This is a genomic window from Caballeronia sp. INML1 (assembly GCF_023631085.1).
Lineage (GTDB): Bacteria > Pseudomonadota > Gammaproteobacteria > Burkholderiales > Burkholderiaceae > Caballeronia > Caballeronia turbans.
This window is the reverse complement of record NZ_JALQDT010000056.1, coordinates 55681-170718: the sequence shown is the minus strand read 5'-3', so window position 1 is coordinate 170718 and position 115038 is coordinate 55681. Positions and strand designations below refer to the sequence as shown.

General features: G+C 61.8%; 101 protein-coding genes, 9 pseudogenes and 1 other annotated feature (1 of these 111 only partly in view). Of the genes and pseudogenes, 66 read left to right on the top strand and 44 right to left on the bottom strand.

Annotated elements, in window-relative coordinates:
• The 4 genes in view from NCR38_RS21810 to NCR38_RS21795 are tightly spaced (at most 46 nt apart) and all read left to right on the top strand, a layout consistent with a single transcriptional unit that may run on beyond the window.
• Positions 1-2128: the 3' portion of a polysaccharide biosynthesis tyrosine autokinase gene (locus tag NCR38_RS21810; protein WP_061119083.1), read on the top strand. It extends 119 nt beyond the left edge of the window; 2128 of the gene's 2247 nt are visible here — the last part of the coding sequence; the start codon falls outside the window, past its left edge; the stop codon is at positions 2126-2128.
• Positions 2129-2169: 41 nt separating this feature from the next.
• The gene (gene gmd / locus NCR38_RS21805) at positions 2170-3288 is read left to right on the top strand and encodes a GDP-mannose 4,6-dehydratase (RefSeq protein ID WP_061118982.1); all 1119 of its coding nucleotides are present in this window, start codon (positions 2170-2172) and stop codon (positions 3286-3288) included.
• 46 nt (positions 3289-3334) lie between these two features.
• Positions 3335-4705, top strand: coding sequence for a hypothetical protein (locus NCR38_RS21800; RefSeq protein WP_061118983.1), 1371 nt, complete (start codon positions 3335-3337; stop codon positions 4703-4705).
• Between the two features lie 13 nt (positions 4706-4718).
• Positions 4719-5870: a glycosyltransferase gene (locus NCR38_RS21795; protein ID WP_061118984.1), complete on the top strand. Its 1152-nt coding sequence runs from the start codon at positions 4719-4721 to the stop codon at positions 5868-5870.
• Positions 5871-5918: 48 nt separating this feature from the next.
• Here NCR38_RS21795 and NCR38_RS21790 read toward each other — a convergent pair whose 3' ends face one another.
• Positions 5919-6869 (bottom strand): GDP-L-fucose synthase, encoded by a 951-nt coding sequence (locus NCR38_RS21790; protein WP_061118985.1) that lies wholly within the window; start codon positions 6867-6869, stop codon positions 5919-5921.
• Between the two features lie 387 nt (positions 6870-7256).
• Between NCR38_RS21790 and NCR38_RS21785 the strand changes: the two genes are divergently transcribed.
• Positions 7257-8375, top strand: coding sequence for a DegT/DnrJ/EryC1/StrS aminotransferase family protein (locus tag NCR38_RS21785; protein ID WP_061118987.1), 1119 nt, complete (start codon positions 7257-7259; stop codon positions 8373-8375).
• A 326-nt stretch (positions 8376-8701) separates the two neighbouring features.
• Here NCR38_RS21785 and NCR38_RS21780 read toward each other — a convergent pair whose 3' ends face one another.
• Positions 8702-9685: a phytanoyl-CoA dioxygenase family protein gene (locus NCR38_RS21780; RefSeq protein WP_061118988.1), complete on the bottom strand. Its 984-nt coding sequence runs from the start codon at positions 9683-9685 to the stop codon at positions 8702-8704.
• A gap of 368 nt (positions 9686-10053) precedes the next feature.
• Here NCR38_RS21780 and NCR38_RS21775 point away from each other — a divergent pair, with 368 nt between their 5' ends.
• Entirely contained in the window at positions 10054-11073 is a 1020-nt protein-coding gene (locus NCR38_RS21775) for a phytanoyl-CoA dioxygenase family protein (protein ID WP_061118989.1), read from the top strand.
• 54 nt (positions 11074-11127) lie between these two features.
• Here NCR38_RS21775 and NCR38_RS21770 read toward each other — a convergent pair whose 3' ends face one another.
• Positions 11128-13029: a hypothetical protein gene (locus tag NCR38_RS21770; protein ID WP_061119084.1), complete on the bottom strand. Its 1902-nt coding sequence runs from the start codon at positions 13027-13029 to the stop codon at positions 11128-11130.
• Between the two features lie 556 nt (positions 13030-13585).
• On the opposite strand from NCR38_RS21770, the gene NCR38_RS21765 reads away from it, so the two are divergent.
• Positions 13586-13969, top strand: a complete 384-nt coding sequence (locus NCR38_RS21765) for a hypothetical protein (protein WP_250477581.1) — start codon at positions 13586-13588, stop codon at positions 13967-13969.
• Positions 13970-14567: 598 nt separating this feature from the next.
• Positions 14568-14732 carry a DUF1214 domain-containing protein gene (locus tag NCR38_RS34185; protein WP_250538949.1) on the top strand — a complete coding sequence of 55 codons (165 nt, stop codon included), beginning with the start codon at positions 14568-14570 and terminating at the stop codon, positions 14730-14732.
• Between the two features lie 420 nt (positions 14733-15152).
• On the opposite strand, the gene NCR38_RS21760 is transcribed toward NCR38_RS34185, so the two are convergent.
• On the bottom strand, positions 15153-16592 hold the full coding sequence (locus NCR38_RS21760) for an aldehyde dehydrogenase family protein (RefSeq protein ID WP_061118992.1): 1440 nt from the start codon (positions 16590-16592) through the stop codon (positions 15153-15155).
• A complete protein-coding gene (locus NCR38_RS21755; RefSeq protein WP_061118993.1) occupies positions 16589-17527 on the bottom strand; it encodes a LysR family transcriptional regulator in 939 nt (312 codons plus the stop codon). The genes NCR38_RS21760 and NCR38_RS21755 overlap by 4 nt, the downstream gene beginning before the upstream one ends.
• A 297-nt stretch (positions 17528-17824) precedes the next feature.
• Between NCR38_RS21755 and NCR38_RS21750 the strand changes: the two genes are divergently transcribed.
• The 10 genes from NCR38_RS21750 to NCR38_RS21705 all read left to right on the top strand — a co-directional run bounded on the left by NCR38_RS21750 (position 17825) and on the right by NCR38_RS21705 (position 30689).
• Entirely contained in the window at positions 17825-19327 is a 1503-nt protein-coding gene (locus tag NCR38_RS21750) for a UbiD family decarboxylase (protein WP_061119085.1), read from the top strand.
• Positions 19320-19940, top strand: a complete 621-nt coding sequence (locus tag NCR38_RS21745; protein WP_061118994.1) for a UbiX family flavin prenyltransferase — start codon at positions 19320-19322, stop codon at positions 19938-19940. Before NCR38_RS21750 ends, NCR38_RS21745 begins: the two co-directional genes overlap by 8 nt.
• The gene (locus NCR38_RS21740; RefSeq protein WP_061118995.1) at positions 19937-22960 is read left to right on the top strand and encodes a molybdopterin cofactor-binding domain-containing protein; all 3024 of its coding nucleotides are present in this window, start codon (positions 19937-19939) and stop codon (positions 22958-22960) included. Before NCR38_RS21745 ends, NCR38_RS21740 begins: the two co-directional genes overlap by 4 nt.
• Complete coding sequence (locus NCR38_RS21735; protein WP_061118996.1) at positions 22957-23778, top strand: xanthine dehydrogenase family protein subunit M; 822 nt, start codon at positions 22957-22959, stop codon at positions 23776-23778. The genes NCR38_RS21740 and NCR38_RS21735 overlap by 4 nt, the downstream gene beginning before the upstream one ends.
• Positions 23775-24320, top strand: coding sequence for a (2Fe-2S)-binding protein (locus NCR38_RS21730; RefSeq protein ID WP_061118997.1), 546 nt, complete (start codon positions 23775-23777; stop codon positions 24318-24320). Before NCR38_RS21735 ends, NCR38_RS21730 begins: the two co-directional genes overlap by 4 nt.
• Complete coding sequence (locus tag NCR38_RS21725; RefSeq protein ID WP_061118998.1) at positions 24313-25884, top strand: AMP-binding protein; 1572 nt, start codon at positions 24313-24315, stop codon at positions 25882-25884. Before NCR38_RS21730 ends, NCR38_RS21725 begins: the two co-directional genes overlap by 8 nt.
• Before the next feature lie 6 nt (positions 25885-25890).
• On the top strand, positions 25891-26697 hold the full coding sequence (locus NCR38_RS21720) for an enoyl-CoA hydratase/isomerase family protein (RefSeq protein WP_061118999.1): 807 nt from the start codon (positions 25891-25893) through the stop codon (positions 26695-26697).
• Between the two features lie 29 nt (positions 26698-26726).
• A complete protein-coding gene (locus NCR38_RS21715; RefSeq protein WP_061119000.1) occupies positions 26727-28454 on the top strand; it encodes a GMC family oxidoreductase in 1728 nt (575 codons plus the stop codon).
• Positions 28455-28548: 94 nt separating this feature from the next.
• Positions 28549-29925, top strand: a complete 1377-nt coding sequence (locus NCR38_RS21710) for an MFS transporter (RefSeq protein WP_061119086.1) — start codon at positions 28549-28551, stop codon at positions 29923-29925.
• A gap of 62 nt (positions 29926-29987) precedes the next feature.
• A complete protein-coding gene (locus NCR38_RS21705) occupies positions 29988-30689 on the top strand; it encodes a sterol desaturase family protein (protein ID WP_061119001.1) in 702 nt (233 codons plus the stop codon).
• Here the strand turns inward: NCR38_RS21705 and NCR38_RS21700 are convergent.
• The gene (locus NCR38_RS21700; protein WP_061119002.1) at positions 30686-31606 is read right to left on the bottom strand and encodes a LysR family transcriptional regulator; all 921 of its coding nucleotides are present in this window, start codon (positions 31604-31606) and stop codon (positions 30686-30688) included. The two genes, NCR38_RS21705 and NCR38_RS21700, sit on opposite strands and share 4 nt — an antisense overlap.
• An 831-nt stretch (positions 31607-32437) precedes the next feature.
• Between NCR38_RS21700 and NCR38_RS21695 the strand changes: the two genes are divergently transcribed.
• The 4 genes from NCR38_RS21695 (at position 32438) to NCR38_RS21680 (ending at position 34952) form a co-directional block, all read left to right on the top strand.
• On the top strand, positions 32438-32572 hold the full coding sequence (locus tag NCR38_RS21695) for a DUF1269 domain-containing protein (protein ID WP_250477580.1): 135 nt from the start codon (positions 32438-32440) through the stop codon (positions 32570-32572).
• Positions 32573-32753: 181 nt separating this feature from the next.
• On the top strand, positions 32754-33029 hold the full coding sequence (locus NCR38_RS21690) for a hypothetical protein (RefSeq protein ID WP_250477579.1): 276 nt from the start codon (positions 32754-32756) through the stop codon (positions 33027-33029).
• A gap of 349 nt (positions 33030-33378) precedes the next feature.
• Complete coding sequence (locus tag NCR38_RS21685; protein WP_061119004.1) at positions 33379-34614, top strand: NAD(P)/FAD-dependent oxidoreductase; 1236 nt, start codon at positions 33379-33381, stop codon at positions 34612-34614.
• 65 nt (positions 34615-34679) lie between these two features.
• Positions 34680-34952 (top strand): UBP-type zinc finger domain-containing protein, encoded by a 273-nt coding sequence (locus NCR38_RS21680; protein WP_061119005.1) that lies wholly within the window; start codon positions 34680-34682, stop codon positions 34950-34952.
• Positions 34953-35006: 54 nt separating this feature from the next.
• Here the strand turns inward: NCR38_RS21680 and NCR38_RS21675 are convergent, their stop codons facing one another.
• The 4 genes from NCR38_RS21675 to NCR38_RS21660 form a co-directional block, all read right to left on the bottom strand.
• Positions 35007-37838 carry an ATP-dependent Clp protease ATP-binding subunit gene (locus NCR38_RS21675; protein WP_250477578.1) on the bottom strand — a complete coding sequence of 944 codons (2832 nt, stop codon included), beginning with the start codon at positions 37836-37838 and terminating at the stop codon, positions 35007-35009.
• A 312-nt stretch (positions 37839-38150) separates the two neighbouring features.
• A complete protein-coding gene (locus tag NCR38_RS21670; RefSeq protein WP_086961194.1) occupies positions 38151-38573 on the bottom strand; it encodes a PRC-barrel domain-containing protein in 423 nt (140 codons plus the stop codon).
• A 491-nt stretch (positions 38574-39064) separates the two neighbouring features.
• On the bottom strand, positions 39065-39811 hold the full coding sequence (locus NCR38_RS21665) for a helix-turn-helix domain-containing protein (RefSeq protein ID WP_250477577.1): 747 nt from the start codon (positions 39809-39811) through the stop codon (positions 39065-39067).
• Positions 39812-40222: 411 nt separating this feature from the next.
• Complete coding sequence (locus NCR38_RS21660; RefSeq protein ID WP_061119008.1) at positions 40223-40741, bottom strand: phosphate-starvation-inducible PsiE family protein; 519 nt, start codon at positions 40739-40741, stop codon at positions 40223-40225.
• A 96-nt stretch (positions 40742-40837) separates the two neighbouring features.
• Here NCR38_RS21660 and NCR38_RS21655 point away from each other — a divergent pair, with 96 nt between their 5' ends.
• Both NCR38_RS21655 and NCR38_RS21650 read left to right on the top strand, forming a co-directional pair.
• Entirely contained in the window at positions 40838-41125 is a 288-nt protein-coding gene (locus tag NCR38_RS21655) for a hypothetical protein (RefSeq protein WP_250477576.1), read from the top strand.
• A 336-nt stretch (positions 41126-41461) separates the two neighbouring features.
• On the top strand, positions 41462-42607 hold the full coding sequence (locus NCR38_RS21650; RefSeq protein ID WP_061119088.1) for a glutathione-independent formaldehyde dehydrogenase: 1146 nt from the start codon (positions 41462-41464) through the stop codon (positions 42605-42607).
• A gap of 294 nt (positions 42608-42901) precedes the next feature.
• Here the strand turns inward: NCR38_RS21650 and groL are convergent, their stop codons facing one another.
• Together groL and NCR38_RS21640 are read right to left on the bottom strand one after the other, a co-directional pair.
• Positions 42902-44542 (bottom strand): chaperonin GroEL, encoded by a 1641-nt coding sequence (gene groL, locus NCR38_RS21645; protein ID WP_250477575.1) that lies wholly within the window; start codon positions 44540-44542, stop codon positions 42902-42904.
• Positions 44543-44574: 32 nt separating this feature from the next.
• A complete protein-coding gene (locus tag NCR38_RS21640) occupies positions 44575-44865 on the bottom strand; it encodes a co-chaperone GroES (RefSeq protein WP_061119011.1) in 291 nt (96 codons plus the stop codon).
• 351 nt (positions 44866-45216) lie between these two features.
• Here NCR38_RS21640 and NCR38_RS21635 point away from each other — a divergent pair, with 351 nt between their 5' ends.
• The 4 genes from NCR38_RS21635 (at position 45217) to NCR38_RS21620 (ending at position 47902) form a co-directional block, all read left to right on the top strand.
• Positions 45217-46038, top strand: a complete 822-nt coding sequence (locus NCR38_RS21635; protein ID WP_061119012.1) for an ABC transporter substrate-binding protein — start codon at positions 45217-45219, stop codon at positions 46036-46038.
• 83 nt (positions 46039-46121) lie between these two features.
• Positions 46122-46853 carry an amino acid ABC transporter permease gene (locus NCR38_RS21630; RefSeq protein ID WP_061119013.1) on the top strand — a complete coding sequence of 244 codons (732 nt, stop codon included), beginning with the start codon at positions 46122-46124 and terminating at the stop codon, positions 46851-46853.
• Entirely contained in the window at positions 46850-47536 is a 687-nt protein-coding gene (locus NCR38_RS21625) for an amino acid ABC transporter permease (RefSeq protein WP_061119014.1), read from the top strand. The genes NCR38_RS21630 and NCR38_RS21625 overlap by 4 nt, the downstream gene beginning before the upstream one ends.
• 114 nt (positions 47537-47650) lie before the next feature.
• Positions 47651-47902: a hypothetical protein gene (locus tag NCR38_RS21620; RefSeq protein WP_061119015.1), complete on the top strand. Its 252-nt coding sequence runs from the start codon at positions 47651-47653 to the stop codon at positions 47900-47902.
• A gap of 218 nt (positions 47903-48120) precedes the next feature.
• On the opposite strand, the pseudogene NCR38_RS21615 reads toward NCR38_RS21620, so the two are convergent.
• The 3 genes and pseudogenes from NCR38_RS21615 to NCR38_RS34500 all read right to left on the bottom strand — a co-directional run.
• Positions 48121-48762, bottom strand: a pseudogene (locus NCR38_RS21615) (ATP-binding cassette domain-containing protein); the annotation flags it as partial.
• A complete protein-coding gene (locus tag NCR38_RS34505) occupies positions 48759-49025 on the bottom strand; it encodes a hypothetical protein (protein WP_086961198.1) in 267 nt (88 codons plus the stop codon). The pseudogene NCR38_RS21615 and the gene NCR38_RS34505, both read right to left, overlap by 4 nt.
• Positions 48988-49602, bottom strand: a complete 615-nt coding sequence (locus tag NCR38_RS34500; protein ID WP_409219316.1) for an LLM class flavin-dependent oxidoreductase — start codon at positions 49600-49602, stop codon at positions 48988-48990. The genes NCR38_RS34505 and NCR38_RS34500 overlap by 38 nt, the downstream gene beginning before the upstream one ends.
• Before the next feature lie 103 nt (positions 49603-49705).
• Between NCR38_RS34500 and NCR38_RS21605 the strand changes: the two genes are divergently transcribed.
• From NCR38_RS21605 to NCR38_RS21585, 5 genes are all read left to right on the top strand, one after another.
• Positions 49706-50686, top strand: a complete 981-nt coding sequence (locus NCR38_RS21605; RefSeq protein ID WP_061119016.1) for a chromate resistance protein ChrB domain-containing protein — start codon at positions 49706-49708, stop codon at positions 50684-50686.
• A complete protein-coding gene (locus NCR38_RS21600) occupies positions 50683-51858 on the top strand; it encodes a chromate transporter (RefSeq protein WP_061119017.1) in 1176 nt (391 codons plus the stop codon). The genes NCR38_RS21605 and NCR38_RS21600 overlap by 4 nt, the downstream gene beginning before the upstream one ends.
• A gap of 91 nt (positions 51859-51949) precedes the next feature.
• The gene (locus NCR38_RS21595; protein WP_250477574.1) at positions 51950-52681 is read left to right on the top strand and encodes a superoxide dismutase; all 732 of its coding nucleotides are present in this window, start codon (positions 51950-51952) and stop codon (positions 52679-52681) included.
• A 48-nt stretch (positions 52682-52729) separates the two neighbouring features.
• The gene (locus NCR38_RS21590; RefSeq protein WP_250477573.1) at positions 52730-53152 is read left to right on the top strand and encodes a YncE family protein; all 423 of its coding nucleotides are present in this window, start codon (positions 52730-52732) and stop codon (positions 53150-53152) included.
• Between the two features lie 69 nt (positions 53153-53221).
• Positions 53222-53581 (top strand): transcriptional regulator, encoded by a 360-nt coding sequence (locus NCR38_RS21585; RefSeq protein ID WP_061119019.1) that lies wholly within the window; start codon positions 53222-53224, stop codon positions 53579-53581.
• A 452-nt stretch (positions 53582-54033) separates the two neighbouring features.
• Here the strand turns inward: NCR38_RS21585 and NCR38_RS21580 are convergent, their stop codons facing one another.
• From NCR38_RS21580 to NCR38_RS21570, 3 genes are all read right to left on the bottom strand, one after another.
• The gene (locus NCR38_RS21580; protein WP_061119020.1) at positions 54034-55002 is read right to left on the bottom strand and encodes an LLM class oxidoreductase; all 969 of its coding nucleotides are present in this window, start codon (positions 55000-55002) and stop codon (positions 54034-54036) included.
• Positions 55003-55075: 73 nt separating this feature from the next.
• Positions 55076-55750: an SDR family oxidoreductase gene (locus NCR38_RS21575; RefSeq protein ID WP_061119021.1), complete on the bottom strand. Its 675-nt coding sequence runs from the start codon at positions 55748-55750 to the stop codon at positions 55076-55078.
• Between the two features lie 724 nt (positions 55751-56474).
• Positions 56475-56777, bottom strand: a complete 303-nt coding sequence (locus tag NCR38_RS21570; RefSeq protein ID WP_061119089.1) for a putative quinol monooxygenase — start codon at positions 56775-56777, stop codon at positions 56475-56477.
• Positions 56778-56913: 136 nt separating this feature from the next.
• Here NCR38_RS21570 and NCR38_RS21565 point away from each other — a divergent pair, with 136 nt between their 5' ends.
• The 4 genes and pseudogenes from NCR38_RS21565 (at position 56914) to NCR38_RS21550 (ending at position 59454) form a co-directional block, all read left to right on the top strand.
• A complete protein-coding gene (locus NCR38_RS21565) occupies positions 56914-57207 on the top strand; it encodes a hypothetical protein (RefSeq protein WP_250477572.1) in 294 nt (97 codons plus the stop codon).
• Between the two features lie 224 nt (positions 57208-57431).
• Positions 57432-57584, top strand: a pseudogene (locus NCR38_RS21560) (Lrp/AsnC family transcriptional regulator); the annotation flags it as partial.
• A 214-nt stretch (positions 57585-57798) separates the two neighbouring features.
• Positions 57799-59013, top strand: coding sequence for an alkene reductase (locus NCR38_RS21555; RefSeq protein WP_250477571.1), 1215 nt, complete (start codon positions 57799-57801; stop codon positions 59011-59013).
• Positions 59014-59097: 84 nt separating this feature from the next.
• A complete protein-coding gene (locus tag NCR38_RS21550) occupies positions 59098-59454 on the top strand; it encodes a host attachment protein (protein WP_061119091.1) in 357 nt (118 codons plus the stop codon).
• Positions 59455-60362: 908 nt separating this feature from the next.
• Here the strand turns inward: NCR38_RS21550 and NCR38_RS21545 are convergent.
• The 4 genes from NCR38_RS21545 to NCR38_RS21530 form a co-directional block, all read right to left on the bottom strand.
• Positions 60363-60962: an Hsp20/alpha crystallin family protein gene (locus tag NCR38_RS21545; protein WP_061119024.1), complete on the bottom strand. Its 600-nt coding sequence runs from the start codon at positions 60960-60962 to the stop codon at positions 60363-60365.
• Positions 60963-61040: 78 nt separating this feature from the next.
• Entirely contained in the window at positions 61041-61463 is a 423-nt protein-coding gene (locus tag NCR38_RS21540; protein ID WP_250477570.1) for a PRC-barrel domain-containing protein, read from the bottom strand.
• Between the two features lie 52 nt (positions 61464-61515).
• Positions 61516-62091 carry an HdeD family acid-resistance protein gene (locus NCR38_RS21535; protein WP_061119025.1) on the bottom strand — a complete coding sequence of 192 codons (576 nt, stop codon included), beginning with the start codon at positions 62089-62091 and terminating at the stop codon, positions 61516-61518.
• A gap of 142 nt (positions 62092-62233) precedes the next feature.
• On the bottom strand, positions 62234-62410 hold the full coding sequence (locus tag NCR38_RS21530; RefSeq protein ID WP_250477653.1) for a hypothetical protein: 177 nt from the start codon (positions 62408-62410) through the stop codon (positions 62234-62236).
• A gap of 1005 nt (positions 62411-63415) precedes the next feature.
• Between NCR38_RS21530 and NCR38_RS21525 the strand changes: the two genes are divergently transcribed.
• The 3 genes from NCR38_RS21525 to NCR38_RS21515 all read left to right on the top strand — a co-directional run bounded on the left by NCR38_RS21525 (position 63416) and on the right by NCR38_RS21515 (position 69293).
• On the top strand, positions 63416-63871 hold the full coding sequence (locus tag NCR38_RS21525) for a DUF2934 domain-containing protein (RefSeq protein WP_061119027.1): 456 nt from the start codon (positions 63416-63418) through the stop codon (positions 63869-63871).
• Positions 63872-64522: 651 nt separating this feature from the next.
• Positions 64523-67594, top strand: a complete 3072-nt coding sequence (locus NCR38_RS21520) for a transglycosylase domain-containing protein (protein ID WP_250477569.1) — start codon at positions 64523-64525, stop codon at positions 67592-67594.
• Positions 67595-68108: 514 nt separating this feature from the next.
• Positions 68109-69293 (top strand): right-handed parallel beta-helix repeat-containing protein, encoded by a 1185-nt coding sequence (locus tag NCR38_RS21515; protein WP_061119028.1) that lies wholly within the window; start codon positions 68109-68111, stop codon positions 69291-69293.
• Positions 69294-69670: 377 nt separating this feature from the next.
• Here NCR38_RS21515 and NCR38_RS21510 read toward each other — a convergent pair whose 3' ends face one another.
• The 7 genes from NCR38_RS21510 to NCR38_RS21480 all read right to left on the bottom strand — a co-directional run bounded on the left by NCR38_RS21510 (position 69671) and on the right by NCR38_RS21480 (position 76738).
• Positions 69671-70306, bottom strand: a complete 636-nt coding sequence (locus NCR38_RS21510) for an NAD(P)-dependent oxidoreductase (protein ID WP_250477568.1) — start codon at positions 70304-70306, stop codon at positions 69671-69673.
• 411 nt (positions 70307-70717) lie between these two features.
• The gene (locus tag NCR38_RS21505; protein WP_061119029.1) at positions 70718-72457 is read right to left on the bottom strand and encodes an ABC transporter substrate-binding protein; all 1740 of its coding nucleotides are present in this window, start codon (positions 72455-72457) and stop codon (positions 70718-70720) included.
• Positions 72458-72559: 102 nt separating this feature from the next.
• Positions 72560-72841: a DUF2160 domain-containing protein gene (locus tag NCR38_RS21500; RefSeq protein ID WP_061119030.1), complete on the bottom strand. Its 282-nt coding sequence runs from the start codon at positions 72839-72841 to the stop codon at positions 72560-72562.
• Complete coding sequence (locus NCR38_RS21495; protein ID WP_061119094.1) at positions 72841-73653, bottom strand: carbohydrate ABC transporter permease; 813 nt, start codon at positions 73651-73653, stop codon at positions 72841-72843. Before NCR38_RS21495 ends, NCR38_RS21500 begins: the two co-directional genes overlap by 1 nt.
• Positions 73643-74539, bottom strand: a complete 897-nt coding sequence (locus NCR38_RS21490) for a carbohydrate ABC transporter permease (RefSeq protein ID WP_061119031.1) — start codon at positions 74537-74539, stop codon at positions 73643-73645. Before NCR38_RS21490 ends, NCR38_RS21495 begins: the two co-directional genes overlap by 11 nt.
• Entirely contained in the window at positions 74536-75660 is a 1125-nt protein-coding gene (locus tag NCR38_RS21485; RefSeq protein WP_061119032.1) for an ABC transporter ATP-binding protein, read from the bottom strand. The genes NCR38_RS21490 and NCR38_RS21485 overlap by 4 nt, the downstream gene beginning before the upstream one ends.
• A complete protein-coding gene (locus NCR38_RS21480) occupies positions 75647-76738 on the bottom strand; it encodes an ABC transporter ATP-binding protein (RefSeq protein ID WP_061119033.1) in 1092 nt (363 codons plus the stop codon). Before NCR38_RS21480 ends, NCR38_RS21485 begins: the two co-directional genes overlap by 14 nt.
• A 598-nt stretch (positions 76739-77336) precedes the next feature.
• Between NCR38_RS21480 and NCR38_RS21475 the strand changes: the two genes are divergently transcribed.
• Both NCR38_RS21475 and NCR38_RS21470 read left to right on the top strand, forming a co-directional pair.
• Positions 77337-77939 (top strand): DUF1326 domain-containing protein, encoded by a 603-nt coding sequence (locus NCR38_RS21475; RefSeq protein ID WP_061119035.1) that lies wholly within the window; start codon positions 77337-77339, stop codon positions 77937-77939.
• Between the two features lie 2 nt (positions 77940-77941).
• Positions 77942-78733, top strand: a complete 792-nt coding sequence (locus NCR38_RS21470; protein ID WP_061119036.1) for a DUF2182 domain-containing protein — start codon at positions 77942-77944, stop codon at positions 78731-78733.
• Positions 78734-79097: 364 nt separating this feature from the next.
• On the opposite strand, the gene NCR38_RS21465 is transcribed toward NCR38_RS21470, so the two are convergent.
• Together NCR38_RS21465 and NCR38_RS21460 are read right to left on the bottom strand one after the other, a co-directional pair.
• Entirely contained in the window at positions 79098-79352 is a 255-nt protein-coding gene (locus NCR38_RS21465; RefSeq protein ID WP_143756355.1) for a hypothetical protein, read from the bottom strand.
• A gap of 781 nt (positions 79353-80133) precedes the next feature.
• Entirely contained in the window at positions 80134-80826 is a 693-nt protein-coding gene (locus NCR38_RS21460; protein WP_061119038.1) for an alpha/beta family hydrolase, read from the bottom strand.
• 379 nt (positions 80827-81205) lie between these two features.
• On the opposite strand from NCR38_RS21460, the pseudogene NCR38_RS21455 reads away from it, so the two are divergent.
• Positions 81206-81639: pseudogene (locus NCR38_RS21455) on the top strand (IS3 family transposase); the annotation flags it as partial.
• Positions 81310-81427, top strand: a sequence feature (AL1L pseudoknot). Its footprint overlaps the pseudogene before it by 118 nt.
• A gap of 27 nt (positions 81640-81666) precedes the next feature.
• Here NCR38_RS21455 and NCR38_RS21450 read toward each other — a convergent pair.
• The 7 genes and pseudogenes from NCR38_RS21450 to NCR38_RS21420 form a co-directional block, all read right to left on the bottom strand.
• Positions 81667-81801: pseudogene (locus NCR38_RS21450) on the bottom strand (TMEM175 family protein); the annotation flags it as partial.
• Positions 81802-82261: 460 nt separating this feature from the next.
• The gene (locus NCR38_RS21445) at positions 82262-83260 is read right to left on the bottom strand and encodes an aldo/keto reductase (protein WP_250477567.1); all 999 of its coding nucleotides are present in this window, start codon (positions 83258-83260) and stop codon (positions 82262-82264) included.
• 92 nt (positions 83261-83352) lie between these two features.
• Positions 83353-84144: an IclR family transcriptional regulator gene (locus tag NCR38_RS21440; protein WP_061119041.1), complete on the bottom strand. Its 792-nt coding sequence runs from the start codon at positions 84142-84144 to the stop codon at positions 83353-83355.
• A 36-nt stretch (positions 84145-84180) separates the two neighbouring features.
• Entirely contained in the window at positions 84181-84990 is an 810-nt protein-coding gene (locus tag NCR38_RS21435) for a sugar phosphate isomerase/epimerase (RefSeq protein ID WP_061119042.1), read from the bottom strand.
• 45 nt (positions 84991-85035) lie between these two features.
• A complete protein-coding gene (locus NCR38_RS21430) occupies positions 85036-85902 on the bottom strand; it encodes an intradiol ring-cleavage dioxygenase (protein WP_061119043.1) in 867 nt (288 codons plus the stop codon).
• Positions 85903-85912: 10 nt separating this feature from the next.
• Positions 85913-86998: a maleylacetate reductase gene (locus NCR38_RS21425; protein WP_061119044.1), complete on the bottom strand. Its 1086-nt coding sequence runs from the start codon at positions 86996-86998 to the stop codon at positions 85913-85915.
• Positions 86998-87585 (bottom strand): nuclear transport factor 2 family protein, encoded by a 588-nt coding sequence (locus NCR38_RS21420; RefSeq protein WP_409219317.1) that lies wholly within the window; start codon positions 87583-87585, stop codon positions 86998-87000. Before NCR38_RS21420 ends, NCR38_RS21425 begins: the two co-directional genes overlap by 1 nt.
• Positions 87586-87801: 216 nt before the next feature.
• On the opposite strand from NCR38_RS21420, the gene NCR38_RS21415 reads away from it, so the two are divergent.
• Together NCR38_RS21415 and NCR38_RS21410 are read left to right on the top strand one after the other, a co-directional pair.
• On the top strand, positions 87802-88551 hold the full coding sequence (locus NCR38_RS21415; protein WP_061119095.1) for an SDR family NAD(P)-dependent oxidoreductase: 750 nt from the start codon (positions 87802-87804) through the stop codon (positions 88549-88551).
• Between the two features lie 59 nt (positions 88552-88610).
• The gene (locus NCR38_RS21410) at positions 88611-90011 is read left to right on the top strand and encodes an MFS transporter (RefSeq protein WP_061119046.1); all 1401 of its coding nucleotides are present in this window, start codon (positions 88611-88613) and stop codon (positions 90009-90011) included.
• A 28-nt stretch (positions 90012-90039) separates the two neighbouring features.
• Here the strand turns inward: NCR38_RS21410 and NCR38_RS21405 are convergent, their stop codons facing one another.
• The gene (locus NCR38_RS21405; RefSeq protein WP_061119047.1) at positions 90040-90435 is read right to left on the bottom strand and encodes a MerR family transcriptional regulator; all 396 of its coding nucleotides are present in this window, start codon (positions 90433-90435) and stop codon (positions 90040-90042) included.
• A 77-nt stretch (positions 90436-90512) separates the two neighbouring features.
• Between NCR38_RS21405 and NCR38_RS21400 the strand changes: the two genes are divergently transcribed.
• The 4 genes and pseudogenes from NCR38_RS21400 (at position 90513) to NCR38_RS21385 (ending at position 94618) form a co-directional block, all read left to right on the top strand.
• On the top strand, positions 90513-91421 hold the full coding sequence (locus tag NCR38_RS21400) for an alpha/beta fold hydrolase (RefSeq protein WP_061119048.1): 909 nt from the start codon (positions 90513-90515) through the stop codon (positions 91419-91421).
• A 19-nt stretch (positions 91422-91440) separates the two neighbouring features.
• A complete protein-coding gene (locus tag NCR38_RS21395; RefSeq protein WP_061119049.1) occupies positions 91441-92346 on the top strand; it encodes an alpha/beta hydrolase in 906 nt (301 codons plus the stop codon).
• Between the two features lie 267 nt (positions 92347-92613).
• Positions 92614-93185, top strand: a pseudogene (locus tag NCR38_RS21390) (tyrosine-type recombinase/integrase); the annotation flags it as partial.
• 533 nt (positions 93186-93718) lie between these two features.
• On the top strand, positions 93719-94618 hold the full coding sequence (locus NCR38_RS21385) for a DMT family transporter (RefSeq protein ID WP_061119050.1): 900 nt from the start codon (positions 93719-93721) through the stop codon (positions 94616-94618).
• A 75-nt stretch (positions 94619-94693) separates the two neighbouring features.
• On the opposite strand, the gene NCR38_RS21380 is transcribed toward NCR38_RS21385, so the two are convergent.
• Positions 94694-95050 carry a hypothetical protein gene (locus NCR38_RS21380; protein WP_143756356.1) on the bottom strand — a complete coding sequence of 119 codons (357 nt, stop codon included), beginning with the start codon at positions 95048-95050 and terminating at the stop codon, positions 94694-94696.
• A gap of 529 nt (positions 95051-95579) precedes the next feature.
• On the opposite strand from NCR38_RS21380, the gene NCR38_RS21375 reads away from it, so the two are divergent.
• The 11 genes and pseudogenes from NCR38_RS21375 to NCR38_RS21325 all read left to right on the top strand — a co-directional run bounded on the left by NCR38_RS21375 (position 95580) and on the right by NCR38_RS21325 (position 103134).
• Positions 95580-96530, top strand: coding sequence for a ketopantoate reductase family protein (locus NCR38_RS21375; RefSeq protein ID WP_061119051.1), 951 nt, complete (start codon positions 95580-95582; stop codon positions 96528-96530).
• The gene (locus NCR38_RS21370) at positions 96527-96919 is read left to right on the top strand and encodes a VOC family protein (protein WP_061119052.1); all 393 of its coding nucleotides are present in this window, start codon (positions 96527-96529) and stop codon (positions 96917-96919) included. Before NCR38_RS21375 ends, NCR38_RS21370 begins: the two co-directional genes overlap by 4 nt.
• A 2-nt stretch (positions 96920-96921) precedes the next feature.
• Positions 96922-97383 (top strand): MaoC family dehydratase, encoded by a 462-nt coding sequence (locus NCR38_RS21365; protein ID WP_061119053.1) that lies wholly within the window; start codon positions 96922-96924, stop codon positions 97381-97383.
• Entirely contained in the window at positions 97383-98603 is a 1221-nt protein-coding gene (locus NCR38_RS21360) for a CaiB/BaiF CoA-transferase family protein (protein WP_061119054.1), read from the top strand. The genes NCR38_RS21365 and NCR38_RS21360 overlap by 1 nt, the downstream gene beginning before the upstream one ends.
• Entirely contained in the window at positions 98603-99448 is an 846-nt protein-coding gene (aroE, locus tag NCR38_RS21355) for a shikimate dehydrogenase (RefSeq protein ID WP_061119055.1), read from the top strand. Before NCR38_RS21360 ends, aroE begins: the two co-directional genes overlap by 1 nt.
• A 19-nt stretch (positions 99449-99467) precedes the next feature.
• Positions 99468-100256: an enoyl-CoA hydratase-related protein gene (locus tag NCR38_RS21350; protein ID WP_061119056.1), complete on the top strand. Its 789-nt coding sequence runs from the start codon at positions 99468-99470 to the stop codon at positions 100254-100256.
• Between the two features lie 69 nt (positions 100257-100325).
• Positions 100326-101645 carry an MFS transporter gene (locus tag NCR38_RS21345; RefSeq protein ID WP_061119057.1) on the top strand — a complete coding sequence of 440 codons (1320 nt, stop codon included), beginning with the start codon at positions 100326-100328 and terminating at the stop codon, positions 101643-101645.
• 59 nt (positions 101646-101704) lie between these two features.
• Positions 101705-102133: pseudogene (locus NCR38_RS21340) on the top strand (Gfo/Idh/MocA family oxidoreductase); the annotation flags it as partial.
• Positions 102134-102168: 35 nt separating this feature from the next.
• The gene (gene aroQ, locus NCR38_RS21335) at positions 102169-102606 is read left to right on the top strand and encodes a type II 3-dehydroquinate dehydratase (RefSeq protein ID WP_061119058.1); all 438 of its coding nucleotides are present in this window, start codon (positions 102169-102171) and stop codon (positions 102604-102606) included.
• 200 nt (positions 102607-102806) lie between these two features.
• Positions 102807-103010 (top strand): hypothetical protein, encoded by a 204-nt coding sequence (locus NCR38_RS21330; RefSeq protein WP_061119059.1) that lies wholly within the window; start codon positions 102807-102809, stop codon positions 103008-103010.
• A gap of 16 nt (positions 103011-103026) precedes the next feature.
• Positions 103027-103134 (top strand): tautomerase family protein, encoded by a 108-nt coding sequence (locus NCR38_RS21325; protein ID WP_250477566.1) that lies wholly within the window; start codon positions 103027-103029, stop codon positions 103132-103134.
• A gap of 130 nt (positions 103135-103264) precedes the next feature.
• Here NCR38_RS21325 and NCR38_RS21320 read toward each other — a convergent pair whose 3' ends face one another.
• The 3 genes and pseudogenes from NCR38_RS21320 to NCR38_RS21310 form a co-directional block, all read right to left on the bottom strand.
• Entirely contained in the window at positions 103265-103447 is a 183-nt protein-coding gene (locus NCR38_RS21320) for a hypothetical protein (RefSeq protein ID WP_061119061.1), read from the bottom strand.
• A 64-nt stretch (positions 103448-103511) separates the two neighbouring features.
• Positions 103512-103760: pseudogene (locus tag NCR38_RS21315) on the bottom strand (shikimate dehydrogenase); the annotation flags it as partial.
• Between the two features lie 49 nt (positions 103761-103809).
• A complete protein-coding gene (locus NCR38_RS21310) occupies positions 103810-105210 on the bottom strand; it encodes an MFS transporter (protein WP_061119096.1) in 1401 nt (466 codons plus the stop codon).
• A 219-nt stretch (positions 105211-105429) separates the two neighbouring features.
• On the opposite strand from NCR38_RS21310, the gene NCR38_RS21305 reads away from it, so the two are divergent.
• From NCR38_RS21305 to NCR38_RS21295, 3 genes and pseudogenes are all read left to right on the top strand, one after another.
• On the top strand, positions 105430-106335 hold the full coding sequence (locus tag NCR38_RS21305; protein ID WP_061119097.1) for a LysR family transcriptional regulator: 906 nt from the start codon (positions 105430-105432) through the stop codon (positions 106333-106335).
• A gap of 286 nt (positions 106336-106621) precedes the next feature.
• Positions 106622-107271: pseudogene (locus tag NCR38_RS21300) on the top strand (fumarylacetoacetate hydrolase family protein); the annotation flags it as partial.
• Positions 107272-107990: 719 nt separating this feature from the next.
• A pseudogene (locus tag NCR38_RS21295) lies at positions 107991-108130 on the top strand (diguanylate cyclase); the annotation flags it as partial.
• 79 nt (positions 108131-108209) lie between these two features.
• Here NCR38_RS21295 and NCR38_RS21290 read toward each other — a convergent pair.
• Complete coding sequence (locus NCR38_RS21290; protein WP_061119098.1) at positions 108210-110567, bottom strand: acetamidase/formamidase family protein; 2358 nt, start codon at positions 110565-110567, stop codon at positions 108210-108212.
• A gap of 290 nt (positions 110568-110857) precedes the next feature.
• On the opposite strand from NCR38_RS21290, the gene NCR38_RS21285 reads away from it, so the two are divergent.
• The 3 genes from NCR38_RS21285 to NCR38_RS21275 are packed head-to-tail and all read left to right on the top strand — an operon-like array spanning position 110858 to position 114627.
• Positions 110858-111739, top strand: coding sequence for an ABC transporter substrate-binding protein (locus NCR38_RS21285; protein ID WP_061119099.1), 882 nt, complete (start codon positions 110858-110860; stop codon positions 111737-111739).
• Between the two features lie 17 nt (positions 111740-111756).
• Positions 111757-113337 (top strand): amino acid ABC transporter permease/ATP-binding protein, encoded by a 1581-nt coding sequence (locus tag NCR38_RS21280; protein ID WP_061119063.1) that lies wholly within the window; start codon positions 111757-111759, stop codon positions 113335-113337.
• 39 nt (positions 113338-113376) lie between these two features.
• Complete coding sequence (locus NCR38_RS21275; RefSeq protein WP_061119064.1) at positions 113377-114627, top strand: acetamidase/formamidase family protein; 1251 nt, start codon at positions 113377-113379, stop codon at positions 114625-114627.
• Positions 114628-115038: the final 411 nt, after the last annotated feature.

Below are 115038 nucleotides of genomic sequence, written 5' to 3'. Positions count from 1 at the left end.
CACGCTCGCGCTCGGTGCGCTATATGGAGCGGTCATCCAGCCCGTGTACCGTGCCGACGCGCTGGTTCAGATCGGCGCGCAGACTTCGAGTTCTCCCGAAGCCGAAGCATTGGGGCGGCTCGCATCGATCTTCGATTCGAAAGTCAAGGCGGGCGCCGACACCGAAATGGAGTTGATCCGCTCGCGGCTCGTCGTAGGTGAGGCGGTGCGGCAATTGCATCTGGAAGTAACCGCGCAGCCGCGCTACTTTCCGCTCATCGGTCATTGGATAGCCAGGCTGAACAGGGGGATGGGCGACTCAAAACCGCTCTTCGGCTTGCGGCGCTTCGCATGGGGCGACGAGAACATTGACGTAAAGGTGTTCGACGTGCCGCGCAAGGCCCTCGGTCGCGCATTCACGATCAAGGCGGGAGAGGGCGGTTCATTCGAACTGCTATCGCCCGATGGCATCGTCCTCGGACGAGGAGCGGTCGGTCAGGAACTGACCGTGCCCTACGACAATGGCGAGGCGCGCGTCCTCGTCAACACGCTCGAGGCGCCTCCCGGCTGCGAATTCACGCTGACGGCACAATCGAGCCAGGCGACCACTCTGGCGCTCCAGAGCAAGCTGGCCATCGCGGAGCGCAAGACACAGTCGGGCATGATCGGCGTGGCGCTCGAAGGCTCCGATCCGACGCGCGTTGCCAATGTCGTGAATGCGATCGCGCAAGAGTATCTGGCTCAGGATTTCGCGAGGAGATCATCCGAAGCCGAACATTCGCTGCTCTTTCTCGAGGAGCAGTTGCCGAAGCTGCGCGAGGAGTTGCAGCAGGCGGAGGACCAGTACAACGCGTTTCGCAACAGCAAGGGCACCGTCGATCTCGGCATCGAAAGCCGCCTGCTATTGCAACAAGTTATCGAACTCGACACCAGCATGCGCGCGCTGATGCAGCAGCGCGACGATATCGCCGGGCATTATCAGCCGGGTTATCCGTCGCTCACGGCGATCAATGCCAAGATCAGCCGCTTGCAACAGGATCGCGACGCCCTGAGCCGGCGCGTGGCTTCATTGCCGGATACCGAGCAGACGGCGCTGCGCCTTATGCGCAACGTTCGCGTGGACACCGACCTCTATACGAATCTCCTCAACAGCGCGCAGCAGTTACGCGTCATCAAGGCGGGCAACGTCGGCAATGTGCGCATCGTCGATCGCGCCATGCCGCCCGAGAAAGCGATCAAGCCCAATTGGCGTGTCCTGCTGGCGCTGTCCGCGGTGCTCGGCGTCGTGCTCGGCATCGTCGCCGCATTCTTGCGAAGGGCGCTCTTCGGTGGCGTGGAGCGCAGCGTCGAGATCGAGCGCGCCCTCGGCATTCCGGTCTGCGCGGTCGTGCCGCACAGCGTCCGGCAAGTCAGGTTGCAGGAGGACATGCGCCGCAAGCTCCCTGGCGTGCATGTGCTGGCGGCGCGCTCGCCTGGCGACGTGGCGGTCGAAGGCGTGCGAAGTCTGCGCACCGTGCTGCAATCGATCAGCGGAGCGCACAGAAACAACGTGATCATGATCACGAGTTCGACGCCTGGCGCGGGCAAGTCGTTCCTCTCGGCCAATCTCGCGGCCGTTCAGGCGGCCGGCGGCAAGCGGGTGCTGCTGATCGATGCGGATATGCGCATGGGCAACATGCATGCATCTTTCGGACCGAGCGACGGACCCGGACTGCGCGAGCTCCTCAACGGCGCGCCATTCGACGACGTGGTGAGGCGCGACGTCATCGAAGGCGTCGATCTGATTCCGCGTGGCGCCGACTCGGCCAATCCGGCGGACATTCTCATGAGCGGGCGCCTCAACGAACTGCTCGACGCGGCGTCCCGGCGTTACGACTCCGTCGTCATCGACACGCCGCCAGTGCTCGCCGTCACCGACGCCTCGCTCATCGGACGGCAGGCAGGGACCACGCTGCTCGTGGTGCGGCACGGGCGGCAGTCCGTCGCCGAAGTGCACGAGGCGCTGAGCCGACTGCAAAACAGCGACGTGAGCGTGAGCGGCATCCTGTTCACCGATGTTCCCGCCGAAAGATCCCGCTATGGCTCCGGCTACGTCACGACCTACGGGTATGGCAAGGACCGCGGCGAGAGCAACATCAAGCCTGCCTGATGCATTTCGAAAGTCGCGTACGCAAACGAGGAGAAGAAGCGATGTCGAAGAAGGTCGCGCTGGTCACCGGGATCACCGGTCAGGATGGTTCCTATCTCGCTCAATTCCTGCTCGACAAAGGATACGAGGTGCATGGCGTGAAGCGCCGTTCCTCGCTCTTCAATACCGACCGGATCGATCATCTCTATGAGGATGATCATGTCGCAAAGCGGCGTTTTCACTTGCATCACGGCGACCTGACGGACTCGACCAGCATTCTGCGCATCATCCAGCGCGTGCAGCCCGACGAAATCTACAATCTGGCGGCGCAAAGCCACGTAGCGGTGTCCTTCGAAGAACCCGAGTACACGGCCAACGCAGACGGCCTCGGCGCTCTGCGAATTCTCGAAGCAATACGCATATTGGGCCTGCAAAAGAGCGCGCGCTTCTACCAGGCCTCCACATCCGAGTTGTATGGACTGGTCAGGGAAGTGCCTCAGCGCGAGTCCACGCCGTTCTATCCGCGCAGTCCTTATGCCGTCGCGAAGCTATACGCATACTGGATCACGGTGAACTATCGCGAGGCGTACGACATATATGCATGCAACGGGATTCTGTTCAATCACGAATCGCCGGTTCGCGGAGAGACATTCGTAACGCGCAAGATCACGCGAGCCATCGCCCGCATTGCGATCGGGTCACAGGACTGCCTGTACCTCGGCAATCTCGGGGCGATGCGCGACTGGGGACACGCGCGCGATTACGTCCAGATGCAGTGGCTCATGTTGCAGCAGCCGGAGCCGGAAGATTTCGTCATTGCGTCGGGCGTGCAATACAGCGTGAGGGAGTTCGTGCAGCAGGCGGCGTCGGAGCTCGGCATCACGCTTCGCTTCGAGGGCAGCGGCGTCGACGAGGTCGGCATCGTGGACAGCATCACGAGCAAGGAATGCCGGGTCGCCCCGGGGACGGTGATCGTGCGAGTGGACGCGCGCTATTTCAGGCCAACCGAGGTCGAGACCTTGCTCGGCGATCCGTCGAAGGCTCACGCGAAACTCGGATGGGCGCCGACGGTGACATTCGCCGCGCTCGTCAAGGAGATGGTGCTGTCCGATTATCAGATCGCGAAGCGGGATGCGCTGATCACGCTGGCCGGATACCGCGCGCTGGAGCATCACGAATGAGGACGAGCCTGCGTTGAGCCGAACGGCAAGCACCGGAGCGTATGCCATGTGGACCCGTTGGGTATTCGCACTCGTCGTCTACACGCTTTTCGCCGCAGCGCTGGCGCAATACGCGGACCAGGCGTTCAGTGCGCTTGGAACCCGCTCCATCGACGTATGGAACATGAGCACGGCCGGAATGAACGAGGCCGGCGCGGTCCGGTATGTGAAGGACGTGCTCACGGTCGTCATCGGTGTCGGCTGGCCCATCGCGCTGGGAAGGGGCCGCTTTCCATACGACATGAGCAAGTTAGTTCTTCTGTACTTTGTCTGGCTTTTCTGCGTGATATCGATCGGACTCGTGCCGTTCATCCTGGGCTGGACCCCGCTGTTCTTTCTTGCAGCAGGAATGCGTTGGGTGCTGCTGCTTCATGCGTCGTTCGGGCTGTTCCTGTTCGGGCGATGGCTGCCCGACGGTGTACGGGGGCAGACGGCCTTCGTGATCGCGTTGCTCGCGCTCGCCGCGCTCGACTTCTACGTCGTGCTGCGGCAATGGATGGATCTTGGGCAGGGGCGGGTGGTTTCATTTGCGGGCGATCGCTACACGGGTCTTCTCAGCAACGCAACGCTGGCAGGCATGTATGCGATTTCCCTCGCGTGCATGACGCTGATTCTCGACCGGGCGCGGCTTCTCTTTCGGCTCCTGCTGATCGGCTTGGCGGTGGGGATTGCAGTGTCGTCCGGTACGCGTTTCGCGATGCTGTGCGTCGCGCCGGTGACCGGCCTCGTGTTCTGGGAAGTGCTGGCGGGCAGGCTCGATCGACGTGCCCGGATGCTGCTCGTGATGAGCGCGTTGCCTATCGCTGCGTCTCTGGTGACGGGCGGCTACGCACACATGGTCGACGCGGTCGGCCGTGGCGACGTTCTGGACAACCAGATCGCCGAAGGAGGGCGGCTGTACAACCTCGTGCAGATCGCAGATCAGCTGTCGCAAGCGAATGTGCCGGAGCTGCTGATCGGACGTGGGCTCGGCGTGGGCACGAACACCGCGTACTCGATGGTGCAGCAAGCAGGCGCCGAACCCGAGCAGTATCGTTTCAACCTGCTCATCGACAATGCCTTTGTCACGATGCAGTTTCAGCTTGGGACGATCGGAACATTGCTCTTCGTCACGGGCGCCGCGGCTTTCCTGTGGCGGCTGCGTCCGCGCCATTCAGGGTATCTGCGGGCGCGTCATCTGGTGTTCGTGGGCATCACATTAGGCGCTTGCATGGATATCAATCTGCTGGAGCAATATCCGCTCGTGACGACGCTGTTCGTCTGTTTCGGGGACACGTACTGGCGCGCGGTTCATAAGACGGGCGTGCGCCTTCAGGCAGCGCCCGGTCGCGCGCGACCCAAAGTCGGCGTCGACGAAGCGCCTTTCCTGAACATGTGATCTGGGAGTCGACATGTTAGTGTTCATCGCACCGTACAGCGCCGCCAATCGCGAGAGGAACCGCGATCTGGGTGCTGCGCGCAAAGTCGAATTCTTCCTGACGCTGGCAGTCCATCTGGCGCGCGATGTCGTGTTGATCAACTCCGCGCACGAAGAGCAGGAATGGTTGCCGAGAGAAGTGCGCGACGCGCGCATTGGCGACAGGCCCATTCGTGAGATTGCACTGCGCCGGTATCCGGTGCGAACCATCGGCAAGATGCTCAACTTGTTCGAAGTGGCCGCGGTGAGCCGCGAGATTTCGATGCTGGGCAAACCCGATACCGTATGGATTTACAACCCCTACGCGTTCGAATCGATGCTGGCGCGCGAGCTGACCAAACGCTTCGGCGCGCGTCTCGTTCTTCAGTTCGAAGACTGGCTGTTCTCGCGGCGGCGCTGGCATCCCAAGCCGATGCTCGACTTCATTGCATGGCGCTTTCTTTTGCCGGCTCCGACTGTATGCCTTGCCGTCAACGAGTCGTTGTCCGCGCGCGAGCACCGACGCAGCGGCTGCCCCGTCGTGTTGTGTCCAGGCGTGGTGTCCGACGAACTGGTCGAGGTATGCAGACGGCGCCGGCCATTCTCACGCGAAGGCGCGCCAACCGTGATCGGCTACTTTGGCGGCCTGAGCGCGGAAAAAGGTGCGGACATCGTTCTCGATCTGATACGCCTTTCGCGCGGACGCTTCACCTTTCATGTGTGCGGGGCGGGCCCGCTGGCATCAGCGTTCGCGAACCTCGGTGCCGAAGGGCACGCGGTGCACTTTCACGGCCGGGTGGACGACGAGACGCTGCTCACGTTGATCTCCGAGTGCGATGTGCTGGTCAATCCGCACGCTTCAATCGAGAAGATGGGCAACGGTGTTTTTCCCTTCAAGGTCATCGAGTATGTCGCGTCCGGAAGACTCGTCATATCTACGGAACTTCCGGCCATCAGCATGAAGGAGATTCACGAAGCAATATGCTTCGCGGCGCCGGAAGCGGCTGCCATTGCCGATGCGCTGGCGGGCGCGGAGCAGATGTATCTGCGCAAGCGCACGGAGATAGAGAGGGCAATAGAGGCGGCAGCGGCGCTGCTCTCGCAAGGGGCGCTGAGGCGCACACTGTCGCCGATCCTGTCGGCATGAGAACCGCAATAGGGGGAACGCGGCAGGCCGAAGAACGTCTGCCGCGAATCACGCGTTGACGTAACCGGTGCGCTGTTCCCGCTTTGCGAAGTCGGCATACGTGGCCGCGATGCCGTCTCCGAGCGCGATCGTGGGCTTCCATCCCAGTTCGGCCAGCTTCGACACATCGAGCAATTTTCTCGGCGTACCGTCGGGTTTCGATCCGTCGAAATCCAGCGTTCCGGTAAAGCCTATGATGTCGCAGACGAGACGGGCGAGGTCCGCGATCGTGATGTCACGTCCGGTGCCGATATTGAACACGCCGTCGGTCCGACCGCTTTCTAGCAACGCGAGCACCGCCGACGCGAGGTCGTCCACATGCAGGAATTCGCGTCGTGGCGAACCTGATCCCCAGACGCCGACCGATTTCAGTCCGTTCAGCTTTGCCTCGTGCGTCTTGCGAATGAGCGCGGCCAGAACGTGCCCGTTCTGAAGATCATAGTTGTCGTTCGGACCGTAAAGATTGGTGGGCATCACGGACAGGTAGCGCATGCCGTGCTGCCGGTTATAGGCTTCGCACAGTTTGAGCCCGGCGATCTTCGCGATCGCATAGGCTTCGTTGGTCTGCTCGAAGGCGCTCGTGAGCAGGTACTCTTCCTTGATCGGCTGAGGGCAATATTTCGGGTAGATGCATGAGGAGCCGAAGAAGACCAGTTCGGGCGTGCCGCTCGTAAACGCTGCGTGAATCACATTGGTTTCGATGACGAGGTTCTCATAGAGAAACGACGCCGGCTGGGTCGAGTTGGCGTGTATGCCGCCAACCTTCGCGGCAGCGAGGAGCACGACGTCGATGTGCTCCTGTGCGAAAAAGTCCCTCACTGCACGCTGATCCAGCAGGTCGAGCTCCGGTCGGGATCGCGTGACCAGGTGGTGATAGCCGTGACTGGCAAGACACCGGACGAGGGCTGAGCCGACCATGCCATTGTGTCCGGCGACATAGATGCGAGAGCCTTTGTTCATGTTGGTGCTCGATCGTCCATTGGGATGCGTTGTCGGACCGTCATTTCCCGAGAGACACGGGATGCGGGAGGCACGATGTGCGGTTCCCAGATTAGCGATCGCCATCGACATTTTTCAGGTGGTGGCGGACGGTGCCAAGGTATTGGCGCGGTCCGCGCTTTCGCACCGGCATTGTCATGGTCTCGAGAGCATGCGTGGCGCGACGTCTTACGCGGCACCTGATCCGGCCAACGTCATGGCATATTCGGCCAGCCCGGCAGACGAGCCTCGGGTGACTTCTATGCTGCGTGAACGCGTGCAGCCCGCTCGCGTGAGCATCCTGTTCGCCGAGCGGACCGGCTCGGACCAGTCAATGGGCGTCGGGCCTGAAACCAGGAGAAGCACACGATGATTCCGGTAAACGAACCCCTGCTCGACGGAAACGAGAGGATCTACCTGAACGAATGCATTGAGAGCGGCTGGATTTCATCGGATGGTGCATTCGTCGAGCGCTTCGAGCACGCGATGGCGGCATACGTGGGTCGCAAGCATGCGATCGCCGTGGCCAACGGCAGCGCGGCCCTCGACGTCGCCGCAGCGGCGCTGAAACTCGGTCCGGAAGATGAAGTCATCATCCCCACGCATACGATCATCTCCTGCGCATCGGCGATCGTTCGCACCGGCGCGCGTCTGCGATTCGTGGACTCGAGCGCGGATACGTGGAACATGGACGTCACGAAAATCGAGGATGCCATCACGAGCCGTACCCGCGCGATCATGGCGGTGCATATCTTCGGTCTGCCCGTGGACATGACGCCCGTGCTTGAGCTCGCGAAGAAACATGGCCTGGCCGTGATCGAAGATGCCGCGCAGGCCATCGGGCAGACTTATAACGGAAAGGCGTGCGGCAGCTTCGGCGAGATATCGTGCTTCAGCTTTTATGCAAACAAGCACATCACGACCGGCGAAGGAGGCATGATCCTTTGCGACGACGACGCGCTCGCCGCGCGCGCAAGAAGTCTGCGAAACCTGTGCTTCAAGCCGGAAAGGCGCTTTGTTCATGAAGAACTGGGTTGGAACTATCGCATGAGCAGCCTCCAGGCGGCGGTAGGTCTCGCGCAGTTCGAGAAGCTCGATGCGCATGTCACCAGAAAGCGGGAGCTGGGGCGGCGTTACGACGCGCTGCTGCGCGGTGTGCGGGGACTGGAACTGGCGCCGGTGACATGCGCCTTTGCAGAGAATATCTATTGGGTCTTTGGCGTCATGCTGGATGACGCGTTGCCGATCGATGCCGACGAAGCGCGCGCCATATTGGCCGACGCGGGCGTCAGCGCGCGGCCGTTCTTCTGGCCTATGCACGAGCAGCCCGTGTTTCGCAAGCAAGGTCTGTTCGAGGGAGAACGTTATCCCGTTGCCGAGCGTATGGGTCGCCGCGGTTTCTATCTGCCGAGCGGGCTTGCGCTGACCGAGACGCAGCAGGATCAGGCCGTCGCTGCGGTCCGAAACATGATGAACACGTTCCTATAGGACATCGCCTGCTTCATATGGTCGTTATCCCTCACGTCAGCGCCTTGCCGGTCGACAAGTTCGTGCGCAGGACCGGACTGACCAATGGCGAGCGCTTCTAAAAAGTATTCAGGAGGCAGTTTTCGATGTCGCCGACGGAATACCGGTCCGAAGAAAGAACGGCAATACGCCTTAGTGGCGGCGATTAACGCAGGAGCGGGACGTAGGCTGGATGCCACGGCTGAAAATTAACCCCGCGCCTCGGATTCGCGGCGCGGTCGTCGGTTGTCAACTTCTTTCGCTCTATCCTGGACCGGCACATTCAGACCGACGCTGCGGCGGGAGAATCACTTAACCAGGGCTTTGATGGCCAGTTTCTTCGCCATCTGAAATGACTTGGGGAACGTCGTTTCGATCCCCAGCACGACCCGGCTGGACAGCCGCTCCATGTCCTTCGGACAATGGAACGCCATACCGTTGAACTCGCGCAGATTCAGTGGCTTGATCTTCGACTGGAACTGCAGGAAGCGGTGAGAAACCGGGATGAAATGCGACGTCAAAGAACTGCGAGAGAATTGCGGGCGCGTCGTGCGCAGGCTGCCGTGGATCGTCTTCGAATTCCAGAAAAGCACGTCACCTTTTTGCAGGAATGGCGCGCGGAATTCGAGTTGTTGTTCAGAAAGAATCTTCTTGACCAGTTCCTTGTATTGTCCGTGATTGAATGCCACGTCGAAGTTCTTTCCGTTCTTCACCATGTCGATGCGGTGACTGCCCGGCACGACGAAGAAACGTCCGGCACCCGCGTCGATATCTTCAAGGGCGTACCAGCACGCTACCATCGTGCCGATCCTCTCGCTGTCGAGATAATACGTGTCCTGATGTGGCCACGTCTCCGCGTTCCCTTCGAAGTACATGCTCTGCACGAGCTTGCCGTCTTCCGAGAGTATTTCCCGCGTGATGCGCTTGATAGGTGTACTCGCAAACGCCTTCACCGTCAGCTTCTTGAGTGGCGCGAATCTCACCTCACTAAGAGACTGAAGGTTGAGTAGCGAATTCATTACGAAGCCATACTCATTGATTCTGTTCTTTTCCGGGTTCGCGGTCGCCTGCCTGTATATGTACCCAGGATAGCTCTTGACGGTAGTCTCGAACGCATTCCGGATAGAGTCGCACAGAACCGGGTCCACCACGCCGCGCACGACGACATAGCCATTTTCATCGTAGTATTGCCTTGCTCCGGCGAGTTCGATCAGATCGAACGTGGTCGAGTTTTGGGCCGCATTTTCTGGAATTTCAATTTCAGTTCCAATCGGACTAAGTATTTTGTACATAATGGGCCTCAAGGTACTCACTAGACCGGTGCGCGAGAACGCACTTTAGCGGACTGTTCAAGCACTGCTTTTGATGCAGGACATCTTTGGCCATTCGACGATTGCAGCGATGACCATAGTCTCTCGTGAATCCTTCTCAATCTATGTCGAACCAATAACCTTGCGTCACTCCTGACCGATTCCGCCAAGTGATTGGCCGGTGAGCGCTGCGCACTTTCAACCCGCGCCAACGGTGGAGGCGCGGGTATCAGCCGGCCAAGAGCCTGTCGTCTTCCGCCTTCGTGATTTCTACGCCGCCTGCTGACACTAACATCCATCTCGATTCGGTCGACGGCGGTGGCCGTTCGCAACAACCTCGGGAGAAAGCAATGGCAAGCGTGCCCCTGAATGATGGCGATTCGCGCAGCGCCATTGAAATGAGCGTCGATGAGACGTCGGCGAGCGCGAGTCGCGTCAGAGTCGATGACAGACGGAACGAAACGACACTGTTTGTCGGTGAGTTTCTGGCCGTCGACATGGACCAAATCATCGGGGACCTGAACAAAAAGGGCTATTACGCCTTTCCCTCGGCCATATCGCCAGACACGCTGAAAGCCATCGAGCGCGACGCGACGCAAACGAGACTAGGACTGAATGAGAACTCGATCAGCGGCGTATATTCCGAGAAGCAGTACTACCTGACCAATCTGCTCGCTGTGTCGAAGGCCTTCTACAACTTTGCTACGTCTTCCTTCGTGTTCAATGTCTGCGAGCGGTATCTGGGTGATCAATTTAGACTGAAAGCACTGCGCTACTATGAAACATATGGCGGACACCACATGCAGTGGCATACGGACAACAAGACGGACAAGGCATTCGCGCATATTCCCGGAATCATCTTCATCTTCTATGTATCGGACGTCGAGGATGGTGAATTCCAATATATCGAAGGCTCTCATCGCTGGTCCGGCGATAAGGCCTATAGCGATTACACTGACGGGTTCATCGAAGAGAACTATGGGACGGCGATCAGAAGCTTTAAGATGCCCAAAGGTTCCTTGCTGATCTACAACACATATGGAATTCACCGGGCAAGACCCGTCAAGGACAAGAACTTTGTCAGGAAGAGCGTCTTCTTCCAGGTAGACAGCGAAATCCAGAAGTCGGAGCCGATCATCGTCAACACAGAATTCATCACGAACATGAATGATCAGATCTCGATGTTTCTGGGCTTTGGAAAGCCATCAAACTATCAAGTCTTTCCAAAAACCACGCTGAACTCACTGGTCCTCGATAAAACGATGATTCGTGTCTTGACGAACTATGTCTTTCATCGCATCGCGCGCGCGGCTTTATCAAGGCTCCCGCTATCCGTCCAGCCCACCGTCAGGCGGCTCGTCAAAAGATGACCGCTCTCGAGGCAGCCCATCTGCGCCCCGCCGATCCGGTCGTCAGACCGGTCCCTACATGCCGACGTAACCGACCGGCTTCGTCGTGTTGCTCATCGCGACGTCTGCGTTCGTCGAGACCACATACTGCGGCAATTCCGTCAGCGTCAGCGTCACCGCGCCGTTGGTGTACGGAACGCTCGACAGGTTGCCCATTGCGTCGATCAGTTGTACCGAGCCGCTGTTGCCGTCCGCATCGACTGTGAGCGTGTAGTTCACGCTGTACTTGGTGCTGAAGTCGCCGTTCGACGCGGGCCACACGTCGTTGTTGTGCGTCCACAGCGCGGTGATGACGCGGCCACCGTTCAACTGCTGGAAGCCGTACGCATACACACCGGCGGGCAAGTCATTTACGGGACCGAGCGTGATCGTACCGTCCAGGATGCGTGTCATTGCGGCAATCGCCATCGCAGCGGGTTTCGGCGCGATATTCGTCGCGTCCTGCGAGCCTTCTGCGTTGTCGAGGTCGAAGAACGTGCCGTAGCCGATCTCGCCCGGATAGTCCGCTCCGTAGAACACGTAAGTTTGATCCGCACCTTCACCGAGAAGGATGAGGTGAGTGCGTGCGACGACCGCGCCTTGTGCGAAAAGGATATTCGGCGTCGGATAGTCAGGGCCATAGCTCGTGCCGAGGTCGTATTCGATGCCCGTTTCCGTCACGAATAACTTCATGTTCGGCTTGTATTCCTGCTGCATTTCAGCGCGAAGGCCACGCATCTGGTTGAGCAGCGAGCTCGCGGCATTGCTGTCGTCGGTGTATAGCCGCTCTGGCGGATGCGACGGCGACGAGCCGTCGACATCGTAATATCCGTGCGTCGTAACGCCATCGAGGTATTGCGCGAAACCGAGCGACGCGAGCGATTCCAGACGCGCGGTCGTGTGCATCGGAAATGACTCGGTCGGGCCCATGACCACCGCGCGAGGATCCGTCGAATGCAGGCCGTCGTATACATGCCGATAAAGGGCGACGAGATTCTTGTCCGAATCCTTCCAAAAGACTTCCGGTTCCCACGTCACCTGGTAATAGTTGCCCGACATGGTCGGATAGTATTTCGCGCGGATCGATTCCGTTTCCTGTCCGACGCGCGTCATGAAGTTCCAGTAATAGCCGAGGTCGTTCGGGATATAGCTGTGGTCGGGGTTGAGGTCGTGCATGCTCGCGCCACCGGGCAGGCCGTCGAGGCGCACGAAGCGCATCACTTTGCCTGACTTGTAGAACGGGTCGAGATTGTCAGCCGACGGATTGAATTCGAAGCGCTCGCCGGGCTCCATCGCGCCCATCGAGCGATCATCGATCGTCCATGAGAGACCAAGCGCGGACAGCGCCGCGCCCCAGCCGTTGAAGCCCTCCATCCCAAAGCGATGCTGGTCCTGCTTCGTGTATTCGACGCCGGGAATCGCGCTCGCGAGATCCGGGATCACGCCGAAGCTCGCGAAGCCGCCCGGACGCGTGCCCGATTCCCGCACTTGACCGCCCGCGCTGTCGAGCGTCGCCGAGACCTGGAAATAGCCGGCGAGCGTCGACGTGCATGCGAGCGTGCTCGTCGTCGCGCCGGCGGGCACGGCGAAATCGCCGCTCGCGACCGTGTTGCCGAGCACATCGGCGATGGTCCATTCGAGCGTGTCATCGGCGCTCGCGCGCGTGGTGATCGCGACGTCGATCCGGGCATCGATCGGGTACATGCGCGTGCCGTCGGAGTTCGGCGTATCGACGGTGATCAGGCCGCCGCTGCTGGACGCCGGCGCGGTCGTGGGTGCTACGCAGGCAATCTGGCGTGTCGCGTCTGCGTGGGCGACGGCCCGCGCGACGGCATCTGCGCTGGCGGCCGCAGCATCAGGAGCTTTAACGTCGTTGCCGCCGCCGCAACCGGCAAGCGCGAGAACGAGCGTCGAGAAAGAGAGGAGGGACTTTTGCATTGGATCCTGCTCAACGACCAGACGGTCTTTGAAACGCTCGGCGACGCCGATTGCGTTATACGCTCCATTGGGGGACTGATGCGTGCGATCGATCGGCAGGCAAGCGCGCACGCGGGCGGTCAGCGTTTGCCGACGATGAAGAGACAAGTCACTGGGTTGGAAATCGACAGGCGCCGTGCTTGAATGAAACTCAAATATTCCGTAAGTGTCTGTAACTTGATGAAACAGGCAGTAACGTCTGATCGTTGGGGCTCGGGCCACTCAAGAACTTGGCCGTTTTGGCGACAGATTGGTCCGCGGTTGGGGCGACCGTTTTTTCGCCGCGATTGACCCGAATTTCCAAGCGAAAGTTGCCGCGACAAGCTTGGCAAGAGCGTCTTGCGCTTTAACTTTCCGGTCAATCTTTCGATACACCTGGAAGGTCAGCCTGAAGGGTGACCACGTGCGCGCCTTCGACAATGTCCACGGTTGCCTCGCGGTCATATGCCGGTAATCTCACTTGAAATCTGCCTGTCGGACCATACAATCCTGCCACCTAGCTCGTAGGAGGTAAGTCGTGGAATTCGATACGGACTGGATCACCCTTGGAAGACATCGCATCAAACTGCGCTCAACGAAAGGCTTCCCTAGCGAGATCGTGCACCGGTTAGCGGAGGTCACTCGCCTGGCGGTTGATCACAACATGAGCGCGCGGGCGCGCATCGTGGAGATCGTCTTCCGGCAAGAGAAGGAATACGACATCAGGATAGGCACCACGATGGCGGACGACCGCGTGTGCGCGCCGCAGCTTGAAGCGGCGATAGCCACCGTCATGGGCCTCATGCCGGATCAGATCAACATCTTTGTCGAGGCGGTCACGCAGGAGGAAGTCGACCTCCACTTTGGCGTCTATGAGCGGATGCTCGCGGAAAAGCTCGGCACAGTTCCGCCGATACAGTAACGTTGGGTGGGCGAACCTGGGCGCTTGAGGGTATGCAAGTTATCAGGCGACGGCGAAGACGACGCTGCCTTGTTTAACCCGGCATCCGATCAGTTGAACACCCGTTTTGCAATGTCGAGTCTGTATGTCATGGCATTCATCTGGGTCTCCGTTCCTCAAGTGGTTGTGTCGCCACCCCACTTTGGCACATTGATGCCGTTCTATTTGGACGCCTCAACGATGCTCAATTCCCGAAGGGAGGACTGTGTCCATTCCATCGCGACCCTCTTCGGCCTTACGCGGACCGAGCCGAGCGAAGTAACTCTGTTCGTTTCAACATCGGACCGCATGCAGCCAATTGCCGTCAGACGCGTAGACAACAAAGGGTCGATTGAGCGGTGGTTCAACCGGCGACAAGAGGCGTTGAGACGGCGAATGAGTTCCAGCGATGTCGATCGTCAGCCGACCGTTCCCGGCTAAAATGCAGTTGTCTACCTCAGCCTTTCAAGTTTTGTCGCAGTCGGCCAAACTGCACAGACCCGGTCGAAGAACACCTGTTTCGCAGTAGGGCGACGGAAACGGTTATCTGGGCGATGCCTGCTGTCAACTTCGACCTGATGTGGCAGGCTCTGATCAAGGCGGGCCGACAGGGAAAGAGTCGAACTGGATTCCAACCGTTGCCGGCAAGGAGTGGGAAATCATGATGCGCTTCTACGGACCCAAGCCGCCTTTGTTTGACAAGACCTGGGTCTTGCCAGACGTCGTGGAGGTAGCCGCACCGTGAGTATGAAGGATTTTCCGAAGACACGGTGCCAGTCACGGTTGACAAATTCGTTCGTGCGGAAACCGACCGCTACTTCGCTAATTCCGTGAAGAGCGGTTGATTCGGAGGATGGAATCATATACGCGACTTGCTGCCGATTGATAAACAACCGGTCATTCGAGGCAGCCGAGACACACTGTATTCGAGTCGTATATCGATCTGGATGCCGGATCAGTGACAGTGACGTTACCCGATTCCGGCAACCGGTTCATGTCGCTGCAAATCATCAGCGAGGATCAATACACCACGACTCAATACGGAGCCGGGCCTCACACGCTCGACAAGGCTAAGATCGGCGCTCGCTATGTGCTGGCAGGCGTTCGCACATTGATCAACCCGACTGATCCAGGAGCAGGCGGAATTGAGCGCCCGCCAGCGTACTCAACGTAGCGGTGTCACGCCATCAGCGACGCCTGCCGGCATGCAGATGTGCTTTATTTCCGTGAAGTCGGCGAGGGCGTCGTAGCCGTGCAGGCGGCCGAGACCGCTTTGCCGGTAACCGCCCGTTTCCGCTTCGGCAAAGAGCTTGTTGTGATCGTTGATCCACACCGTGCCATTGCGCAGCGCGCGTGCGATGCGAAAGGCGCGCGCGCCGTCGTTGGTCCAAACGCTCGCGGAGAGGCCAAATACGGTGTCGTTGGCTTTATCGATTGCCTGCGCTTCAGTGTCGAACGTCTCAAGCGTGACGAACGGTCCGAAGATTTCCTCCTGGCAGAAGAACGCTTTTGGGTCGCTGTGCTCGACAAGCGTCGGCGAGAGGTACGCGTGTCCTGAGCGCGTGCCGCGCAGCAATATGCGATCGGCTTCGTCGCATGCGCGCGCAATGGTTTGATCGACCGCGTCCCGCGTGGCCGCGTCGATGAGCGGACCGATGTCCATTGCCTCGTTGATGCCTTCGCCCACTTTCAGCGCTTCGAGCGCACTGGTGAGATGCTCGCGCATCTCGGCCGCTCGCCGGGCATGCACGAGTACCCGGCGCGCAGCAGTGCATTGCTGACCCGAGATGATCGTCGCGGCGCGCGCGATACGCGGCGCGATCGCGGCGACGTCGGCATCCTCGAAGACGACACAGCACGACTTGCCGCCGAGTTCCAGCGAAAGCTTCTTCATGCTTTCGGCGGCCGCCGCCATGATCTTCTTGCCCGTTGCGGTCGATCCGGTGAAACTCACCACGTCCACGTCATGCGACTCGACCAGCCGTTCGCCCGCCGCATAGCCGATCTCGTTGACGAGGTTCACTGCGCCCTTCGGCAGCGCGGTTTGCTCGAAGCAGCGCAGCATGGCTGCGATGATCAGGGGGGTCTGTGCGGCGGATTTGACGATTGCGGTGCAGCCAGCGGCGAGCGCCGGCGCGAGCGAGCGGACGAGCAACACTGCGGGCGCATTCCAGGGCACAAAGATGGCCGCGACGCCAGCGGCTTCGCGCAGCATCGTCGAGATCGTTCCCGGTTCGGATTCAAGCACGTGGCCGGCGATGTGCCGGGCGAGTCCCGCGTAGTATCGGACTTCGGAAATCGCGGCGGCGATCTCGCCGCGCGATTGCGCGATAGCCTTGCCGTTTTCGCGCGTGAGAAGGGTCGCAAGCGGCTCGCGTTGCGCATCGAGTGCGCCGGCCCATGCGAGCAGCACGTCCTGACGCAAACGCGCGTCCTGTGCCCACGTCGTGCGGTCGAACACGTTCCGTGCCGCGGCGATGGCCGCATCGGCTTCCGGCGCCCCGCCGTCGGCGAACTGGCCGATGCTTTCGCCCGTAGCGGGGTCGATGCTGTCCACCGACAGCACGCCGACCCATGCGCCGGCTATCCAGTGTGGTGCTTTCATGCAGTTTCCTTGGAGATAAGAGGGGCGTTTGTGCCGGATGCGTCCGACACGCGATGAAGTTCGTCGGCGATGATCTCGATCAGCGCCTCGGCCGCAGCGGACAACGGTCTGCGCGGATGGCTCACGCGCACGATATGCCGCACGATGCGCGGCGCGAGAATCGGATAGGCCCGCAATGTCCCGCGCTGCACGGCCCGCCCAACGGCGATGCGCGGCAGGATCGTCGCAAAGCGCGTGCTCTCTACGAGCTTCACGATCGTGCTGAGCACGTCGATTTCGAAACGCGGCGCAAGCAGCACGTCTTCGTGCTGCGCGGCGGTATCGAGCACGCCGCGCAGGCCGTGGCGCTTGGTCGGCAAGACGAGTTCGAGTTCGGGCAACTGCGCAAGCTCGATCGTGTGCGGCAGGTCTGGGCCGTGCTGCACGCTCGTCGCCAGCACCATTTCTTCATCGAGCAGCGTCTGAGAATCCAGCGACAGGCGCGCGCGGGGCTTGTTGATGAGGGCCGCATCGAGTTGCCCACCCGCGACCCAGTCAATGAAGGTCGCGCTGAAGCCGTCCGCCACCGTCACTTCCACATGCGGATAACGCGCATGAAAGCGCGAGAGCGAATCGGCAAGCACGCTCTCCGTCACCGATGCGATGAGCCCGATGTTCACATGCCCCGTCACTACTTCGTCGCGCTGCTGAAGCTGCTGCCGCGCGTGCGCAAGGTCGCGCATGATCGGTAGAAAGAGGCGATACATCAGCCGTCCGGCGGCGGTCGGCGCCATGCCATGCGCGCCGCGCTCGAACAATTGCTGGTGCAACTCTTCTTCCAGCTTCGCGATCTGCATGCTGAGTGCGGGCTGCACGATGTTCAGCCGTTTGGCCGCGCGCGTGACCGACCCGTCCTCGAAGAGTGCGATGAAGTACTGGATTTGCTTGAGGTCCATTTTTGGTTCGGATTCGTATCAGTAAGCCTAATGACGTGAGATCGCGTTATCACTCATCGGCGCGGCATTAGATTCCGGCCATTTCGCGCAATGCGCGGCCGTGCGTCGAGACATCACCGGTGTATTGATATCGGTCCGAAAGACCTGTGTCATTGGGGCTAACGCTGATATCAACATTAATGATTCAACGCATCAAAAAACAGTATTAGAAGTTATATCGCTATCTCGCTACGCTTCATTTCATCCCTTGCCGCGGCGCTCCGGCCGCAAAAACGCAGGGGACCGATGGAGACGCAGATGAATATTCGCGATGCCGCTACGCACGGCACCTCTTCCACCTTTGCTCTTCCGTGGGCTTCGAATCGTTCAGAGACGTCAGCGCTCACGCTGCGCGACTGGCTCGCGCATCTCGCGAAGACCGGCCGCCTCGCGACCATCGAGCGGCCAGTTGCGCTCGAACACGAACTCGCCGCGATCGCCAAACGGCTCGACGGTACGCAGGCCGCTTTCTTTACGCAGCCCGGCGGCAAGGGCGTGCCGGTCGTCTCCGGCTTCATGTCGAAGCGCGGCTGGATCGCGGAGGCGCTGGGCGTGGAGGAAGCGGGCCTGCTCGCGCGCTTTTCTGCGGCGGTCGCGCAGCCGATCGCATCGAGGGTGGTCGATCGCGCAAACGCGCCCTGTCAGGAGATCGTTCATACGAACGGCATCGACCTGCACGCATTGCTGCCGATTCCCACCCACAGCGAACACGACAACGGCCCGTACATCACGGCGGGTCTCGTCATTGCGCGCAATCCGCGCACCGGCGTGCAGAACGTGTCGATCAACCGCATTCAGGTGCACGGCCCGGACCGCATGGCGATCCTGCTCCTGCCGCGTCATCTGTACGCGTTCCAGAAAGCCGCGGAGGAAGCGGGCGATGCCCTCGACGTGGCCGTCGCGATCGGCGTGGATCCGCTGACGATGCTCGCTTCGCAGGCGATCACGCCGATCGATCACGACGAACTGGAGATCGCCGGAGCGCTGCATGGCGCGCCGCTGCCGGTTGTGACATGCGTGACGAGCGGCGTGCATGTGCCGGCGTTCGCCGAGATCGTCATCGAAGGACGCATTCTGCCGAACGTGCGCGAGCCGGAAGGCCCGTTCGGCGAATTCCCGAAGTATTACAGCGCGAAGGAAGCGCGCGAGGTGATCGAGGTGACGGCAGTCACGCATCGCCGCGATCCGGTCTTTCATACGATCGTGCCCGCCGAGATGGAACATCTGTTACTCGGCGGGATTCCCCGCGAAGCGACGCTCCTCGCGCATCTGCGACGCAGCCATCCGGGTGTCACGGATGTGCATCTGTCGGTTGGCGGCGTGTGTCGTTATCACCTCTGGGTGCAGTTCGAAAAGAAGCGGGAAGGCGAAGCGAAGAACGTGATCCTGTGCGCGTTCGGCGCGCATTACGACATCAAGCAGGTCGTCGTCGTCGATACCGATGTGGACGTGCACGATCCCGCCGAAATCGAATGGGCGATCGCGACGCGCTTTCAGGCCGATCGCGATCTCGTCGTGATCGAGGGGGCACAGGGTTCGCCGCTCGATCCCTCAACGACAGTGGGCCAACCGGCGGACGCGCCGCCGCATCTGCAAGGTGTGAGCGCAAAGATGGGTCTCGACGCGACGCGCCCCGTGGTCTATCCAGAACACGTGTTTACGCGCGTTCGCATTCCCGGGCAGGACACGGTCGAACTCGACGCGCTCGTCGCCGGCGACAACGCCGCTTTCGAAGCTTACCTGGGCCGCGACCATGACTGAGCGAAACAAGTCGCGCATCGTGGTCGGCATCTCGGGCGCGAGCGGCGCCGCGATCGGCGTGCGCCTGCTCGCCGCGCTGCGCCGGCTCGGCACGCACGAGACGCATCTGATCGTGTCGGCGTCGGGTGCGGTCACGGCGGCGCAGGAACTTGGCCTCGGACGCGGCGACCTCGATGCGCTCGCCGACGTCGTTCATAATGTGCGCGACATCGGCGCGGCGGTGGCGAGCGGCTCGTTCCTGACCGAGGGCATGGTGATCGCGCCGTGTTCGATGAAGACGCTCGCAGGCGTCGCCAACGGTTTCGCCGACAACCTGCTCACGCGCGCCGCCGACGTGATGCTCAAGGAGCGCCGCCGCCTCGTGTTAGTGGCGCGCGAAACGCCGCTGAACCTCGCGCATCTGCGCAACATGACGCTCGCCACCGAGATGGGCGCAATCGTTATGCCGCCGGTGCCCGCGTTCTACGCGCATCCGAAGACGATCGAAGACGTGGTCGATCACACGGTCGGCCGCATTCTGGATTTATTCGGCATCGAGCACGGCGAGATCGCGCGGCGCTGGAGCGGTCTCGCCGACGAGTTCGCAAGCTGCGAACAAGGAGCCGCGCGATGAACCAGCGCGAGACTTCTTTCGCACATATCGAGGCGCGCGCCAAGCAGGCGCCATTTGCGAAGCGCCACGTCGGCCGTTCGATGCAGCGCCTCGAAGATCCCGCGATCCTGACGGGCCGCGGCCGCTACGGCGACGACATCGCGATCAAGCCCGGCACATTGCACGCGGCCGTGCTGCGCTCGCCGCACGCGCATGCGGAGCTCGTATCGATCGATGCGCAGGCGGCGTCGAAGCTGCCGGGCGTTCGCGCGGTCCTTACGCGCGACGATCTGCGCGCATGGTCGCGGCCGTTTGTCGTCGGCGTGAAGTCCCCCATGGAGCAATGGTCGCTCGCGATGGATCGCGTGCGTTATGTCGGCGAGCCGGTGGCCGTGGTGATGGCCGAATCGCGGGCGCTTGCCGAAGATGCGCTCGATCTCATCAAGGTCGAATACGCGATGCTCGATCCGGTGACATCGATCGAAGAGTCGATCAAGGACGATGCGCCGGTGCTGCACGACCGCGTCGGCACGAACGTCATCAGCGACCGGCATTTTCGCTACGGCGATCCCGAAGCAGCGTTTGAAAAGGCGCCGCATCGCGTGAAGTCAGTCGCACACTACCCGCGCAACACGTGTGCGCCGATCGAATGCGGCGTGGTGATCGCTGAGTATCTGTCGGGCAACGAAGGCTACGACGTCACCTCGAACTTCATGGGGCCGTTTTCGCTGCACGCCGTGATGGCGATGGCGCTGAACGTGCCGGCGAATCGTCTGCGTCACAAGGCGCCGCGCGATTCGGGCGGCAGCTTCGGCGTGAAGCAGGCGGTGTTTCCCTATGTCGTGCTGATGTGCCTTGCATCGCGCAAGGCGGGCGCGCCGGTGAAGTGGGTCGAGGACCGGCTGGAGCATCTGAGCGCGGCAACTTCGGCGACCGCGCGCTTCTCCACGATCGAAGCCGCCGTCGAAAACGACGGACGCATTACTGCGCTTTCATACGATCAGCTCGAAGATGTCGGCGGCTACGTACGCGCGCCGGAACCCGCGACGTTCTACCGGATGCACGGCTGCCTGACGGGCGCGTATGCCATCGACCACCTCGTCGTGCGCAATCGCGTCGTGCTGACCAACAAGACGCCGACCGGGCTCGTGCGTGGCTTCGGCGGTCCGCAGGTCTACTTCGCGCTCGAACGGCTGATGCAGCGCATCGCGATCGAGCTGAAGCTCGACGTGCTCGACGTATACCGGCGCAACTTCGTTCCTGCCGATGCATTTCCATATCGCGCGGCGGCGGGCGCGCTGCTCGACTCGGGGAACTTTCAGGAAGTGTTGCGCCGCGCGCTCGCGGACGGCGGCTACGACGCACTCGTCGCGCGGCGCGAGGCGGCGCGCGGCGAAGGGCGGTTATACGGCATCGGCTTTGCGGCGATCGTCGAGCCTTCCATGTCCAACATGGGCTACATCACGACCGTGATGCCCGCCGAAGCGCGCAGGAAAGCCGGTCCGAAGAGCGGCGCGATCGCAAGCGCGACGGTGAGCGTCGATCTGCTCGGCGGCGTGGTCGTGACGGTGGCGTCGACGCCGGCGGGGCAGGGCCACATGACCGTGTGCGCGCAAGTCGTCGCGGATGTGCTCGGGCTCGATCCGAAAGACATCGTTGTGAACGTCGAGTTCGACACGCACAAGGACGCGTGGTCCGTCGCGTCGGGCAACTATTCGAGCCGCTTTGCGGGAGCGGTGGCGGGCACCGTGCATCTCGCCGCGGTACGGGTGCGCGACAAGCTTTCGCGCATCGTCGCGAAACAGTTCGGCTGCGCGCCCGAGGAAGTCTGCTTCGATGGCGCGCGCATCTACCCGAAGGGCGCCGAGGATCGCGCGCTGCCGTTTCCGCGCATCGCGAGCAACGCGCCGCATTGGGCGCCCGCGCTCCTGCCCGAAGGCGAGGAACCAGGCTTGCGCGAGACCGTCTTCTGGACGCCCCCGAACATGGAGGCGCCCGACGAGAACGATCGCATCAACACGTCGGCGGCCTATGGATTCGCGTTCGATATGTGCGGCGTCGAAGTGGATCGCGCGACGGGCCGCGTGCGAATCGACCGCTACGTGACCGCGCACGATGCCGGCACGCTGCTGAACCCCGCACTCGCCGACGGCCAGATTCGCGGCGCGTTCGCACAAGGTCTCGGCGCGGCGTTGATGGAAGAGTTCCGCTATGGCGCGGACGGCAGTTTCCAGTCCGGCACGCTCGCCGACTACCTGATGCCGACTACCTGCGAAGTGCCCGATCCGGTGATCGTGCATCTGGAAACGCCGTCGCCGTTCACGCCGCTCGGCGCGAAAGGTCTCGGCGAGGGCAACAACATGAGTACGCCGCCGTGCATCGCGAATGCCGTCGCCGATGCGCTCGGGGTCGACGATATTCGCCTGCCGCTCACGCCGTCGAAAGTGATGGCGCTGATCGGCATCGACGACCCCGAGCCGTCGCGGCCCGAACTGCGCGACGCGCCCGCGAAGAAGCCCGCGACGCCGGGCGGCAAGGCGCTGACGGCGCAAGGCACGGTCGATTTGCCCGCGACGCCCGAAGCGGTCTTCGCCGTCTTGCTGAACCCGCAAGCGCTCGCGAAGGTCATCCCCGGCTGCCATGCGCTCGACGAGACGGCGCCGAACCAGTATCGCGCGGATGTGACGGTCGGCGTCGGCATGATCAAGGCGCGCTTTGAAGCGCGCATCGGTTTGTCGGAGATCGACGCGCCGCATCGGCTGCGGCTTTCGGGCGCGGGCATCTCGCCGCTGGGCAGCGCGCGCGGCAACGGGCTCGTCGAGCTCACGCCCACTGACCACGGCACGCGGCTGTCCTACGACTACGAAGCGCAGGTGTCGGGCAAGGTCGCGGCGGTCGGCGGCCGCATGCTCGAAGGCGCGGCGAAAGTAGTGCTCAAGCAACTCTTCGAATCGCTCGGAAGACAGGCCGCCGGCCGGCCGGTGCAGGCGGGCGGTTCATGGATTTCACGCGTCATCGCGCGTTTCAGGAGCCGCACATGAAGCCCGCCCCGTTCGACTATCTGCGCGCCATGTCGACGCACGAAGCACTCGATGCGCTCGCTCGATTCGGCGAGGACGCGCGCGTGCTCGCGGGCGGCCAGTCGCTGATGGCGGTGCTCAACATGCGGCTCGCGCAACCGCGCGTGCTCGTCGACATCTCGCGTACGGAAGAACTGAACGAGGTTCATGCCGACGACAAGACGGGGCAATTGCGCGTGAGCGCGGCGGCGACGCAAGGGAGCGTCGAATGGCGCAAGAGCTTGGGCAACGAAGTGCCGATGCTCGCGATGGCGTTCCCGCATATCTCGCATTTTCAGATCCGCAATCGCGGGACCGTATGCGGTTCGATCGCGCATGCGGACCCGAGCGCCGAACTGCCGCTCGTGCTTGCCGTGCTCGGCGGCGACGTGACGTTGCGCTCGACGAAGAAAAAGCGCGTGCTTGCGGCGCAGGACTTCTTTCAAGGCATGTTGATGACGGCGCGCGAACCGGACGAACTCGTCGAGTCCGTGCGCTTTCCGCTGAAGAAGCCGGGCGAGCGTTACGCGTTCACCGAATTTTCCGCCCGTCACGGCGACTTCGCGATGGTCGCGTGCGCGGCGGTCGTGACGGACGACGCGATCCGCATCGCGGTGGGCGGCGTTGCGGACCGGCCGACGGTCGAACGCTGGCCGCGCCTCTCAGGCGACGACCTGCGCGGGGCATTGAACGATTTGAGCTGGAAGCTGGGCGCGCAGGACGACGCCCACATCAGCGCGAAGTATCGCCGGCATCTGGTCCGGCAACTCGGATGGCGCGTGATTGAGGAGGCGAAGTGAGCAAGACATCGACGAACATCCTGCGGCAAGGCGAAGCGCAGCGCGTGACGCTGACGCTCAACGGCCGCGAACGCAGCGGCCATTGCGAGCCGCGCGAACTGCTGTCGGACTTCATTCGGCACGAGCTCGGCGCGATCGGGACGCATGTCGGCTGCGAACACGGCGTGTGCGGCGCGTGCACGGTGCACATCGACGGCGTCGCGGCGCGTTCGTGCCTGATGCTCGCGGTGCAAGTGCAGGGAAGGCGTGTCGATACGGTCGAGGGTCTCGCACCCGATCAGACGCTCGGCGACTTGCAGCAGGCGTTCCAGCGGCATCACGCGCTGCAGTGCGGCTTCTGCACCGCGGGCATCCTGATGTCGTGTGCGGACTATCTGCAACGCGTGCCCGATCCGAGTGAAGAGCAGGTGCGCGAGATGCTCTCGGGCCATATCTGCCGATGTACCGGCTACACGCCGATTGTCCAGGCGGTGCTCGACGTTGCGGCACGTCGCAATGGTCGCATCCGCAGCGAACAAGGCGAGGAGGTCGAGCATGCTTGATCTCGGCCGCACGTTCCTGCAAAGCGTCGAGCGCAGCCCGCATGCGCTCGCGCTCGTCGATGGAGAATTGCAATTCACCTATGCGCAGTGGCACCGCGTCATCCTTGATGTCGCCGATGGCTTGCGCGAACTCGGTCTCTCACGCGGCGACCGGCTGCTCGTCGTGCTGCAAAACCGCTGGGAAATGGCGACGCTGCACTGGGCCTGCCAGTTCGCAGGCATCGTGATCGTGCCGCTCAACTGGCGCGCCAAACCCGACGAACTCGACTACTGTGTGACTGACGCGGACGTGAAGGCAATCGTCTTCGAACCGGTGTGCGCGGATGCCGTCATGCAAAGCAGCGCGGCGCAAAACGTGCCGCGCATCGGACTCGATGATGCAGAAGGCCGCACGACCTCCTTTGACGCGCTGCTCGTCGAACGCACGCATGCAGGCGAGACCACCGACGCGAATGCAGACGATTTCTCGCTGATCCTCTACACATCGGGCACGACCGGAAAGGCGAAGGGCGTGCCGCGCCGTCACCGGCACGAACGCGCGGGCGCGCTCGCGCATGTCGCGCAGAACCTGTACCGGCACGGCGAACGCACGCTCGGGGTCATGCCTCTCTATCACACGATGGGCGTGCGCTCGCTGCTCTCGATGGCGCTCGTCGATGGTCTCTTCGTCTGTGTGCGGCGCTGGAACGCGCGGCTCGCGCTCGACTCCATCGCAAAGCACAGCCTCACGTGCCTGTATCTCGTGCCGACGCTTTATCACGACCTGCTCGCCGATTCCGCCTTCGCGAACATCGATACCTCGTCGGTAAAGAAGCTCGGCTTCGCGGGAGCGCCGATGAACGATGGCCTGCTCAAGCGCCTCTCGGCCGCGTTCGCGCCGGAACTGTTCGTCAACCACTACGGCTCGTCCGAGGTCTACACGTTCAGCATCGACCAGGACGCGACGAAAAAGCCGGGCAGCGCGGGACGTGCGGGCATCAACACGCGACTTCGCGTCGTGAAGCTCGATGCGAAGTCGCCCGACGATCTCGCGCCGGTGAACGAGGAAGGCCAGATCATCGCGGACCTGCTCGGCGACGAAGCGTTCGAAGGCTACTGGAACCGCCCCGATGCCAACGCGAAGTCGCTTCGCGAAGGCTGGTACTTCACCGGCGACACCGGCTACTTCGACCAAGACGGCGACCTTTACGTTTCCGGACGAGTCGACGACATGATCATCAGCGGCGGCGAGAACATCTCGCCGGTCGATATCGAATCGGTGCTTTCGCTGCATCCGTCGGTCGATGAAGTGGCCGTCGCGGGCGTGAAGGACGAGCGCTGGGGCCAGCGCGTGGTCGCGTTCATCAAGCGCCGTGACTACGTCGATTCAGCCGCGCTCGACGCATGGTGCCGCGAGTCGGACCTGGTCAACTTCAAGCGTCCGCGCGATTACGTGTTCGTTGACGACATCCCGAAATCGCCGGTCGGCAAGATCCTGCGCCGCAAGCTATCCGCAGGCGAATATCAATGCGATGACGGTTCGTCCGCATCCGCTGCACACCACACCGAAATCACGAAGGAGTAGACCACCATGACCGATTTGATCCATCGCGGCCAGGCACTGCTAAAGGACCTCGACGGCTTCTCGATCGAGATCGACGCCGGGCGCGAGCGCGCCGACATCATCCTGCATCGCCCGCCGTTCAACGTGATCTCGATGCACGCGCGCGACCAGTTGCGCGCCGCGTTCGAAGCGCTCGACGAAGACGATCGCGTGCGCGTCATCGTCGTGCGCGCGAAGGGCGAGCACTTTTCGAGCGGCGGCGACATCAAGGGCTTTCTCGAAGCTTCGCCCGAGCATGTCTCGAAGCTCGCCTGGAATATCGCGGCGCCCGCGCGCTGCTCGAAGCCGGTGATCGCGGCCAATCGCGGTTTCTGCTTCGGCGTGGGCTTCGAGTTGTCACTTGCGTGCGACTTCCGCATAGCGACCGAGACCACATTCTATGCACTGCCCGAACAGAAGCTCGGGCAGATTCCGGGCTCGGGCGGATCGGCGCGCTTGCAGCAGATGGTCGGCATCGGCAGGACCAAGGACATCGTGATGCGCTCGCGCCGCATACCGGGCAAGCAGGCGTACGAGTGGGGCATCGCGGTCGAGTGCGTGCCGGATGCGGAACTGGAAACTGCCACCGATGCACTCGTGAACGAGTTGCGGACGTTCTCGCCGCTCGCGCAACGCACGGCGAAGAAGCTGCTCAACGATTCCGAAGATGCGCCGCTCTCGATCGCGATCGAACTCGAAGGGCATTGCTATAGCCGTCTGCGAACCTCGGACGATTTCCGTGAAGGCGTCGAAGCGTTCCACGGCAAGCGCAATCCCGCGTTCCGCGGTTCCTGAGAAGCCAGCAAGAGACGAGGAGACAGGCAATGGAACGTTTCGACTACGTGATCATCGGTGGCGGATCGGCGGGATGCGTGCTCGCGCATCGACTGTCGGCGGTGCCGTCGCTGCGCGTCGCGTTGGTCGAGGCGGGCGCGGATACGCCGCCGGGCGCGGTGCCCGCGCATATCCTCGACAGCTATCCAATGCCCGTCTTTTGCGGCGATACCTACATCTGGCCGGATCTGAAAGCGAAGGCGACAAAGACATCGGCGCCGCGCGTGTATGAGCAGGGCCGTGTGATGGGCGGCGGGTCGAGTATCAACGTGCAGTCGGCGAATCGCGGCCTGCCGCGCGACTACGACGAGTGGGCCGAAAATGGCGCGCCGGGCTGGGCATGGGACGACGTGCTGCCCTATTTTCGCAAGCTCGAGCGTGATGTGAATTTCCCCTCCGGGGCGTTGCATGGCAGCGATGGTCCAGTGCCGATCCGCCGCATCATGCCGGAAAACTGGCCCCCGTTCTGTCACGCGTTCGCCGATGGTCTGCGTGCGAACGGCTTCGCCGCCTTGCAGGACCAGAATGCCGAGTTCGGCGATGGCTTTTTCCCGGGGGCGTTCTCAAATATCGACGACAAACGCGTGTCTACCGCTGTCGCGTACCTCGACGAAGCGACACGCAAGCGGCCCAATCTCACTGTCTATTCGAACCTGCGTGTCGAGCGAATCGTGATGGAAGGGACCGCTGCTCAGGGCGTGGTCGCGGTGGCGCCGAACGGCGAGCGGGTGCGTCTCTTCGCCGATGAGGTCGTCATTTGTGCAGGCGCGCTCCAGTCGCCCGCGTTGCTGATGCGCGCGGGCATCGGTTCGGAGCACGAGCTCGGCGAGCTCGGCATTGGATGCCGCGTCGACCTGCCAGGCGTCGGGCGCAATCTGCAGGATCATCCGTCGCTCACCTTCTGCCATTTTCTCGAACCGCGCTTTCGTATGCCGCTTTCCCGGCGGCGCGCAAGCATGACGGCGGCTCGTTTCACGTCGGGCGTCGATGGCGGCGAATCGTCGGATCTGTATCTGTCGAGCGCGACGCGTGCCGCATGGCATTCGCTCGGCAACCGGCTTGGTCTCTTCTTTCTCTGGTGCAACCGGCCGTATTCGCGAGGCCGCGTGCAGCTCGTTTCATCCGATGCAGCGGTCGCACCGCGTGTCGAACTCAATTTGCTCGACGATGAACGCGACCTCGATCGGCTTGCGATCGGCGTGCGGGTGCTCGCGAAGATCGTCGCGGCATCGGGCCTCGGTCACGATCAGCGCGATTTCTTTCCTGCGGCATTTTCGCCGCGCGTGAAGGCGCTAAGCCGTGTTGGCGAGGGCAACGCGCTGCTGACTTCGGTGCTCGGCACGCTGCTCGATACACCCGCGCCGATTCGCCGCCTGCTGATCGAACGCTTTTTCACGCGGGGGCTCAGGATCTCCGAGCTGCTCGCCGATGAACGCGCGCTCGCGGATTTCATCCGCGCGAACGTCTTTGGCGTATGGCATGCAAGCGGAACGTGCCGCATGGGCGACGCGCGCGAGCGCAGCGCCGTGACCGACACCGAGGGCAGAGTGCACGGAACGCGAGGCTTGCGAGTGGTTGATGCATCGCTGATGCCGCGACTGCCTTCGGCGAATACCAATATCCCGACCATCATGATTGCCGAAAAGATCGCCGACGCAATGGTCAGGAGACGCGCAGGCAGCGCATGGACAACGACGCCGCTCGCCGCCGCGCACTGACAAGTTTCTTAACGGCAATAAGAGCACGCCATAACAACGTGCCTTCAACACCGGGTCGATCGAGAGATGGCCCGGTGAATTCAAGGAGATGGAAATGTCCGTAGCAGCGCAAAATGGCGCCGCCGCACCCGCTGTCGATCAGCGACAGGTGATGGGCGCAGTGGTAGCTTCGTGTCTCGGCTGGGCACTGGACTTGTTCGATCTGTTCGTGCTCTTATATGTCGCGCCAGTGGTGGGGCGTCTTTTCTTTCCCTCCGAAAACGCGATGCTTTCTCTCGCCGCCGTCTATGCATCGTTCGCCGTGACACTGCTGATGCGCCCGCTCGGCTCCGCGCTCTTCGGTTCTTACGCCGATCGCCGTGGCCGTAAAGGCGCGATGATCGTGGCGGTGGTCGGCGTCGGCCTGTCGACGGCCGCGTTCGGCCTGCTGCCGACCGTCGCTCAAGCCGGCGTGCTCGCGCCGATTCTCTTCCTCTTGCTGCGCCTCATCCAGGGCGTGTTCGTCGGCGGCGTGGTTGCGTCCACGCATACCATCGGAACGGAATCCGTCGCGCCGAAGTATCGCGGCGCGGTGTCGGGACTGATTGGCGGCGGCGGGGCAGGGCTCGGCGCGCTGCTCGCCTCGGTAACGTTCCTCGCGATGTCGGCGCTTTTCCCCGGCGATGCCTTTGACGTATGGGGCTGGCGCTGCATGTTCTTCACCGGCATCATCAGCTCGGTGCTCGGTCTCTTCGTGTTTAACAGCCTTGAAGAGTCGCCTCTCTGGAAGAAGCTCGCCGCCGAAAAGGCTGCGAGGGCGACCGCGCAGGTCAAGAGCGCGCCTGTAGAAGTTGTGCGCTCGCCGCTCAAGACGCTGTTCTCGCGCGACTATCGCAAGATCCTTTTCGTCAACCTGCTCCTGACGATTGGCGGCGGCAGCGGCTACTATCTGACATCGGGCTACCTGCCGACGTTCCTGAAGGTAGTCAGCCACGCACCCAACGGTGCGGCCGCGGCGATCCTGATGATCTGCAGCGTCGCGGTTGTGATCGCATCGATCGCGGCAGGGCACCTCAGCACGTTCATCGGCCGCAAGGGTGCGTTCGTGTGGATCGGGCTGATCCGGCTCGTCGCGTTGCCCGCGCTGTTTTTGCTGCTGCCTACCGCGGACAGCATCATGATGGTCGGCATCTATGCAGTCCTTCTCAGCGCGCTTGGCAGCGCGGGATATGCGCCGATCCTGATCTTCCTGAACGAACGCTTCCCGACCTCGATCCGCGCGACCGGCACGGGCCTTTCCTGGAATATCGGCTTCGCGATCGGCGGGATGATGCCGACGGCCGTGTCGCTGGTGGCGAAGGACGCGAGCCAGCTGCCGATGACGCTAGCCATCTTCATCGGCGCGATCAGCGTGATCTTCCTCGTGGGCGCATTCGTCGTGCCCGAGACGCTTGGCAAGCTCGAAGGCGGTTCCGCGCGCAGTCCCTCCTGAGTCATTGGACATAACGGCGGACGCCAACCGGCGCACGCCTTTCACAACAGCTGGAGACATCGATGAAATACGAAGAAGACGTTCGTGCGCGTTCCTACAAGTTCCGTGACGAGTATGTCAATGCCACGCCATGGTGGTATCGCGGCGAGATGCACCTCGGCTTCACATTGCTCTTCACCGGCGGCGTGATCGTGTATTGCCTGATGCAGCTTCATGCGCCGACGCTCGCCGAATGGCTGGCGGTCATTCCGCTCTTTCTGTTCGGCAACTGGGCGGAATGGGCGGCGCACCGCTACGTGCTGCATCGTCCGACGAAGTATTTCAGCATGATCTACAAGCGCCATTGCGCGGTCCATCACCGGTTCTTCACGCATGTGACGCTTGAATACAAGGGCCACCGTCACTGGCGCGCGCTGCTGTTTCCGCCTTTCGCGCCGGTTGCGTTCGTGCTGGCGGCCGTGCCGTTCGCGCTCGTGATCGGGTTCGTATTCTCTCGCAACGCAGGCTACATCGCGCTGTTCACGATGGCGGCGTACTTTCTGATGTACGAAGGCTTGCATACGCTCTCACACTTCACCGACAGCCCCTTCCTCGACCGCGTTCCGCTCGTCAACACAGTGCGGCGCCTGCACGCCACACACCACGATCCCGAAGTGATGGCGACACAGAACTTCAACCTCACGTTCCCGATCTGCGACACGCTGTTTGGCACGCGAAGCGACGTTCCGAGTCGTGCGCGCGAACCGTTGGAACGCAGCCGCTAAGGCGCTTGCTTTGCCAAAACACCCGTCGTCACGCGCTTTATCTCGTCAGTGATAATCGTGATGAGCGCCTGTGCGGCGGGGCCGATCGGCCGCTTTGGATGTGTGACCTGGATGATGTGCCGCACTATCGGCGGCGATGTGATCGTGTGAGCGCGCAGCACGCCTTCATCCACCTTGCGCTGCACGACCACGCGCGGCAGGATCGTCGCGATATTTCCCTGCTCGACGAACTGCACGATCGAGCTCAGCAGATCGATTTCGAACTTCGGCTTGATGACGATATCGGCGGCCATCAGCGCGGCGTCGAGCGCGCCGCGCAGGCCGTTGCGGCGCGTTGGCAGTACGAGTTCTACCCCGGACATATTCGCGAGATCGATCTCGTGCGGTAGCTCGACGCCATGTATGGCGCTCGTCACGAACACCATTTCCTCGACCAGCAACGGCTCGACATCGAGCGCGAGGCGACCGCGCGGCTTGTTGATGATCGCGGCATCGAGCCGGCCTGCCTCGACCGCATCGATGAGCTGTGCGCTGAAGCCGTCGGCCACCGATACCTCGACTTGCGGAAAGAGCGCGTCAAACCTCGCGAGCGACTCCGGCAAGACGCTTTCCGCTTCCGACGCCACCATTCCGAGCGAAATGCGCCCCGTGATGATCATGTCGCGCCGGCTCAACTGCTCGCGCGCGTGCTCAATGTCGCGCATGATCGGCGTGTACAGGCGATACATGAGGCGCGCCGCTTCGGTCGGCGCCATGCCGTGCGGGCCGCGTTCGAAGAGCTTCTGTCGCAGTTCGGCTTCGAGCTTTGAAATCTGCATGCTGAGCGCGGGCTGCACGATATTGAGGCGCTTGGCCGCGCGCGTGGCAGAGCCATCCTCGAAGAGGGCGATGAAATACTGGATTTGCTTGAGGTCCATGATGCCCGATCGCGGTGGGGAAAGCCGGAAACTGCCAGTGTAGCCACAGGTCGAAGCATGCTATCAACGCAGCGGCGAGCCGCCGAAAACCCTCAGGAACGCGCCTGCGCGACATGGAAAGCGACGAGTGGATGCACGCATTATCGCCACTGAAGGATGGTTCAGGCGGTTTGTTCGCCACCGACGTCGAAGGTACGCTTTGGACGTCCCCTGTCAAAGCAGAACGGGGTGCTCGGTTAGTGCAACAGGACCGACTTCATTGTGCGTGTCATTGATTGCGGCTCTGAGGGAAGCAAACAATGTTTACCGAGCGCGACGCGCTGGTGGCGCGCTTTGGCGCAAGCTTCGCGCCGCGATTGCGGCCTTCGACGAACTGGGCTTCATCCCACAGTCAGGTTGAAGCCCCTGATAGTCCTTCTCTCTCTCCCCGCACTTCTTGCACCCCAACGGGCCTCGATTACGTTCAGCGCGAATTTCGAGCAAACGCGTTTGCGCCTGAGCCGTCCCTGCGAAACGTGTGTCGCAACGCGGACACCGGTATCGAAGGGCTAGCCGAGAGTGCGCGGGGCAAGAAAGCGAAGCTGTGAATGTGCGCCGTCAACGGCGGCTCGCCGCGCTTCAACGGCAGGCGGAATCTTGAAGCATGACACGGGTGAAGTTGTCGCTGCATCGCTGATCGAAAACCGACATGTCTCGGCAGGAAGGCGGAAGAACCGCATACAGCGCAAGCCTAATCTTGATTGATGATTACATTCCGTCACTGGCCCCCGCAGCATGCGGAAGTAAGCGCCGGGCGGGTGCACCGCTGCAGCGTTGCCGAGTCGCCGACTTGTGAATTTCGACAAGGTCCTGCCGGAACTGAAACCGTTCGGTGGAAAGGTATTGAAGACGTCTCTGACGAACGTTGAGGAGGAACGTCTGAGAAAGGCACTGGAGGGCCTGAACACCGGCGGCGTGGCTACCTGAACACCGCCCGGGCGAGGATGGCATGAAAGTGAACGAAGCATCACTTTCGTCGCGCGCGGTGATCGTCGCGGCTAGTCATCGCACGTACTTTACCGCCAGCGCATACCTTTCTCCGAACAGGCACTAGACTTAAATCACCTGCGCGTGATCTCTGCGCGAGACTTTCGCGCGACGTGAGTCCGTGTCGACCTTCGCCACTCATGAGGGCAAGCCCATGTCCAAGTCGATTCAAACGGCCGAACAGATTCGCGACGAAGCACAACGGCGCGTCGAGCAGCTTGCAACTGACGTTCCCCACCATCTGCGAGTCCGCGTGCCGCTGCCGGAGCGGCATCCGCCCGATGCCTCCGGCCGGAACTGGGACATGCTCGCGCTCAATGAAAGCGGCGCCCACTATCTTCGAGAGGTCAGGCGTGTCATCGAGGACATGCGTACGGAGTTCATTCTGCCGGATTGAGACGACGTGCGCGGGCCAGTGCGTTCAACGAATCGAGGCGGCGTCCCGGCCTGACGCCGGATACCGTGTGCAGAGACAGACGTTCGCGTGGCGAGGGTACGCGTTCGCGGTGCAACCGGAGCAGAGCGATTCCGGCGCATGGCGCGCGCAGTCAGCGTATTCAAGGCTTCGGATGAGTTGACGAAGTTTCGTCCCGAGACCGCTCAGCCAGAATGACTAACCGAGGCCCAAGCCGTGTGTGACGGCCTCCAACGGGCCGCCGCGTCATCCGTCAAAAGATCGAAGCGTCGGCGAATGCCCTTTGACTGTTGACTACACATGTCGCAACACAGACATTGGCGAGGCACACATGGTCAAGATCTATGGACGCATGCGGTCGTCGGAAGGCTATGCGATCCGCGATTTCCTGCATCGTTGCGACATTCCCTTCGAGTGGGTCGAACTCAACAGCGATGAAGAGGCGGCGAAGCTGGCACACGTGCAGCATCTCGGCGACTCGCGCCTGCCGGTGTGCGAGTTTCACGACGGCACGCGACTGGAATGTCCCACCATCCGGCAGATCACCGAAAAGCTCGGCTGGTTCCGCAGCCCGTCACGCTCGGAATATGATCTCGCGATCTATGGCGCCGGGCCGGCCGGTCTGAGCGCTGCGGTCTACGGTGCGTCCGAGGGATTGCGTACGGTGCTGGTGGAGCGCTGGGCTGTCGGTGGGCAGGCCGGCACCACTTCGAAGATCGAGAACTACCTGGGGTTTCCGCACGGGGTCAGCGGTACCGAGCTCGCAGAGCGGGCTCGCGATCAGGCAGTCCGTTTCGGCGCGGAAATCCTGCTGGCCCGTGCCGGCGTGCGTGCGGAATTCTCGACGGGCAACGGTATCGTCGAGCTGGAAGACGGTACGCGGATCACGGCACGCACGTCGGTGTGCGCGACGGGCGTCGCGTACCGGCGGCTCGAATTGCCGGAGGAAGCGCGCTTCAGCGGCGCGGGTGTGTACTACGGCGCGGGTGCGAGCGAGGCGTCGCTGATTCGCGGCGAAGACGTGTACATCGTGGGCGGCGGCAATTCGGCGGGGCAGGCCGCGATGCATTTTTCCCAGTACTGCAATCACGTCACGATGGTGGTGCGCGACACGTCGCTGAAAAGCACACTGTCGCAGTACCTGATCGACCGTATTTCATCCGCGTCGAACATCGAGGTGCTGACCTGCACGACCGTTACCGCATTGCACGGCGACGACGTGCTACGCGAAATCACGCTGACCCATCGCAGCGGCGGCGAAGCGCGACGCGTGAAGACGAATTGGCTCTTCGTTTGCATTGGCGGCCTGCCGCAGACCGATTGGGCCAAAGAAGTGGGCGTGGCTCGCGATGAAGCCGGCTATCTCGTGACAGGCCCTGACCTCCACGACACGGACCGGAAGCTGCAGTGGCCGCTGGATCGCGAGCCGCTGTATCTGGAAACCAGCATGCCCGGCGTGTTCGCCGCCGGCGATGTCCGCCATGGCTCGATCAAACGCGTGGCAGCCGCCGTCGGCGAAGGAGCCACGGCGGTAGCGCTCGTGCACCGCTATCTGAGCGGCGCATGATGTGCCTCGCATGAGTGAGGCGCTATCCGCTCGCTTTGTCCCAATCTCATCACCAGGAGCTGACCATGACTCCCACCTGCACGCATCTGGACGGCATCCGCGTGTTACAAACCACGAAGCGCTATTGCGAGGACTGCGTGAAACTCGGCCACGCCTGGGTGCATCTGCGGCTGTGCATGTCGTGCGGTCATGTTGCTTGTTGCGACTCGTCGCCCGATCGCCATGCTAGCGCGCATTATCATGCGACCGGCCACCCACTGGTGCGTTCCATTGAACCGGGCGAATCGTGGATCTGGTGCTATCGCGACGAGATGATCGCAGGAGAGGTGACACTGTAAGCGGGTACAGCTGGCGGCGTTGACTCCGCCGGCCGCACCCGTCGTTTCCGCGCCTCAGGCCGAGGCTTCGGCGGTTTTCCTGGTTTCTTCAGCGGTCGTCGATTCCTCCGCCGCCAGCTTCTTCACACGTACGGCCTTTTCACCGGCATCCCAGCCGATTTCGACGGCATCGCCGCTGCGCACATCGCCTCTCAACAGCGAGTCGGCGAGTTCCGATTCGACTTCCAGACGGATCTTGCGCTTCAGCATCCGTGCGCCGAACTCGGGATCGTATCCGACCGTAGCCAGATGATCACGCAGTGCATCGTCGAACGACAGTTCGATATTCTGCGCGGCCGCCGTGCGCTGCACGCGCTGGAGCTGCAGATCGACGATCCGGCGGATCTGCTCCTTGCCCAGCGCATGGAACACCACCACTTCATCGACACGGTTGAGGAACTCCGGCTTGAAGTGATGCCGCAGGATTTCCATCAGCCGGTCGCGCAGCGCGGGATAGTCGAGCTGTTTCGAATCGGCCTTCATGTTGTCCTGAATCATCTGCGAACCGATGTTGCTGGTGGCGATGATCACGGTGTTGGTGAAATCCACGAGCCGTCCCTTGCCGTCCGTCAGACGTCCTTCGTCGAATAATTGCAGCAGGATGTTGTGCACTTCGGAATGCGCCTTTTCGATCTCGTCGAGCAGCACGACACTGTATGGGTGGCGCCGCACGCGCTCGGTCAGCTGGCCGCCTTCTTCGTAACCGACATAGCCCGGAGGCGCGCCGACGAGACGGGCCACCGTGTGGCGTTCCGAGTATTCGCTCATATCGATGCGCACGAGCGCGTTTTCATCGCCGAACACCGCGGCTGCGAGCGCCTTCGCGAGTTCGGTCTTGCCAACGCCCGTCGGTCCGAGAAAGAGGAAGCTGGCGATCGGCTTGCCCGCTTCGGTCAACCCCGCGCGCGAAAGTCGCACGGCCTTCGATACGGCTGTTACGGCTTCGTCCTGGCCGACAACGCGTTCCTTCAAACGGTCTTCCAGACGCAGCAGCTTTTCGCGATCCTCGGCCGTTAGCTCGGAGACCGGCACGCCGGTCAGCGAGGACACGATCTGCGCGATATCTTCCGCCGTGACTTCCTGCGAACTGGTGCCGCGTTCTTTCTTCCAGGCTTCGGTCGACTCGTTCAGACGAGCTTGCTCGGCCGTGATTTTCTCCTGCAGTTGCTTCGCCTTGTCGAACTGTTTGGCCGCGCTCGCCGAGTCCTGCTCCTGTCGCAGACGGCGGATAGAGCCCTCGATACCGTGCAGCGCTTGCGGTCGCGAGTTCGACGAAATCCGCACGCGTGCCGCGGCCTGGTCGAGCAGGTCGATGGCCTTGTCTGGCAGGAAGCGGGCGGCGATATAGCGATCCGACAGCTTCGCCGCGGCCGTGATCGCCTCTTCGGTAATTTTCACCTTGTGATGCGCCTCGAGCCGGTCGCGCAGGCCGCGCAGGATATCGATCGTGTCCTCGACACTCGGCTCGGGCACCATCACTGGCTGGAAACGCCGTTCGAGCGCCGAATCTTTTTCGATGTACTTCTGATATTCATTGAGCGTGGTTGCGCCGATCAGATGCAGCTCGCCGCGCGCGAGCGCCGGCTTGAACACGTTGCCGATATCGAGCCCGCCTTCGCCGCCGCCCAGGCCCGCGCCGACGATGGTATGAAGCTCGTCGATGAAAATGATGAGCCGGTCCTGATTCGCAACGATTTCGTCAAGCACCTGCTTGACGCGCTCTTCGAATTCGCCCCGATACTTCGCGCCTGCCACCACGCTGTTGATGTTCAACTCGAGCACGCGCTTGCCGCGCAGCACTTCAGGGATCTCGTCCTGCGCGATGCGTTGCGCCAGACCTTCGACGATCGCCGTCTTGCCGACGCCTGGCTCGCCGATCAGCACTGGGTTGTTCTTGCGGCGCCGTGCGAGGACTTCGATGGTCGTTTCGATTTCCTTGTCGCGGCCGATCACCGGATCGAGCTTGCCGCGCTTTGCCAGTTGGCTCAGATCGCGTGCGTATTTATCGAGCGTCGGAGTGGAGGAGCGGCCTTCGACGCTACCGTCTTCCGCGCCCTGGCCCACCACCTTCACCGCTTTCTGACGCAGCGATTGTGACGTCAGCCCGAGTTTGCGCAGCAGTTCGCCGGCGAAGCCGTCTTCTTCCTCGACGAGACCGATCAGGATGTGCTCCGGGCCGACATAGCTATGGTCGAGCTCGCGCGACGCCACGAGTGCATTTTCAAGCGCGCTCTTTGCGCGCGGCGAAACGCCGATTCGGGCCTCCTCGCCATCGGATTTGGCCGAACCGCGCGGCGCGTCCCGTTCGATTGTCCTTTTGATATCGTCGGCATCGAGCTTGAACTCTCGCAGGATTTCGTTGACCACGTTGTTATCGGCGAGCGCGAGCAGCAGATGTTCCGTGTCGACCTCGTTCTTGCCGAACTCGACGGCTTTCTGCGCGGCCGCCTGCAACCGGTCGAGTCCGCTTTCGCTCAGAAAGCTTTGCAGGTCGACGGCCTCGCGTGCACGCCTGCGTCGGCGAGGGCGGGCACCGCTGCTGTCGGGACCGCCCGCTGCTTCAGACGGACCGGATGACCCGGCCGAAGCCGACCCGCGGCCAGGCGCGGAACGTCCGGCCCGCTCCCAGTCCGTGCCGCCGTTTTCGAATGGCGACCATCCTTCCTCGAACAGGCGCTCGAACAACCCGCCGTGGAAAAGCGACTCGAGTGGCGACAGGCTGCGCTGATGGCGTGCCATGAACTCCATGTGATGTTCGTCGCACAGCATCAACTGGCGGCGCTGGCCGTTCTCGGTGATCGTGATCTGTGTAGTCGCCGGTTTGCCGCAAACACTGCATTTGGCCATGATGTTCCTCTTGAGGTTCTGCCCACGCGCTGTGCGTTGAAATGTGGGCGACTGGGGTTGTCCACATCCTGGATATCTCTGCCTCGCCGGCCGCCTGCTTTACGATCCCTCGCGGCGAGACCTCGCGGGATTCGCGGCTTACCTAATCTCGATTTGCTTTGCGGTCTGCCTTGTTTCTACCGCTTGGGCACGCGCATGACGCGTATCGGCACGATCGAGGTCGACGGCAATGGAATCGCTCGCTGAAATCGCCCGAACGCGCGTGGTGGCCCAAAACGTCAGTGACTCGTGCCGCTGCGTTCGCGGCCGATGTCAGCCCTTGGCGTATTCGAACTCCGGCAGCTTTTTCAGCGCCTCCTTGCTTGCGCCGGTCAGGATTGCCTTCGGCGCTATCTGCTTGAACTGTTGAATGGGGATGGCGACGCGGTGCGCCGCCATCCCGAGAAAGCCGCCCACGTCGATAATCGCGGCCGAGAGCGAGCCATTGGGAGCGACAATCAGGTCGTCGACGCGGCCGATCTTTTCGTTCTTTTCGTTGTAGACATCAGTGTGGATCATCTTGGATGCGCGCCAGCCTGTTGCGACCAATTGCGCTTCGGTGACGGTCACGCCGAGCGTAGCCTTGCCGGCGATGGGCGCATCCTGCGCGATCGCGCCGCTGGCCACGAAGCCACCGGCGGTTAGCGCAAGCACGATGATCGAAAGCCTTGCGGCCGATGCGAAGATAGTCGTCATGGCGTTCTCCAGATAAGCAACGGTATGTTGCGCCGGGCGCAGGACGCGCTCAAGAACGCAGCGGCGCTTTCAACTTGTCGCGAAGCTTGGCGCTGCGCCACTTCCATGCGCCGCGGACGAGGACAGCACCGACAGCACGCCGATGAAGGTCAGCAGCTACTCCGTGCGGCCGCGCATTTTGCCGACCCCCGGCGATCAGATTCAGCACGCCGGTGATGATGGCAGCGTGAGACCACGAAACAGAGCGCGAGGAGGCCGGCCAGGATGCCGGCGGCACCACGGCGCGCGAGCACCACATGCCAGTCCGAATACTTCGTCGATGATTGAGTTTTTCGGTCGAATCGCCAGCAGCCGACCCATACTGCGCGCGCAACTTTATGCGGCACGTATGGTCCAGCGTATGTCCGCGAGGCGCGCGCTTCTTCCGAGTTCCTGCCCAGAGGTGTCGGATTTCTGCGATTGTTGGTCGCTCAGGGATCGAACCGCGCGCATCATCGGAACGTCGGGCGGGAATGCGCAAGGCGGAACGCGCGGGGCGTGCAGCCTGCATATCGATGGAACACTTCGGTGAAATGCTGCTGGGTCTGGAAGCCCGCGCGTGCTGCGACATCAATGAGCGGGAGGCTGCCTTCCGAGAGCATCGACTGCGCTAGTCTCAACCTTTCGGTCGTCAGGTAAAAGTGGGGAGGATGCCCTGTCGCGTTCTTGAAAGCCCGCGCGAAATGCGACGAGCTCATGTGCACGAGCGCAGCGAGGTGCTCGATCTGGATGTGCTCCGCGATGTGCTCGTGTATGAAGCGTTCCACGACGCTCAGCTTTGCGTGGGTGAGCGTTGTGCCCGTGTCGCGCGGATCGGCGGGGCGGCCATATCGACACGCGAGATGCAGTGCAATCACGTCGCCGAACGCGGCGAGACATATGGGGTCCGGGCTTCTGCCGGAGTACAACGCAGAAAGGGTGTAGGCCGCTTCGCGTAGGAAAGGGTCCCACGCCTTGAACCAGTATGGGATATCGCACCCCATGATGCCGAGCGACGTTCGAGCGGTTTCCATTAATTTAGCCGAACTGAGCGCGACGACGAGTCCGCGCGGATCGTCCTCATTGTCGAGCACGGTGCGGGCCCACGCCGGCACGATCGCGATGAATGGCGCACTGACGCTTATGTACTCACATGAACGTGCGCTGCCGCCGGCGACGCTCGCGTGTGCGGTGGTCTGGTCCGCCGGGATGACACACAAGATCCATTGCGCCGACTCAGTGGCGCAGTCCGTGCAGGACGTACCGATCGAGTGGCAGTGAAACCATTGCAAGTGCGAAGAACCTGTATTTTGCCCCATGATGCGTATCGCCTAGGATGCGGGAATCGGAGTCACGTGCCTCAGATTGTAGTGTTCGATTTTCGTCGATGCTCAATTTACTTTTTTATATGCATGGGGACGCGCGGCATTATGGTCGGCAGGGATCGCTGCAGTCAGGTGCACGCGGGGGACGGAGGGCAGGAGAAATCGGACCGTTCCATGACGGGACCGTTTACGGATGTGTCACTGGTCGCCGGTGCTGCGGGATGGCGCGCGCCGAGACCTGCAGCTTTGCGCGAGATCGAGCAAAACCTGCAAGTTTTCGATGACCTCGGCGGGAACGTAGGTGAATCAGGTGCGCTCTTCGCGCTCTCGCTCGGCGCGCTCGGCGATCGCGGCATCGACGGGATCGTCGCGCTGCCGCATCAGCCAGTAGACGCTGCCAAGTGCAACCAGCGCGGCCGCGAGGGCGGCGATGCGAGCCGGGTCCGAGGCTGGATCGAGAATAATGAACTTGCGTGCTATCGCGAGCATCGCCACGAGGATCACAGTCTTGACCTGCACGATGTGATCGCGTCTCAACATGACGCGTGTAATCGAGTGCTTGAATTCCATCGCGATCAACAGTGTCATTATCATCCCGAAGACCGCCTGGAAGATCGCATGGTCCAGAGGATCGAGCGCCCCCGACAGTAACAGCGCGATGACCGCCCGAACCAACTGCCACAGCGATACGACGATGATCACCGAGATCACGACGCTCAGCATATGGGCGATCACCTGTTCGAAGCGCTCATAGAAGGTCAGCACGCGCCATTGCAGCCGAAACTCGTCGAGAGTCGCGCGAATTGGTCGGATGGGTTTGCTCATGGAGCGGTTCGCAGGAAGGCTCGGACACGCAGCGACGCCATATGGGCGTGGACACACCGTCACGGCGGAAACGATCGCCGCTGGCAGGCTCCTGTGATGTTGAGCCATGCGCGCAGCCATTTCTTTCGCCTTCTCGCTGATCCTTGTCCCTTATCTGCTGTGCTTGCGGCACCTTACTCGCACGGCGACCCCGCAATTGCTACTCGAGAACGCCGGATCGTGAATTCCTTCGGCAAGCGGAAGCCCGTAATGGCCGAGAAGGGTCGCATCGCACGCTCCGCGATGTACAAGACTTTCCTCGACAAAGAGAATGGCTGCATCAAGGTCGCGCTGATGCCTCAGGCGCGGCCCATGTTTCGCGGAACCACGGTGACCGATTCGTAACTCCATCGGCGCAGACATGCGCCTCGCGTCTCGCTCGCATCGCTTTCATCTGGAATATGCCTTGCTGCACAAGGGAGGTCCGTGCGAATCGGCCAGCTGATCCGATGGAGAGAACCCTCCGCGGCTGGATGGGTAGCATTGGGACGAAGGCGAAGACGCTGAGAAAGAAGGCCTGGCACTCGGTCGGACGCCTGGTAACGCACAGGTGTTCGGAACCGGTACGACGCCTGGGGCATCAGCGGAGGGTCATGTGGTAACGCTGTCCGGTCCGACTCACGACTTCCGGCAATCGAGCGGGTGGGGTGAGGCGGGCTTGCGTGCAACCGGAGAAACATGATGAAAGCTGTTGTCTATAGAGGGCCGCGCGAAGTCAGCGTGGAAAACGTGCCCGATCCCAAAATCGAGCGGCCGACCGATGTGATCGTGAAGATTAGAAGCACTAATATCTGCGGTTCGGATCTGCATATGTTTGAAGGCAGGACCGACTTTGAAAAGGGCAGGGTTTTCGGGCATGAAAATCTCGGCCAGGTCACGGAAGTGGGGCAGGCAGTTGAGCGTTTAAAAGTCGGGGACTGGGTGTGCATGCCCTTCAATATCAGTTGTGGCCATTGCCGGAATTGCGAAAAGGGATTGACCGCATTCTGCCTGACCGCCAATCCTCAGCCGGGCATGGCAGGCGCTGCCTTCGGCTTCGCCGACATGGGGCCCTATCAGGGCGGACAGGCGGAATACCTGCGCGTTCCTTGGGCCGATTTCAATTGCCTGAAGCTCCCGCCCGATGCCGAGGAAAAGCAGAACGACTATGTGATGGTGGCCGATATCTTCCCGACCGGATGGCATGCCACTGAGCTCGCCGGGATGCGGCCGGGCGATGCAATCGTCATCTACGGCTCGGGTCCAGTCGGGCTGATGGCCGCGCATGCAGCGATGATCAAGGGCGCCTGCAATGTGATGGTGGTGGATCGCCATCCCGACCGGCTCCAGCTGGCGGAATCAATAGGTGCGGTCGCCATCGACGATTCGAAGTGCAATCCGGTCGATCGCGTCATGGAACTCACCCATGGGCGGGGTGCCGATGTCGGCTGCGAGTGCGTCGGCTATCAATGCCATGATCCCGCCGGACAGGAGATACCCAATCTGACCATGAACAATCTCGTCCAGTCGGTGAAGTTCACCGGCGGCATCGGTGTGGTCGGGGTATTCACGCCACAGGATCCCGGCGCATCCGATGACCTGGCCAAGAAGGGGGAGATCGCGTTCGACTGGGGAACGTGCTGGTTCAAGGGCCAGCATATCGCCACCGGGCAGTGCAATGTCAAAGCCTACAACCGCCAGCTGCGCGATCTGATTTATGCCGGTAGGGCGAAACCCTCTTTTATCGTGTCACACGAGATCGAACTGAGCAAGGCGCGGGAGGCTTACGAGCACTTCGACTCGCGCGACCACGGCTGGACGAAAGTAGTTCTGAAGTCAGGCGGATGAGGCGTTTCTGATCAGTGACCTTACGGCGGAGGCCGCCTGCAAGCCGGGTTTGAAGAAGGTCCAACCGGCCCGGTTTGCCAAGTTACATTTTTCGGTGGTCCTGAGTAGGATGGCGGCAATGCGCGCATCCTGGCACGCCGTAATCTGTGGACCGCTGTAATACCCTCGATCAGCGATAGCCTTCAATCTGGTTCTGCCCATGGCATCACGAGCAGCTCGGGCCATCCAGCGAATGGGATGATCTCTGTCGGCCCGGATATGAACCGGGCCGTCGCGAGGCCTTGATCGCGCCGATCAGAAGTCGAAGCCCGGGCCGCCCGCGCCCGGTCCGCCCGGCGCGGCGGGCAGCGGCGCGTCCTTGGGCGCTTCGTGCACGGTGGCATCGGTCGTGAGCAGGAGTCCTGCAACCGATGCCGCGTTTTGAAGCGCGGTGCGCGTGACCTTGGTCGGATCGAGCACGCCGGATTCGACCAGATCGCCATATTGACCCGTCGCCGCGTTATAGCCGAAGTTGCCGCTGCCCCCCGAGACCTTCGCGACGACCACGCTTGCTTCTTCGCCCGCGTTCGACACGATCTGACGCAGCGGCTCTTCGAGCGCACGCAATACGATCTTGACACCCGCGTCCTGATCGGGCGTCGCGCCCTTGAGCGCGGAGATCGCCTGCTTCACGCGGATGAGCGCGACGCCGCCGCCCGGCACGATGCCTTCCTCGACCGCCGCGCGGGTCGCATGCAGCGCATCGTCGACGCGGTCCTTCTTTTCCTTGACTTCGATTTCCGTCGCGCCGCCGACCTTGATCACGGCCACGCCGCCCGCCAGCTTCGCCACGCGCTCCTGCAGCTTTTCGCGGTCGTAGTCGGAGGTGGCTTCCTCGATCTGCGCGCGGATCTGCTTCACGCGTGCTTCGATGTTCGCGCTGTCGCCCGCGCCGTCGATGACGGTCGTGTTCTCCTTGCCGACTTCTATGCGCTTCGCCTGCCCCAGCTCCTGCAGTGTCGCTTTCTCGAGCGAAAGACCGGTTTCTTCGGAAATGACCTGACCGCCGGTGAGAATCGCGATGTCTTCCAGCAGCGCCTTGCGGCGGTCGCCGAAGCCCGGCGCCTTCACCGCGACGGTCTTGAGAATGCCGCGAATGTTGTTGACGACGAGTGTCGCGAGCGCTTCGCCTTCGACGTCTTCCGCGATGATCAGCAGCGGACGGCCGGCCTTCGCGACCTGTTCGAGCACCGGCAGCAGATCGCGAATGTTCGATACCTTCTTGTCGTGCAGCAGGATATACGGCTCGTCGAGCGCGGCGACCTGACGGTCCTGATTGTTGACGAAGTAGGGCGACAGATAACCGCGATCGAACTGCAGTCCTTCGACGACATCGAGTTCATCGTCGAGCGACTTGCCGTCTTCCACCGTGATGACGCCTTCCTTGCCCACGCGATCGATCGCTTCCGCGATGCGCTGCCCGATCGACTCCTCGCCGTTGGCCGAGATGGTCGCGACCTGGGCGATCTCCTTGCTCGTCGTGGTCGGCTTGCTGATCTTCTTCAGCTCCTCGACGGCGGCGATGACGGCCTTGTCGATGCCGCGCTTCAGATCCAGCGGGTTCAGGCCGGCGGCCACGTACTTGTTGCCCTCGCGCACAATCGCCTGGGCGAGCACGGTCGCGGTCGTCGTGCCGTCGCCGGCGAGATCGCTGGTCTTGGATGCCACTTCCTTGACGAGCTGCGCGCCGATGTTTTGCAGCTTGTCCGCGAGCTCGACTTCCTTCGCCACGGAGACGCCGTCCTTGGTGACGATCGGCGCGCCGAAGCTGCGCTCCAGCACGACGTTGCGGCCCTTCGGACCGAGCGTGACCTTCACTGCATTGGCGAGAATGTTGACGCCCTCGATGAGCTTCGAGCGCGCGTTATCCGAGAAAACGATGTCTTTTGCTGCCATGTCGTTCGACTCCTTGTATCTGATTCTTCCCTTCAGCGATTCACGACCGCGACGATGTCTTCTTCACGCAGGACGAGCAATTCATCGCCATCCACCTTGACGGCTTGTCCCGCGTATTTGCCGAACAGCACGCGCTCGCCGACCTTGACGTCGGGCTCGACGCGCTTGCCGTCGGCGTCGCGCCGGCCAGGACCGACGGCGAGGATCTCGCCCTGATCCGGCTTCTCGGCGGCGCTCTCGGGAATCACGATGCCCGACGCGGTGCGCGTTTCCTGATCCAGACGCTTAACGATCACGCGATCGTGCAGGGGGCGCAGACTCATTCGCTCTTTCCTCCAACCTGGTCTCTGAATTGGCACTCCTCGAAGCGGAGTGCGACGGAGTTGCGAGTATAAGAAGCGGCTCCGCGCGGCCCAAATAAGCGTTTCGCAGATCGATAGCGCGAGGGCGCGTATGTGCTATCGAGGTCGCCGAGGCGCGCGTCCGGCATCATCGCGGGGCCGAGCCGACGCAGCCGCGTTCGCGCGACGCAGTCCGCCAAATCTCGCGACCTGCTTTTGACCTGAGAAAAACTTCGTTCCCTTGCGCACTCCGCGCCGATAGAGTGCGTGCCTCGCCATCGCACCGACGCACGACAACGGTGCACCGGCCCAACGAACGAAGGAATCTCATCCATGAAAACCAGGACCTGGGGTGCGGTGCTCGCCGCACTGCTGGTGCTCGCATCCAATGCCGCGCACGCGGATCGTCTGGACGACATCAGGAAGGCCGGCGTGCTGCGCGTCGCGGCGTTCGACAGCAACCCGCCGTTCGGCTTCGTCGATCCGAAGGACAATCAGATCGTCGGGCTCGATGTCGATTACGCGCGCGCCGTGGCGAGGAGCCTGGGTGTGAAGCTCGAAGTGCAGCCGACCAATCCGGCCAATCGCATTGCGTTCCTGAAGTCGGGCAAGGTCGATCTCGTCTTCGCCAACTTCACGATCACCGACGAGCGCAAGAAGGAAGTCGATTTCAGCACGCCGTATTTTGCATCGGGCACGCAGTTCATCGCGAAGAAGGGTGTGCTCAAGTCGCCTGATCAGATCAACAGCCTGCGCATCGGCGCGGACAAGGGCACGACCAACGAACAGCAGGTGCGTGCGAAGTTCCCGAACGCGACCATCGTCGCCTACGATGACACGCCCTTTGCCTTCGCCGCGCTGCGCACGGGCAACGTGCAGGCGATCACGCAGGACGGACCCAAGCTCGTCGCGCTGCTCGCGCGCGTGCCGGACAAGGCGAGCTACGAGATTCCCCCCTTCACGATCTCCAACGACTACGAAGGCGTCGGCGTGCCGAAGGGCGAAACGCGTCTGCTCGATGCCGTGAACGGCACGCTCACCAGACTCGAGGCGGACGGCGAGGCGGGGCGCATCTACGACAGGTGGTTCGGACCGAAGAGCGCCGCGCCGCTGCCCCGCCTGTTCAAGATCGGCGATCCGCAGAAGAGCAGCTGATCCCCGTTGCCGCGGTCGATGCCCGGGTCGCGTCTCAACATCGCACCGCCCGGGCTTCACGATTTCCGTTCTATGGGTCGATCATGCAAGGCTGGCTTGAACCGAAGTATCTCGCGTGGCTGGAGCAGGGCACGGCCGTCACGCTGATGCTCTCCGCGTGCGCGGGCATTTGCGCGACACTGCTCGGCTTCGGGCTGGCGGTCGCGCGCACGTCACGAAGCGCTGCGGTCGCGCGGGTCGCCGCGCTCTATGTCTTCGTGTTTCGCAATTCGCCGCTGCTCGTGCAGCTATTGTTCTGGTATTTCGGCGCGGCCGCGTTGCTGCCGTCGGACTGGATGACCTGGCTCAACGCGCCGCATGCGGCGAAGCTCGGTATTCTCACGCTACGCTGGCCGAGCTTCGAGCTGTTCGCCGGCTGGATCGGCCTGACGTGCTACACGACGACGTTCATCGGCGAGGAGTTCCGCGCCGGGATGCGCGGGGTGGGCCATGCGCAGGAACAGGCCGCCGCGGCGCTCGGCATGAGCCGCTATACGGCGCTGCGCTACGTGATCCTGCCGCAGGCGCTGCGCATCGCGACGCCGCCGCTCGCGGGGCAATACATGAACGTGGTGAAAAACTCGTCGCTCACCATGGCGATCGGCGTCGCCGAACTCTCGTACATGTCGCGTCAGGTCGATACGGAGACCTTCAAGACCTTCCAGGCGTTCGGCACGGCCACGGTGTTCTACGTGCTGACCATCGCAGTCATCGAGGTGGCGCTGGTTCTCTGGCAGCGCACGGGTGCGCGCGCGCTGCAACGGGGTCATGCATGAGCGGGTTCGAGTGGTTTCCCTCGCTGCGCTATCTGCTGCTGGGCGCATTCCCTGCCGGACCGTTGGGCGGCATTGCGCTGACCGTGGCGCTCTCGGTCGCTTCCGCGCTGCTCGCCGCGATGGTGGGTCTCGCGGGCGGCATCGCGCTCGCCATGACGCGCGGCGCCGCGCATCTGATGCTCACGGCGGTGGTCGCGTTCTTCCGCGCCATTCCCGTGCTGATGCTGATCTTCTGGACCTTCTTTCTGATGCCGGTGGTGCTGCACGTGAACCTGCCCGGTCTCGCGACGGTGATATGCGCGCTGGCGCTGATCGGCGGCGCGTACCTGTCGCACTCGGTGCATGCGGGCATCGTCTCGATCGGCGAAGGCCAGCGGCAGGCGGCGCTCTCGCTCGGGCTCACGCGCTGGCAGGCGCTGCGCGAAGTGATCCTGCCGCAGGCCGTGCGCGTGATGACGCCTTCGTTCGTCAATCAGTGGGTATCGCTCGTCAAGGACACGTCGCTCGCGTATATCGTCGGCGTGCCGGAATTCACGTTCCTCGCCAATCAGCTCAACAACCGCCTGATGGTTTATCCGGCGCAGATCTTCCTCTTCGTCGGCTTCGTCTATCTGATGCTGTGCGGCGCGCTGCAGGGACTCGCCGGTGTGTTGCTCGGGCGTCGCAAGGCGGGGCCGGCGTAGCGGCATGTGACACAGACACGGCGCTTCGCGTGCAATACATCGCAGAAAAGCTCGTTTGTGGAACGCTTCGCAGCGGGCTAGATTGAAGCCATCGTGTATCGAAGGAAGCCGCTCATGCCGCTCATGTCGCACTACCTGCTGCACTACTGGCACATCCTCTCCGTCCGACTCGACGCATCGCGCGAGCGCCGCATGCTGCGTGAGGCAAGACGCGCGATGCAGGCATGCGCATGCGGGACGCCCACGCACCGCGATGATGAGGCAAGCCGCGCGGAACGGCTTGAATGCATCGCGCTGTTCGCCCAGGCCGGGTACTTCAACATGGGCAACGCGGTCGATCTGTTTCAGCCGCCGCCGCCTTTCTGAGCCTGAACCACCCACAACGAAGAGGAGCACCATGAGCGCCGATGCAAGACTGAACCGTCTGATCGAACCTGGCCGCACGTCCAGCAACCCGAAGGCGAATTACCGGAACGCCACGCGCTGGGGCGATCTCGTCTTCGTATCGGGCAAATCGGCGAACGGCGCAGTCGACGGCAAGGCGCCGCAGGGCAGACTCGGCGATAACCTGACGCTCGCGGACGGCCGAGATCGTGCGTGATGAGCAGCACGGCCATCGACAGTTCGCGCCGCAGCCGGTCGAGTAGTTCGAGAATCTGCGCCTGGATGGTGACGTCGAGTGCGGTGGTCGGCTCGTCGGCGATCAGAAGGCCGGGACGGCACGCGACGGCGATCGCGATCATCACGCGTTGCCGCTGGCCGCCCGAGAGCTGATGCGGGTAGTGCCCGAAGCGGCGTTGCGCCTCGGGCAGGCGCACGAGTTCGAGCAGTTCGCGCGCTTCCTTGTGCGCGGCCTGCGCCGACATCGGCCGATGCAGCGTCAACGCTTCGGCCACTTGCCTGCCGATGGGCTGAAGCGGGTTCAGCGAGGTCATCGGCTCCTGAAAGATCATGCCGATGCGGTTGCCGCGCAGCGCGCTCCATTCGCGCTCGCTCTGCGTGAAGAGCGGCTTTTCCTCGAAGCGGATCGCGCCTTGCACCTGCGCCCGGCCGGGAAGCAGGCCCATGGTCGCGAGCGCGACGGTGGATTTCCCGCTGCCGGACTCACCGACCAGCGCGAGGATCTCGCCGCGCGCGATCGTCAGGTCGAGAGGACGCACCGCGGCATGTCCGCCGAAGGACACGCTCAACTGGTCGATCTGGAGCAGGGGCGCCGAAAGACTCATGGCGCTTGCGTGGCCGGTGCGTCGGCCAGATCGCGAAAGCCCGCGCCCGTGTGACGCGGACCGAGTCGCGCGCCTTCGCCGAACAGCTTCTCGCGCAGGGTGCCCTGCGCATACGCCGTCTTGTAGATGCCGCGCGACTGGAGTTCCGGAATCACGAGATCGATGAAATCCTCGTAGCTCTCCGGTGTTACCGTGCGCGTGAGATTGAAGCCATCGATGTCGGCTTCATCGACCCAGGACTGTAGCGCGTCGGCCACCTGCATGGGATTGCCGACGATCGTCGTATAGCGTCCGCCCAGTTGCATCTGTTCGAGCAGATGCCGCACGGTCACGCCGCGCTTGCCGTCGGTCACGCGCTGCACCGACGATTCGATGCCCCGCCCCTTGTGACCGCCCGGAAGGGGCGAGCTCGTCATCCGGCGCGTAGGTGGAATAGTCGATGCCGCTGCCCGCCGCGAAGTGCGCGAGGCCCGCCTCGGGGCTCGCATGGCGCGCGTACTCGGCGAATTTTTCCTGCGCGTCGCGCTGCGTGCGTCCCACCACGACGGTGATGCCCATGATGATCTTCAGATCGCCCGGGGCGCGTCCGGCCGCGACCGCCTGCGCGCGCAGCGCGTCGACCAGCTTGCGCGTGCCTTCCTTGCTCTGGCTCGACACGAACACGCATTCGGCATGTCGCACAGCGAACGCCTGGCCGCGTCCCGACGATCCCGCCTGGAACAGCACCGGCGTGCGCTGCGGTGAAGGCTCGCAGAGGTGATAGCCCTCGACGTCGTAATAGCGGCCGCGATGCCCGTCGAACGCGCTGTGATGTATCCGCTGGTGCTGCCGAATCTGCACGCCGCGCTGGCGTACCGGGCGCTCGCTCCGGAGTCGTTTAACTGTGAGCGTGTTCCTTAAAGTTAACTTGTAGCGATGAATACGAGATTGTAGACTTCGCTACATGGAAACTCTCTCGACCTGGTTGCTGCTCGTCCTCACGCTGCCGACCGAAAACGCGACCGCGCGCATGCGCTTCTGGCGCGCCCTGAAAGCCAAGGGCTGTGGCGTGCTGCGTGACGGTATCTACCTGCTGCCGCATTCTGCAGAGCGGGAAGCAACGCTGCGCGACTTATCAGTTGCGATCGGAGAGGCTGGCGGCACTGCATATGTGCTCCGCGCGCCGAGCCTTGATGTCGAACAGGACGTCGAATTCCGTGGGTTGTTCGATCGTTCCGAGGACTACGCGACATTCATCCAGTCGCTCTCGGAATCCCGCAAGACCGTTGCAGGCCAGTCGGAGAGCGAACTCAGGCGCTTGCTGCGTCGACTACGCAGGGACTATGAGACGATCGTCGCGATCGACTACTTCCCGGACGCCGGCGCGACACGCGCCGAGGCGGCCTGGCAGGACTTCGTGGCGCACGTCGATACGGTGCTCTCACCCGGTGAGCCACACTCGGCCGAGCGGGCAATTCGGCTACTGGCGATCAAGGACTATCAGGGGCGGACGTGGGCGACGCGCCAGCATCTTTGGGTGGATCGTGTCGCCAGCGCCTGGCTCATTCGCCGCTTCATCGACCCGGACGGCCGATTCCTCTGGCTCGGCTCTCCCGAGGCGTGTCCAAAGAACGCGTTGGGCTTCGATTTCGACGGTGCCGCGTTCACGCATGTGGGTGAGCGGGTGACCTTCGAGGTGCTGATGGCGAGCTTCGACCTCGAGCGCGACCCGGCACTGTTGCGGCTTGGCGCGATGATTCACGTTATGGACGTGGGTGGCGCGCCCGTCCCCGAGGCGATCGGGTTCGAAGCCATCATGGCGGGGGCGCGCGAGCGCGCGGCCGATGATGACGCACTGCTCGACGAAATGTCGCGCGTGCTCGATTCGATGTACGCCCATTTCGCCGCGAGCGCGAAAAGCACCGACGCAGGGAGCCGCTCATGAGCACGACCGCGACGGTCGCGCCTTCGTATTCCCTCGGCGAGTTGATGCGCTACATGCTCAAACTCGGCACGTTCGGGTTTGGTGGGCCAGTCGCACTCGTCGGCTACATGCACCGCGATCTCGTTGAACGGCGTGGTTGGATCACGGACGACGACTATCGCGAGGGACTCGCGCTGGCGCAAATGATGCCAGGGCCGCTGGCCGCACAGCTTGGGATCTATCTCGGCTACGTTCATTACCGCGTGCTGGGTGCGACGGTCGCCGGGATCGCATTCGTGCTGCCTTCGTTCTTGATGGTGGTGGCGCTCGGTTGGGCGTACGTGCACTTCGGTGGATTGCCATGGATGCAGGCGGTGTTCTATGGCGTTGCCGCAGGGGTTGTCGGCATCATCGCGATGAGCGCCTATAAGCTCGTCAACAAGACCCTCAAAACTGACAAGCTGCTCTGGGCCATCTTCCTCGTGGTGGCGGCTGTGACGGTCGTGACCGAATCGGAAGTCGCGTGGCTGTTCATCGCCGGCGGCTTGGTGAACATGTTTCGCCGCGCTCCGCCCCGGTGGCTCGGCAAAGGTGGCATGAACGCGCTCGCCGCCGTGCACGGGCCGGCGCTCGGTGGACTCATGAGCGGGCATGACGTTTCTTTGATGACCCAGATCGGACTGTTCTTTACGAAGGCGGGCGCCTTCGTGTTTGGTTCGGGGCTCGCGATCGTGCCATTCCTATACGGCGGAGTCGTCACGGAAAATCACTGGCTGAACGACAAGCAGTTCGTCGACGCGGTCGCAGTCGCGATGATCACGCCGGGTCCGGTCGTCATCACTGTGGGATTCATCGGTTATCTGGTTGCGGGTTTGCCCGGCGCCTGCGTCGCGGCACTCGGTACGTTTCTGCCTTGTTACCTGTTCACGGTCTTGCCTGCACCGTACTTCAAGAAGTACGGGCGGCTCCCCGCCATCAAAGCGTTTGTGGACGGCATCACGGCGGCAGCGGTCGGCGCGATCACCGGCTCGGTGATCGTGATCGCACGTCGCTCCATCGTCGACTGGCCAACGGCGCTGCTCGCACTGATCACCGTCGTTGTGCTCTGGCGTTTCAAGAAGCTGCAGGAGCCGGTGGTCGTTGCGGCAGCCGCACTGGTTGGTCTCGTCGTCTATCCGCTCACTCACCTGTAAGCCGCTTCGAGCTGGAAAACGGCGGGGGAAATTCCTGGGCGAAAACGAGCGAAGCGAAGACGAGCACCTCGGCACACTACGAGGAGACATCATGGCAACCCGTCGTAAATTCCTGCATCAGACCGCTGCCGTGGGGGCAGGCTTGATGATCGCGAAAGCCGATGCTGCGCACGCTGCAGACCAATACGGCTATGTCGACAACCTTACTGACGCCGACGGCAAATATGCGGCTGGCCCACTACCGTTCGCGTTCGACGCGCTGGAACCCGTCATCGACGCGCGTACTGTCGAATTGCACTACACCTTCCATCACAAACCCGCTGTGGCGGCAGCGAACAAGGCCGAAGAAGCGCTCAGCAAAGCGCGCGAGTCGAATGACTTCGCGCTCGTGAAGTATCACGAAAAAGAACTCGCGTTCCAGCTTTCGAGCCATATTCTGCACACGGTTTACTGGACGAGCCTATCGGGCAAGGGTGGCGAACCAAAGAACGAACTGGCCCAAATTATCGACAAGAACTTCGGCTCCTACGCCAAGTTCAAGGCGCAACTCGTAGCGGCGACGATCGCCACGGAAGCATCGGGCTGGGGTGTGGTGGGATATTTGCCTTCCACCGGAAAGCTGATGATCCTCCAGTGCGAGAACCACCAAAAGCTCACGGCATGGGGCATCCAACCGATACTGGTACTGGACGTCTTCGAGCACGCGTACTACCTGAAATATCAGAACCGACGCATGGAGTACGTCAATCAGCTCTTCAACATCCTGAATTGGGATAACGCAGCCATGCGGCTACAGGCAGCGATGCGGGTTCCGAGCGCATGACCGAGCGCGCGTCCGGACGCGCACCGGAAAGCGTGCCGAACGATGCCGATGATGAATCGTCTCTCACACTGGTTCGCACTCGAACAACGCGTCGCCACCATCGCGCTTGGTGGCAAGGTTGACAACACCCAGTACGATCCCGTTTCGCATCACGTCTTCGTGAACGTCCGGACGCGCCAGCAACTGATTGAGATTGACCCCATCGAAGGCAATGACCGCATGCTCGTGCTGGATTTGCGGACGAAGCGCGTTTCTCAATCCTTCGACATCAGTGCTGATCCCCACGTTCTCGCATTCGATTCATCGAGTCACACGGTGTACGTAGCGGGCGAGCAAGGCGTGACTTCAATGTTCGAGGCAGAAGCCAAAGGCGTCCGACATCCGGCTGACGGGCACGTAGGACCTAACGCTCACGTGGTCTACATCGACGCCAAAACGCATTACTTGTACTTCCCGCTGAAGAGTGTCTAAGGACGCCCGCTGCTTCGGATCTTGGCGCCGCATTAACGGTGGCTCAATCCGACCAACCGGAGAATCGAAATGAAAGCACTAGTCGGATTGGTTACCCTGCTTGCCGCAGTATCGGCCAGCGCGGCATCACCGCGAGTGAACAACGGCCGACTCGTCGATGAGAACGGCATGACGCTGTATTCGTTTAGTGGGCAAGGTGCGCCCGACGCAAGATCTTGCGAAGGCGACTGCGCAAGAAACTTCCCGCCCGCCCTGGCAAGCCCTGGCGACACTCCAAGGGACAAACTCGGGCTTGTCGATACTGCCAACGGCCAACGCCAGTGGACGTATGAGGGCAAACCGCTCTATCGTGGGCTGATGGACAAGAAGCCCGGTGATCGGGCCGGCGACGGTCTCAACACCGTATGGCACAGCGTCCAGCCGTACTGAATCGGCTTGTACGATTCACATTGACGTCGAAAAGTTTGACGAAGCGAACAGCGAACAAATTTTTTTTTGCTCAGACGTCGGCGGAGGCAGGCGAATGACTGCACCGCTCGGAAAAGAGCGCCTCGGTACTTTATCGAACGACCGACGGGTTTGGGTCGTGGGTGTGAGTTCGGACGAACTCGGGGGCGCGGTCTCCGTCTCAAGACGGCCCATGTCTGCAGCCCGCCATATCGCTGACGTAGAAGCGAAACACGTCGAACGTTGGCAATGGCCGAAGCGCCGGTGTCCGCCGTCGGCCAGGGTTCGGCGCGTCAGTCACTCGGGAGCATCAACCCTTTGCGACCGATGGCGACCATGCTTTCTGGTCGGTCTCAGCCGCGAATATAAACCCCGGCGAAGCTCAGGCGACCCGATAGCGAGCGCGGCTCGTCGCCATCCAGCACCATGCCGGCTCATGTTGACATGACGAAGTCAGGTAGAACGAACTGACCAAGCTCCTCAATGACGTCACCTGCGGCGCGTTGGCCGTATTTCAAATTGATGATCACATGGTTGACGCCGACCTCCTGCAAGGTGTGCAGCAGCGCGATCAAGTGAGATCGTCCCAGTTGATAGCCCAGATGGATCGACCGTGGTGGTGTCTGCGGGTTATCTGTCAGGTCGATGTATAGCGACTGGGTAAAGGGTTTGAACAGTTCACCGCATTCGGCACGAACCGCCGTGCGCCAGCGCTCGACAATCAGCTGCTGGGTCTTCGGTGCACGCGGATAGCTGATCCAGCCATGACTGCAGCGGGCAATCCACTCCAGCGTCTGGCGGCTATGGCCGGTGACGAAGAAAGGAATTTCAGCCGTAGTCGGCTTGGGAATCAGATCTGCCCCCTCGAGCTTGCCGCCGGACCAGGTCAAAGGCACGAAGCTCTTGAGCTGAACCTCGCGAAATACCTCGAGGTATTCGCGGAACAGGCTGCCGCGCTGCTCCGGGTCGACACCGAATGCTGGAAACTCTACTGGACGGTCACCGGAAGCCACGCCGAGTAACAGGCGGCCACCACTGAGCTGATCGACGCTAGTTGCAGCCTTGGCGGTGTGTAGGGGATTGCGGATTGGCAGGATGACCGACGCGGTACCCAACGCGATCGAGCGAGTGTGTGCCGCCATGAAACCCAGGTAGACCCAGGGATCGAAGACCTGGCCCGAATCACCGAAGGTGGGATCGCGTAACGGCACGTCGCGAAACCAGAGGGCCGAGAAACCCAGCTTCTCGGCACGTTGGGCCAGGCTTACTTGGTCGAGCATAGTCGGTGCATCGCCGGTAAAGGCCTCTAGGGGAAAGAAAAGACCTAGGCTCAGGCGGCCTTGGCGGTAGGTGCGCTGAAAGGCAGGTTGTTGCTGATAGGGAATGGAACTCGGAGTAAACATGCTTCTCCTACCTATTTCCGGATATAGATTTCCGAGGGGCTGAACAAACGCCTGCGATCCTGCTCTGGTGGCGTTAGCTCGCCGATTCTCTCCGTCGCGGCGCGCAACGCGAACGGAGCGCGGCCACCGCGTCGCCAATCGGTTCGCTGCCACCGGCAAATCCGACGATCGTGTTGACAAGGCCCACTCTGAGCGTTTCGAGCACGACGTCGGCAACATCTTCGCGCGAAACGGAGGCGCGAGCGGACTGCGCGTCGGTGGTGATCTCAATCGTCCCGGTGCCCGGCTCCATGGTCAGTGTGCCGGGACGCAGCACAAGATAATCGAGTCCACTGCGGATTAGATAGTCGTCCGATGCACGCTTCATCTGGGCGTAATGCTTAAGTGCATCCGGGGCGCGTTCGGGGGCGTAGGCCAGCAAGGTGCTGACGACGATGAAGCGGTCCGCACCATACTGTTTTGCACAAGTCACCGCCTTGATGATCGCGTCCCGGTCGATCTGACGCTCCTGCTCGGCGCCCTCAGTTTCAGCGGATCCAGCGGCAAAGATAACCGTATGTACCCCCGCGAGCGCCGCGCAAAAGTCCTGCGTCAGGTCGACGATCACGGGACTCGCGCCGAGGCCTTCGAAATGGGCCCGCTGCGCCTCGTCGCGTAGCAAGGCACGAAACGGCGTGCCCGCACGGTGCAATTTTTCTGCCACTAAGCGGCCGGTGCGGCCGGTGGCGCCAATTAATGCAATGCTCATCGTGTCACTCTAAGAACACATCTCGGCGGGATGCACGAGCTGTCGGTGTGCTGACCCGTTCCCGACGGCCATCAGCTACCGGAATCGCGGTCAAGGACGGCAGGGTTACGTTGTCTGGTTTCGTGCGCAGTTGGACGCAAAGGCGCAAGGCCGAGAGGAAGCGATATGTCCGGAACCCACTTCAGTTCCTACTCCGGGTACCGCTCGAGGTTTGCGTCGGTTCTGATCGTTGCTCCTTATCGGTTCGTTGATAGACTGAGCCGCGCAAGGGGACTGCGCCAGCGCCACACGAATCGATCCATCGTAACGCGTGCCCACGTGCATTTCTTCCCTTCGCCTGCGCAGTTATTGCGCAATGCTGCTTTCAGTTCATCCACCTTCCTTGCGAATAAACATGACGACTCCGCGACCGTGGAACGGCAGTGTCAACGCAAGGAACTGGGATGACGCCCGTCCCGCAGGACGCTTCGTAAGGCGCGACGACTCGAAATAGCGCCGCTGCGCCTCCGCGTCGAGCGTGCCGATGCGAGCGACGACTTCCCGCGCCTGACACGCCGGTAAATCAGACGAGCGCGTCGCGCGGGATATCGACATTCACGTTCTTGAGGTTGTGTTCTCGCGCGCATCGTACGCGCACGAAGCTGCGCAGGCGTTATGCAGTTTTCGACGGGCAGGGTGTTCATGCGTGCGACGGCAGCAAGTCCGGCACTCGAGCCCGGCGCGGCTACGACGGCAGCTTCGCCGCGAGTACATCGATGTTCATGATTTCCGGCGGTTTGGCGAAGAGATCGGGCGCCTTCGCCATCAGCGCCTCGGCTACCTTGCCGGAGAGGTGCGCCTGGCGTCCGGCATCGTCGGGGAACGCATCGAAGATGCCGTACACCGACGGCGCGATTTTCAGCCCGAACCACGCGATCGTCGCGGGTTCCTGCTCGACGAGCGGCAGTCCGCCCATCAGGAAGCTTTCGACTTCCTGCTCCTTGCCCGGCTTCGCTTCGAGCCGGACGAACAACGCGGTCTTGACCATGCCTGCCTCCTTGTTGATGCCGTTTGCGGGTATCGACGGGAATTCCAAACCGTCGCCGATGGTGTATTGATCGGAAGCGCCGTCGCACCAGCATATAGCGAAGAGTCTCCTGATACACAGTCTGATTTGAACATCCTTGGCGGGCTTCACCGTATTGATCGGCATTATCAACCCGCTCGGGGTCGCGTTCGTGTTTCTCGACGAATGGAAGGGCTTGCGGGCAACGGGCTGCCTTTGCTGCAGCCACATCGCGCCTGGCGCTGTGGGGACGTCATACTCTGCCGGCCACTGCGTCGTGGTCGCGGCCCAAGACCGACGTATCGCAGCGGTCGTGTCGATGACCCCCGCAATGGACGGCTTCGCCACGCTGCTGCACCTCATGCGCCAAGGCGAGATCGGTCTGCTGCTCTCTCGCGTGTTCGCGGTTTGATGCTGTCCGCAATCGTGGACACCGACACGGAAGTCCTCAGATCGCTGGGGGTACGACAAAGAGGCTGAGTCGAACAGGGCAGTTTCCGTGACAGAGTGCAGTCGGCCAAGAAGCGTCATTCGCTTGAGCCGTCGATCAGACGTTCAGACGTCGGTTTCACTCAGGACGCAGCCATTCGCGATGTCGCGCTCGAAATCAGCGTCGAGCTGTTTTCCATTGAAGGCCTGGCTGAAATAGCGGCCAGCAATGAATTTCCGGGACGGCTTTTTGCGAGTTCGTCGAACATCCGTAATGTGCGGACGTTCTTTTCGACGCACCGGCCGAAGTTCGAGGCGAACGCCCCGATTGTGAATCTTCGAAAGCGGCAGACTAGCTGAGGGCATGGCAGCGCCGCATCCGCCCCCCAATGGAGCGATGAACCGGGGTGAGCGCAGGATCGTGACACATCCGAGCAGAAACCGGAAAGAAGCGCGCGCGGGCGATGGCTAGACTGGCCGAGAGCGGGATCCCTACCGATGTGATCTGACGCCGACGCTTCGATGCATCTATGGCAGCACTCTTCGGGGCAAGTCAAAAGCAAGGAGCAAATATATGCCTGATACGGAAATCGCGCCGGGAAAAGCCGGGCAGCACGACGAGCAAATCGCACTACGCAAGCTGTTCGAACCCATAAAGGTGGGACCGCACAACCTGCGTCATTGTGTCGTAATGGCGCCGCTGACGCGATCGCGCGCGAGCCGCCCAGGCAACATACCGTCGCAGCTCAACGCCTGCTATTACGCGCAGCGCGCATCGTCCGCGCTCATCATCAGCGAGGCGACGCAGGTGTCGATGCAAGGGCAGGGCTATGCATGGACGCCTGGGATTCATACTCGCGAGCAGGTCGAAGGCTGGCGGCTGGTGGCGGACGCCGTGCATGAGGCGGGCGGGTTGATGTTCATGCAGCTCTGGCACGTCGGGCGCATATCGCACCCCTCGTTGCAGCCCGATGAAATGCTTCCCGTTGCGCCGTCTGCGGTCACGCCAAGAGCGGAGGCGTTCATCGAGAACGAGCGCGGCGAAGGTGTCGTCGCGCCCTGCGTCACGCCTCGCGCGCTGCAGGTCGAAGAGATGCCGTATCTCGTGCGCCAGTACTTCAGGGGTGCGCGCAACGCAAAGGCTGCCGGTATGGACGGCGTCGAAGTGCACGGAGCGAACGGGTATCTGCTCGACCAGTTTCTGCTGTCCGGCTCGAACCGCCGCACGGACGAATACGGCGGGTCGAGCGAGCGCCGGGCGAAGCTGCTCTTCGAGGTGATCGAAACGGTTTGCGAAGTGTGGGGCCCGGAAAAGGTCGGCGTACGGCTCTCGCCTCTCGGCACCTTCAACGACATGCATGACGACAATCCCGAGGCGACCTTCTCTTACGTCATCGAGAAGCTCAACCGATACGGGCTGGCTTATCTGCACATCGTCAATCCCGCGCTGGCGGCAACCGGCGAGGATGTCGCCTTCACGGAGCGCGCGAAACGCATGAACGAGCTGATACGCCGCACTTATCGTGGTGTGCTGATGGTCGCGGGCGGGTTCGACGGCAGCAGTGCGGAAAGGTGGCTCGAGGACGGCAACGCGGACCTGATTGCGTTTGGACGCCTGTTCATCGCTAATCCCGACCTGCCGGAACGCTTCCGGTCGCGCGCTCCGCTCAATTCGCCGGATCCGTCCACGTTCTACGGAGGCGGCGAGCGTGGGTATACCGACTATCCGTCGCTCGCGCAGGAGCGTGGGGAGGCCCCACGGTCCGTGATCGACGGACGTTGGAGATAGGCAATCGTTGGCCGGCGGGCTCTCATGCGTCACCCAAGGATTGCGATGTGCGCCGAGCCGGCCACCGATCACTTAGAGGCTCATATGGCTGACACTACCTGGGTTGTCGTTGCCGACGGCAGCCGTGCACGATTCTTTGAGACACCGGGACTCAAACTGGATTTGCGGGAAATCGAAGACCTGGTCAATATCGTCCCGAGTGGACTGGCGCTCAGCGAGAAGGATCGCGAAAAATTCGCGAAGACCGTCGCCAACTATGTCGAACAGGGACGGCTTCAACACCGATATCAACGATTGCGATTTGCCGTGGAGCCGAAGTTTCTCGGGATGCTGCGCGAGCGTCTGAGCGAGGAGACGCGTCAAATGATTTTTGAACAAATCGACGAAGATCTCTCGGCCCTCGATGCGCGCGAGATTCAAGCGCACCTGCAAAGGCATTGACGGCGACCTGCCAGATGCCATTTCGGGACCGCTACAAACGCTTCTTGCGAGGCTTGTCCAAGTACGCACCTCCTGAGCGCGATGACCCACCCCTTGGAATCGTTGTCGGCGTTCCTGGCCAACTGCGCGCCCTCCGGAATGACTGCGACAAATGGCGCACTTATGAGCATGGAGTGATTCACACCGAGGTCGTCACAGCCCGCGGCCTGCACAACTGACGTGCCCGCCGGTATAACGAGCCGAAGTCCCTGCACGGTATTCGGCCCGCCGTTGGTGAAGCGACGTTCATCGGTTGGCAGCGTAGCCCGGGTCCCGGCGAGACGGCGGAAAGCCGGCGCGCCTCGCTGCGAAGACAGTTGAAAAGGTGGCAGCGCATGTCATCGCCGTCGATGAAAGCGGTTGTACACCGAACGGCAAATGCGAGCGCGCCGTCCTTGTTCGCGAACAGGCCGAGCTTGCCGAGCGACGTTGCATGCCCGTTCTCGTCGAGGATTGAGGCTGTAGCCATGACGGTGCGTCCTGCCGACGCAACACGCTTGATCGATCCGTGACGTACGTCGCCAGCTGCGAAGTCGGCGAGGGCGCAAGGGCTGTGGCGCTGGTGCATCGCTATCTGAATAGCGTGTGAGCGTAAGCGCAACCTTGATCCGCACGTGCGCGCACCTGTCCGAGGAGTACGATCATGACCCCTGGTTGCACGCATCCAGGCGAGCCCGCATTCTCCACACGCCCATCGACTATTGCGTGGACTGCGTCAAGCTTCGCCAGCCGTGGGTACATTTGCGGCTTTGTCTTTTCGTGCGGACACTACCGCGGCCGCTTTCCATCTTTGACGGCTTCATGCGGGATATCGTCGAGGGCCATGGAAGCTGACGAGCTGTTTCCGATGTCGCCGTGTGCGCACCGCGCTACTTGATCTCGAGGCGCCGCTTCGCGGCGGGTTCATTCGCCGCTTTGGGCACCCGCACGGTGAGCACGCCGTTCTCGAAATTCGCTTCGGCGCGTTCTAGATCGACGCCGGAGGGTAGCGGAATCACGCGCTGGAACTGTCCGAACGCCCGCTCCACCCGGTAGCAGCCCTTCTCGTCGCCCTTCGATTCGATGCGCTTCTCGCCGGTCAGCACCAGCATGTCCTCAACGACTTCGAGCTCCACGTCCTCGCGCGACAGTCCTGGCAACTCGGCCACGATGCGAAGCGCGTCGCCGTCGTCGACCACATCGAGGCGCGGCTGAAAGCGGCTGGGGCTGAAGTCGCCGAACCAGTTGCCGATCGGTCCCATCCCGCCGAACGGATCGCGTATCAGGTCGGTGAGAAGATGCAGGGGATCGGGCAGCGGCCAACGCGCCGCATCGAACGATGCTGGCCATGTGGACGCGCCCGCATCCGAGGTCGACGGCGCGGGGGCTTGCTGCGAGGGCGGGGTGTTCAGCTTCGCGCCCGCGGCCTTTTCCTCCGGGCTCTTGCGCAGGAAGCGGAAGGGGTTCCACTTATCGAGGTCCAATAGCATCGCTATGCTCCTTGTCCGATGAGCCGTCAGAGCGGCCCGAATCTTCAGTGACTCCTGCCTTGGCGCTCGCGGCCGACGTCAGCCCTTTGCATATTCGAATTCCGGCAGCTTTTTCAGCGCATCCTTGTTAGCGCCGACCAGGATTGCCTTCGGCGCTATCTGCTTGAACTGCTGAATGGGGATGGCGACTCGGTGCGCCGCCATCCCGAGAAAGCCGCCGACGTCGATAATCGCGGCCGAGAGCGAGCCATCGGGCGCGACAATCAGGTCGTCGACGCGGCCGATCTTTTCGTTCTTTTCGTTGTAGACATCAGTGTGGATCATCTTCGATGCGCGCCAGCCTGTTGCGACCAATTGCGCTTCGGTGACGGTCACTCCGAGCGTCGCCTTGCCGGCGATGGGCGCATCCTGCGCGGTCGCGCCGCTGGCCACAAAGCCACCAGCGGATAGCGCCAGGATAAATGTCGACAGCCTTGCGGCCGATGCGAGGTTAGTCATCATGGCGTTCTCCAAAACGCGCAACGGATACGTGTACGCCGGGCGCAGGATGCGCTCATGAGTGCTGCGGCGTGTTTTGCTTGTCGCGAAGGACAGCGCTGCGCCAATTCCGTGCGCCGAGGCCCAGGACGAACAGAAGCGCGCCGGTCACGATGGCGTACGTGCCGATCATCCAGACGAGGGCAACGGCTCCAGCACCCGGGAAGGCCACCACGAAGATGCCGAACAGGACCGACAGGCTACCGACGCACAACAGCAGCCACTGCGTGCGGCCGTGCCTTTTCAGCCGAACCCAGGCGATGAGGTCGAGCACTCCGGTGACAATGGCGTTCGCGCCCATCACGGTGATCAAGACGAGCGCCGTGACGCCCGGCGCCGCGACGGCGATCAGGCCCGAAGCGATCGCGCACAGGCCGAGCAGCAAGGGAATCCACCAGTCGGTGCGGATCGAACGATGTCCTATCGCCGCGCTGACCGCCGCGACGCCTCCGATGAGTGCATACGCCGCGAACATCGCGACGAGAAGCAGCAGCGTGAGACCAGGCCAGAAGAGCGCAAGGAGGCCAAAAAGGATTCCCGCGGCGCCCCGCAGCGCGAGCATCCACCATGCGCGTCCGAGCAGTTCGTCCATCGGTTGGGTTCCTCAGCCGGATCGCCGGTATCCGGCTAATACAGCGCGTGCAGTTTTTGTTTAGTCAAGCCTACGTTCGCCAGGCGCGCTCTTCTTTCGAGTTCCTGCCCAAAGGTGTCGGACTTCTGCGTTTGTCGGTCGCTCACCGATCCAGTCGAAAGCGCATCGACAGATCGTAGGCGGTGATGCGCAAGGCGAATCGATATGGGTCCGGCATTGCCCAGTGACGTTGCGGGCAGCCGGTGAACGAGGGCTTGCTCCAGCTACTGATCTGGTCGCGAAAGGGTTCGAGTGTCGGAGTGAGCTTCTTGCGGCCCATGAGCCCGGCGCGCGCTATGTCGCGGTCGGAATCGCCTTGCCGCATACGGACAAGGACTTGGCGGTACTCAAACAATTCGAACCTCCGGTTGGCCCTGGGCGCTTCTCAGAAAAGAGCGAAGCGTGCCCAGTTGGGAGAGTTCGAACCGCGTTCTGCCACATGGCACAGGTGGCGCCTATACGCCGACCCTCCGCTGGCGCCTATGCGCCGATCACCAATTGGCTCCTATACGGCGATCCGTGACATATGGTTCGCGTCGAGGCCGGCAGTGCCCGTTTCGGGCCGCTCGACCCCTTGAAACCGCGCATCCAATAGGGGGACCTAATAAACCGCTTTTATGCGGTGGATAGGGTGTACAGTGAGCAACGGCCCTCACTTTGTCGGTCGGTCGTCAGAGGTAGTGATGCGATTGGCTTCCGAGATACCATCCTTTTCGGAAATGAGACTGTCTACCAACTGGCTCGTCAGGCGCGGCTCGGCAATCTCATTGTTGGGTCAGGCAGATCGACGGCGCAAAAGTAGCGATTTCCTGCAAACAGTATGACCATCTGATCGTGGCTCTCGATTTTCTCGAATGCGGGCCGCAGTTGCGATGCCGTCAGGCATCGCACATGTTTCCGGGCACATGTCGATGCCTAGGAAATTATCTTTCAGTCGACGGCGAAACGCACACGCAGGCCTGACTGGAAGTTCGAAAAATCGATATTCGGCCGCCGCTGACATGTTTTCGTGACTTTTCAAAGGCGGCACTAATCTCGGAAGTAGTCGACGCGCAAGGAGCCAGAAACCGCTGCGCTATGGCGGGGTCACTGAATCTTGGGCAAATCGCCGGCAAGTCCCGATGGACGGGCTGCTTGGCCCTGCTGGCTCAGCCGTCTTTTCTTCGACCGGGCACGTGTGCTCAAAGGCACGATAACCGCAACACCGATACGGTCGGGATCGAAAACGACCCGGCGAACCAGTCCGAACCTTTACATCAAACGGACAAACACCAGGAAGGCAGTCATGAATGATCGATTGGTTGACGTAGTAGACCGCAGCGGCACGGTGCTGCACACGTACCCGATTACCCTAAGTGATTCGGGCAACGCCGCGCACGACTCGGAATACCAAGCCAAGGCGCTCGAAGCAGCCGCCCACGGCCGGCTTGTCCCCGATGCTGAACTCGGCACCCTGACGGCCAGGATGCATATTAGTCGGGGCGGGCAGATGGCTCCCTACGGCGATGACCTGGAGAAAAACTCAGAGACGAAGCTCGGTTTAGAACAGGCGGTTCGGGAACGCGCGTATTTGCTCTGGGAGAAGGACGGGCGCCCTGAAGGGTATGCGCAAGAGTATTGGCATCGCGCTCTTGACCAGCATCTTCGGGAGCGGGCCTACGTTTTGTGGCAGCAAGAAGGAAGTCCCGAGGGGCGGCAAGATGAATATTGGCGTCGGCTTGTGGATTTCCAGGCTCAGTGAGTGCCGCGCGCCCGGTTGTCCGGGCCGTACGGCGAAATAACCGCCTAGCAGTGTGATCTTCAGGTCGGTCAGTGCAGCCCAGCTGAGGGTCGAACAAAACGGACGTAGCTGGGAGTTACTCGTGCGGCCGGCAGCCCGCCAACTGAAGAATGCCAGCGCCGACGCCTCTTTAGCGTGCTGCGTCGCAGTGCATGCGCACGGGTCGATGGATCCCATCAAATCTCGATCTCTGCGCGCCAGGCATTGCTCGCCTTCGAGCCACTCGACGACATCAACGTATTTCGACTGCAATCTGGAATCCTGCACTGGCCTGTGGCGCGACAATTTGGAGGAGAGAATTGCTTTTCATTTCATCAAAACTTCTCGAGCGTCAGATACATGCTTTTTACTTGGGCAGATAACGGAAGAAAATATTGAAGTGGGCAGCGTCCTACGTACCTGCCATGTGAAAGCACGAGCCTTTTTCAAAGGAGGACCGATAACGGCGTGTTCAGTGGAGCGTCAGTGCTTTGGAGCGCCAAACACTGCCTCGCGTGGCGCCCGACATTGAGCCCAGAGCTTCCGTGCAGATTCCTGTCTGAGCGGTCTGCATTTCCTGCACTACACTCGTTGATGTAGAACAAAGACGTCGTGCGCACGGGAGAAGGCGTCATGAGCCGGCCGCTGGATGATGAACTCTTGCGCGCGTCGCGCGTCAGGCCTGCCAGGCGCTGGATCGCATGGTTTTTCGCCATCGCGAGCGTGATCATTTGCGCGGTGGCGGTGCGCATGACGCAGATCGAAATGCAGACCTCGCTTCGGCAGGCCCGTTACTTGTCGGAGTTGGGGCGCGAGATCGGCTTTTCTGTCGGCGAGGGACCCAGCGCCAGCGTTCCGCGGGCGTCCGCCGGACCCTATGATGTGCGGCTCGGCTATGCGTTGCTGCCGTCGTTCGAGGAGCGGCTCCTTGCGCGCGGGTTTGCCGTCACCGCGCAGGCGCGCGGCTCGGCAGCCATGCTGTCAATGGCCGATCGGGGCCTTTTCGTTCCCTATGAAGAGAAGGACCGCGCCGGGCTTGCACTGCTCGATTCGCGCGGCAACCCGCTTTACAGCGCTTCGAGTCCCGGTCTCGCCTACGAGAGCTTCGAGTCCATTCCGCCGGTCATCGTCAATGCACTGCTGTTCATCGAGGATCGCAGCCTGCTCGACAACAGCCTGCCCAACCGCAATCCGGCAATCGACTGGGGACGCTTGGGCCGCGCACTCTTCGACCAGGGCCTGCGAGTCGTCGACAAGCATGCCCCGCAACCGGGCGGCAGCACGCTGGCGACCCAGATCGAGAAGTTCCGCCACTCGTCGGGCGGACGCACGGCGTCGCCGCCGGAGAAGCTCCGCCAGATCGCATCGGCTTCCGTGCGTGCGTATCTCGAGGGCCCGCAGACGATGCCCGCGCGCCGCCAGCTCGTCGTGCGCTATCTGAACTCAGTGCCGCTTGCGGCGCGGCCGGGCATCGGCGAGATCAACGGGCTTCCAGACGGCATGGCCGCGTGGTACGGACGCGACTTCGACGAATACAACCGCATCCTTAACGCACCAGTTTCGGCCGACATGCTCGATGCGCAGGCGCTCGCGTTCAAACAGGCGCTATCGCTGATGATTGCGCAGCGCGCGCCATCGCGCTTTCTGCGCCCGGGCAGCCCGGAGCTCGAGCGCCGCACCGACAGCTACCTGCGCCTGCTCGGGGCGAACGGCATTATCGCCCCGGCGCTGCGCGACACGGCGCTTGCCGTGCCGCTCGAACTGAATCCGGCGCCGCATCGTCGCGCGGCGGTGTCGTTCGTCGCGCGTAAGGGCGTGACCGCGCTGCGCTCGAACCTGCTTACGATGCTGGGCGTTTCCAGCCTCTACGATCTCGACCGTCTCGACCTCAGCGTCACCGCCACGCTCGACGACGCGGTGCAGCGGGCCGTGAGCGAGCGGCTCGCGAGCGCGGCCACCCGCGATGGCGCGGCGGATGCCGGGCTATTCGGCTATCACATGCTGCGGCCCCGCGATAATCCTTCGAACATCTCGTACAGCTTCACGCTGATGGAGCGCAAAGGCGGCTCGAACCTCGTGCGCGTGCAGACCGACAGCGTCAACGAACCTTTCGACATCAGCCGCAGCGGGCGACTCAACCTGGGCTCGACAGCCAAGATGCGCACGGTTATCACCTACCTGCAGATCGTCGCGGCGCTGCACGCGCGCTATGGGGCGATGAGCGCAGCGCAGTTGCGAGTCGTGACGCCCGACCGCCAGGATGTCCTGACGCGCTGGGCGCTCGACTATCTCGCGAAGACCCCGGACCGCTCGCTCCCCGCGATGCTCGATGCTGCCGTCGCGCGCAAGTATTCCGCGGGCGCCGGCGAGACTTTCTACACCGGTGGCGGCGCACAGGCCTTCTCCAACTTCGAGGCGACCGACAACTCGCGCGTGCTCACCGTGGAGAGCGCGTTCCAGCATTCAGTGAATCTCGTGTTCGTGCGCCTGATGCGCGATATCGTCCATTACGAAATGGTCGAGGCGGCGGGGCCGTCGTCGGACTGGCTCAACGATCCGGTGGTGCGTCACGCCTACCTGACCCGTTTCGCCGACGCGGAGAGCCGCGTGTACATGAACCGCTTCTACACCAGATACCGGCTCCGGACTGCAGACGAGGCTCTTGCGCTGCTGTTGCGCGACGTGCGCAAGTCGCCGCCGAAGCTCGCAACGGTGTTGAGAAGCGTCGCACCCGACGAGCCGCAGGCGTGGTTCGATGTCCGCATGCGCGCGGCGCTGCGCGGCACGCCGTCCGCGTCGATCACGGACGAGGACCTGGCGAAGCTCTACGTCAAATACGGCGTCGACAAGTTCAATCTCAACGATCGCGGGTATATCGCGAGCGTGCATCCGCTTGAACTGTGGACGCTGAACTATCTGCGATCGCATCCGCTTGCGACGCTGACTGACTTGCAGGAGGCGAGCCGCGATGCGCGCGCCACCGCCTATTCATGGCTCTTCAAGACACGCTATCACGCGACGCAGGACAGACGCATCAAGCGCATGGTCGAGTTGCAGGCGTATGCGCAGATCACGAAAGCGTGGCGCGCGCTCGGCTACCCGTTCTCATCGGTTACGCCTTCCTTTGCTACCGCGATCGGGGCTTCGGGCGACCGTCCGGAGGCGCTCGCGCAACTGGTCGGTATCGTGGAGAACGGTGGCCAGGGTCTCGCCACGCAGCGCATCTCGACGCTCGAATTCGCGAAAGATACACCGTTTGAGACCCGGTTCACCCAGGTGAGCGCGCCGGCGAAGCCGTTGCTCGCGCCCGAGATCGCAACGGTGGTTCAACGGCTCCTGCGCGACGTGGTCGAGGGCGGCACGGCGAAGCGTCTCGCCGATGGCCTGACATTGCCCGATGGCCGCGCACTCGACGTCTCCGGCAAGACGGGCACCGGCGACCAGCGCTTCAACGTGTATGCCCGCGGCCGGCGTCTCATCGAATCGCGCAAGGTGAACAGGACGGCCACGTTCGTCTTCGTGATCGGCGAGCGCTTCTTCGGCACGATCACGGCCTACGTCCGCGAGCCTTACGCCGCGCATTACGACTTCACAAGCGCGCTCGCCGTGCAGTTGCTGAAGTCGCTCGGGCCGGCGCTGCAGCCTCTACTGGCCGACGGACAGGCGGCTGGAGCCGCCGGCGAAGCGAAACCGGAATCCCGGTAGAAGCGCGCGTCAGGATGCCAGGCGCAGATGCCGCTTGCCGGAAGTGGTGTTTTCCGAGGGTCCGGTATGGCGTGAATTGCGCCCTGGCCCAATGCGAACGGGCGATCATCCGACGATGTCGATCCTGCGTGCTCGCGTGATACACGCGCGGCATCCCCTGAACCTGCAATCCGGCGCCTGCGGGATCCAGCGATGCCGGATTGCGCGGACCGTCCCGATCGTTCATTTCAAATCGACAGGCACGAAGCTGCGCACACGCTCGCGCTGAATCAGCAAGGCAAGCAGCGCCGTGTTCGAGCTAACAGATTCATGCACCAGACGCCTCATCCTCGACAGGATGACTTTCAGACGCGCGATACCTTGTCGTGAACTTGCATTCCTAAGGACTTCGAGTTTCGCGCCGTAAACCAAATAAGCGGCCAGACATTTCCTCGTCGCCTGTCGCCTTACCTTCTGAAGCGCAAATCAATTGAACCCTAGCGAGTCGCGCATTCGCCATGCGGGGGAATTTTTCATGGCCTCGACACGTTACGATATTCCCAGCTCGATGCGTCGCAGATTCCTTTCGACGCTCGTCCTGGGCGCCGGCTCGCTCGCGCTAACTGCATGTGGTGGTGGCGGGTCGAATTCGTCGACTGCGGCGAGCTCGTCAAACAACACAAGCCCGAGCACGACCGCCGGCTCGCAGGGCACGAGCAACGTCAGTCCGAGCCCGGCCGCTAGTCCTCAGAGCGCGAACGAGACCGGTCCGGGCACGGGCTCCGGCACCAGCTCGCAGAGCGCGAGCAACGCCAGTTTGAACGGCGTCTTGCTTGACGCGTCCTTCGGCGTGAAAGGCGACGGGATCACGAACGACCGCGTTGCGCTGCAAGCCGCGATCGACGGGTCAGTCGGACAGATTCTGCTGATCACCGGGCAAAGCCGGATAGACAGCACGGGCCTCACGCTGCGCTCGAACACCCACATACGGTTTGCGCAGGGCGCTTCGATCAAGATGCTCGCTCACAATACTGACTGGTATCAGATGCTGCGCATCTGGGATGTGAGCGACGTGAAAATCGAGTCGCCGTACCTCGACGGCAGCAAGTCGCTTAATGCGGCCACGTCGGGCGAGTGGGGCATGGGCATCTCGATCGCCGGCAGCTCGAACGTCACGATTACCTCGCCGACAACCATCGACTGCTGGGGTGACGGCATATACATCGCCAACAGCTACGTCGCGGACGGCGTGACGAGCAAGTCCGTCACGATAAACAACCATCTCGCGGACGGCTGTCGTCGCCAGGGTGTGACTATCACTTCGGGCGACACCATCACTTTCAACAACCCTATCTGGCAGAACATAGCTGGCACAGCGCCTCAAGCGGGGCTCGACATAGAGCCGAATGACAACTCGGCGGTGTTCCGGGCTATCAGGATCGTCAACCCGAAGACGCTGGACTGCGGGGGGCCGGGCATCCAGGTCGATCTGGGATCGCTCGCGGGACCGGTCGCCAAGACCGTCGATATTCACATCTCGAACCATATCGACAACAGCCAGAACGATGGCCCATTTAGCGTCGGCGGCCTGGAGCCGAGTGGCTACATCGTGACGGGATCGATCACGAGCACAAATCCGGTGTGGAAGGAGAACTGGTACCTGGGTGACTGGATACCGTCAGGCCCGACCATCTCGGTTGTGAACCCGACCATCGGCTAAGTGTGCGACCCGAGAAGTTGCGCCGTCATTCACGCCCCCAATGCGATTGCTCTCACCGCTCTCATCAGCTACGGGAAGTGAGCCGTTTGTCAGTTCTGGGCGCGCCGGGGGGCGCAAGCAGCCTGCGATGAGCGGCGGCGTAAATACGGTCGGCGCCGTCGTGAAAAGTCTTCAGCATACTTGGCCTCCACATCGGTCGGCAGCCAGAAAAAGGCCTTCAGCTCTTGCCCGCCGGGACGACGGGATACGTCGATCGGGATGGCGTTTTCCAATCTCAAGCCGAGGCCTGGGCAATTGATCGAGTGGCGGCATGCGCCACGTGTCTCGCAGATGCCGCAGTTGCGCGTTCGATTCGACGCCCACCGCTCTTTTCCGTCTTACGTTACCTGCGCATAGTGCTCCTCGATGCCCGCGGCCAACTGCGTCACCAGCCGGCTCATCGCTACCTGCGTACGCCATGCGACGTGCGGCGTTACGATCAAGTCGGCTCGGGGATTGCGCAGCAGCGGATGATCGGGCGCAGGCGGCTCCTGCTCCAGCACGTCGAACGCGGCGTTGGCGATCAGTTTGCGATCGAGCGCCTCGACGAGCGCAGCTTCGTCGACGATCCCGCCGCGCGCCGTGTTCACGAGCGATGCAGTACGCTTCATCCGCTCGAATTCGCCTATCCCGCAAAGATGCCGCGTTTCTTCCGTGAGAGGACAATGCAGGCTGATCACATCGGACTCGCGCAGCACCTCGTCGAATGCGGAGTAGCCGGGACGGACCGCAGTTGCGCCCTTGCGGTCGGCGAAGAGCACACGCATGCCGAACGCCTCGGCGAGTTGGCCGATGCGCTTGCCGCCATGCCCCGACCCGATGATGCCAAGCGTCGAGCCGTAGAGATCCACGACCGGATGCAGTTCCGCATAGAAGGTGGGCGAGCCGCTCCCGCCTCCGGCGTAAATGTCACGCCAATACGGCACGAGATTGCGGCGCAACGCCATCATCAGCGCGAAGGCGTGCTCGGGCATCGGTCGTTTCGCGTCTGACCGCGCGGCGGCCTACTTCGCAGTCGATTGGGCCATTGCGCGGCTTAATGGCGAAGAACTCGAGCCGCCTTTCAGGATGCTGGACGCATGAGGCCTCGCTCAGCGCTTGACGGCTCGATCTTTCCGGAAGTTGCGAAAGCACATTTCATAAGTTCTGCGGCCAGATGTTGTCCGCATCTTCATAACATGGTGACCTAGCGTCGACGCAAATCGTCGCTGCTTGGCAGGCAATACCGTGATCGGCGACCGGATGGCGCGGATCGCAACTGCATGCAGCGTCTCGACGTGGGCGCCGCGCTGGTGCGGATGCAGTTCTTCAACGGGACGCGATAATAAAAGGCGGCACCATCAAGTGCCGCCCATTCATAAGAGCACCGAGCCCCGTCAGAAGACTTACCGCACCTTGCCCGCCTTCCACGCCGACAGCAGTTGCTCATACTTCACTGTTTCGCCCTTCGGCTTTTCGTTGGCGAGCGCCTTCCACGGCGCGTGTTGGTCCGACAGCCACTTGGACGGATCGCTTTGCGCATTCAGCTCCGGCGCGCAAACCTTCATGCCGGCCCGCTGCAAACGGGCCAACACCTGGTCCATTTCCTTCGCGAGGTTATCCATTGCAGCCTGCGGAGTTTTTTCGCCGGCGACGGCGGTGCCAACGTTCTTCCACCAGAGTTGCGCCATCTTTGGATAGTCGGGCACGTTGTTGCCGGTCGGCGTCCACGCGACGCGCGCAGGGCTGCGATAGAACTCGATCAAGCCGCCGTACTTGTCCGCGTTTTTCGTGAAGTAGTCGCTATGAATGTCGGAGTCGCGAATGAACGTGAGACCGACAATCGACTTCTTGAGCGACACGCTCTTCGACGTCACGAACTGCGCGTACAGCCACGCGGCGGCGCGCTGATTCGGCGGCGTCGACTTGAAGAACGTCCACGAGCCGACGTCCTGATAGCCGTTTTGCATGCCGTCCTTCCAGTAAGCGCCGTGCGGGGACGGCGCCATGCGCCACTTCGGCGTGCCGTCCGCATTCGTAACGTTGCCCGGCTTGAGCATCGACGCCGTGAACGCGGTGTACCAGAACACCTGTTGCGCGATCCGGCCTTGCGCGGGCACAGGGCCCGCTTCGCTGAAAGTCATGCCGGACGCTTCTGGCGGCGCGTATTTCTTGAGCCAGTTGATGTATTTGGTCGTCGCGTAGACTGCTGCCGGGCTGTTGGTGCCACCGCCGCGCGACACCGACGCGCCTACCGGATGACAGCCGTCAGGCGTCACGCGAATGCCCCATTCGTCGACGGGCATGCCGTTCGGAATGCCCTTGTCGGCTGCGCCCGCCATGGAAAGCCATGCGTCCGTGAAGCGCCAGCCGAGCGACGGGTCTTTCTTGCCGTAATCCATATGGCCGTAAACTTTTTCTCCGTCGATAGTTTTCACGTCGTTCGTAAAGAACTCGGCGATGTCTTCATACGCGGACCAGTTGACCGGAACGCCGAGATCGTAGCCGTATTTCGCCTTGAACTTGTCCTGCAAGTCCTTGCGTGCGAACCAGTCCGCGCGGAACCAGTAAAGGTTCGCGAACTGCTGGTCGGGAAGCTGATAAAGCTTTTTGTCCGGCGCGGTCGTAAAACTCGTGCCGATAAAGTCTTTCAGGTCAAGACCGGGGTTCGTATATTCCTTGCCTTCGCCTGCCATGTAATCCGATAGCGGAACGATCACGCCATAGCGATAGTGCGTGCCGATCAGGTCCGAGTCCGAGATCCAGCCGTCGTAAATGCTTTGCCCGGATTGCATCGAGGTCTGCAATTTCTCGACGACGTCCCCTTCCTGAATGATGTCGTGCTTCACCTTAATGCCGGTGATTTCACTAAACGCGTTGGCAAGCGTTTTTGATTCGTAGGTATGCGTATCAATCGTTTCCGATACTACATGCACTTCCTTGACGCCTTGCGATTTGAGTTTCGCCGCGGTGTCGATGAACCATTTCATCTCGTCCATCTGTTGCTGTTTCGAAAGCGTGCTCGGTTGAAACTCGCTATCCACCCATTTCTGCGCCTCAGGCGTGCCCGCCACAGCCTGGTTCGCGAAGGCACCAGACACGATGCTTGCCACTGCCAGCGCGACGATCCGTCTCCTCTGATGCATGGTCTTCTCCTGTGTCTTCCGTGCCCCTTCGATCTTGTCGGCGCCCGCTGGGGGCATCAGCGGAACCGGCAGTTGCCAGTCTTCATTGCATGCTTCGGCTTTCTAGCCCTTCCACATGATTGCGAGCAACACCAGCACCGAGGCTGCGAAGCCCGGCCAGGAACTCGATCCCTCGGCGCTGATTGCGAGCCACGCGAGATTCACATACGCGGCAGCTAGCAGGCCGATGAACAGGCGATCACCGCGAGTCGTCGCGATAGGCAGAAAGCCCTTGCGTTCATGAGTCGGCGAGCGCAGTTCCCATACCGTCATGCCGCCCAGCATAACGACGATGCAGCCGAAGAAGATTGCGACCTCGGGCGTCCAGTACATCCACGTGAACATCACACTCTCCCCATCGCGAAACCCTTCGCGATGTAGTTGCGCACGAAGTAGATCACGAGCGCGCCTGGAACGATGGTCAGCACGCCCGCCGCCGACAGCACGCCCCAGTCCATGCCGGCCGCCGACACGGTGCGCGTCATCACGGCAGCGATAGGTTTCGCGTTGACCGAAGTCAGCGTGCGCGCGAGCAGCAGTTCGACCCAGCTGAACATGAAGCAGAAAAAAGCCGTGACGCCGACGCCCGACTTGATGAGCGGCAGAAAGATTTTCACGAAGAATGCGGGAAACGTATAGCCGTCTATGTACGCGGTTTCGTCGATCTCGCGCGAGACGCCCGACATGAAGCCTTCGAGAATCCACACCGCAAGCGGCACGTTGAACAGCATGTGCGCAAGTGCGACGGCAATGTACGTGTCGGTCAGGCCGACGCTCGAATAGAGCTGGAAAAACGGCAGCAAAAATACGGCGGGCGGCGTCATGCGGTTGGTGAGCAGCCAGAAGAACATGTGCTTGTCGCCGAGAAATCGATAACGTGAGAACGCGTACGCGGCGGGCAGCGCGACCAGCACCGACATCACGGTGTTCATCAGCACGTAGATGATCGAATTGATGTAGCCCCAGTACCACGAAGGATCGGTGAAGATCACCTTGTAGTTTTCGAACGTCACGTGCTGCGGCAGCGTGGCGAACGTCGACATGGTCTCCTCGTTTGTGCGCAGGGAGATCGAGAACATCCAGTAAAGCGGTATCAGCGCAAACAGCATATAGACGACGAGCATCAACGTCCGCGTCCAGCGGCGCCTATCCTGCATGGTCGTCTCCTTGCGCGGCGAGGCCACCTTTGCCCACGCGGCTCATCCAGTTATAGAGAATGAAGCACAGAAGCAGGATGATCAGGAAATAGATCAGCGAGAAAGCCGCGGCCGGGCCAAGATCGAACTGGCCGACCGCTTTTTGTGTCAGATACTGACTGAGGAAGGTTGTGGAGTCGCCGGGACCGCCGCCCGTCAGCACGAACGGCTCGGTATAGATCATGAAGCTGTCCATGAAGCGGAGCAGCACGGCGATCATCAGCACGCCGCGCATCTTCGGCAATTCGATGTAGCGGAATACCGCAAAACGGCTTGCGCCATCTATTTCCGCGGCCTGATAGAAGGCGTCCGGAATCGCCCGCAAGCCCGCATAGCAGAGCAGCGCGACGAGCGGGGTCCAGTGCCAGATGTCCATCACCAGCACGGTGAGCCATGCGGCCGTGGGACTCGCCGTGTAGTTGTAGTCGAAGCCAAGACCATTGAGCCAGTAACCGAGCAGTCCAATATCCGGGCGCCCGAAGATCTGCCAGATCGTGCCCACCACGTTCCATGGAATCAGCAACGGCATGGCAAGCACGATGAGCGTGGCCGATGCGCGCCATCCCGAAGCCGGCATCGAAAGTGCGAGGCCCACGCCCAATGGAATCTCAAACAGCAGAACGCACGCGGAGAAAATGACCTGTCTGCCGAGCGCTTCGCGCAAATCCGGGTCGGTCATGATGTTGCGAAACCACTCCGTACCGACGAACACATGCTGCGTCGGGCCGATGATGTCCTGCACCGAATAGTTGACCACCGTCATCAGCGGCAGGATCGCGGAAAACGCGACGCAGATGAACACCGGAATGACCAGCAACCACGCTTTCTGATTGACGGGCTTGTTCATCGCGCGGCCCCTTCGGAGATGCGTGTTTCGATTCTTTCGTCATTGCAGAAGAACACGGTTTCGGGCGCAATGAGATGCAGCCAGGCAGGTCCGTCGACAACCCGCACATGCGGCTCGAGCCTTGCATTGAACACATTGCCGTCGCATTGCGCGGTAACCAGTTGATAGTTGCCGAGCTGCTGCGCGCGCAGCACCCGCGCGTTGACCGCGCCGGCTCCTCCTTCTTGCGAAAGGCGGACGAATTCCGGGCGAATCCCAAGCTTGAGCGCGCCGTTTGCCTGCTGATGCGCGCCACGTAGCGTCGCAAGCGTACCGGCGTCGAGCGGCAAGCGCTGCGAGCCGATTCTTGCGCCGTCGGCGTCGAGCTCGATCGGACAGAGATTCATGCCCGGACTGCCGATGAAGTAGCCAACAAACGCGTGATCCGGCCGCAGAAAAAGCGCATCGGCTCCGCCCTTCTGAACGACGCGGCCATTTGTCATCACCACGACTTCATCGGCGAAAGTCAGCGCTTCTACCTGATCATGCGTCACGTAGATAAGCGTGAGCTTGAGTTGCTGGTGGATCTTCTTCAACTGCCGCCGCAGGATCCACTTCATCGCGGGGTCGATCACAGTCAACGGTTCGTCAAAGAGAATCGCCGCGACGTCCTTTCGCACGAGGCCGCGCCCAAGCGAGATTTTCTGCTTGGCGTCGGCGGCCAGATTGCTCGCCTTGTTCGGCAGGTCGCGCGTCATATCGAGGATATCCGCGACTTCGTGCACGCGCTTCGTGACCTCGGCGGCTGACATCTTGCGATTGCGCAGCGGAAACGCGAGGTTATCGAACACGGTCATCGTGTCGTAGACCACGGGGAACTGGAACACCTGGGCGATGTTGCGCTCGCGCGCGCCGAGCGCCGTCACGTCGCGTCCGTCGAACAGCACCTTGCCCTCCGACGGCTTGACGAGCCCCGACACGATATTCAGCAGCGTGGTCTTGCCGCAACCCGATGGCCCGAGCAACGCATAAGCGCCGCCGGCATCCCAGACCATGCTCATGGGTTGAAGCGCGTAGTCGTCGAGAGTCGCGGGGCTCGGTCTGTACGCGTGCGCGAGATTCTGGAACTCAATGCACGCCATAAGCCGCCTCCGGGCTGGACACCAGTTGGGTATCCGCGCCGAACACAAACAGTTCGTCAGGGTCGATGAAAACGTCGAGCTGCGTGCCGAGCTCGATCTGATGCACGCCTTGCAACTGCGCAACCAGGTCGACCGCGCCGGTGAGCGTGCGCAAGTGCAGATACGTTTCCGAGCCGCTCAGTTCAGCGAGTTCGAGCCGGCACGGAACGGCGATCGCATGAGAGGACTTCGCCTGAAGACGCAGGTGCCCCGGCCGGATGCCGATGCGGCATGCGCCGTTCGCCGCGGGACCGTGCTGGACTGGAACCTCCACGCCGATCGGCAGACGCGCGCGGCCGTTGCCGCAGTCGCTCGTCAGCATGTTCATAGGCGGGTCGTTGAAAACGGCCGCGGCCGCGACGTTGACCGGTGCGTTATAGACATCGAGAGTGGGACCGAACTGCAGAACCCGGCCTTTATCGACGATTGCCGTATAGCCGCCCAGCAGTAGCGCTTCGAGAGGTTCGGTGGTCGCGTAGACGACGGTCGTCTTGCCGTCAGCGAAGAGCGTAGACAGTTCCATGCGCAATTCCTCGCGCAGTTTGTAATCGAGATTCACGAGCGGCTCGTCGAGCAGCACCAGCGACGTGCGCTTCACGAGTGCGCGCGCGAGCGCGCAGCGCTGCTGCTGGCCGCCCGACAGTTCACCTGGCCGCCGCTCCAGCAAATGGTCGATATGCAGTCTGGCTGCGACTTCCTGCACGCGCCGGCGGATTTCGGCAGGGTCGGTTTTTTGCAGGCGCAAAGGCGAGGCGATGTTTTCGGAAACTGTCATCGCCGGGTAGTTGATGAACTGCTGATAGACCATCGCGAGATTGCGCTGGCGCACGCTGACGCCTGTCACGTCCTGGCCGTCGACGAGCACTCGGCCGCCGTTCGGCCTGTCCAGACCCGCCATGACGCGCATCAGCGCGGTTTTGCCAGCCTGCGTGGGTCCGAGAAGCACATTGATGGCGCCGGGGACGAGGCGCAAATCCACGCCGTAAAGATACGGTTGCCCGCCAGAAACGACACTGACTCGCTCCAGTTCCAGGACCAAATCGCTCTCCTTTGCGGCGTGCGCGACGCCAGTCGCAGAAGCCGGCGCTTTAAGGTGGCGTCAGTTGGGTTGCACATCGATTACATGCAGCAGCCAAAATGTCCCTTTTGTTGGTTTTTGTTTAAATCGGGGTAAACCTTACGACAGGAAGAATTAGAGAACATCGTCGGCGGGTGGGGGAGATCGAGGATGGCAGCACCGAGCTTTGTCAATACGATTTTCGGTATCGCAAAGATGCTCGGAGCCAAAAGCGGCTGGACGAAGTGGCGAGCATGAACTTGGAGCGAGAGGATGAGCGTCTGGGGATCATCGATGATCTGAAGGTTCGAGCTGAGCAGATGGTCTCGGTAACCGCATTGACGGAAGCTGGCAACGAGAGGGGATCACGGAAGTCGGACGAAACGCATGTAGCCCCCGGGCTCGAGCTTGCCCCACGCAGCCGCTCGCTTTTTCGCGGTGCGGAAAAGGCAGTGACTGAATAAACCCCTTAATTCAAACGCTTCTCGGGAGACTTTGATTCCCGACCGCTTAACACCTACAACAAGAAGTGTCCCACGACGTTCTTCGTGGCTGAAGTCAACCAGCAAACGAGGCGCATATGAGCTATCGAGTGAGGGGCAGCATTCTTGAAGTGTGCGAATGCAACGTGCTATGTCCGTGCTGGATTGGGGAAGATCCCGACAACGGCATATGCCGGAGCGCGATCGCCTACCACTACGAGCAAGGCTTGATCGACGATATCGATGTGTCCGGGGTGACGGTCGCGTTCGCCGCGTTCATTCCTGGCAACGTGCTGAAAGGCGGTTGGCGCGTCGCAATGTATGTCGACGAGCAAGCAAGCGAGGCGCAATTCAACGCGCTGGTGAGCGCGCACCGTGGCGAACGCGGTGGACCGCTTGCGGATATCGTGAAATTGATCGGCGAGATGGTATCGGTGGAACGGGCTGTGATTGAATATTCGGTCGTCGACGGCAAGGGCAGGATGAAGGTCGGCGAAACCATCGAGGCCGAACTGGAGCCCTATCGGGGTCCAACGGGAGAGCCAACGAAACTTGTCGATAGCATCTTCTCGACGATACCCGGATCGCCCGCCTTCGTCGGCCGGGCGAACTCGTTTCGGCTGCGACACGAAGCCCTCAATCTTGATCTCGACTTGACGGGGCATAACGCCATTCAGGGATCGTTCAGCTTTACGTCGTGAAGATGCGCCTTCGCTCGCGGCTTTTCGCGTTGCTCTTTTCCACTTTGATAGCAAGTGCGTGGATCGCGCTATGGTCGTGGGATGCTGGGCCGTATGCGCGCTACCTGCATCATGCGAGCTGGAGCGAACTGCCGGGCGTTGGCCCGATATGTCGCGCGGTGCCCGCTGCCAGCGTCACGATCGTAGCGTCGCTGCACAGCGCCGCATGGCTCCTGATGATCGCGGCGATGATGTTGCCGACCGCTTTTCCTTTGTTCGACTGCTTCAGGCGGATGACCCTCTCACGCACCAAAGGGCGCACGCTAGTCGCGTTGCTCATCTCTGGTTACGCGGCTGCATGGGCCGCGTTCGGGCTTGTCGCGCATGGCTTCGATGCCGCACTCCATCTGCTCGTGGAGCGATCGACGACGCTGCTCGCGGAGGGGTGGCTGATCGGCGCCGCCATCGTCGCGCTGGCTGGCGTCTATCAATTCAGCACGTTCAAACACCGTTGTCTTGACAAATGCCGCTCGCCGCTCATGTTCCTCATCGAGCATTGGCACGGCCGGAATCCGTGCCGCGAGAGCTTTCTGCTCGGGGCGAGACACGGCGTTTTCTGCATCGGCTGTTGCTGGGCGCTCATGTTGCTGATGTTCGCCGTCGGCACAGGAAGCGTTGGCTGGATGCTTGCGCTGGGTGCGATCATGGCGGCCGAGAAGAATTTGCGCTTGGGAAAGTTCATCGGCAAGCCGCTCGGTGTCGCGTTGCTTGTGTGGTCCGCAGGGATCGTGGTGTGGAATGCCCGTATCGTCTGAGTAGATGCCAACATCGGCTCGACCTTACGTAGCTTCCTCTGCATGCCTTCCCGTTTCCTGCACAAGAGCGAAAAAGAAGATCCGCAAAGTTGAAGATCAAGCCCAACGATTTCGTCGTCGACGACGCGCTACCACCGCGATTCCTCAGGCAGCGAGACTGCATGAGCAGACTTCGTGACCTTTGACTTCCTCCCGGTGTGCGGCCCAAGTAGGCGTCCCTGGCGCATGGTCGAAGGAACTCAGGACGGCCATTGACTCCGCTTGGCGGACCGAACTGGATCGACTCGAGCTGGCCTGGTACCTACATTGCGTCGCGCGCACGACAAATGCAGCTGCCCGGCTAAGAATCGCTGGCTGACGAGTTTCACGACAGCCGCCGCAACGCGAATGAACCCGCGCTGAGTTGATTGCGCAGAAAATCCACGGCCACGCGCACTTTCGCAGATGCTGACGAACGCGCCGTCGATATGGCCCACACGTCGGCGGGACGCCAGTAGTCTGGCAAAATGCGCATCAGTTCGCCCGACTCGATACCTTCGTCCGTGGCGTTGCTTGGACTCTCCGAATACAGGTCAACCCGGCACACGGTCATTCGGCACTGGGGCGAGTATTGCTCCATCCGCCGATGCCGATGCCGATGCCGATGCTCGTCGAAGGCGACCGTTCTTTCGTACCTATAGGGCAGCGCTACTGCCTGTTTGTGAGGGCGTATCGCCCAGCCATTGCAAGAATCCGCCCACATGCTGCGCCCACAGGTCGGGACGCGTCATGGTGAAATGTCCCGGCGACGACGATGTGCCCTGCTGCACGACGAACCGGCCCTGCTGAAGCGTCGGAACAAGTCTCTCGAGGACCTGTAGCGAGTCGGGATTGAACTCGTCGTCGGAAAAATTCAGGGCGAAGAGTTTTGCCTTGATCCTGGGAAGCGCTGGCTGGGGATCGTAGCTGAATGATGGGCGGCTACAACTTGGGACCGACCGTTACGGCTGCGCAGATTCGAACGGCAGTTCAGGGTCGGCATCGGCCCCAGATGCTACTTCTGACATTGGAAGTAGCACCGAGACTCGCTGTTGGCAGAAGATCAGAGGACCAGCGCAGTCGTCAGCCTGGAAGCCAATGAAACGCCAATCCGATCGCGCCAAGGATTAGGGCCATACCAGCAGAGAACGCGACGATTAGATCGACATAGGTTCGCCAAGCGGGCCTATATAAGTTGACGAGGATTGATTGCCCTAGTTTTCACTCGCCACTGGGAAAACGTCGCCGACGCGACAGGCGTCGCTTATCGTGGCTATGCGACAGACCGTCTCCGGATAGCGAAGGGATTGAGCGGGCGAGTCCAGCACGGCGAGTTCGCCGGCTCGCCGTCCCGACTCTGCTACAAGCATTCCTGTGCTTGCTCAGGTAACGCGCACGAACTCTCCTTCGGCGAAGAACCACGCCGACATCGTCCGTGCCAGCTCGAGCACAACCTCCGCGTCGGTCCGGCCGGAGGACGCGCGCACGTGGAACGAATGATCTGCGTCGTCCACCACATGCAGCGTGGCGCGTGGCCCCAGCGTCTGAACGACCGACCTCAGCAGGTGAAGCTCGGCCAGCTTGTCGCGCGTGCCTTGCAGGAAGAGAATCGGTACCGTGACGTCCGCCAGGTGGTGTGCCCGCTCTACGCCGGGCGCGCCCGCCGGGTGCAGCGGGAACGCGACGAAAGCGAGGCCACGCACGCCCTCGAGCGGGGAGATGGCTTGGGCCTGGGACGTCATGCGGCCGCCGAACGACCTGCCGCCCGCGAAGAGCGGCAGGGCTGGCAGCCTCCGGCGCGCCTCTGCGACGGCTGCCTGCACGGCAGCATGTGCCACGGCCGGCGAGTCCACCCGCTTGGAGCCCCGCTCCATGTACGGAAACTGGTAGCGCAATGTGGCGACATTGGCGGCCGCAAGCGCGTCGGCCAATGACGACATGCCGGTGTGCTGCATGCCCGCCCCGGCGCCGTGCGCGAAGACATACAGGGCTCGCGCGTCCTCCGGCACTCGGAGGAGCGCGGAGACCTTAGTGCCGTCGGGCAGTGCCAGGGAAAGCGATTCTGGGTCGTCCATCGTATTCAGGTCGTGTCGTTGTGGCCTTTGCGCCGATTCTGCATCAATGAGGCATCGGGGATGGAGCGTGCGCCTATCGTGAACGGCGCCGCAGTCGCGATGTGTCGGTTGACGACCGCAAGCCCGACCTGTGGGCCGCAACGTCATCCGCGCTTTGAGACATCTGGGTATCAGCACGCCTGCATCATTGTCAGCAAGCTGTTGCGACACTGCAATCAGCGTTAAAGGAAGTTCACGGCACCCCGCCGAAAAAGATGCTCAGGTGCATCGAGGAGGCGCGTCTCACCGGGATGCTCCAATGAATTCGGCTGTGATCAAAAGCTCAATCCGGAGGCCACCGCATTGCCGCCATTGCGCGATTACGACCGGGTTTTCGGGCGGCGAGCGCGAGGGGGTGAGCACGTCGGAACGCGAACATCTTAAGGCGCTGGAGCGTGAAGTCAAGGAACTGCGCCGCCCCAACGAGATTCTGAAACTGGCGAGTGCGTTTTTCGCCCAGGCGGAGCTCGACCGCCGCCTGAAGTCCTGAAGGCCTTCATCGATCAGCATCGCGACACCTTCGGGGGTCGAGCCGATCTGCAAGGTCTTGCGGATTGCTCCGTCGGGCTACCGGCGCCATGCTGCGCAGCTTCGCGGGCGTCGCGCCGCTGCGCTCGTGCCATACGCGATGAACGCCTGCGGCCCGAGATCCAGCGTATCTGGCAAGCCAACATGCGTGTCTATGGAGCGGATAAAGTCTGGAAGCAGCTGAACCGAGAGCGTATCGCGGTGGCTCGCTGCACGGTCGAACGGCTCATGAAGCAGGTCGCTGTAGCCATGCATGCCCTCGGGAGATCCGGGGACCTTGATCTCGACGATCAGCAGGGTCAGCGCGATTGCGAAGACCGCGTCGCTGATTCCCTCGAAGCGGTCAAGTCCCCGCTCGGCACCGTGCGTTTCCGCGGCGGTAGATTGGTTAAGCCTACGTAGCGTCATGTAAGTCCTTTCGCACGCCGGAGCCGCTCCTCGCGGCACAGCACGCGTAATCTTTGTCGGACAGTCTGACTTACAGTATGACGCTTTTGGCCGAAGCCAATCGGAAGCCCTCTACGCGTGTGCGTCGGACATCTCGCCAGGATCAAGAGTTTGAAAGGCGAGTGGCGTGCGAGCCATCGAACGATGGCGTTCGCATTTCGGTCAATCGTCAAACGGAGGATGAGTAAAGATGCGCCAAGACGACCAACGTCCGTCATAGAACCGGGCCCGGTTACGCGTGCCAGCGTGGTGATTATTGGCCGCCACCGCAACTTACCCAGTGCTTGTCGAGTTGTCCCAGTCCCAACGGGACCATGAGAACAAGGAGGCCGTAAAGTCCTGGTCTCAAGTTAGCGAGCGCCACCGTCAATGGAGCTGCGGCAAATAGCGTCCCGACGGTGTCCTTCGCGAGTCAAAGTGCTTAAGGTCCCTGTCGACCCCCGCTTAACCGTCCTTCCCAGTCCTTCGTCTCGGTCAGGTATGCGTCCATCTCCTGCCAGAACTCATCGGAAGGGTTTTCAAAGAGGCGGGCGAAGGACTCGCTGAATTCATCAGCGGTCTTTGCGCCGAAAACGATCGTGCTTACCGCCGAATGCCGCAGCGGAAAGAGCAGGGCAGCGGTAGCCAGGCAGACGTGATGGCGCTGGCAAATACGTTCCAATTCTTCCGTTTGCAACAGGGCCGGTCGCGTCGCGGGGCGCATGTTGTAGAAGGCGTCGGGACGGGAACCGGTCGCGAGAATCCCCGAATTGAATGGCGACGCCGCGATCCAGGCGATGCCGTTCTCGGCGCAGTGCTGCAGCAATGCGGTGCTGCCGGTGCGAAGCAACGAGTACTCTCCCGCCGGCATGACGACATCGACGCCGGCCAGTTCGGCGAAGTCCAGACAGGCCTGCCAGTCCATGCTGGCGACACCTATCGCGCCAACCACTTTTTCATCCTTGAGTCGCTGTAAGGCGGGAAACGCACCTTCGACGGCCGTCATGAGTTCCTCGCGATACGCCGTTCGGGCAAAACCGGGATCGAGATCGTGAATAAAAACGGCATCGAGACGATCGACCTTCAGCCGCGACAGGCTGCGCTCGACCGATCGCAGCGTCGTATCGTACGTGTAGTCCAGGTAGAAGTCGCTACCACCTGGCAAGGAGCTTGCGCCAGGCTGGCTCAAGTACCTGCCGAGTTTGGTCGATACATACAGCTCGTCTCGCGGATACTCAGCCAGCGCCGCGCCGAGCCGCTGCTCGCTTTCACCGCCAAGATAAGCCGCTGAGGTATCGAAATATCGGACGCCGCTGGCCCACGCGGCATGAATCATGTCTGAGAACGCCTGCTCGCCCGCGGCGTTCGCGAGGCTGCCGGCTCCGACTCCCACCCGAGGAAACCGAACAGTTCCATTCGGCGTTGCAATTCTCGCGTTCATTAATTTCGGCATCCTTTATAAAGTATTCACAGAATGGCATCAATATGGTGGCTGCCGCAAAGACGCTGGCCGCCGAAAATGCGTCGGCGAGCTTACCTGGTATGTTCGTTTGCGGCGATGTAATCGCGGCGCACGCGTTCCGCGGAGGCCTTGAGAACGGCGACGGCCCGCGCGCCGACACGTTCCGAATAACGTACCGACGGAATCGCGACGTTCAGCGATCCAAGCGGAAAGCCCGACGATGACAACACCGGCACGCCCACGCCGACGATGCCCTGCGTGTATTCGTCGATCGAATAGGCGACCCCGGTCTGTCGGATGGTTTCGATCTGTGCGAGGAGCGCCTTCTTTGCTGTGATCGTCTTTGATGTGATGGCTTGCATCTTCACGGTCTTGATGTACTCGCTGCGCATCTGATCCGGAAGAAAGGCGAGAATCACCTTTCCGCCCGACACAGCATAAAGCGGCGCAAGATCGCCGAGTCGCAGATGCGACACCAGCCGTTGCGGGCTGGTCACCGTCGCGGCGACTTCCACCTGGTCGCCCTTGAGCTGATTGAGCGCGCAGGACTCCAGCGTCTGTTGTGTAATCTCTGCCAGCACCGGTTGCGCGCAGCTGACGAGCGAACGGCTATGGGTGGACTGCTGGGAAAGCCGGATCAGCGCTTCGCCAAGGCGATAACCCTTGGTGACAGGGACGAATTCGACAAAGCCACGAGCCGTAAGGTTCTTGAGCAGCTTGGTCAGCGAACTCTTCGGTATGTCCAGCGCTTCCGCGATTTCCGCATGGGACATCTCGCGTCCCCATCGCGCGAGCAACTCGATCACGTCGAGCACCCGATCCGCCGACTTCACCACTCCATTCGATTCGTCTTCCAACAGCATATCCAGCTCCTGTTTACCTATGGAAACACCTTGGCGTCATGATACTGGACCAGCGAGGAACGTCCGCATCCGCGCTTGGATGTGTCTCGCCTGTTCGTCGAACGGCAGGCCACGTAGCGCGAGCGTCGGCGCCTCGACAGCGAGCGGAAGATCAGACCGCAGTTTCCACAGCAGTTCGCGCAGCGGTAATTCACCATCTCCGGGTAGCAGCCGGGCCGTTCTCGCTTCTTTTCTCCGCGCTTCGAGAGACTGCGGTGCGGCGCTCGGTGCATCGCAAATCTGGATGTATTCGATCAGCGCCGGGTCGATCGCATCGATCTGCTCGCACGTTGCGCCCGAACGGAAGAATTGCAGTGCGTCAATCAGTATCCGCGCGTTCGGCTGTCCGCTGGATCGCACGAGCTCGAGCGCGTCGGCCGGCGTGCTGACCGCGCAGTACGTGATCGCTTCGAGTCCGACCGAAAGGCCGAAACCGTCCGCCGCCTCGCAGAGACGGCCGAAGTTGTCCCGCAGGCGATCGCGTTCGGTGTCGTTGCCGACGCAGAGCACGTGCCGCGCACCGAGCGTACGACCCGCTTCGAGTGCGGGCAGTAGTGACGCGACATCCGTCTGCGGGCTCAGCCAGATGGCTTCGATATCCAGTAGCCTGACGCCGGTTGCGTCGAGTCGCGCGTGTAGCTCGCGGATGAGTGCGGGATTGTTCGCGACGTCCACGATCGCATCCGTAGCGGTAGGGGCGATCAGCCGCAAGCCGCAATACTCGAATCCCGCAGCGGCTGCCGCATCGACGAGTTGCAGCGGATGCGCGTCGAGGATGGTCAGATGATGCAGCGATAGTTCATGCATGAGAACGCGTCCGTAACATTAAAAATGGCTCGAGGCGCACAGCGATCACTTCCGAGGCGGAAGCACGAAATCATAGGCAAGCAGGGCGGTCGGGACTTCGACGCGGTGACCGGCCGGACTCAGGCCCGGTGCGAGCGGCGCCAGCGGCTCGATCAGTGCGTCCTTCACGCCGAACACGACGTCGGAATCCAGGTAGACGTCGCCGCTCACGAACACATGCGTAACGAGCGTCTGGAAGCCGGGAGCACTGACGCGAAAGTGCACGTGAGCCGGGCGGTACGGATGCCGCCCCTGCGCATCGAGCATGCGGCCAACCGGGCCGTCGTTCGGAACCGGATAGGCCGCAGGCACGATCGACCGATACCAGAACGAGCCGTCCGGATCGGTCAGGAAGCGCGCGCGCATGTGTAGCTCCGCCTTGCCCGCCGTCTTCTGCACGTCATAGAAGCCATGGCTGTCCGCGTGCCACGTCTCTACCCGTGCGCCCGCGATCGGATCTCCGCGCAGATCGCGTACGGTGCCTTCTACCAGCAGAGGGTCTCCCGGCTCGCCATCCGCGATTGAAGCGCCCAGCGGCAGCGTAGCCGCTTCTTCGACATAGAACGGACCGAGCACCGTGGTTTGCGTCGCGTCGCCCGGATAGCGATGATTGATCGCGTCCACGAGCATCGATACACCGAGCGTGTCGGACAACAGAATGAACTCCTGCCGGGTGTCGGTGCACATCTGCCCAGTCTGCGTAAGAAAGCGAATCGCAGCGGCCCATTCGTTTTCGGTTGGCTCGATCTCCTTCACGAACGCATGCAGGTGACGAACCAGTGCGTCGCTGATTTTGTGCACGCGTTCGCTCTTGCTTCCCGCGAGACGCTCGATGACCGCTGCGGTGATGTTGTCTTCGTTGAAATTGCGCATCGCGTTTTCCTCACAGCGAATCGGGTTGTGGTGCTGCGCCGCGCCATGCCCGTTCCAGCATTGCCCTGATCGAGTCATGGTCCGGCGCGCGCGGATTCGCATAGGTTTCTCGCAGCACCAATTCGGCCGCACGCCCGATGCCTTCGTGCGGCATGCCGATCTCGGCAAGAGACTGGGGAACGCGCAGCCTGGTGCCGAGCGCGTGCAGTCCGGTCCATGCGTCATCGGTGTCGAGCGCGCATGCGATGCGGCGCATTGCATGCGGCGCCGCGCCAGCCTGGTAGGCGACGATGTGCGCAAGCATGATCGCATGCGTGTCGGCATGCGGCAGATCGAAAGTGCCGCCCAGTACGTGACACACCTTATGATGCAGCGCCATGCCGACGGAGCCGAGGCAGGTTCCGCACAACCACGCGCCGTACTGGGCGCGGCTGCGCGCGTCACGACTGGCGGGATTGGCGAGGATCTCGGGCAGCGCGGTGGCGAGGGCCGCGATACCTTGTTCAGCCATGATCGACGTGACCGGATTGGCGTCTACGGCATAGAGCGCTTCCACCGCGTGAGCCATCGCGTTCAGACCGCTCGACGCCGACAAGCGCACGGGCAGCGTCAGGGTGAGTTCGACATCGTAGATCACGGCTTCCGGCAACACGTCGAGCGTACGACGCGTACGTTTCTCGCCGTCCTGCGTTTCGCCGATGATCGGCGTGACTTCAGAGCCGGCGTACGTAGTGGGCAGCGCGATTTGCGGCAGGCCGGTGCGCAGCGCAAGCGCTTTCGCGAGGCCGATCGCCGAGCCGCCGCCAACAGCGATCAGGGAGTCGGCGCCAGTCCCTTGGGCGACGGCGAGCGCACGCGATGTCACGTTCCACGGCGTGTGCATCGCGGCCTCGGAGAAGACATGCACCTGTGCCTCGGAGAACAACGACGCGATGGCGTCAGCCAAGTCCTTCTGTTCCGGCGTGGAGATGATCAATGGACGCGTGCAGCCCAGTTGCCGGGCGACTTCAGGCGTTTCCCGACGCCTGCCCGCACCGAACAGTACGCGTGCCGGCAGCGCGTGGTAATCGAAGCGCATCGGCGAGACGTCCTCCATCACAGCGCTCCGTTCTGCAGATACTGGCGGCCGCGCGCATAGAGCGCTTCGACCTCCGGGCCGGTCAGCGTCGGCATGTCGCGTTTGACCTTGTAGCCGATGCGGGTCTGCATATACGCGAGATGCCGGTAGCCAGCGGGAAACTCGCGCAGCAGCGCCCCATCGAGAACGGGACGGGCGTCCGGCTCGACCGGATCAAGACGATCCTTTTCATAGATGGGCTGACGAAGCAACAGCAGCCATCGGTCTTCGACCTTCTCGAAGAAGTCATAGAAGCGGCCGGTGCACACGACGTCGCATAACGTGCCTTCGACTTCTCCACGCTGCGAAATGGTCATCTTGGTCTGAGCGATGGCACGCGAGCCGCTCACTTCGATCGACGTGCCGCCCAGAAAGTGCAGGATGCTCACGCCATTCGCCCAACCGGCCTTCGTCACTTCGATGAACTCGCGACCGCTTCCCTGAAACCACGTCGCCATCATACGGCCGTCCGGATGCCAGAGTGTCGCGAAACGCTCCCAGTCGCCCGCATCTCGCCACACCGCCCAGTTTTCGATCGTCTCACGGATCGTCAATCGATCAATCATCGCCTGCTCCATCTGTCGGTCCTCGATGTTCACACATAGGAATGAGTTTCCATGGTGGTGCTTAAGAGCACGCCAGGTCAAGCGGTTTTTGTCGCAAACCGGGACATTCCCTAGTTTGTTTCCCTATGTGAATGAATGTCGACATCACCGTTGACGGGCCGGATCCGTGTTTCTAGCATGGGAACCAGGTTATGGACAGGAACAAAGGAAATGGAAATGCAACCGGTAAAGCAACGAAGATTCGAAACACGCACGGCCATCGTGACGGGCGCCGCGCGTGGCATCGGGCGCGGCATCGCAGAGCGTCTTGCGGACGAAGGCTGCCGCGTCGCCTGTTGGGATATCGATTGTTCACCGCTCGTAGCAGGCGGTCACTCGCCCGCGGCACTCGTGCAGGCCGTCGATCTTGCCGACGCGCGTTCCGTCGACGCAGCGTTCGCCGCCACGCTCGCGTCGTTCGGTCATGTAGACATACTCGTGAACAACGCCGGCATCAATGGACCGGTCATGCCTATCGAGGACTACCCGCTCGACGCATGGAACCGCGTTCTCGCCGTCGATCTGAACAGCGTCTTCCACACCTGTCGCCTCGCCGTACCACACATGCGCGAACGCGGGGCGGGACGCATCGTCAACGTGGCGTCGATCGTCGGCAAGGAAGGACATCCGAACATTTGCGCCTATGCCGCGGCGAAGGCGGGTGTCATCGGTCTGACGAAATCGATCGCGCGCGAGCTGGCCGGCACGGGCATCACGGTCAACGGCATCGCGCCTGCGATCACCGAAACGGATCTTTTCCGGGAGATGACGGAGGAGCACATCGAGACCAGCAAGGCACGCATTCCGATGGGGCGGTTTTTGACCGTTCCGGAAATCGCCGCCATGGTGGCGTGGATCGCGAGCGACGAATGCAGCTTCACGACCGGTTTCACCTTCGACCTGTCAGGCGGCCGTGCGACGTATTGAGCCCGCAACCCAACGCGAGCTTTGTTCCGATCACCGACAAGACACATGCAGGAGACGAAATGGCACTGACGCATCAGCAGAGCAGCAATCAGGCACGAACCGCCACCGCGAGCGCGTGGATCGGCTCGGCGCTGGAGTACTACGACTATTTCATTTACGCCCAAGCCGCCGCGCTGGTTTTTCCCCAACTCTTCTTTCCCTCCGGAGACAGCCGCGTTGCGATCGCCGCGTCGCTCGCGACTTATGGCGTCGGCTATCTTGCACGACCAGTCGGCGCATTCGTGCTCGGCCGTCGTGGCGATACACATGGACGCAAGAACCTGCTTCTCACGTGCATGTTCATGATGGGGTTGTCGACACTCGCTGTGGGTCTTCTGCCGACATTCGCGCAAGCGGGCTTCGTAGCGCCGATCCTGCTCGTGATCTTGCGGCTCATCCAGGGTTTCGCGGTCGCCGGGGAGATCTCCGGTTCCAGTTCCCTCGTGCTGGAGCATGCGCCGCTCGGCCGTCGCGGCTACTTCGCCAGTTACGCGATGCAGGGCGTGACCGCCGGACAGGTGTTCGCTGCGGCCATCTTCATGCCGCTCGCCTACTATCTGCCCGAGAAGGAATTCCTGACATGGGGTTGGCGCGTACCGTTCCTGCTGAGTGTGCTCGTGCTCGTAGCCGGTTATGTAATTCGGCGCAAAGTGTCGGAGACACCGGCTTTCGTCGATGAAGCGCAACATCGGCGGATTCCCGCGTCGCCCGTCAAGGAAGCGTTACGCGATGGCTGGCGAGATATCGTGCGCATCGCCGCAATCGCGTTGATTGCGATCATCCTCGCGGTGACTTCGATCTTCGGCGCGGCCTATGCGGTGCAGCCCGCTTACGGTATCGGTCTTTCGAAAGGCTTTTTTCTCTGGATTCCACTGCTCGCCAATCTGACCGCGATGTTCTTCATTCCCTTCGCAGGCAGTCTGTCCGATCGATGGGGACGCCGGCCGCTCATCATATTCGGCGCGCTTGCATCGGGCCTGCTGTCGTATGGGTATCTCTATGCGATCAGTCTGCACAACGCCATGCTGGCGATCGGCATCGCGATCGTAATGTGGGGCGTGGTGTATCAGTGCTTCAACGCGGTATATCCGAGCTTCATGCCTGAACTGTTCCCGACGCGTATCCGGGTTACCGCCATGGCGATCGGCCAGAACATCGGCACGGCCATCACCGCGATCTTGCCGGCGTTCATCGCAGCTGCCGTCCCGCCGGGCACGCAGCACATTCCGTTGATCGTCGGGACGATCACGCTGATCGTCTGCGGTGTCGGCGCACTGGGTGCATGGACGGCGCGCGAAACCTACCGGCTGCCCGTCAGCGCGCTCGGCCAGCGAGATGCATCGCCGATCAGTCAGGAGGAGTACGACAGCCTGCGTGCGGACATTCGCAGGAAGAAAACTGCGTCCAATGTTCCCGTATGAGGGCGATCTCTGTGTACCGCGGTCCGCGTCAGGTGACGGGCGGTACCGCACCTTCGAGCAAGGTCTTGACGAGCCGCGCGCGACGCTTTTCGAGGTCCGCGATCTGACGTTCGATAGCTTCGAGCCTTACCCGCTGGACCTCGGTGATCTGGTCGCATGAGCGGGCGCCTTCGCTCAGAAGCATGCAATCCGGAAAGCCGCGAATATCGTCGATGGTGAAACCGGTCGCGATCATGCGCTGAATCTGCTTGACCTGCGTTACTGCCTTCTCGGGGAACATGCGATAGCCATTGCTCGCGCGTACCGAGGCGAGCAGACCATGTTCGTCGTAATGCCGGAGCGATCGCACGCTCGCGCCGGTGAGTTGCGAGAGTTGTCCGATCGTCAGCAGTTCCTGAGAAGACGTGTTTTTCGTGAAAAGCAAGGTAGCACAATTCGCTTGACTCTCACATCGGTGTAAGGGTTGAGACTAGGCGCACTGACACGCTCTCAGGAAAGACAATGAGCTTACGAACGTTCCTCCACTTTTTGACTTCCGCGTTCTCTGCGGCGACGCTGTTCGCGTGCGCACCCGACACAAGCGCGCGGCCGGCAAGCTATACGGTTACATCGACGGATGGGGTGAAGCTGGCGGTTCAGGAAAGCGGCAATCCGAATGGCCCTCCCATCATTCTGGTGCACGGACTACTCGGCAGCCGCCTGAACTGGGACGCGCAGGTGCAGAGTCCCGAATTGCGCCAATACCGGATCATTACGTACGATCTGCGCGGTCATGGTCTGTCGGATAAGCCATCCGGCCCGGAGCCGTATCATGACGGAAACCGTTGGGGGGACGACCTCGCAGCCGTGATACAGGGCTCACACGCGCGCAAGCCCGTCGTGGTCGGCTGGTCGCTGGGCGGCGTGGTGATATCGAACTACCTCGCCAAGTATGGCGATCGCGCGATCGCGGGCGCCGTGTACGTCGACGGCGTGGTCGAACTCGCCCCGGGTCAGATCGTCGATCACCCCGAGGTTTATCGAGACATGAATTCGCCCGATCTGAAGACGCATCTCGACGGTGAACGCACGTTCGTCGGCCTTTGTTTCAACCATCGGCCTGACGCCGATACATTCGACCGGCTGCTCGCGAACGCCGCGATGGCCTCGTGGGACATGCAAAAGGAAGTGCCGACGATGACGGTCTTCGCTGCGGAGGGGCTCGGCAAGGCGCGCGTATCGCTGCTCTTCATCTACGGCGGCCATGACGCGCTGGTCGACAGGCGTGCGACGCTGGCTCGCGCGGCCGTGCTGAATCCACGCATCGTCAGCAAGGAGTACGCGGACTCGGGTCACGCGCCGTTCATCGAGGAACCCGAGCGTTTCAATCGCGATCTGGCCGAGTTCGTCAGGTCGGTGTCGCAACAATGAAGTCGCGTCTTACGAGAAGGTGACCACGGTGCATGAACTTGCGCAAGACTTCTTTCCGGGCTTCGCGAAGCTCGACGTCGAAGCGGGCGATGTCTCGTTTCGCGGCAGGATTGGCGGAAGCGGATCGCCGGTTTTGCTGTTGCACGGCTACCCGCAGACTCACGTTGCGTGGCGATTGATTGCGCCGACGCTTGCGAGGTCGCACACCGTCATCGTGCCGGATCTGCCGGGGTACGGCGACAGCCGGACTTGCAACGATCAGCCGCGATGGACCAAACGTCGCGTAGCCAGCGCGCTCGTCGCGCTGATGGACCGACTCGGGCACGAGCGCTTCGCAGTGGTCGGGCATGATCGCGGCGCTCGGGCCGGATACCGGCTTGCGCTCGACCATCCTCGACGCGTTGCCGCGTATGCCTCGCTGACGGTGATACCGACGCTCGATGCATTCGCAGGTATCGACAAGACGTTCGCGTTGAACGCCTGGCACTGGTTCTTCATGGCGCAGCCGGGCGATCTGCCGGAGCGGATGCTTGCGGCTGATCCAGACGCTTATCTCGACGCCGCACTGGCGAAGATGGCGGGCGGTCTCGAGCGGATCGATCCTTTGGCACTCGCCGCCTATCGAAGCGCGTTCAGGAATCCGCACGTGCGCCACGCCATGTGCGAAGACTATCGCGCCGCTGCTTCCGAGGACCTGGAGCACGATGCAAGCGATTCAGCTGCGGGCCGAAGACTCGCCTGTCCGGTCCTGGTTCTGTGGAGCGAGAGCGAACAGAAGGGGAGAAGGATCCTGCCCCTTGACGTGTGGTCCCGATGGGCAACGAACGTGACGGGCAAGGGATTGCCCGGCGGCCATCTGTTGCCTGAGGATGCCCCGAATGAGGTCTTGATGTCCCTTGAGGATTTTTTGGTCGGACAGGTTTAGCGTTGGCTTTAGCTCCAACAGTGTAAATAAGGAGGCCGGTCAGAGAACGGCCGAGAAGGGTCGTGAGGGTGAGTTCACCGTGCAGGTTGCGGCCGTTCGACCCAGCGACGCCGCCGACGTCAGCAATTCGTCGGACTGCTGTCGTAGGAGTCGGCCAGTTCCAAGGCCCGCAAAGGCCGACTTGGGGCAAGGAGACCGCACGGACGGTCACGACGAAAAAGATAGAGGAAGACAATGTAACTCCCTTCAACTCAATGGGAGTCTGTCATGGGAGGCAATCTAAGCCGTGAGCCCTGGAACAAAGGCAAGTTGGTTGGTCAAAAGCCGCCGCTGAAGCCGAAAGACGTCTGGGCAATCCGGATTACCTTCATAACGCGCACGGGTTAATGATCTAGCGCTATTCAATCTTGCGATCGACAGCAAGCTGCGCGGGTGCGACTTGGTTCAACCTGCATGTTCGCGACGTGACGCATGACAATCAGATATTGCCCCGCGCGATGATAGTGCGGCGCAAGACTAAACGGCCCGTGCAGTTCGAGTTTACAGGGCCCGCTCGCCCTGCGGTCGCTGCATGGATTGAAAAAGCTAAGTTGAGGTCCGAGGAGTACCTTTTCCCAAGCCGCTTTTCTCGGTCGCCGCATATCTCAGCGCGACAGTACGCTCGGAAGGTCGCCCCTGATCCGACCGCTTACGGCGCACACTCGATCCGTCGGACGAAGGCGACTTTGATTTGCAAGCGGAAGAAGAACCTCAGAGCGGTTCAATTTCTGCTTGGACATAGCAAGCTCGAAAGCACCGTTCGATACCTCGGCATAGAGGTCGACGACGCGCTCGAGATTCCCCGAGCAAACATAAATCTAAAAAGTCGCGGCCGTTGGACCGGCTGTTTGTCGCTGCGGCCGCTTTCGCGTTTGGTGCACCGCTCCGTGCGGCCAATCTCCGACGTCCGGCGCCGTCGGTTCATATTCGAGTGACTGTTGATCTCCCTTCTTTGGCCGTTCCTTCAGGCTCGATAGCAATGGCGACATTCTGCTTACCACGTGGACTCATATCAGCTATCACATGGCGTTGTTGTGGCTTCCCATAGGTGCCGGCACGGTTAAAGCGGTCTATCGCTATAAGCGGCTGCACCCGGCAACAGATCATTAAAGGCCCTCGCCCTGCGAAACCCGCAGCGCTATCGGTCTACAAAATCGCAAACGTTCTGCCCTAAGTCGGACATGGTTGATCGCATGCTATTTGGCTGCGTTGCGTCGGTCCAGCCGACCGCGCGGGAGCCAGTCGGCCACAATCGGTGTCATTGGACAGTCACTGGCGAATCGCTGACAATTGAGCGACCCTGCAACGATGACCTACGGCTGCCGGAAGCGATATGCGCCCCAACTTTCTAGTCTCCGACCGCACCGCCCAGTATCGAACAATCGCGCTGATCCTGATATCAATGTTCTGCTTCGCTGTCGTCGATGCGCTAGGCAAGGCAGTGGCGCTTGGTTATCCAGCGAACGAAGTAACGTTTTTTCGCATGCTGTTTGGCATCGTGCCTGCGGTCGTTGTCGGCCTTAAAGGCGGAGGGTTATTCGCCCGCGTTAAGAAGGTTGACTTTCGCGGACAGACGACGCGTGCGGTCACGCTTCTCGGGGCTTCCGGCCTATTCTTCGCGGGCTTGCCGTACCTGCCATTAAGCGAGGCCGTGGCGATTGTCTACTCGGAGGCGATATTCGTCGTTGTCTTCGCCCCGTTGCTCCTCGGGGAGCGCTTGTTTGCGCGGAATGCGGTCGCCGCGTGCGTAGGCTTTGTCGGCGTGCTTCTAGTCGTCCGGCCTCAAGGTAGCTTGTCGAATCTCATTGGCCCATGTTTGCTCCTTACGAGTGCGTTGTGCGGTGCTCTTTCTATGATTCAAATTCGCAAGCTCAAGGTTGACGACGACTCAAGCATCACAGTGCTTTTCTTCACGGCTTTCGGCACCGTGGTTACGAGTGTTTCTCTGGTCTTTGCGTGGAGGACGCCGACACTGAAGGACCTGCTGATCATGGCGTTGTTGGCTCTATTCGCCACGACAGGCCAGCTACTTTTTACGGTCGCGGTACGGCGCGAAAGTGCTGCGAAGCTAGCCCCCTACACCTATACAAGCATCATTTGGGCAACGTTATTTGGATTTCTCGTGTGGGGCGAAACGTTAGGCTTCGTTTCAGTCCTGGGAATATTGACCATCGTCGGGAGCTCAATCGCTGTTGCGGTTCGGGAAGAGCCGCCGGAAGGCCCAGCGGTCTAGTGACGGACGGCCGAGTCCACGAGCAAAAGCGTTGGCCGGTCGATGATTTGGCTAACTGGGACAGCCGTTTTTCACTTACCTGGCACAGTTTTCACTTTCCGTGGCACGCGACATCTTTTGTCGGGTGACACCACCAGTGAGAAAGTGCATCGTTGAAGTTAAAGCGCTTTTCAGAAAGGGCGGCACCGAGCGGCCGGCAGGTGCCACGGAAAGTGCAAATTTCCCGCGCACTGCCGCAGTAAGTGAAAAATCCTCGGTGTTCCATCGACGCGCCCGGAGTAGACGGAGCATTTGCGTCACAAGTTGCCTGATAAATCCCGGTTGTAATCCGGCGAATGCCTTTGCGCGCGGGGAAACACTGCGAAACGTCAGCGTGCCGCTGGCCAGATCGCGTTCGAAGACAGCGATGTCACCCCGGAACTCGCTGAGCACGTATAGATGGCGCCCGGAAGGCAGGCGCAAAATGACGCGGAACGAAGCCGCGATCCAGGTCCACCATGTCGACTTCTTTTCGACGTTTGCGTGAGCTTGCCCGTGTGCCGGTCAATTGCAAATGTGAGCAGGGGAGCGCCGGGAGCCAACGCGTACCTGCGACGAAAGGCGACTGATCCGCAGAAAGCGCTAAAGGCATGACACGGTCCGCCGCAGGATAGCGATCTAGCGGTGTCAGGCTTCGGGTCCGGCCGTCGAGTCTGAATACGCCTATGTCTCCATCGTCGGCGTACGAAACGAAAGCGAAGTAGTTCATCTCGCTTTTGCGGAGTATCGGGTCCGACGTCTGATTACATGTTGAACCAAATAGTACGAAACAGCTCCTCACTGCATCAAGCTCCCTAGTATTTTCCCTTACCGCCAAGCCTGGTTTTCACGCAGATTGTCCTGCGCAATGTCAGTATTGCGTTCATTGCATTGCCAATATGTGCGCGGAATCGTATCGTCGTGTCCATTCAAGGAGACATTGATGAAGATCGCATTTCTGGGCGCAGGCGCGCTGGGCTGCGCCATCGGCGCTGCGCTGACCGAAGGGGGGCACGAGACGTGGCTCGTCGACAGGTTCGCCGCGCACGTCGAGGCCATGTCCCGCGACGGCCTGCAGGTCGACGACGAGCGCGGCACGCGCCGCGTCAAGGTGCGCGCGACGATGAATCCCGCCGCCGTCGGGCCGGTGGACCTCGTGATCGTCCTGGTCAAATCCTTCCACACCGATTCGGCGATGCGCGGCGCGCTCGACCTCGTCGGCCCCGAGACGCTTGTGCTCTCCCTTCAGAACGGCCTCGGTCACGAGGATCTGCTCAGCGAGATCGTCGGACGCGAGCGAGTGCTCGCGGGGAAGACCTATGTCGGTGGAGTGTTGCGCGCACCCGGCCACATCCAGTCCGGCGTTACCGGAAAGATCACAATCATCGGCGAGCTCGACGGCCGCGTGACCCCCCGCGCGCAAGCGGTGGCGGATGCGTTCAACAGTGCGGGTCTCTCGACCCTGGTCAGCGACAACATCCTCGGCACGATGTGGGACAAGCTGCTGATTAACGTCGCCACCGGTGCGATTACTGGCATCACCCGTCTGACATATGGGCAGCTTTACAGCGATCCCGTGCTGAAGGCGACGTCGCTCGCTGCCGTTGAAGAAGCGATGACGGCTGCAAAAGCGGCCGGCATTACGCTGTCCATTACGAATGCCGAAGACGCCTGGAACATGGCCGCCGAAGGACTGCCGGCCGGGTTCAAAACCTCGATGCTGCAAAGCCTGGAAAATTCCTCCGTCACCGAAATCGACTTCATCAACGGTGCGGTCGTGCGATGGGGCGAGCGGCTGGGCGTGCCGACGCCGGTGAACTCGACGCTCGTTGCGTGCATAAAAGGCATTGAGCGTGGCATGACTGAGCGCAAGAGAGAGGGGGCCGCGGCATGAGCGTACCTAAAGCTTATCTCGAACACGTGGCGATCTGGGTGAAGGACATCCACTGGCACATCCGCTTCTTCGAACAAGTGCTCGGCATGACCATGCGCGAAGTGGACGGCCCGCGCGAAGAGCCGCGTCAGTACTGGACACTCGGCGGGCTCCAATTCATCAGCGATCCTCTCCACGAGGGCCCTGAAGGCCGGCTCGCGCATCTCGGCGTGATGTGTGAGGACCTCGAAGGCGCGCTCGCCGCCGCGCAGCCCTTCGGCGTCACTGAAATGTCGCAGGGCCGCAACTGGCTGCGTCTGCCCGACGGACTCGCCGTCGAACTCATTCAGGCAAAACCCGCCGCATGCGTTGCGCAGGCGCTGTCGATCAATCCACGCGCGGAGGCGTGAGCATGAGCACCACCACCGAAAAATACTGGGACGATGCGCAGGAAGGCGACGAATGCGTCAGCCCGACCTACACGGTCACGAAGGAACGCATCCTCGCTTACGCCGATCTCACGGGCGACCACACGCCGGTGCATGTGGATGAAGAATACGCCAATGCGAGCCATTTCGGGTCGATCGTCGCGCATGGTCTATTCGGCCTGTCCATTGCCGATGGGCTCAAGACACAGAGCGACTATCGCTTCCTGCCGGGCATGTCGCTCGGCTGGACGTGGGACTTCGTGCTGCCCATCAAGGTCAACGACGTGCTGCATGTGAAGTTTCGCGTGACGTCGATGCGGGCGAGCAAGAGCCGCCCGGGCTGGGGCATCGTAGTGTTGCCATCCGAACTGATCAACCAGAGCGGCGAAGTCGTTCAACGCGGCGAGCATCGTCTGATGATCCCGCGCCGTCCGGGAGCCTACTGATGCAAGCCCGTCCTCTCGAAGGCATTCGCGTCGTCGACTATAGCCACTTCCTGGCCGGTCCCTATGTCGGACGCTGCCTCGCCGCGCTCGGCGCCGAAGTCATCAAGGTCGAGCGTCCCGGCAGCGGTGATGCAGGCCGCCAGCACGCGACGATTCTCGACGACCAGCAAAGCGCCTACTTCCTCCAGTTGAACATGGGCAAGCGCGGCGTGAGCGTCAATATGAAAGAGCCGCGAGGTAAGGCTTTCATGGAGCGCCTTTGCGATTCGGCGGATGTTTTCATTGAGAACTATCGCCCCGGAGCGCTGGACAAGCTCGGCCTCGGCTATGGGGCGTTGTCCGAACGCAATCCCGGTCTCGTCTATTGCTCCATCTCGGCCTATGGGCATACAGGTCCGGACGCGCATCGCGCAGGCTTTGGGCTGATCGCGGAAGCGAAGAGCGGCATCATGCAGATGATCGGCAACCCCGGCGAACCGCCACCGCTCATGCGCATTTCGCTCGGCGACATGTACACCGGCATCCACGCGGTCGCCGCGATCAACGCTGCGTTGCTGGGCCGCGTAAAGAGCGGACGCGGCCAGCATATCGACATGGCGCTGTACGACACGCTGTTCTCGATGCACGAATACGCCGTCCAGTGCTACACGATGCAGGGCGTGGTCCCCGAACAGACCGGCCATGACATGCCGACATCAACTTTATACGGCGTGTTCCGGGCAAGCGATGGGGATCTGGTCATCGCCGCGCAGGTCGATGATTCGTGGAAGCGGTTCGCGACGGCCGTCGAGCAAAACGGCGGCCCCGCGGGCTTCGCCACTGATGCGCGCTTGCATAGCCTAAACGGGCGCAATGCGAACCGCGAGGCCATTCTCTCGGTTGTGAAGCCATGGGTCGCTGCGCGTAACGTCGCCGATGTGCTCGCGCTGCTCGACAGCGTCGATGTGCCATGCGCCAAGGTACAACGCATCGACGAGGTCGTGGCCGATCCGCAGATCGTCGCGCGTGGCATGGTGATCGAACAGGAGCATCCGCGCCTGGGCACGCTGCGTCTGCCGAACCTGCCATTTCGCTTCTCGGACTGCGATACGTCGATTCGCGATGTTGGCCCGGATCTCGGGCAGCACAACGAGGAAGTCGCCCGATCGCTGGGCTTCAGCGCGGCCGAAATCGATTCGATGCAGACCGATGGCGTGCTGTTCTCGAAGCGGAGCGCGTGATGGGCGATCGTTATGCGGTCATCGGCAATCCGATCGGGCACACGAAGTCGCCCTTGATCCACGGCTTCTTCGCGCAAGAGACCGGTCAGGATATGAGCTATAAGGCCATCGAAGGGCCTGTGGAACCTGCCAGCGGCTTCTCTGACAGCGTCAGAAGTTTCATTGCTGCGGGCGGCCGCGGCATGAACGTGACCGCACCCTTCAAACTCGAAGCATTTGCAATGTCCGATGAGCGCAGCGAAAGAGCCGAGCTCTCAGGTGCGGTCAACGCGATGAAGTTCGAGAACGGCCGCATCATCGCGGAGAACTTCGATGGCGTCGGCCTCGTGCGCGACATCGAAGTCAATCTGCATCAGCCGATGGCCGGCAAGCGCGTGCTGATCCTCGGCGCGGGCGGCGCCGCGCGCGGCGCGCTGCTGCCGTTCGTCGCGGCACGGCCCGCCGAACTCGTCGTAACAAACCGGCACGTGGACAAGGCGCGGGCACTTGTGGAACAGGTCGCCAGACCGCTCACTGCTGCCGGATCGCTCATTGCATGCGGGTATGCGGATCTGGAGGCTATGGGGCGCTTCGACCTGGTTATCAACGCGACATCGGCGAGCCTGACAGGGCAACTGCCGCCGGTGCCACCTAGTGTCTTCAGCGCCAGCGGAAGCGCCTATGAACTCGCTTACGGGAAGGGACTCACGCCTTTCTTGCGGCTCGCGCGCAATGCAGGTGTGCAAGGTATCGCTGACGGCGTGGGCATGCTGGTCGAGCAGGCGGCGGAGGCGTTTGCATGGTGGCGGGGCATTCGTCCGGAAACGCGCACCCTTATCGACCGTCTGACTGTTCCGCTCGATTGACCCGAAGAGGACATCTTGCATGCAAGCCGAGCCATATCGTTTCTGCAGGTACGAAGTCGACGGGCCGCTTCTTACATTGACGATCGACCGGCCCGAGGTTCTGAACTCGCTTCACCCCGATGCGCACCGCGAACTTGCCGACGCCTTCGACCGGTATGCGGCAGATCCCGCGTTGCGCGTGGCCATCGTCACCGGTGCGGGCGAGCGCGCCTTCTGTGTCGGCACGGACTTGAAGGCACTCGATGCTACCGGCGACCACACCAAGCCATCGACAGGCTTTGCAGGCATCACGCATCGCTTCGACTTGTGGAAGCCGTTGATCGCCGCAGTCAACGGCCTGTGTCTCGGCGGCGGCATGGAAATTCTCGCCGCGTGCGATCTCGCCGTTGCCGCCGCTCATGCGCAGTTCGGCCTTCCCGAGCCACGTGTCGGTCTGGCAGCGCTTGGCGGCGGCCTCCTGCAGCGCCTGCCAAGACAGGTCGGCATGAAGGATGCCATGGCGCTGGTGCTCACCGCCAGACGCATTCCGGCGGAGGAGGCGCGTCGCATCGGCCTGATCAACGAGATTGTGCCGGCAGCCGAACTGATGAGCCGGGCACGTGCGCTCGCCGACGACATTCTGGCCTGTGCGCCGCTCGCTATTCAGGCATCGAAGCAGGTGATGCTGAGAAGCCTCGCACAGGCGGACCTCGCATCGACGATGCACGAGGATTATCCGCTCGCGCAGCGCATGCTCGCGAGCGACGACGCGCGCGAGGGTCCCAAGGCGTTCGCCGAAAAGCGTCCGCCGAAGTGGACCGGCCAATAGCCGGGCGAACGCATCCATCCCTCGATCGGACCGCTCGAAGAAGCGGCCTGACATCTACCGGAGACGCAATTGACGCCGCAAGAACACACACTGAACGGCGACGCCGCCGTTCGGGCCCAGGATACCGATGACAAGCAGATGGCGAACCGCGCAGCGCTGAGCAGCATCGCGGGTTCTGCGCTCGAATGGCTGGATTTCGCCGCTTACGGAGCCATTGCAGCAACGGTCCTGCCACAGCTCTTCTTTTCCGCAACCGACACGACCACGGCCACGCTCGCCGCCTTTGCGACTTTCTCGGTGGGATTTGTCGCTCGGCCGCTGGGCGGTCTGATCTGCGGCGCGCTGGGCGATCGCGTCGGCCGCCGCAACATGCTCGTGTTTACGTTCCTGCTGATGGGCGTTTGCTCGTTCCTGATCGGCGTGCTGCCCACTTATGCGTCGATTGGCGTGTACGCTCCTGTGGCGCTCGTCGTACTGCGCTTCATGCAGGGCTTTGCGCTCGGGGGCGAGGTCACAGGCAGCCAGTTGCTCACGATGGAGCACGCGCCGAAGAACCGCCGCGGCTTTTACAGTTCCTTCATCGCGATGGGCTCGCCGCTCGCCCAAGTATTGGCGAATGCGGTTCTTTTCGGCGTCGCCGCGATCGTCACGAACGAACAGTTCCTGAGATTTGGCTGGCGTATTCCGTTTCTCTTCAGCTTCCTGCTGGTAGCGATTGGCCTGTTCATCCGCATGCGGATCTCGGAGACACCCGCGTTCGAAGCGCAGATGAAGCAGAAGCGTTCTGGTCGCGTGCAGTCAACCGCCGGTTTCGGCAAGCATGGCGGCACGATACTGCGTCTTATGATGGTGTGGGCCGCCGTGTCTATCGCGTACTTCATCGCGACGGTATTTATCCTCTCCTATGTGACAGGGAAACTCGGTATATCGAAGCAGACTGCGTTTGCAATTCTGATCGTCGCGCATCTTTGCTCGATGGTCGCGATGGGCTTCGGCGGCGCGCTTTGCGACCGCATCGGACGGCGACGCGCCATGCTGCTCGGCTCACGATCGATGCTTGTCGCGTTCATCGTGTTCTTCCCGCTGATCCTCAGCGGGCATGTTCTGCTGATTGGCCTGGCCATCGTGTTTCTGCTGTGCGCAGCGCAATTTCACGCCGGTGTACAGCCCGCCTATTTCGCCGAAGCGTTTCCCACGGAGTTCCGTTATCGCGGTTCCGCCGTGGCGTATAACCTCGCGGTCGTGATCGGCAGCAGCGCGCCGTTCGCCGCGACTCTGATCCAGGCGCACACAGCAGGCGCCACCTGGCCGATCGTCGCGCTCGGCATTGTGTTCAATCTGATCTCGATGTGGGCGATCCATGCCGGCCCGGAAAGTCACGGAGAGTGACATGACAAAGACGCGCATTGCTGTCGCAGGCGCCGGTTATATCGGCCTCGAACATATTGGATACCGTCGCCATCAACCTTCGTTTCGCAAACGGCGCCCTCGGCACGTTTCTTCTCTCCGACACGGCCGCCAGCGCGCGCAGCTGGGAACAGACGTCGCAGGAAAACAAGGCCTATCCGTCATACGCCGATGAAGACTGCTATGCGATTGCCGGTACGTTCGGCTCGCTTTCAATTCCGACGATGCGCCTCAAGACATACGGACGGGCCGAGGACCGGTCCTGGTGGAAGCCCTTCGATGTCGGCGTGGCCGAACTGACCCGAGACGACCCGCTTGAACATCAGATGGAACACTTCGGCAGAGTCGTGCGCGGCGAAGCGAAACCTATCGTCACTGCACGCGATGGTCTTCAGAATCTGCGCATCACCGAAGCGATCGTCAAAGCCGCGAAAACAGGCGCAGTTGTCGAGGCGGCATCGTTGGATTGAACATTAATCGACTGCAATCCACATTGGATGGAAGAATGAAAACGTTTCTTATGCTGCACGGCGTCAACCACAACATGTTTGGCAAGCGAGATCCCGTTCAGTACGGCACGGCTACGCTCGCCGACATTGATGCAAAATTGCAGGCGCTCGGAACTGAACTTGGCGTAAAGGTCGAAAGCTATCAGACCAACAGCGAGGGCGACATGTGCGAACGCATCCATCAGGCGTTTACCGATAAAGTCGATGGCGTGCTCATCAATGCGGGTGCATGGACGCACTACAGTTACGGCATCCGCGACGCACTCGCCATTCTGACCGTGCCCGTCGTGGAGATTCATATGTCGAACATCCACGCACGTGAGGCTTTCCGTCATCATTCGGTGTTCGCGGAAATCGTCAAGGGGCAGATTTGCGGGTTCGGTATAGAAAGCTATTCCCTCGGTCTGCGGGCGGCGGTGGCGGCGGCGGCCTGACAGCGTAGGCCGTCGGGTGCGGGTCGAATACGGAGACGGCGCTGATCATCGGCAACGAACAGGACGTCACGCGCGCACTGCTCGACGATCTGGCGCATGCGCCCGACGCGCGCTTCCGGGAAATCATGTCGGTGGTGGTCCGTCATCTGCACGATCTGGCGCGGGGAAGTTCGGCTCACCGAAGCCGAGTTCCATCAGGCTTGCGCCGTCGTGGCGAACTCGGGCAACTCAGCAAGTTCGGCGTGACGCATGCGCTCGTCGGTCGCTACCTGCTGCACGAAACCGGCGCCGCGCCCGCGACGGATATCGACGGTCCGTGGCATTCACTCGATCATCACGTCGTGATCGAGCCCGGCGAAGCGCGTCTGCCGGCACCGCCGATTACCGGAAAGGCGGCCGGCTGACTAAAGGAGTTGGATCATGCCTATCGCATTGATCAAGATTTTCGAAGGACGTAGCATCGAGAAGAAACGCAAGCTGATCGAGAGCGTATCGCTTGCCATGTCAGAAAGTCTGGATATCCCATAGACGCCGTTCGCGTCGTCGCCGAAGAGGTCCCGCCGGAGCTTTGGGGCCGTGGCGGGCGGACTGTCGCCGATCAGATCGCCGCGGGATCGGCCGCGCCGCCGAAGTCCTGAGCCCTCTCGCGGGCGAAGCCTCATGCGGCAGCCCACGCGCGGCGCAGGAACGCCGTGCTTTCGCGCATTCCGATCACGGGATCGCCCTTGATAGCGCACTCGCTGCTGAGCAAACCGGTGTAGCCACCTGCCTTCGCCGCGTCGTCCTCAATGCGCAGCGGCACGAGTTGACCCTCGATATAGTCAAGCCCCGCCTGCTGCATGAGCGGCGCCTGGTGACGAGGCCCACACCAGCCGAAACGGGGTGTGATCATGGTCGAAGATGGGTCAGCTTAGCGTGGCGAGCGAGCGCAGGACGTCGGGCGTCGTCGTCGGGAAGCCGAAGAATTCGAGGTAGGCAGGGATCTGTTCGAACAACATGTCCGAGCCGACCTGAAAGCGGCAGCCACGCCCCTGTACGGCCTTAAGAAACGCGGTCATCTCCGTTTTCATCACCCCTCGCCGACGAAAGTCACGGGTCAAATGCGTTCGACGTCGACAGGAAAGCGGATCGCCTTCGCTCATACCCATGCATGTACAACAAAACCAGCGACGGGCACCGCGTTTGAGGTGCCCGCTCAACGCGTCAGCGGGTCTGCATCGCCGCCTTTGCGAGTCGCACCTCGTCTAGCGCCTCTTCGCGCAACTGGTCGTACTGCTCTTTTGGAATGGGCACCGCATCCTTCTTGCCAAGATCGCTGAGACGCACGCGATAGGTCTCCCGTGCGCTCCATGCGGCCAGCGCCGAGATGACCGTGACGCCGAGTGTGATGGAGCCGATCAGCATAGGAACGTTATGCGATCCAGGGGGAGCAACGGCCGCGAAAAGCGCGGGAAGCAGGGCCGTGATGGTGGTGCCGATGTTCTGCGCGATTGCCATAGCGGACACGCGAAAGCGTGTTGGGAACAGCTCCGGATAGTAACCCGGGAAGATCGCGTTATAGCCCTGGTAGACCACGCCCCACATCAGGATCGACATGACGAAGGCGACCGGAAGATTGTGGATGCTGATCGCGTAAAGATACGCGTAAGACAGCAAGCCAGATGCAAGGGCACCGAAAATGATCGGAACGCGGCGTCCAATGCGATCGGAGAGATTTCCGACGAATGGGATGACGAGTACCGCTACGATGTTCCCCACCACCGGGATCCACAGATACACACTTGCATGGAAGTTGATTCCGTAGGAAGGCTGCACGGCATATGCGGCACCGAAGATCGTCGTGACGACCGGGATCACGTTCATGAAAGCCATACACACGACACGAAGCATGTCGGGCCAGCTGTACTTGAATGCTTCGAGAACCGGCGCACGAGCAACTTGGCCGCTGGCATCTTCCTTCGTGAATGCAGCCGTCTCATCGACTTCACGACGAATAACGAAGCCGGCAATCAGAACGCCCGCACTCAGCAGAAATGGAATGCGCCAGCCCCACGCGACAAACGCGTCCTCAGGCATGTAGTAAGCGAGCGGCAGGAAAACGGCGGCCGCGAGAATCTGGCCGGCTTGCACACCCTGCAGCGTGAAGCTCGCAAAGTAGCCGCGCCGACCGAATGGTGCCTGCTCCATGATCATCGAACTGGCGCCGGAGATTTCACCTGCCACCGCGAAGCCTTGAACGAGCCGCAAAATCACCAGGAGCGCCGGCGCAAGGACGCCCACCGATTGATAGGTCGGCAACAGGCCGACGGCCATCGTGGAAACGCCCATGAGAAACATGCAGATCAGCAGCACAGTCTTGCGACCGTGCGTGTCGCCCCAGTGCCCCAGGACGAAAGCGCCGATGGGGCGTGCCACGTAGCCCACCCCGTACGTCGCGAGCGAGGCGACGATTGCAATCTTGGGATCACCTTTAGGGAAAAAGATCTGAGGAAAAATCAGTGCGGCAGCCTGCGCGTAAATGAAGAAATCGTAGTACTCCAAGGCGGACCCGATCCATCCGCTGGCTCTCGCCTTGCGTGCCTGCTTTCGGGCTCGCTCATCCATGAGCCCGTCGTTCACCCCGCCTTGACGTGGCAGTCCTTGTTCCATGAACGTCTCCTGATTCGACTTAACTGGAGCAGCATCGTCGGCTGCGTCTCTGGTGACATGGTCTGGCGGTTGCAACGCGTTCGACCACTCAAATCCAAAATCAAGATACGCAGTTGCTTTCGCCCTTGCAATGCAATGATTACAATAGGGACATTGCGTCGAACAATGACCACCGTGACTACCTCTGAGTTGCCTGATCTCAAGTTGCTTCAGCTTTTCGATTTGCTGTACGACGTTCGCAGCGTCACCCGCGCAGCCGAGCAGTTGGGACAGGCTCAGCCAACAGTCAGCATCTGGCTTGCGCGCCTGCGCGATCATCTACAGGATCCGCTGTTTGTCCGCACGCCAGGCGGCATGACGCCTACGCCGCAGGCGGACGCGCTGATCGGGCCATGTCGGGAAATCCTGGAGTCGTTGCGTCGGTTTTCCGCGTGGGATTTTTCGTTCGATCCGATGACAGCGAAGCGGCGGTTTCGCATTTGCATGACCGATGCGAGTCACATCACGCTGCTTCCGCGAATGCTTGCGCACGTACGTGCACAAGCGCCGGGCATCCGGCTGGAGGCCGCGCGAATTGACGGCAACACGGAACGCGCGCTCGAATCGGGCGAAGCCGATCTGGCAATCGGGTATGTCCCGTGGCTCGGAAGCGGTATGTTTCAACAACAGCTCTACATGCAGGACTGGGTCTGCCTGGTCAATCCGAGCCATCCACGTATACGTGCAAGATTGACTCTCAAACAGTATCGCAGCGAGGGGCACGTCATCATTGCCGCAGGAACGGGCACGCAACTGTTAGAGCAGGCCCTTCTGCGCGAGGACATTGAGCGTGATGTTGTGCTTGAGCTTCCTGGGATGCTCGGGCTTGGATCGATCGTCAAGTCCACCGACCTCATTGCCACCTTGCCGCGCAACATTGGTGAAACGCTGGCGAGGGTGAACGACTTAACCGCCCATACGTGTCCGTTTCCGGTTGATAAGTTCGCAGTGCGCCAGCATTGGCACGCGAAATACCATCACGAGGCGGGTAATCGCTGGCTGCGCTCGGTCGTGGCCGATCTATTTCTGAGCATGAATTAGGCTTTGAACGCAACGGTTCGGTCGAAGAGCAATTCGGTTTAGGAAAGAGGTTCGCTAGCGCGGTGCCGTCGTCGCGCCACGCAGCCGAAAGAGAACCACACTTTCAACCGCGCACCAATTTTTGCGAGCTCCTGTGGGCATCCCCGTAGGCTCGTGTGCGAAAGCATCGACATGGGGCGGTACTTCTTTCGGCCGGGGTTCGGCGGTCAGATCACCTCACACAAAGCGGCAGCCCGCAGCCTGGGGCTGTACCGGCAAAGGGGCGTGGGGCGTGCATTAGTCAACCCGCGTGTTCTGCGTAGGACGGAACTACGCGGAGCATGCTAGAGAAATGGGTGGCAACCCGGACAAAGAGCCGCCGTTCTTTTTTCAGAAACCTGCGGACGCCGGGATTGACGCTACAGGTGTTGTGCCGTACCCACCGCTCACGTCGGATTTTCAGTTCGATATCGAGATGGTGACTGCGATCGGAAAAGAGGGGTTCGAGATAAGGACAGAGCAGGCACTTACACATGTATGGGGCTATGCAGTCGGCGTCGATTTGACGCGCCGAGACCTTCAGGCGCAAGCCAAGGCACAACGCCGGCCGTGGGACTGGGCGAAAGGGTTTGATGCGTCCGCTCCGGTTACGCAGCTTCGCCCTGTGAGTCAAATCGGTCACCCAACGACCGGTCGGATCTGGCTCGCCGTCAATGGTGAGGTTAAGCAAGAGAGCGATCTAAGCGAAATGGTCTGGCCGGTCGCTGACATCGTGAGGTACGTTTCGCAGTCGGTAGCTTTGAAACCGGGCGACATCATATTCTCGGGCACTCCCGCTGGTGTCGGTCCGCTGCATCCCGGTGATGTTGTTCGGGCGGTGTTGAGGGGATAGCTGGGTTCGAGTTCCGCGTGGGGCCGAAGTCGGCGGGCGCAGCGGCGACGGGGGCCAGCAAATGATGAAAACTCTCCGCGTTTTTTCGCTGGCCGCCTGCACGAGCATGTCGATAGCGGCTCAAGCAGGCACCTTGCCAAGCCTTGCCGTTTGCAACTTGTGACGAAGAGGTCTGGAAACTCGCCTGCTTGTAAGGTCCCGCGTACTGGACTACTGCCGGCCTTCTCCGACTATCTCCCTTTGCCGCGTCGCCAGCCGCCGGGCCACAAGGCGCCGTGGAAATCGAATTGCAATCGACAAGTACATCAGAAGCCGCCGATCGGGCTGCGGCGGATGCTCCACATGAGGCGTCGCGCCGGGAAGGGGAGCGCCCGACTGTCGGCAGTCGGCTACCCGACGTTGGATCGGAGTATTAGGCTCACCGGGCAGCGCACGTGGTCGATCACGCATGCGAATGGGGCCAGCACGCGTATCGTTCGATACGTTTGCGCATCGGCATTTCGCCCGCTGGTGAGCTGGGATATCTGTGTCGAGCGACAAGGCCGTTGACAGCGTTCCGTTGTAGAACGACCCGTGAACGCCTTCCGAGGGCTTAATGACAGCCGTTGGCCATGTGGTAGCCGGCTCCCGGTCTGCCGCCGGCTGGTATCTGGCTGTAGTCGGCGGGCGGATTCAACCGGTCGATGCAACACCTAGAATCTGCGTGAGCAGCGGAGGTGTTGCATATCAAGCAGCGACCGAGAATTTATTACTCCGAGATCCAGAAAGCGCTGATGTGGGACCGAAGGCGATTCCTTTCACGGTGAGCATCGGCGTGGCGACACGCGAGGCCGGTGAGCGCGACGTGAATGCGCTCATGCGGCGCGCGGACCGGCGTTGTATCACGCGAAGGCGGCGGGGCGTAATCGTGTCGAGGTTAGATGAACGCGGTGACGTAGTCTCATGCTGGAAACCGTGGCTGTGTCGGGTAGAAGCCGGGCCTGCAAGAAGCGCGAGTCCGCGCTTAATCCGTGAACAACGCCTTGCGGATGATCGCGTGCACGCCCCAGTTGCCATCGACGACTTGCGTGACGCCGAAGTCCACCGCCACCGACATCAGCGAGATGGCTTCGTCTTCGGTGAGTCCCTTGGTGGACATCAGAAACCGCCGCGTCTTGATGAAGGCATCGCGCATGGCCTGATCCAGCGTGGACTTCTGATAGACCTCGCTTTGCGCGCTGGTGCCGAATTCGGCCAGATAGTCGGGATGGCTGAAGCCGTGCAGCACCCATTCATCGGCGGTTTCGACAAGCGGATAGGTGAGGTCCGCGAACGACTGCGAGGCAAGCGTGGACTTCTTGTGCAGGATCAGTTCGAAGTCGCCGGTGAGCGAGCATTCGATGGCCGTGCCGCACAACTCGGAATCTCCTTGCGACGCGTGCGGGTCACCGATTGACAAGAGCGCGCCGGCCACGCCGACCGGCAGAAACACGCTTGCGCCCGGGCCCACGCGCCAGTTGTCGAGATTGCCGCCGAAGGCCGAAGGCGGAATCGAATCGATCAGACCGTTCTGCTGCGGCGCCACGCCGATCACGCCGAAGTGCGGTCGCACGGGAATGGTCACGTTCCTCAGCACGTCGTGATTCTCGACCACGCTCGCGTGGTCCACCGGCACGCCGGGATAATCGATGATCGGATGCAGCACGCCGAAGGGATCGCGCTGCGGCGTCCAGCGATAGTTGTAGACGGCGCGCGCATAGGCGCTGTCGTCGCGCGCTTCGTCCGTGTGGATCTCGTAGATGGTTACGACTTCGCGCGGCTTCGGTTCGGTGAGCAGCTCGCGATAATGAAAGCCCCACCACGCCGCAACGTTGCTGCCGAACGCGCGGCCGTGGAACTTCGGATTCGTGCAGCGGCGAGGATGAATATCGACGATGCGCACTTCGAGCACATCGCCCGGTTCCGCGCCCGTCACCGCAATCGGCCCGGTGCAGATATGCACGCCGAAGCCTTCGCCCGCGCCGCGTCCATAGATGGAGGCGTTCATCGGGCCCGCGCCGCGACGGTCGACGTTCTTGCGTTCGGGTGTCCAGTGGAACACGCTCTCCGCGCCGGGATCGCCCGCGATCATGCGGTCCCAGTCATCCGACGCATGCTGCGTGAGCGCTTCGACCGTCACCGTATCGCCGCTCGCGACTTCGAGCACGGGCTTGAGATCGTGGCTGAAATAGCCCCAGTGCACCGTGTTCGCCGTTGCCCGCAGCAAATGATGCCGCGGCCTGCCGCCCGTCCGCGCGGGCCGCGCTTGCACGGCATCGCTTTCTTCGCGCACGGCGACGAGCGTGTCGCCCGTCTCTTCACTGCGCGCTTGCGCGACCAGACTCGCGGCGTTCACCGGCAGCCCGCGCGATAGCGAATGCACGAGATGGCGCGCGAGTTCCAGGTTCGCTTCGTGCCGGAACGTGCGGGGCGATGCGCCATAACGCTCGCGGAACACGCGGCTGAAGTGCGCCGGATCGTTGAAGCCCCAGCGAAAGCAGATGTCGGATATGGAGACTTTCTCCGAGAGCGGATCGGCCAGTTCCGCGCGGCAGCGTTCGAGGCGGCGCGAGCGCACATAAGTCGAGAAACTCTGTCCGGCGAGTTCGAACAGCTTCTGCACGTAACGCGGCGACACGCGTTCGTCTTTGGCGAGCGAGGTCACGCTCAGGGCTGAATCGGCGAGATGCGTTTCGATAAAGCGGCACAGGCGCGCGAACAACGCCGACTGCGGCGGCGTCAGCCCGTTGAACGAACCTTTGCGTTCCTGTCCGGCAAGACAGGCCACGAGCATTTCGGCGAGCGCGAGTTCGGTGGGACGCAACTCCTGCGCGCTCAGCGTTTCGAGGCTTTCCACGACCGAACGCAGAAAGCCCGAGAAGATGTGGCCGATGCCCGTCGCGCCCGGCAGCAACGCCACGCGCAACGAGAGCGGCGAGATGACACGCGCGTTGATGGCGCTCTTAGGCGCCCGCACGATGAACGCGCGAAAGCGTCCCGCGAAAACCAGTGACGCGCTCTGTCCCGGCGCTGCATACACGATGTCATGCGGGCTCACTCGCTCGCGCAGACCATCGGCGATGAGCGTGGCGTCGCCATCGATCAGCAGCACGAGCATGAGACTGTCCGCATGATCCGCGCTCATCTGCAGCGTCTGCGCGGCCGAGGCGATGGTCGTGAATTCGATCCCGCCCGCCGACAGGCGCGAGGTCAGCGTGCCGTGCAGACCGCGTTCGCCGCCTTCGATCTTGCTGCGCCATCCGAGACGTGCGAGCGCCGCGTTCCATTCATGACGGCGTTCGAACTCGGGATACGACTCGGTGGTGAAGCGCGACAGGTTCAACGAAAACTCCACGATAGGCGAAGCAGGAAAAGCATTCCAAAAGCAACCTTCACGCCATCGCGCTGCTTACGGCGCCGGGTGCGTCGCGTATCAAAGACAGTGCATACATGCGCCATCGCGGCGCACGCCTGCACTTGCGCGCATCACGCGACGCGCTGCGTCATGCGTTCTTGGATGAGCGTGCACGCCAATACCAGCAGTTGTGCGCAGCCAGTCAAGTTCGCGAGATTTCGGTCGCCTACGCTCTGGGCATCGCAAGTCAATCGTCGTCAGCCGTCAGGAGCGTATCGATGCAAAGGAATCTCGTGGGCCGGTTATCTCGCGCAGGATTTGGCGCGCTGTGCGCGGTGTTGTTCGCCTTCGCGGGACAGGCGCACGCCGCCGCGCCCGCAGAATGCAGCGCGTTGCAGGCGAAGTACCCGCAGTTCAAGGGCAAGACACTCACCAATGCGATCAACCCACATACGCCGGGCTATGAAGCGCTCGACCCGAACGATCCGAGCAAGTACATCGGCTTCGATATCGATCTGGGCGAGTTGATCGCGCAATGCCTCGGCTTCACGATTGCCTACAAGCCCGTGACCTTCGCCGCGCTGCTCACGACCTTGCAGAGCGGTCAGGCCGATATCGTTATCTCCGATATCTACGCGACCGAGGAGCGCGCCAAGGCCGCGGACTTCATCACGTACTCGAAGGTGTTCGACGGCGTACTCGTCGCCAAGGGCAATCCGAAGAAGATCACCGGCATCAACACGTCGATGTGCGGCACGACCGCCGCCGAAAACACGGGCTATGTGGAAGTGCCGCTGATTCAGGCGCTGGCGCCGCAATGCAAGGCGGCCGGCAAGCCCGAAGCCACCGTGCAGCTTTACGACAACAACGCCAACTGCATCCAGGCCATTCTCGCGGGCCGCGCCGATACGTACATCAACGACGTGAACACGGTCGACCAGGCGGTGAAGGCGTATCCGGACAAGCTGGAGAAAGCGACCGCCGTGACCTTGCCGTACTTCGTGGGCATCGGCGTGCCGAAGGACAAGCCCGATTTCCGCGATGCCGTGATGGCCGCGCTCGTCGCCATTCAGAAGAGCGGCGCGCAGTCCGGGCTACTCAAGAAGTGGAGCCTCGGCGTCGAGAATCTCGCGACGCCGCAACTCGTCGTTGCGAAGTAAGCGCGGAAGCATCGGCTATGGACCTGTTCCTTCACTATCTCGGCCTGCCTTATCTGCTCGACGGCATCCGCTTCACGATCGCCGTCACCTTGCTCGGACTCGCGGGCGGGCTCGTGCTGGGACTCGTCCTTGCCGCCATGCAACTGAGCCGAATCGGACCGCTCGCGGCCATCGCGCGCGGCTATACGGTGATTTTTCGCGGCACGCCGCTGATTCTGCAACTCGTGTTCGCCTACGACGCCCTGCCGCATATCGGCATCAAGCTGAGCGCCATCGGCGCGGCGGGCCTCGCGCTCGCCGCGAACGAAGCGCCTTTCATCGCGGAGATATTCCGCTCGGGCGTGCTCGGCGTGGATCGCGGACAGACGCTCGCGGGGCAGGCGCTCGGCATGACGCCTTCCGTGTTGATGCGCCGGATCATCGCGCCGCAGGCCCTTCGCTCGATGATTCCCGCGCTCGGCAACGAAACCGTCAGCGCGTTGAAGAACTCTTCGCTGGCTTCGGTTATCTCTGTGGGTGAGCTGACCTTGCGCAGCACGCAGCTTGCATCGTCGACGTTCGACTTCTTTTCGATCTTCTTTGCGTCGGGTCTCTTGTATTTGTGTCTGACGGGCGCGATTGCCGCTATTCAGCTGATGATCGAACGCGCGCTCGATCTGGACCGCGCCAGCACGCGCGGCGGCTTCTGGGGACGACGCCGGAGCGCGCCTGTACCGACGCCCGCAGGCCCGACCGATCTGCCACCTGTCTTCGTCCCGGCGCCCGTCACACCCGGCGACCGCGCACGCCGTTACGACGCGCTGTCTCGTAACAGTACCGCCGTGCAGATAAACGGCGTACACAAGCATTACGGCGAGCAGCCGGTGCTCAATGGCTTCGATCTAAACATCCGCTCCGGCGAAGTCGTCGCGTTGCTCGGACCGAGCGGCTCGGGCAAGAGCACGCTGCTTCGCTGCATCAATCATCTGGAACAGTGGGAACAAGGCGAGATACGCGTGGGCGGACGTCGTCTCGGCTTTCGCGATGACGGGCGGCGCATGAATCCGCGCGAGCTTGCGAAGGAGCGCGCGAGTCTTGGCGTCGCCATGGTGTTCCAGCAGTTCAATCTTTTCGGCCATCTGACGGCGCGCGAGAACATTGCATTGCCGCTCGTCTGGGTGCATGGCGCGACGCTCGCCGATGCCAACCGACGCGCGGATGCCCTGCTCGAACGCGTGGGCCTCGCGCATCGCGCCGATGCTCTGCCGCGTCATCTGTCCGGCGGCCAGCAACAACGCGTGGCGATTGCGCGTGCGCTGGCGCCGAATCCGCGCGTGCTGCTTCTCGACGAGCCGACTTCCGCGCTCGATCCTGAACTCGTGGGCGAAGTGCTCGAAGTGATCCGCCGCCTCGCGCTCGACGATGGCCTGACGATGATCATTTCGACGCATCAGTTGCGCTTCGCCGATGAAGTGGCCGACCGCGTCGTGTTCCTGAGCGGCGGGACCGTCGTGGAGGACGGATCCGCGCATCAGGTTTTGACGCAGCCGCATCATCCGTTGACGGCGCGCTTTCTCAACGTGATGGGCGCGGGCAGCACGCTCGAAACCGTGCACTGAATCACATCGATAAGACACCCACTTGCCAAGGACGATTCAATGAAGCATTACACGCTGCCCGTTTCATCATCCACCGTGCATTGGGGATACTTCAGCAAACGGGTAGAACCGCGCCTCACGCTCAAGTCGGGCGACCGCGCCACCATCGAAACGCTGACGCATCACGCCAACGACGACCACGAGCGCATGATCGCGGGCGATCCGGGCGCGCAAAGCGTGTTCGAATGGACGCGCGAGCACAAGGCCGTTTCGCGGCGCGGCGCGGGTCCGACCGAAGGACCGTTCCGCCTGGGCGCTGGCGAAGGCGTGGGCGTGCATCTGCTGACCGGTCCGGTGGCAATCGAAGGCGCCGAACCTGGCGACGTGCTCGAAGTGCGCATCCTCGATGTCAGGCCGCGGCCCAGTTGCAGCGCGTGTCATGCAGGCAAGTGCTTCGGCTCGAACGTGGCCGCGTCGTGGGGCTTTCAGTATCACGATCTGATCGAGGAGCCGAAGCCGCGCGAAGTGGTGACCATCTTCGAACTCGATACTTCCGGCGAACCGTATGCGCGCGCGGTCTACAACTATGTGTGGACGCCGCAGACCGACCCGGATGGCATCGTGCATGCGACTATCGATTATCCCGGCGTGCAGGTGGATCACCGGCTCGTGACGAAGCGCGAAAACATCTTGCCGGATATCCGCGTGCCGGCGCGACTGCATTTCGGCACCATGGGCGTCGCGCCCGCCGAAGCGGACTATGTCAGTTCCATTCCGCCGAGCTACACGGGCGGCAACATCGATGACTGGCGCATCGGCCGGGGCGCGACCATGTATTACCCGGTGGCGGTCGAGGGCGCGCTCTTCTCCGTGGGCGACCCGCACGCCGCGCAGGGCGACAGCGAGCTAGGCGGCACGGCGATCGAAACATCCTTGACGGGGGACTTCGAATTCATCCTGCATAAGAAAGCGGACCTCGAAGGCACGCTGCTCGAAGGGCTCACGCATCCGCTGCTCGAGACAGATCAGCAATGGTCGGTGTATGGCTTCACGTTCCCCAACTATCTGGCCGAACTCGGGACTAGCGCGCAGGTAGAAGTGGCGCAGCATGCGAGCCTCGACAAAGCCATGCGCGACGCCTTTCGCAAGCTACGCCGCTTCCTGATGACGGTGCATGGTTTGAGCGAAGACGAAGCCATTGCGCTGATGTCGGTAGCGGCGGACTTCGGCGTGACGCAGGTGGTCGACGCGAACTGGGGCGTACATGGTTCGATCCGCAAGGACGTGTTTGCGAACTACAAGAAGAGTTGATCTTCGTCAGGTTGAGATCGAACGGATAAAGCGTTGATCGGCGCGATTCAGGACCTCCGATACCTCCCCTGTCAATCCGGCGACTTGATTGGTCGAGTCAAGCACGCACTGGATGCCTTGGCGCTGAACGCGCAACCACCTGCGCGGCGTCACGTCGTTGCCGCATCGCTTGCATAACTGAGACGAGCGGCCTGTCCATCTATCCATAACGTTCACGAATCTCTCACGAAGGGACTGGCTGGTCGCGTCCGCTCGTGTCGGCGGGCGAGAAGAGGGCATCGCCTGCACTTCGGCGATGCGCGTCGCGCACCAATCTGTTTCGTCGCCTTAACTGCGCTTTTGTCCGTCCGTGTCACTTTGGAAGACAACGGACATGCGGTCAGGCACGCCGCGCCAAGTATCGCCCGATTG

Bases quoted from the DNA above. Each gene is read 5' to 3' on its own strand.
- NCR38_RS21520 (WP_250477569.1), top strand. From the start codon at position 64,523: ATGAGCCGGCCGCTGGATGATGAACTCTTGCGCGCGTCGCGCGTCAGG.
- NCR38_RS21675 (WP_250477578.1), bottom strand. From the start codon at position 37,838: ATGGCCAAATGCAGTGTTTGCGGCAAACCGGCGACTACACAGATCACG.
- NCR38_RS21745 (WP_061118994.1), top strand. From the start codon at position 19,320: ATGACTGAGCGAAACAAGTCGCGCATCGTGGTCGGCATCTCGGGCGCG.
- NCR38_RS21755 (WP_061118993.1), bottom strand. From the start codon at position 17,527: ATGGACCTCAAGCAAATCCAGTACTTCATCGCACTCTTCGAGGACGGG.
- NCR38_RS21600 (WP_061119017.1), top strand. From the start codon at position 50,683: ATGAGCACGACCGCGACGGTCGCGCCTTCGTATTCCCTCGGCGAGTTG.
- NCR38_RS21775 (WP_061118989.1), top strand. From the start codon at position 10,054: ATGGCAAGCGTGCCCCTGAATGATGGCGATTCGCGCAGCGCCATTGAA.
- NCR38_RS21760 (WP_061118992.1), bottom strand. From the start codon at position 16,592: ATGAAAGCACCACACTGGATAGCCGGCGCATGGGTCGGCGTGCTGTCG.
- NCR38_RS21350 (WP_061119056.1), top strand. From the start codon at position 99,468: ATGCAAGCCGAGCCATATCGTTTCTGCAGGTACGAAGTCGACGGGCCG.
- NCR38_RS21275 (WP_061119064.1), top strand. From the start codon at position 113,377: ATGAAGCATTACACGCTGCCCGTTTCATCATCCACCGTGCATTGGGGA.
- NCR38_RS21595 (WP_250477574.1), top strand. From the start codon at position 51,950: ATGGCAACCCGTCGTAAATTCCTGCATCAGACCGCTGCCGTGGGGGCA.
- NCR38_RS21740 (WP_061118995.1), top strand. From the start codon at position 19,937: ATGAACCAGCGCGAGACTTCTTTCGCACATATCGAGGCGCGCGCCAAG.
- NCR38_RS21640 (WP_061119011.1), bottom strand. From the start codon at position 44,865: ATGAGTCTGCGCCCCCTGCACGATCGCGTGATCGTTAAGCGTCTGGAT.
- NCR38_RS21280 (WP_061119063.1), top strand. From the start codon at position 111,757: ATGGACCTGTTCCTTCACTATCTCGGCCTGCCTTATCTGCTCGACGGC.
- NCR38_RS34505 (WP_086961198.1), bottom strand. From the start codon at position 49,025: ATGCAGGTGGCCGACGCGCTACAGTCCTGGGTCGATGAAGCCGACATC.
- NCR38_RS21430 (WP_061119043.1), bottom strand. From the start codon at position 85,902: ATGCGCAATTTCAACGAAGACAACATCACCGCAGCGGTCATCGAGCGT.
- NCR38_RS21770 (WP_061119084.1), bottom strand. From the start codon at position 13,029: ATGCAAAAGTCCCTCCTCTCTTTCTCGACGCTCGTTCTCGCGCTTGCC.
- NCR38_RS21705 (WP_061119001.1), top strand. From the start codon at position 29,988: ATGAAATACGAAGAAGACGTTCGTGCGCGTTCCTACAAGTTCCGTGAC.
- NCR38_RS21370 (WP_061119052.1), top strand. From the start codon at position 96,527: ATGAGCGTACCTAAAGCTTATCTCGAACACGTGGCGATCTGGGTGAAG.
- NCR38_RS21715 (WP_061119000.1), top strand. From the start codon at position 26,727: ATGGAACGTTTCGACTACGTGATCATCGGTGGCGGATCGGCGGGATGC.
- aroQ (WP_061119058.1), top strand. From the start codon at position 102,169: ATGAAAACGTTTCTTATGCTGCACGGCGTCAACCACAACATGTTTGGC.
- NCR38_RS21540 (WP_250477570.1), bottom strand. From the start codon at position 61,463: ATGATGACTAACCTCGCATCGGCCGCAAGGCTGTCGACATTTATCCTG.
- NCR38_RS21500 (WP_061119030.1), bottom strand. From the start codon at position 72,841: ATGTTCACGTGGATGTACTGGACGCCCGAGGTCGCAATCTTCTTCGGC.
- NCR38_RS21360 (WP_061119054.1), top strand. From the start codon at position 97,383: ATGCAAGCCCGTCCTCTCGAAGGCATTCGCGTCGTCGACTATAGCCAC.
- NCR38_RS21585 (WP_061119019.1), top strand. From the start codon at position 53,222: ATGAAAGCACTAGTCGGATTGGTTACCCTGCTTGCCGCAGTATCGGCC.
- NCR38_RS21555 (WP_250477571.1), top strand. From the start codon at position 57,799: ATGCCTGATACGGAAATCGCGCCGGGAAAAGCCGGGCAGCACGACGAG.
- NCR38_RS21490 (WP_061119031.1), bottom strand. From the start codon at position 74,539: ATGAACAAGCCCGTCAATCAGAAAGCGTGGTTGCTGGTCATTCCGGTG.
- NCR38_RS21515 (WP_061119028.1), top strand. From the start codon at position 68,109: ATGGCCTCGACACGTTACGATATTCCCAGCTCGATGCGTCGCAGATTC.
- NCR38_RS21735 (WP_061118996.1), top strand. From the start codon at position 22,957: ATGAAGCCCGCCCCGTTCGACTATCTGCGCGCCATGTCGACGCACGAA.
- groL (WP_250477575.1), bottom strand. From the start codon at position 44,542: ATGGCAGCAAAAGACATCGTTTTCTCGGATAACGCGCGCTCGAAGCTC.
- NCR38_RS21545 (WP_061119024.1), bottom strand. From the start codon at position 60,962: ATGCTATTGGACCTCGATAAGTGGAACCCCTTCCGCTTCCTGCGCAAG.
- NCR38_RS21700 (WP_061119002.1), bottom strand. From the start codon at position 31,606: ATGGACCTCAAGCAAATCCAGTATTTCATCGCCCTCTTCGAGGATGGC.
- NCR38_RS21440 (WP_061119041.1), bottom strand. From the start codon at position 84,144: ATGCTGTTGGAAGACGAATCGAATGGAGTGGTGAAGTCGGCGGATCGG.
- NCR38_RS21530 (WP_250477653.1), bottom strand. From the start codon at position 62,410: ATGGGCCGCAAGAAGCTCACTCCGACACTCGAACCCTTTCGCGACCAG.
- NCR38_RS21495 (WP_061119094.1), bottom strand. From the start codon at position 73,653: ATGCAGGATAGGCGCCGCTGGACGCGGACGTTGATGCTCGTCGTCTAT.
- NCR38_RS21800 (WP_061118983.1), top strand. From the start codon at position 3,335: ATGTGGACCCGTTGGGTATTCGCACTCGTCGTCTACACGCTTTTCGCC.
- NCR38_RS21720 (WP_061118999.1), top strand. From the start codon at position 25,891: ATGACCGATTTGATCCATCGCGGCCAGGCACTGCTAAAGGACCTCGAC.
- NCR38_RS21410 (WP_061119046.1), top strand. From the start codon at position 88,611: ATGGCACTGACGCATCAGCAGAGCAGCAATCAGGCACGAACCGCCACC.
- NCR38_RS21750 (WP_061119085.1), top strand. From the start codon at position 17,825: ATGAATATTCGCGATGCCGCTACGCACGGCACCTCTTCCACCTTTGCT.
- NCR38_RS21435 (WP_061119042.1), bottom strand. From the start codon at position 84,990: ATGCATGAACTATCGCTGCATCATCTGACCATCCTCGACGCGCATCCG.
- NCR38_RS21620 (WP_061119015.1), top strand. From the start codon at position 47,651: ATGCCGCTCATGTCGCACTACCTGCTGCACTACTGGCACATCCTCTCC.
- NCR38_RS21415 (WP_061119095.1), top strand. From the start codon at position 87,802: ATGCAACCGGTAAAGCAACGAAGATTCGAAACACGCACGGCCATCGTG.
- NCR38_RS21635 (WP_061119012.1), top strand. From the start codon at position 45,217: ATGAAAACCAGGACCTGGGGTGCGGTGCTCGCCGCACTGCTGGTGCTC.
- NCR38_RS21625 (WP_061119014.1), top strand. From the start codon at position 46,850: ATGAGCGGGTTCGAGTGGTTTCCCTCGCTGCGCTATCTGCTGCTGGGC.
- NCR38_RS21685 (WP_061119004.1), top strand. From the start codon at position 33,379: ATGGTCAAGATCTATGGACGCATGCGGTCGTCGGAAGGCTATGCGATC.
- NCR38_RS21285 (WP_061119099.1), top strand. From the start codon at position 110,858: ATGCAAAGGAATCTCGTGGGCCGGTTATCTCGCGCAGGATTTGGCGCG.
- NCR38_RS21505 (WP_061119029.1), bottom strand. From the start codon at position 72,457: ATGCATCAGAGGAGACGGATCGTCGCGCTGGCAGTGGCAAGCATCGTG.
- NCR38_RS21780 (WP_061118988.1), bottom strand. From the start codon at position 9,685: ATGTACAAAATACTTAGTCCGATTGGAACTGAAATTGAAATTCCAGAA.
- NCR38_RS21550 (WP_061119091.1), top strand. From the start codon at position 59,098: ATGGCTGACACTACCTGGGTTGTCGTTGCCGACGGCAGCCGTGCACGA.
- NCR38_RS21570 (WP_061119089.1), bottom strand. From the start codon at position 56,777: ATGGTCAAGACCGCGTTGTTCGTCCGGCTCGAAGCGAAGCCGGGCAAG.
- NCR38_RS21590 (WP_250477573.1), top strand. From the start codon at position 52,730: ATGATGAATCGTCTCTCACACTGGTTCGCACTCGAACAACGCGTCGCC.
- NCR38_RS21470 (WP_061119036.1), top strand. From the start codon at position 77,942: ATGCGCCTTCGCTCGCGGCTTTTCGCGTTGCTCTTTTCCACTTTGATA.
- NCR38_RS21475 (WP_061119035.1), top strand. From the start codon at position 77,337: ATGAGCTATCGAGTGAGGGGCAGCATTCTTGAAGTGTGCGAATGCAAC.
- NCR38_RS21365 (WP_061119053.1), top strand. From the start codon at position 96,922: ATGAGCACCACCACCGAAAAATACTGGGACGATGCGCAGGAAGGCGAC.
- NCR38_RS21630 (WP_061119013.1), top strand. From the start codon at position 46,122: ATGCAAGGCTGGCTTGAACCGAAGTATCTCGCGTGGCTGGAGCAGGGC.
- NCR38_RS21580 (WP_061119020.1), bottom strand. From the start codon at position 55,002: ATGTTTACTCCGAGTTCCATTCCCTATCAGCAACAACCTGCCTTTCAG.
- NCR38_RS21710 (WP_061119086.1), top strand. From the start codon at position 28,549: ATGTCCGTAGCAGCGCAAAATGGCGCCGCCGCACCCGCTGTCGATCAG.
- NCR38_RS21655 (WP_250477576.1), top strand. From the start codon at position 40,838: ATGTTGAGCCATGCGCGCAGCCATTTCTTTCGCCTTCTCGCTGATCCT.
- NCR38_RS21795 (WP_061118984.1), top strand. From the start codon at position 4,719: ATGTTAGTGTTCATCGCACCGTACAGCGCCGCCAATCGCGAGAGGAAC.
- NCR38_RS21325 (WP_250477566.1), top strand. From the start codon at position 103,027: ATGCCTATCGCATTGATCAAGATTTTCGAAGGACGTAGCATCGAGAAG.
- NCR38_RS21400 (WP_061119048.1), top strand. From the start codon at position 90,513: ATGAGCTTACGAACGTTCCTCCACTTTTTGACTTCCGCGTTCTCTGCG.
- NCR38_RS21460 (WP_061119038.1), bottom strand. From the start codon at position 80,826: ATGGACGACCCAGAATCGCTTTCCCTGGCACTGCCCGACGGCACTAAG.
- NCR38_RS21425 (WP_061119044.1), bottom strand. From the start codon at position 86,998: ATGGAGGACGTCTCGCCGATGCGCTTCGATTACCACGCGCTGCCGGCA.
- NCR38_RS21725 (WP_061118998.1), top strand. From the start codon at position 24,313: ATGCTTGATCTCGGCCGCACGTTCCTGCAAAGCGTCGAGCGCAGCCCG.
- NCR38_RS21605 (WP_061119016.1), top strand. From the start codon at position 49,706: ATGGAAACTCTCTCGACCTGGTTGCTGCTCGTCCTCACGCTGCCGACC.
- gmd (WP_061118982.1), top strand. From the start codon at position 2,170: ATGTCGAAGAAGGTCGCGCTGGTCACCGGGATCACCGGTCAGGATGGT.
- NCR38_RS21535 (WP_061119025.1), bottom strand. From the start codon at position 62,091: ATGGACGAACTGCTCGGACGCGCATGGTGGATGCTCGCGCTGCGGGGC.
- NCR38_RS21670 (WP_086961194.1), bottom strand. From the start codon at position 38,573: ATGACGACTATCTTCGCATCGGCCGCAAGGCTTTCGATCATCGTGCTT.
- NCR38_RS21680 (WP_061119005.1), top strand. From the start codon at position 34,680: ATGACTCCCACCTGCACGCATCTGGACGGCATCCGCGTGTTACAAACC.
- NCR38_RS21510 (WP_250477568.1), bottom strand. From the start codon at position 70,306: ATGCCCGAGCACGCCTTCGCGCTGATGATGGCGTTGCGCCGCAATCTC.
- NCR38_RS21420 (WP_409219317.1), bottom strand. From the start codon at position 87,585: ATGATTGATCGATTGACGATCCGTGAGACGATCGAAAACTGGGCGGTG.
- NCR38_RS21660 (WP_061119008.1), bottom strand. From the start codon at position 40,741: ATGAGCAAACCCATCCGACCAATTCGCGCGACTCTCGACGAGTTTCGG.
- NCR38_RS21445 (WP_250477567.1), bottom strand. From the start codon at position 83,260: ATGAACGCGAGAATTGCAACGCCGAATGGAACTGTTCGGTTTCCTCGG.
- NCR38_RS21790 (WP_061118985.1), bottom strand. From the start codon at position 6,869: ATGAACAAAGGCTCTCGCATCTATGTCGCCGGACACAATGGCATGGTC.
- NCR38_RS21575 (WP_061119021.1), bottom strand. From the start codon at position 55,750: ATGAGCATTGCATTAATTGGCGCCACCGGCCGCACCGGCCGCTTAGTG.
- NCR38_RS21650 (WP_061119088.1), top strand. From the start codon at position 41,462: ATGAAAGCTGTTGTCTATAGAGGGCCGCGCGAAGTCAGCGTGGAAAAC.
- NCR38_RS21465 (WP_143756355.1), bottom strand. From the start codon at position 79,352: ATGGAGCAATACTCGCCCCAGTGCCGAATGACCGTGTGCCGGGTTGAC.
- NCR38_RS21485 (WP_061119032.1), bottom strand. From the start codon at position 75,660: ATGGCGTGCATTGAGTTCCAGAATCTCGCGCACGCGTACAGACCGAGC.
- NCR38_RS21375 (WP_061119051.1), top strand. From the start codon at position 95,580: ATGAAGATCGCATTTCTGGGCGCAGGCGCGCTGGGCTGCGCCATCGGC.
- NCR38_RS21320 (WP_061119061.1), bottom strand. From the start codon at position 103,447: ATGCAGCAGGCGGGGCTTGACTATATCGAGGGTCAACTCGTGCCGCTG.
- NCR38_RS21385 (WP_061119050.1), top strand. From the start codon at position 93,719: ATGCGCCCCAACTTTCTAGTCTCCGACCGCACCGCCCAGTATCGAACA.
- NCR38_RS21525 (WP_061119027.1), top strand. From the start codon at position 63,416: ATGAATGATCGATTGGTTGACGTAGTAGACCGCAGCGGCACGGTGCTG.
- aroE (WP_061119055.1), top strand. From the start codon at position 98,603: ATGGGCGATCGTTATGCGGTCATCGGCAATCCGATCGGGCACACGAAG.
- NCR38_RS21310 (WP_061119096.1), bottom strand. From the start codon at position 105,210: ATGGATGAGCGAGCCCGAAAGCAGGCACGCAAGGCGAGAGCCAGCGGA.
- NCR38_RS21785 (WP_061118987.1), top strand. From the start codon at position 7,257: ATGATTCCGGTAAACGAACCCCTGCTCGACGGAAACGAGAGGATCTAC.